This window comes from Streptomyces sp. NPDC049627 (assembly GCF_044465645.1).
Taxonomy (GTDB): Bacteria; Actinomycetota; Actinomycetes; order Streptomycetales; family Streptomycetaceae; genus Streptomyces.
The window spans coordinates 245,059-357,093 of the sequence record NZ_JBITLW010000011.1; the positions used below are offsets into that span (position 1 = coordinate 245,059).

The following is a 112,035-nucleotide window of genomic DNA, read 5'->3' on the forward strand; positions in this document are numbered from 1 at the left end:
CCGTCGGAGCGTGCCCATCACGTCCACTGACCGTCGGAGCGTGCCCATCACGTCCACTGACCGTCGGAGCGTGCCCATCACGTCCACTGACCGTCGGAGCGTGCCCATCACGTCCACTGACCGTCGACGCAAACCCACCACGCCGACCGACCATCGACGCAAACCCGCAGATTCAGTGCGGCAGCCGTCGCAGCTCGACCAGCGCCAGCCAGGTTTCCGGGCCGGGCTGCACATGGGCGGCGCGGACCGCGTACGGCCCCGGCTCCAGGGCGACCCTCAGATGCTCGGTCCGTTCCGTCTCCCGGCCCGGCCAGGCCGAGTCGAACAGGACCACCGTGCCGGGCACCTTCCAGCGCACCTCCTGTCCCCAGTCCGCCGTGGCGAGGGCCGCCGGAACCCGGGCCAGCAGTTCCTCCTCGGAGTCGGCCGCGCACCACCGTACGAAGACACCGTGGTCGGGCAGGTACGAGGTGGACGCGGGCTCGTCACCGAAGACCAGCGCCGCGCTGTCCCCCACGGGCAGGAGCCCGACGGACCCGTCGACCTCGCAGGCCCGGTCGTAGTCGGACGCCGTCTCGTCGCCGTCGGCGCCCGCCCAGAACGGCAGCACCGTCTCCGGTACCGCTATCAGCGGGCCGCCGCCCGACTCCACCCAGTCCACCGCGCCCGGTTCCGCGTATCGCACCATGGCAGCAGAACCTACACGCCCACAGGCCTCACCCAGTCACCGTGGCGGACTCCCACCTCAGCACCCGCAGTTCTCCGCGTCCACCGGCGCGGTCAGCGGGTCCGCGGGGCGGCTCTCGCGGCCCTGCCAGGTCTCGAACTCGAAGCCCTCGCGGGCCCAGTACTCGAAGCCACCGAGCATCTCCTTGACCTGGTAGCCGAGTTCGGCGAGGGCGAGTGCGGCACGGGTGGCCCCGTTGCAGCCCGGGCCCCAGCAGTACGTCACGACGGGCACGGACTTGTCGAGGAGCTGCTCGGCCTGCTCGGGGATGAGGGCGGTGGGGAGGTGGATCGCGCCCGGGATGTGGCCCTGGTCCCAGGACTCGGTGGACCGGGAGTCCACGACGACGAACCCGGGGTCGCCGCCTGATGCGAGGGCCGCGGCGACGTCGGAGACGTCCGCGTGGAAGGCGAGGCTCGCCCGGAAGTAGGCGGCGGCGTCGGCCGGGGCGGCGGGGGCGACACGGAGGACGGGGTTGGCGGTGGTGGCTGCGGTAGTCGTCATGACCAGAAATCTATGGTCGGTGATCCACTTCCTGAAGAGGCGATCCCCGGCGCTGCTCTTGATCCGCCGGGGAATCCCCTGCTATTCCTCGCTCATGACCGCGTTTTCCCCGGACGCCACCGACTGGCGCATCCTCGATGTCCTCCAGCGCGAGGGCCGCGCCAGCTTCGCCGAGCTGGCCCGTGCCGTGTCCATGTCCGCGAGCGCGGTCACGGAACGGGTGCGGCGACTGGAGGAGGCGGGCGTCATCCAGGGGTACGCGGCGGTCGTCGACCCCGAGCGGCTGGGGCTGCCGATCCTGGCCTTCGTGCGCCTTCGGTACCCCAACGGCAACTACAAGCCCTTCCATGACCTGGTCGCCGCCACGCCCGAGATCCTGGAGGCCCACCACGTCACCGGCGACGACTGCTTCGTCATCAAGGTCGCGGCCCGTTCGATGCGGCACCTGGAGGAGGTGTCCGGCAAGATCGGCGCACTGGGCTCGGTGACGACGAGTGTCGTCTACTCGTCGCCGCTGCCCCGCCGACCGCTGGGCCGGTGACGTCGCAATCGAGCCACGCGCGCCGACATCCCCTGCCCAGCCTCCCCCTCCGCATCACAGGCACCCCACAGGCAACTCCTGGGCCTGAAGGCCGATCCGGGCATTCCGGATCCGGCGATGCGGTAACTCGCTTTCAAGACATGGCCGATATGGCCGCCAAGTTTTCCCTTGACCCGCATGTTCACACTGTGACTAGAGTGACTGCGCGGTAGGCGAATGGGACTGACCAACCATCCGCCCTACCGCTTGTCTTACGCGTCAGGGGGCGCGTCTTTCTGCTGACCTCCTCCCGAACGCGTCGTTCGAGGGGGGAACCGCGTCGTGCGCGATCTGCTGCTGCCGGGCATTGCCGGCATAGTCCTCGCTGCCCTTTTCGCTGCCCCCATGTAATCGACGCGCGACGTTTTTCCACTTTCCTTCGAACACACAGGAGCCTTTGTGTCCAGACGTGTGTCCATTCCCCTGATGGCTGTTGGGGTCATCGCCGCATCCCTCGCCGTGACCTCCTCGGCCGATGCTGCTCCGACCAGGCGCTGCAACGACCGGCAGGCGTGCTTCTACTTCAGCTCCAACCAGCAGGGAGCCGTCGCCCCGATCTACAACGGCGGCCAGAACCTCGACGCGCAGGTCTTCAAGCCCGGCTCCGGCCCCGGCGCAGGGCAGAAAGTCGAGGACAACGCGGCGTCCTGGGACTCCCGCACCCGCAACACCGCGTTCTGCGTCCATCGCGACCGCTGGTGGAAGGGCCCCTTCAACTCGCTGAAGCCGCAGGGCCGCAAGAACCTCACCTCCGCGCTGAAGAACAAGAATTCCTCGACGAATTGGTACCCCCGCCACGAGGGCGGCGGCGGCCACTGAACCCGGGAAGGAACCCTCCGCCCATGCGTGTGACCAAGACAGTGCCGATAGTCGCCCTTGCCGTGGGAGCGCTGACGCTCTCCGCGTGTTCCGGCCAGGACACGAATTCCTCCCCGGCGAACAAGGCCGGCGAACGCGTTCAGGCAGCTCCCGCCCGGATGGTGGCCGAGATGACCCTGCCTCTGGAGGCCTATCAGCTCAGTCCCGCTGACTACGAAAGAAGCCAGCAGGCCCTGTGGAAGCTCACCACGTCCTGCATGAAGGACATCGGCTTCACCTCCTTCGATTTCCTGCCCTCCAGGGGAACTGCGGACCAGATCGAAGCCCATGAGGACGTCCGCTACGGCACCTACAACCAGCAGGAGGCCGAACGCAACGGCTACCGGCCCGACTTCGGGAAGGGCGCCCGTGGTGCCGTGATCGGCGGCGAAGAGCCGAAGTTCACCGCGGAGGAGGAAGCCGCGCTCGACGGCGTCTCTCCCCAGGGCACCGACGGCGGGCAGAAGAAGGTCCGCACCACCGAGACCGGTGAAGCGATTCCGGAGGACGGCTGCTACGGGCAGGCTCTCGACAAGCTCACCGGCGGGCAGAGCGACCTCTACCTCGACGACACGCTGGTCGAGGAACTGAACGGCCAGTCCTACGAGCAGTCCCTCAAGGACCAGAGGGTCACAGCTGTGTTCGCCCGCTGGTCGTCATGCATGGTCGCGAAGGGTCTCACGTACAAGTCCCCGATCGATGCGAACAACGACCCTTCCTTCACCGGAGACACCGCCGGCGCCGAGGAGAAGAAGGTCGCGGTCGCGGACACCGCCTGCAAGAACAGCACCGACCTCGTGTCCGTGTGGCACGACGCCGAGGCCGAGGTCCAGCGCACGCTGATCAGCGAGCACGGTCCGGAGCTCGCCAAGCGCAAGGCCCTCAACTCGGCGATCCGTGCGAAGACCAGCGCCCTTCTGACGTCCTGAGCACCGCCCCACGTCCGCTCCGGTCGGACCCTGCCCGGGCGTCGGCGGCACACACCCCGGGCAGGAACCGGCTGTTCACGGTGCCGGTGGCGGAAGTCACCACCGGCACCTTCCGCTACCGCCAGCCGTCGACGCCCCGTTGCCGCAGCACCGACCCCGACCTCCCCTTCACCACCTCCAGCTGCGCATGGATCCGCCGCCGCAGATCGGCGACATGGCTGACGATCCCGACGCTGCGGTCCCGCTCGCGCAGAGAGTCGAGGACGTCGAGGACCTCGTCGAGGGTCTGGTCGTCGAGGCTGCCGAAGCCCTCGTCGATGAAGAGGGTGTCGAGGCGGACGCCGCCGGCCTCGTCGGTGACGACGTCCGCGAGGCCGAGGGCGAGGGCGAGCGAGGCGAAGAACGTCTCGCCGCCGGACAGCGTCGCCGTGTCCCGTTCCCGCCCGGTCCAGGCGTCGACCACGTGCAGCCCGAGTCCGCTGCGGCCGCGCCCGGCCCGGTCGTCGGAGTGGACCAGGGTGTAGCGGCCGGACGACATGCGCTGCAGCCGTACCGTCGCGGCGGCGGCGACCTGTTCGAGGCGGGCCGCCAGGACGTAGGACTCCAGGCGCATCTTGCGTTCGTTGTCCGCCGAGGTGCCGGCGGCGAGTGCGGCCAAGCGGGCCACGCGGTCGTACTCCTCGCGCCGGGGGCCGAGTTGGCGTACGGCGGTGGCCGCTCGGGCGGACAGCCGGTCGAGTTCGGTGCAGCGGCGGGCGGCCGCGTCGCGCGCGGAAGCGGCATCGCGGGCCCGCTGGGCCGCCGTGGCCGCCGACCGCTCCGCGGACATCACATCGGCCGGCGCCTGCTGGGCTGCGGCCGCGGTGTCGGCCTCGGCGAGGACGGCGCGTACGGCTGCCTCCTCGGACTGCCAGGCGTCGAGCCGTCGTTGGAGCTCGCGGTGCGCGGCGTCGTCGAGGAGGGCGGCGGCAGCGGCCTGCGGGGTGTCGAAGCCCGCGCGGAAGGCGGCGTCGGCCAGGCGGGCGTCGGCGTCCTTGAGTCGCTGGGCGGTGTCCTCGGCGGTGCGCGCGGTGTCGGCGGCCTCGGTGAGCAGGGCGACCTGCCGCTCCAGCTGGGCGGCGCGCGCGGCCACGCTGTCGGCGGTTCCGCGGGCCTGCGCCAGCTCCGCTTCCAGGCTGCTCTTCTCGCGGTCCAGCCGCTCGCGGTGACCCACCCGGGAGGCGGATCTGACGGCCGCCTGCTGTCGGTCCGCGGACCGCCGCTCGTACTCCGCCTCGGCGCGGCGCAGCTCCTCCTGCGCCGCGTGCAGGAGGGACCCGTCCCGGCGGGCCTGCGTGTAGAGGCGCTCCAACTCGTCGCGCTGCGCGGCGAGTTGCCGGGTCGGGGAGTCTCCGGCCTCGGCGGTGGCCGCGGCCAGCGCTTCCCGGACGACCCCCAGACGCCCTTCGACCTCGGTGTGCCGTTCCTCCGCCTGCTGGTAGGCGGCCAGCGCGCGCTCCTCCGCCTCCCGGTCCACGTGCCCGGCGTACTTGCGGGCGGGGGCGGGATGGTCGGTGGCGCCGCAGACCGCGCAGGGCTCGCCGTCCTTCAGCTGGGCGGCCAGTTCGGCGGCGATGCCGTTCAGACGCTGTTCCCTGACGTCGAGCCAGTGCGCCTTGGCCCGCAGCACCTGCTCCTGTGCGAGGCGGGCCTGCTCGGCGGCCGCTTCGGTGTCGCCGGCCAGCTGGTCGCGCAGCCGCGCGGCATCGAGCCGCTGCCGGGCGGGCTCGCGCTGTACGGCGAGTTGCTCGGCACGCGTCGCGGCCTCCTGGGCGGTGTCGATACGGCTCTGGAGTGCGGAGCGGCTCTGCTCCCACCCGGCCAGCCAGTCCTCGGCCTCCTGCAGCAGGTCCTCGTCGGCGCGCTCCTGACGGTCAAGCTCGTCGCGCTCGTCCACGAGGGTGGCCAGGCGCAGCTCGGCGCGGCGGGCGGACTCCAGTCCGCCCAGTTCCTCGGCGGCCCGGCGCGCCGCGGCGGCGAGGCGCTCTGCGGGGAGCGCCGTGATATGCCGTCGGTCGTCTGCCGCGCCGTCGTGGCTGGTCGCGCAGTTCCCCGCGCCCCTTGGGGACGCCGAACCGCCGCCGATTTCGATCCCCGAGTCGGTGTCGGCGGAGGCTTCCCGCAGTTCGGCACGCGCGCGTGCCTCGGCGGCCGCCGCCCGCCGGTGTTCGGCGTCGGCGGCCTCTCGCAGTTCCAGGGCCGGTGCGACCGTCTCGGCCTTACGGGCCCGCTCCATGCGGGCCTGGGCCTCACGGTAGGCGTCCGCGCGTGACTCCAGCAGCGCGGCCCGCTCCCGCGCCTCGGCGAACCGCCGCTGCAGCCGGGCCACTTCGCGTACGTCGGCCAATGCGCGTTCGGCGGCGGCCTGGGCGGATTCGGCGGCCAGGAGGCGGCAGTGGGCGACGGTCAGCTGTTCGCGGGCGGCGCTGCGGGCGACGGCGGCGGCGCCGAGGACGGCCTCGGCCAGGCCGGGCTCGCCCGGTGCGAGGTCGGGCAGCTGCATGGCGTCGCCCGCCGCCTGCTGCATCCTGTGCGCGTCGGCCAGCAGCGCGGCGTCGCCGTCCCGGACCTGGGCCTCGGCCGCCCGTCGGCGCTCGGCCAGGCGCCTTTCGACCTCGGCGAAGCGCTGGGTGTCGAAGAGGCGGCCCAGCAGCTTGCCGCGGGCCTCGGCGTCGGCGCGCAGGAAGCGGGCGAAGTCGCCCTGGGGCAGCAGGACGACCTGACAGAACTGCTCGCGGCTCATGCCGAGCAGCTGGGTGATCTCCTCGCCGATCTCCTGGTGCGAGCGGCTGAGATCCTTCCATGCGGCGGCCTGCGGGTCGTACTCGCGCAGCCGGCTCTGTGCCTTGTCGAGGGTCGTACCGGAGCCGCGCTTCTTCGGGCGCTCCCACGGCGGTTGCCGGGTGACCTCCAAGCGGCGTCCGGCGACGGTGAGTTCGAGGCGGACCTCCGTGCGGGTGCCGGAGGCGGCGTGGTCGCTGCGCAGGTTCATGCCGCCCTGGCCGCTCTGCCGGGCGCCCGGCACGGAGCCGTACAGCGCGTAGCAGACGGCGTCCAGGACTGACGTCTTGCCGGCGCCGGTGGGTCCGTGCAGCAGGAAGAGCCCGGCCGCCGAGAGCGCGTCGAAGTCGACGGTCTGCGCGCCGCCGAAGGGCCCGAAGGCCGTCACGTCGAGGCGATGGAGCCTCACCGCGCCACCTCCCGTACGGCCTCGTCGGCCCGCACCGCGTCGAACGCGTCCCGCAGCACGCCCTGTTCGTGTTCGTCCGGCCCGGCGCCCCGCACATGGGCCACGAAGTCCTCCGCGATCTCCTGATCGCTTCTGCCCGCGAGCCGCTGCGCATAGGAGACGTCGGGATCGTCCGGAGCCCGCTCGGGATCGAAGACGAGGCTGAGCGTGTGCGGGAAGCGCTCGGCGAGGCGGGCCATGGGATCCGCGGGGCGTACCGCGTCCGTGAGCGTCGCCTCGACCCACGCCTCCTCGTGCCGCGCGAGAGCGGGATCGGCGAGCAGTTCCTCCAGCGTCCCCCGGATCCGGGCCAGCGCGCGGGGCACCGGGCAGTCGACGCGCTCGGCGGTGACCGTGCCGTCGGCGTCCAGGTCGACGAGCCACATGGTCTTGCGGTGGTGGGCCTCCGAGAAGGAGTACGGCAGGGGCGAGCCCGAGTAGCGGACGCGCTCGGTGATGGTCTGACAGCCGTGCAGGTGACCCAGTGCCGCGTAGTCCACGCCGTCGAAGACCCCGGCGGGCACGGACGCCACCCCTCCGACGGTGATGTCCCGCTCGCTGTCGCTGGCCTCACCGCCGGTGACGAAGGCGTGCGCGAGGACGACGGAGCGCGTGCCACGCGCGCGCGTGGCGAGGTCGGCGCGCACCCGGTCCATGGCGGCGGCCAGCACGGCCTCGTGGCCGGGCTTCTCGACGGCGAACTCGTCCCTCACCAGGGCCGGTTCGAGATACGGCAGGCCGTAGAAGGCGACCTCCCCGAAGGCGTCCTCCAGCACGACCGGTGTCCCGCAGGCCGAGGGCGCGGTCCGCAGATGGATGCCCGCACGGCCGATCAGCCCGGCGCCCACGCCCAGTCGCCGGGCCGAGTCGTGGTTCCCGGAGATCATCACCGTCGGCACACCGAGGTCGGCGAGCCGGTGCAACGCGTCGTCGAACAGCTCGACCGCGGCGAGCGGCGGCACCGCGCGGTCGTACACGTCTCCCGACACGACCACGGCGTCCACTCCGCGCTCGCGCACGGTCATGACGAGGTGGCCGATGAACTCGGCCTGGGCACCGAGCATGTTGGCCCGGTGGAACGCCCGGCCGAGATGCCAGTCGGAAGTGTGCAGCAGTCGCATGATCCCCGAGACTAACGGCCGGGTCCGACACCACGGGCGGTTACTCCCGTATCGCCCCGTCATGGCAGGCTCGCCAGACGTGCGTTACGGACATTTCACCCAGCCCGTCACGTCACCCCGCCCGTCACGCGTCCCCGTACGCCTCTCCCCCGAGCTCGAACCCGGCCGTCCCGGCCGTCACGTCCGCGAGCCATGCCCGGAACGCCTCCACGTCGGCGTCCGGGAGGCCGACCTCGATCGTGACCGCCTCGGCGTACCGCACGTCCCGCACCTCGCGCCCGGTCGACCTCAGGTCGTTCTGGACCTTGCCGGCGCGCTGGTGGTCGACGGTGACCGTGACCAGCCGGAAGCGGCGCCGCGTGAGTGTGCCGAGCGCGTCCAGTGCCTCGCCCACGGCGCCTCCGTAGGCGCGGATGAGGCCGCCCGCGCCGAGCTTGACGCCGCCGAAGTAACGGGTGACGACGGCGACGACGTAGCGCATGTCGCGGCGCAGCAGCATCTGGAGCATGGGGACGCCTGCCGTGCCGCCCGGCTCCCCGTCGTCGCTGGCCTTCTGGATCGCGGCGTCGGCGCCGATGACGTAGGCCCAGCAGTTGTGCGTGGCGTCCGCGTGCTGCTTGCGGACGGCGGCGATGAAGTCCTGCGCCTCCTGCTCGGTGGCGGCCGGGGCGAGCGCACAGATGAAGCGTGAGCGGTTGACCTCGGTCTCGTGGACGCCCGCGTGGGCGACTGTGCGGTACTCGTCCTGCATCGGGCCAGCCTATGCGCAGCGTCCGCGGCCGCCCGCGCGGGAGGCGCTCACTTCTTCTTGCCCCGCGCCACCATGACATCCGTCAGCAGGGCCGTGCCGGGCGCGAGGGCCCGCCAGGTGGTGCCGTGCCAGGCCAGTACGGCGATCGCGGAGGTGGGGAACTTCGTCCGGACCTCGTCCAGTGTGTCGTCGAGGCCTTCTCCGGCGAGTTCGAGGACGAGCTCCTCCAGGCCGGGGTTGTGCCCGACCAGGAGCAGTGTCCCGACCTCGGGGGAGACCTCGTGCGCGACCGCCAGCAGGTCCGGCACGTCCGCCGCGTACAGCCGCGGCTCGTGGCGCACCGGCGGCGGTGTGCCCCACTGGGCGGACGCCAGTTCCCAGGTCTCACGCGCGCGTGCCGCCGTCGAGCACAGCGCGAGGTCCGGCAGACAGTCGGCGTCGGCGAGCATCCGGCCCGCGACGGGGGCGTCCCGGCGGCCGCGCGGGGCGAGCGGGCGTTCGTGGTCGGCGACGCCGTCCGGCCAGGCGGACTTGGCGTGCCTGAGAACGACCAGCCGGCGCAGCGGGCCGGCCCCGAGGCGGGCGCTCATGCCGGGGTTCCCAGGTCGCGGGTGAGGTCGAGGCCGAGGAGGCGGTCGGCGTAGGCGTACGTCTCGAAGCGGGCGCCGTCCGGCAGGTCCGGCGCGCTCTCCACCGAGCGCAGCACCCTCAGGACGCCGGGCACGTCGAGGTCGTCCTCCCAGGCGGTGCGCAGCTCTGCCCGGACCTCGTCGGGGATGGGGCGCGACGGCCGCTGTGCCCACGAGGCGACGGCGCCGCGCCAGCGTACGAGGGTGTCGTGGGCGTCGGCGAGGGCGGCCGAGTCGAGTCGTACGGGCTCGCTTCTGCGGTGGGAGAGCAGCACTAGGCGCAGGGCGGCGGGGTCGGCCTCCTCGGGGGGCGCCTCCGCGTGCACGGGCGCGACGGCGACCCGCACCCCGTCGGGTTCCGCGCCGCGCTCGCGCACGACATGGAGGACCTGTGCCTCGCCCAGCCCCGACGCGGCGTCCTGCCCGTCCTCGAAGGGCCGGATGCCCAGCGCCGCGGCGCCCGCCCGGAGCTCCGCCTGCTGCCGCTCCTCGTCGAGCAGCGCCCAGACCGGCGTGCCCCCGAGTTCCAGGGCGCGGACGAGGAGATCGGCGACCAGCAGGATCCGCAGGGCGGTGACGTCGAAGCCCTCCGTATGCGCCTCGATCCGGGTCAGGCCGCGGCGGGCGGGGGCGGCGTCGACGGGTTCGCCGGTTCGGGCGTCGATGATGCGCAGCACGGAGCGAGCGTAGGCGGACGGGCCGCCCGGCGCAGCCATCCGACCCGCTTTCCGGTCACCGTGGCGGCCCTCGGGTCTGCCGGGAGTTCGCTGGTCATCCATGGTCGTACGGCCCACTCACGCGCGCGAGGCGTCTGTCGTACCCGGGCATCGCCACCCCCTGCCGTGCGGACTGCCCGAACGGTACAGCGCGGCGGCCCGGCCGGACAGGAGTTCGGGCCCGGACTACCGGAGCGGGGGCCGGCGGAGTTGCCCCTCACCCCCTGCGCACTGCGCGGAAACCGTCGCCTCGACGCAGCAGGGCCTCCGCGTACACGTCCGCCGTGGCCGCTGCCGCCCTGGCCCAGCCGAACGACCGGGCGTGTTGGACCGCGGCCTCGCCCATCCGGGCGGAGCGGGCCGGGTCGGCGGCGAAGCCGTCCAGCACGCGCGCGTAGTCCGCCGGATCGTGCCCGGGTACGAGGACGCCGCTCACTCCGTCCCGTACGGCCACCGGCAGGCCTCCGACCTCGGCGGCGATCACCGGCGTGCCGCAGGCCTGTGCCTCGACGGCCACCAGGCCGAAGGACTCGCTGTGGGACGGCATGACCAGGACGGACGCCGCCCGGTACCAGTCGGCGAGCCGGTCCTGGCCGACCGGCGGCCGGAACAGCACGACATCGGATATGCCGAGGCAGGCCGCCAGTTTCTGCAGCCCTTCGGGCTCGGCCAGGCCGGTGCCGCTGGGTCCGCCCACGACCGGCACCACGAGCCGTTCACGCAGCCGTGGCCGCTCCGCCAGCAGCCGGGCCACCGCGCGCAGCAGAACGTCCGGCGCCTTCAACGGCTGAATGCGGCCCACGAACAGCGGGATCAACGCGTCCTGCGGCAGGCCGAGGCGGGAGCGGGCCGCGGCCCGGACACCACGGGCGCCGGGGCGGAAGCGCTCCAGGTCGACTCCGGGGTGGACGACGGCGACCCGGCCAGCGTCGGCGTCGTAATGCCGCAGGAGTTCCTCCGCCTCCCTCTCCGTGTTGGCGATCAACCGGTCGGCGGCGCATACGACTTGGGTCTCGCCGGACACGCGAGCCGCGGGCTCGGGGGTGTCGCCCTCGGCGAGAGAGGCGTTCTTGACCTTGGCCATGGTGTGCATGGCGTGGACGAGCGGGACGCCCCAGCGCTCGGCGGCGAGGCGGCCGACGTGGCCGGAGAGCCAGTAGTGGGAGTGGACCAGGTCGTAGTGGCCGGGCTGCCGGCCGGCCCAGGCCTGCGTCACACCGTGCGCGAAGGCGCACAACTGGGCGGGCAGGTCCTCCTTGGCCAGGCCCTCGTAGGGGCCGGCGGCCACATGCCGTACCAGGACGCCGGGCGCGAGTTCGACGCTGGGCGGGAGCGCCGCGGAGGTGGCGCGGGTGAAGATCTCCACCTCGATGCCGAGGACGGGGAGGCGCTTGGCGAGCTCGACGACGTAGACGTTCATCCCCCCGGCGTCGCCGGTACCGGGCTGGTGCAGCGGTGAGGTGTGCACGCTGAGCATCGCGACGCGGCGGGGGCGGGGGTGGGCGTCGGGTGGCCGCAAGCAGGGTGGGCCGACAAGGGTGTTGCCGTGGGTGTGGCTGTGCCGGAGTCCGTCGGGCCGGGTCACGTGGTGGCTCCGGTCGTCGCCCCGGCTCGCAGGTCGAGGCGCCGCTCCCCCGCGTACACGTTCATGGAGCCGCCGCGCAGGAAGCCGACGAGGGTGAGCCCGGTCTCCGCCGCCAGGTCCACGGCGAGGGAGGACGGTGCCGAGACCGCGGCCAGCACCGGGATGCCGGCCATGACCGCCTTCTGTGCCAGCTCGAAGGACGCCCGCCCGGACACCAGCAGAATGCTCCGGGACAGCGGCAGCCGGCCGGAGCGCAGTGCCCGCCCGATGAGCTTGTCCACGGCGTTGTGCCGGCCGACGTCCTCCCGCAGGTCCAGCAGTTCACCCTCCGGCGAGAACAGTCCGGCGGCGTGCAGGCCACCGGTCCGGTCGAACACCCGCTGCGCGGCCCGCAGCCGGTCGGGCAGGACCGCCAGCAGGTCGGGGGCGACCCGGACCGGGGGCGTGTCGGCGATCGGCCAGCGTGCGGTGGTCCGTACGGCGTCCAGGCTTGCCTTGCCGCACAGACCGCACGACGACGTGGTGTACACGTTCCGCTCGAGCGTGATGTCGGGCAGCGGTACGCCGGGGGCGAGTCGCACGTCGACGACGTTGTACGTGTTGGAGCCGTCCTGGGTGGCTCCGGCGCAGTACACGATGTTGGCCACCTCCTCGGCCCGGCCCACGACGCCCTCGCTCACCAGGAACCCGGCGGCGAGCGCGAAGTCGTCCCCGGGCGTGCGCATGGTGATGGCCAGCGGCTTGCCGCCCAGCCGGATCTCCAGTGGCTCCTCCGCGACCAGCGTGTCCGGGCGCGCGTTCACCGCACCGTCCCGGATCCGCAGCACGCGCCGGCGCTCGGTGACTCGTCCCATGCCGTGTCGCTTTCCCCTGCTCAGCACTCGATGACGTTGACGGCGAGACCGCCGCGCGCGGTCTCCTTGTACTTGACCTTCATGTCGGCGCCGGTCTCCTTCATGGTCTTGATGACCTTGTCGAGGGAGACGTGGTGGCGGCCGTCGCCGCGCAGGGCCATGCGGGCGGCCGTGACGGCCTTCACCGCGGCCATGCCGTTGCGTTCGATGCACGGGATCTGGACCAGGCCGCCGACCGGGTCGCAGGTGAGGCCGAGGTTGTGTTCCATGCCGATCTCGGCGGCGTTCTCAACCTGTTCGGGGCTGCCGCCGAGGACCTCGGCGAGCCCTCCGGCGGCCATGGAGCAGGCGGAGCCGACCTCGCCCTGGCAGCCGACCTCGGCGCCGGAGATGGACGCGTTCTCCTTGAAGAGCATGCCGATCGCCCCGGCGGCGAGCAGGAAGCGGACGATTCCGTCCTCGTCGGCGCCGGGCACGAGGTCGAGGTAGTAGTGCAGAACTGCGGGGATGATGCCCGCCGCGCCGTTCGTCGGAGCGGTGACGACCCGGCCGCCCGCCGCGTTCTCCTCGTTCACCGCCATCGCGTAGAGGGTCACCCACTCCATCGCACGGCCCGCCCGGTCCCCCTCGCTGCGCAGGGCCCGGGCCGCCGCCGCGGCCCGACGGCGGACCTTCAGGCCACCGGGAAGGATGCCCTCGCGACCCAGGCCCCGGGAGACGCAGGCCTGCATGACCCGCCAGATCTCCAGCAGTCCCGCGCGGATCTCCTCCTCGGTGCGCCAGGCCTTCTCGTTCTCCAGCATCAGCGCGGAGATCGACAGGCCGGTCTCCCGGGAGAGCCGCAGCAACTCGTCGCCCGTGCGGAACGGATGGGTCAGCACCGTGTCGTCGGGCTTGATCCGGTCCGCGCCGACCGCGTCCTCGTCCACGACGAAGCCGCCGCCCACCGAGTAGTACGTCTTCTCCAGCAGCGGCACACCGTCGGCGTCGTAGGCGAAGAGGATCATGCCGTTGGCGTGGTACGGCAGCGAGCGTCGGCGGTGCAGGACCAGCTGCGTCGAGATGTCGAAGCCGATCTCGTGGGCCGGGCCGATCTCGGCACCGAGGAGGCGGATGCGTCCGGTGCCGAGGATCCGCTCGACGTCCAGGTCGGCCTGCGCGACGTCGACCGTGTGCGGCTCGTTGCCCTCCAGGCCGAGCAGCACCGCCTTGGGGGTGCCGTGGCCGTGGCCGGTGGCACCGAGGGAGCCGAAGAGCTCCGCCCGTACCGCGGCGGTCTGGGCGAGCACACCGTCCTGCTTCAGCCTGGCCACGAACATCCCGGCGGCGCGCATCGGGCCGACGGTGTGCGAGCTGGACGGGCCGATGCCGATGGAGAACAGGTCGAAGACGCTGATTGCCACGCCATACTCCGGGGGGATGGGCGGGGCGCGCCGAAGAGTCACGGCACGCCCCTGCGGGAGGTTGTCGGTTACAGGCCGGGGTACAGCGGGTGCTTGTCGGCCAGGGCCTTCACCCGGGCCTTGAGCGCCTCCGCGTCGTACGACGGCTTCAGCGCCTCGGCGATGACGTCGGCGACCTCGGCGAAGTCCTCGGCCCGGAAGCCGCGGGTGGCCAGGGCCGGGGTGCCGATGCGCAGACCGGACGTCACCATCGGCGGGCGCGGGTCGTTGGGGACGGCGTTGCGGTTGACCGTGATGCCGACCTCGTGGAGACGGTCCTCGGCCTGCTGCCCGTCCAGCTCGGAGTCGCGCAGGTCGACCAGGAGCAGGTGCACGTCGGTGCCGCCGGAGAGCACGTTCACCCCGGCCTCACGGGCGTCGGGCGCGGTGAGCCGCTCGGCGAGGAGCTTCGCGCCCTCGACCGTACGCCGCTGGCGCTCCCTGAACTCCTCCGACGCCGCCACCTTGAAGGACACCGCCTTGGCCGCGATCACGTGCTCCAGCGGCCCGCCCTGGAAGCCCGGGAAGACCGAGGAGTTCAGCTTCTTCGCGAAGTCCGTGCTGCGAGCGAGGATGATGCCGCCGCGCGGCCCGCCGAGGGTCTTGTGCGTCGTGGAGGTGACCACGTCCGCGTACTCGACCGGGTTCGGGTGCAGCCCCGCCGCGACCAGACCGGCGAAGTGCGCCATGTCCACCCACAGGTACGCCTCGACCTCGTCCGCGATCCGCCGGAACTCCGCGAAGTCCAGCTGCCGCGGGTACGCCGACCACCCCGCGATGATCACCTTCGGGCGGTGCTCCTTCGCCAGCCGCTCGACCTCGGCCATGTCGACCAGACCGGCGTCGTCCACGTGGTACGCGACCACGTTGAACTGCTTGCCGGAGAAGTTCAGCCGCATGCCGTGGGTGAGGTGGCCGCCGTGCGCCAGGTCCAGGCCCAGGATGGTGTCGCCGGGCTGGGCCAGCGCGAACAGGGCCGCCTGGTTGGCCGAGGCGCCGGAGTGGGGCTGCACATTGGCGTACTCGGCGCCGAACAGCTCCTTGATCCGGTCGATGGCGATCTGCTCGGCGACGTCGACGTGCTCACAGCCGCCGTAGTAGCGGCGGCCCGGGTAACCCTCGGCGTACTTGTTCGTCAGCACCGAACCCTGCGCCTCCATCACCGCGAGCGGCGCGAAGTTCTCGGAGGCGATCATCTCCAGGGTGGACTGCTGGCGCTCCAGCTCGGCGTCGACGGCGGCGGCCACCTCCGGGTCGAGTTCGCGCAGGGGCTGGGTGAACAAGGTCATCGGCGGTCTCCTTGGGTGTGGGCGCAGTGGGCGGCATAGGCATCGGGGGTCAGCGCGCCGGCGATGTTCTCGACCCGCAGCCGGAACAGCCAACCGCCGGTGTAGGGGGCGGCGTTGACGACGCCGGGGTCGTCGGCCAGGGCGGGGTTGACTTCCAGGACCCGGCCCGAGGCGGGGGCGTACAGGCCGCTGACGGCGGTCCGTGACGCGATCTGCCCGCAGCTCTCCCCTGCCTCGACCCAGGTCCCGACGTCGGGCAGCCGGAGGTGGACGACATCGCCGAGGGCCTTCGCCGCGAACGCGGTGATGCCGACGGTGGCGTTGCCCTCGTGCACGACCAGCCACTCGTGGTCCCAGGTGTAGCGCAGGTGCCGCGGAATGCCCGGGGCGGTCTCCGCTGCGGACTCCGGGGAGAGGTGGGGCGCGGAGCTCATGACACGACGGCCGTGACGGCGGGGACGAGGGTGCGGCGGAGCCGGTTGAAGAACTTGGGCTGGTTGAGGGAGAGCACGGCGACGGGGGCGCCCTCGCGCCGGTAGACGGCCGTGAAGGTGCGGCTGTCGATGTCGCCCTCGACGATCTCGGGCTCGGCGCCGGGAGCGACGTGTCCGGCGACTTGGATGCGTACCTGGTACTGGTCGGACCAGAAGTACGGCGGGGTGAGCGGGGCCTCCGCCGGGACACCGGTCAGCAGCGTGCGGGCGGCGGTCTTCGCCTGCTCGGTGGCGTTGCTCCAGTGTTCGATGCGGGCGTGCCGTCCGGTGAACGGGTGGGGGCAGCGGGCGACGTCACCGACGGCGACCACGCCCGGTACGCCGGTCGCGCAGCCGGAGTCGCACACCACGCCGTCGTCCAGCTGCACACCGGAGCCGGCGAGCCAGTCGGTGTTGGGCCGCACGCCCACGCCGGCCACGACGATGTCGGCGGGCAGCACCCGCCCGTCCGCCAGCCGTACGCCCGTGACCCGGCCCTCGCCGATCAGTTCCGCCACGCCGGTTCCGCACAGCAGCCGGACCCCGTGATCGGTGTGGAGCGAGGAGACCACCAGCCCCATCGCGCGCCCGAGTTGACGCTCCAGCGGCACAGGGAGCGCCTCGACGACGGTGACGTGGAGTCCGAGCCGGTGTGCGGTGGAGGCCACCTCGGCGCCGATGAACCCGGCGCCGATGACGACGACCCGCGGCAGGCCGTCGAGCAGTTCGGCGCGCAGGGCCTGGGCGTCCTCCAGGGTGCGCAGGGTGTGGACGCCCGCCAGCCCGTCGGCGCCCGGGAGGGTGCGCGGACTGGCGCCGGTCGCGATGACCATGCCGTCGGTGCGCACATGCCGCCCTCCGGCCAGGGTGACGGTGCGGGTGACGGGGTCGAGCCGCACGGCGCGCTCGCCGAGCAGCCACTGCGCGTCCAGGACCTCGTACTCGTCCGCGTCGCCGAGCGCGAGGGCGTCGGCGTCGACTGCGCCCTTGAGGAAGTCCTTGGACAGCGGCGGGCGGTCGTAGGGAGTGTGGCGCTCCTCCCCCACGACGACGATCTCGCCGTCGTAACCCTCTGCGCGCAGTGCGCGGACCGTGCTCAGGCCTGCCAGCGACGCTCCGACGACGGTGATGCTCCTCATGCCGGCTCCAGACGGGATGTCTCATATGGCACAACGACAATCGCTATGCGCAACATGGTTTCGATGGAATACAGGGGTGTCAAGGGAGGAGCCACATATCGGTTCCCGATCACGCACAGGGTTGCACTAAGCGCAACACAAACCCCGTGGCCCGCCCACCTGCCGGAGGGGCCGCAACAGCAGGTGGGCGGGCGGTACCGGGGGCTGGGTCAGTGCGGGGGCCGCACCTCGAGCTTGTTCTGCAGCCAGGTGTGGAACTCGCCGATGTGGTGCTCACTGGGCACCAGCACACCGCCCTGGGCGTACGCCCTCGAGCTCATCGCCGGCTGGGTGCGCTCGCAGGCGTCGAAGTCCTGCTGGTTGACCCGGTGGAACAGCTCCACCGAACGCTCCACGTCCTTGCCGCTCTCCACGACGTGCGGCAGATACAGCCAGTCGCACTCGACGACCGTGCGGTCGGGTGCCATCGGGTACATGCGGTGGAAGATCACGTGGTCGGGGACGAGGTTGATGAACACCTGCGGCCGGACGGTGATGGCGTAGTAGCGGCGGTCCTGGTCCTCCGCGACGCCCGGGATGCGGTCGAGGCCCTCGGAGCCGTCGACGGTGAAGCCCTGGACCTCCTCACCGAACTCGGCGCCGTGGCCGACGTAGTACTGGGCCGCGTAACCGTCCGCGAACTCCGGCAGCACCTCGGTGAGTTCGGGGTGGATGGTGGCGCAGTGGTAGCACTCCATGAAGTTCTCGATGATGAGCTTCCAGTTGGACTTCACGTCGTACGTGATACGGCGGCCCACCTTCAGATCCTCGATGCCGTAGCGCTCGATCGACTCGACGTCGCCGAGGCGTTCGACGACCGCGCCCTGCACGTCCGCCTCGAAGGACGGCGGGGTGTCGGCCAGGCACACCCACACATAGCCGAGCCACTCCCGCACATGGACGTTGATCAGGCCGTACTCCGTGCGGTCGATGTCCGGCATCGACGTCAGGTTGGGGGCCGCGACCAGCCTGCCGTCCAAGCCGTAGGTCCAGGCGTGGTACGGACATTGGAAGGCGCGCTTGACCTCGCCGGACTCCTCGGTGCAGAGCTTGGCGCCGCGGTGCCGGCAGATGTTGAGGAACCCCTTGACCGAGCCGTCCCGCGACCGGGAGATCAGCACGCTCTCGCGGCCCACCTGACAGGTGCGGAAGGCGCCGGGCTTGTCCAGTTCGGCGGCGCGGGTCACACAGAACCACATGGCCTCGAAGACCCGCTCCTGCTCCCGGGCGAAGACCTCGGGGGCGGTGTAGTACTCGCCGGACAGCGTGGGGATCAGACTGGGCGGCAGGTTCGTGAGGGTCATCGTGTCACCTTCGGAAAATGTCGGACGTGCGGAAAGGTCGGACGCGTACGTGGCGCGGGTCGAACAGGGCGATGGGGTGGTCGGTGGTGCCGGCGGGTGCCAGGTCGGTGAGGATCTCGCCGAGCAGGATCGGCGCGCCGTCGTCGTTGCCGTCCGGTTCGAAGGTGCCGGAGGTGACGAGGCGTTCGATGCGTGCGGTCACAGGATCACCACCGAGCGCAGGACGTCGCCGTGGTGCATCGTGGCGAACGCGGCCTCCACGTCGTCCAGGGTGATCGTCTCGGTGACGAACTCGCCGAGGTCGAAGCGGCCCTGGAGGTAGAGGCCGATCAGGGCGGGGAAGTCCCGGGAGGGCAGGCAGTCGCCGTACCAGGAGGACTTCAGCGCCCCGCCGCGGCCGAAGACGTCCAGCAGGGGCAGGTCGAGGGTCAGATCCGGGATGGGGACGCCGACCAGGACGGCGGTACCGGCCAGGTCGCGGGCGTAGAAGGCCTGTTGGAAGGTCTCGGGGCGGCCGACCGCGTCCACGACGACGTCGGCGCCGTGGCCGCCGGTCAGCTCACGGATCGCCGCGACGGCGTCGGTCCGGGAGGCGTCGACGGTGTCGGTGGCGCCGAACCGCTCGGCCCACTTCAGTTTCCGCTCGTCGACGTCCACGGCGATGATCCGGGAGGCGCCGGCCACCTGGGCGCCCGCGATCGCGGCCATGCCCACGCCCCCGCAGCCGATCACCGCGATCGAGTCACCGCGCCCCACGCCGCCCGTGTTGACCGCGGCACCGAACCCGGCCATCACCCCGCAGCCGAGCAGGCCGGCCGCGGCGGGCGAGGCCGTCGAGTCGACCTTGGTGCACTGGCCGGCGGCGACCAGGGTCTTCTCGGCGAAGGCGCCGATGCCGAGGGCCGGGGACAGCGGGGTGCCGTCGGCGAGGGTCATCGGCTGCGTGGCGTTGTGGGTGGCGAAGCAGTACCACGGCTTGCCCTTGCTGCAGGCCCGGCAAGTGCCGCAGACGGCACGCCGGTTGAGGATGACGAAGTCGCCGGGCGCGACATCGGTGACGCCCTCGCCGACCGCCTCGACGACACCGGCCGCCTCGTGGCCGAGCAGGAAGGGGAACTCGTCGTTGATCCCGCCCTCGCGGTAGTGCAGGTCGGTGTGGCAGACGCCGCAGGACTGCACCCGCACCAGCGCCTCACCGGGGCCGGGGTCCGGCACCAGGATGGTCTCCACCGAGACCGGTGCGCCCTTCTTCCGGGCGACGACGGCGCGTACCTCGTGTGTCACGGTCGATCTCCTCGTCGAGGGGACGGCCGAATGCGATCTTCGGGATCTTCGGCCTGATGTACTGGATGGCCGATCAACAGTGGTTGCGCATCAAGCAACTCTCTTCGCTATAAGCAACGACCGACCAAACTGTCTCCCCGCAGACACCCACTGTCAAGAGGCTGGCCCCACGCTGTCGCGCCGCTGCCCCACAGGAATTGCACGGCCGTCTTCCGCCGAGGAACGGGCAGCCCTAGAGTGCGCGAAGGCCGTCGGCGTCAAGTGCCCGATCGGCCTTCTGTCCGGTCGCCGCGGCCCCTCGTGATCCGTCGAGGAATGCGTATAGTTGCGCTATGAGCAACCACGTCGCAGATAGCGAAACAACAGGTGCCTCGGTGAACGGCGTGCAGTCCGTCGACCGCGCCGTCAGCGTCCTGGAGATCCTCGCCCGGCGCGGCGAGGCGGGCGTCAGCGAGGTGGCCGCCGAGATCGATGTGCACAAGTCGACCGCGTTCCGGCTGCTCGGGGCCCTGGAGGCGCGCGGCCTGGTCGAGCAGACGGCCGAGCGGGGCAAGTACCGGCTGGGCTTCGGGATCGTGCGCCTGGCCGGCGCGGTCACGGGGCGCCTGGACATCACCCAGCAGGGCCGTCCGGTGTGCGAGCGGCTCAGCGAGGAGATCGGCGAGACGGTCAACATCGCGGTCCTGCAGGAGCACTACGCCGTCAACCTGTACCAGGTACGCGGCCCGGGCGCGGTCGGCACGCACAACTGGGTCGGGCAGCTGACCCCGGTGCACGCCACGTCCAGCGGCAAGGTCCTCCTGGCCCATCTCTCGGAGAAGGAGCGGGCCGACGTGCTCGCGGCTTCCGGGACGCGGAAGCTGACACCGCACACTCTGACCTCCAGGGCAAGGCTGGAGAAGAATCTCGCCGAGGCGCGGGAGCGCGGCTACGCGGTGGCACTGGAGGAACTGGAGATCGGGTTGCACGCCATGGCCGCCCCGATCCGCTCCCGCGACGGCGAGGTGATCGCCGCCCTCAGCGCCTCGGGCCCCACGTACCGCTTCACCGAGGAACGCATGCGCGACCTCGCACCCGTGCTGATCAAGGGCGCGGAGGAGATCAGCCGCCGGATGGGCTATCTGGGCTGAGGCCCCAGCGCCCTGCCCACCGCCTCGCCGCCCCAGCGGGCCGTCACGCGTACCGCGTCGGCCGTGGAGGCGACATCGTGCACGCGCAGGCACCAGACGCCCTGCGCGGCGGCGAGCACGGACACGGCGCTGGTGGCGGCATCGCGCAGCCGCGCGGGGCGTGGCTGTCCCGTCGTCCGGTCCGCCAGCAGACTGCCCAGAAACGCCTTTCTCGACGCGCCCACCAGCACGGGGTGGCCCAGGGCCATGACGCCCCCGAGGCGCCCCAGGAGCTCCCAGTTGTGGTCGGACGTCTTGGCGAAGCCCAGCCCCGGGTCGACGACCAGACAGCCCGGCGGCATCCCGGCCTCCAGCGCGGCGTCGATCCTGAGGCGCAGTTCGTCGAGCACATCGGTGACGACGTCGTCGTAGACCGCGTTCGCCTGCATGCCGGCGGAGTGTCCACGCCAGTGCATGAGGACGTACGGCGTCCCCGCCCGGGCCATCAGCGGCAGCATCGCGGGATCCGCGAGGCCCCCGGAGACGTCGTTGACCAGCCGCGCACCCGCGTCCAGCGCGCGTGCGGCGACCTCGGCGCGCATGGTGTCGACGCTCACGATCGCGCCCGCCGCGGCGAGTTCCCGGACTACGGGCAGGACGCGTCGCAGTTCCTCCTCGACCGGCGGGCGCACGGCGCCGGGGCGGGTCGACTCGCCGCCGACGTCCACGATGTCCGCGCCCTGTCCGAGCAGTGCGAGCCCGTGTGCGACGGCCGCGTCCGCGGCGAACGACAGGCCGCCGTCGGAGAACGAGTCCGGGGTGACGTTCACGACGCCCATGACCAGCGTCCGGCCGGGTCGGGGCAGCCCGTGCGGGTGGAGAGCGGGCATCCCCGGGTGCGGTGGGGTGGTGGTGTCAGCCGTGACGGTCACAGGGTCCAGCCTTCGAAGCAGGTGAAGAGACTTGCTGCACAACGCCCTGTGGGAGCCCTCGGGGGAGCTCCCACAGGGGTGAGGGGACAACCCGCCCAGGACACTCAGACGTATTCCGTCGCCGCGTCGAGCAGCCAGTCCGCCAGATAGCCGGCGAACGTCGAGCGCACCAGGACCCAGAATCCGGCCCTCGGGTCGTCCCGGGCGACCAGGACGACCTGTGCGCGGCCCAGGGTCGTCTGGGCGCAGCGTCCGGCGCCGAAGACCCGCGGATGCAGATCCAGCGCACAGCCGTGGGCGAGCAGGTCGTGCGCGCGAGGACCCGAGACGAGGAGCGTCGTGCGCTGCGCGGAGACGTCGGTGACCGAGACGGGCTCGTCACCCGCGGCCTCCCGGATCCGGCTCTCCAGATCCCGCTCGCTGCCCGGCGGTGCCACCAGCAGCCACTCGTCCGGGCCGAGCCACAGCGCGGTCGACTCCCCCGCGCGGACGACGGTGTTCGGCTGGAGCGGCAGTTGCAGGTCCAGGGCGAGCGCGACGGCTTCCGCCGCCGCTCCCTTGGCGTCCAGGCGCACGTTGAGCTGGGCCAGGAAGGGAAGTTCGGCCAGCCGGATCGCGCCCCCGGACGCGTGGGTCGCGGCGGCCAGCCGGCCGGCGACGCGCGACAGCGGGCTGCGCAGCGGGGCGGTAAGGGCGGTCTCAGCCATCGCGGCGTGCTCCCTCGGGGTCGTAGAGGACGGGGCCGGCCACGGTCACCGGTACCAGTTGGTCACCGACGGGGGCGTACAGCCGCTCGCCGATACGGTCCCGGCCGCCCTTGATCAGGGCAAGCGCGAACGTCCGGCCCAGGGCGGCGCTGCGGTAACTGGACGTGACATGGCCGAGCATGGGGACGGGCGGGGTCGGCAGCACACCCTCGGCGATCAGGTGGGTGCCCTCCGGGAGGAAGGTCCCCGGATCCTCGGGGAGCAGGCCGACCAGGTGCTTGCGGTCGGGGCGGGAGGTGTCGGCGCGGGCGTGGGAACGCTTGCCGATGAAGTCCGGCTTCTTCTTCGACACCACCCAGCTCATGCCGAGGTCCTGGGGGGTGACGGTGCCGTCGGTGTCCTGGCCGATGATCGGGTAGCCCTTCTCGGCGCGCAGGACGTGCATGGTCTCCGTGCCGTACGGCGTGATGCCGTACGGGGCGCCGGCCTCGTACACCGCCTCCCACAGGGCAAGGGCCTGCCACGGTGACACGTTGATCTCGAAGGCGAGTTCACCGGAGAAGCTGATCCGGCAGACCCGGGCCTCGATGCCCGCGACGGTCGTCTCCCGCCAGGCCATGAACGGGAAGTCGTCGTTGGCGACGGCGAGTTGAGGCGCGAGCGAGGCGAGGACCTCGCGGGACTTCGGGCCGACCAGGGCGACCGTGGCCCACTGTTCGGTCACGGAGGTGCAGTGCACCTTCAGCTCGGGCCACTCGGTCTGGTGCCACTCCTCCATCCAGTCGAGTACGGCGGCGGCGTTGCCCGTCGTCGTGGTGACCAGGAAGCGGTCCGGGGCGACGCGGATGACCGTGCCGTCGTCGAAGACCATGCCGTCCGGGCGGCACATGACGCCGTAGCGGATCATGCCGACCTTCAGGGTGCTCATCATGTTGGTGTAGAGCCGGTCGAGGAAGACGCCCGCGTCCGGGCCCTGTACGTCGATCTTGCCGAGGGTGGAGGCGTCCATGAAGCCCACGCTCTCGCGGGTGGCGGCGCATTCACGCAGCACGGCCGCTTCCATGTCCTCGCCGTCCTGCGGGTAGTACCAGGGCCGCTTCCACTGGCCGACGTTCTCGAACAGGGCGCCGTGCGCGACATGCCACTCGTGGATGGCGGTCGTGCGGACCGGGTCGCTCAGCGTGCCCCGGTCGCGGCCCGCGAGGGCGGCGAAGGAGACCGGGACGTACGGCGGGCGGAACGTCGTGGTGCCGAGTGCCGAGATGTCCACGCCGAGCAGTTCGGCCACCACCCCGCTGGCCAGGACTCCGGAGGTCTTGCCCTGGTCGTTGGCCGTGCCGGCCGTGGTGTAGCGCTTGGTGTGCTCGACCGAGTGCAGGCCGGCGCCGGTCGCGCGGGCCAGGTCGTCGACGGTGACGTCACGCTGGAGGTCGACGAAACGAGGGCCTTCGGCGTCACCCGGGACGACGTACACATGCATCGGCGCCGTCGGCCGCGGCTGCGTGGGGACCTCCGGGAGGCGCGGTGCCCCGGGCGTGTAGCCCTCGGCCTCGACGGCGCGGGCACCGGCGGCCGCGCCCTGTGCCAGGACGGTGGCCGGGTCGAGGGCACCGCCGGCGCTGCCGACGACCTCGACCGCCTGGCGGGTGGTGTCGGGGACGAAGGAGCCCAGCGTGTCGTCGTAGCGCAGCTTGCCGCCCGACTGGCTGAACAGGTGCGCCACCGGGTTCCAGCCGCCGGAGACCAGCAGCAGGTCGGCGGCGAACTGCCGTCGGCCGGTGGACTCACCGTAGGGGGCGACGGTCACGGCGGTGACGCGGGCCTCGCCCTCCGTGCCGATGACGGCATGGCCGGCCAGTACCTCGATGCCGGCCGCCCTCGCGCGCTCGGCCCACTCGCCCGGCTCGGGGCGGGTGTCGACGATCGCCGTGATGGCCAGGCCCGCCGAGGCCAGGTCCAGGGCCGCCGCGTACGCGCTGTCGTTGGTCGTGAAGACGACCGCGTGCCGGCCGGGCAGGGCGCCGTGGCGGTTGACGTGGGTCCGGGCCGAGGAGGCCAGCATCACGCCGGGGCGGTCGTTGTCCGCGAAGGCCAGTGAGCGCTCGTGGGCGCCGGTGGCGAGGACGACCCGGCGGGCGCGGATGCGCCAGACGCGTTCGCGCGAGACGTTCTCCGGGGCGTCGGCGCCGAGGTGGTTGGTGCGGCGTTCGACGGCGAGGATGTGGTTGTCGTCGTAGTGGCCGAAGACGGTGGTGCGGGGCAGGACGCGGACCTCGGGGGCGGCGTCGAGCTGCTCGGTCACTTCCCGTACCCAGTCGAGGTGTTGGGCCGTGCCGAGGAGGCTGCCGCCGGGTTCCGGCTGGTCGTCGGCGAGGATGACACGGGCGCCGCTGTTCGCCGCCGCGGCCGCTGCCGCGAGGCCGGCCGGGCCGGCGCCCACGATCAGCAGGTCGCAGTGGGCGTGTACGGCGTCGTAGCGGGCGGGGTCCGGGTCGGTGGCGAGGCGGCCCTGGCCGGGGAGGCTGGTGGCGACCAGGCCGTCGTAGAGCTCTACGGTCGTGGCGGGGAGCATCGGCTCCGGGAAGGGCTCCTCGATCTGGATGACCGCGTTGGGTTCTTCGACGCCGGCGGAGAAGATGCCGCGGGGGCGGCCGAGCTTGATGCTGGTGCCGGCCTGGATGACGCCGTTGGCGAGGAGGGCGGAGGCGAGGGTGTCGCCCCGGAAGCCTTGGTATTCGGTGCCGTCGAAGGTGAAGGTGAGGGGGGTGGCGCGGTCGATGCGGCCGCGGGTCGCGTGGCGGAACGGCTGGGTTGTCTCGCCCCCGCCGCCCGTACCCGTCCCATCCTGAAGGGGCTCCGCCCCTTCGACCCCGCCAGGGTTGTCATTCGGCTGCGGGTGGGTGGGGGCTTGTCGCGCAGTTCCCCGCGCCCCTTCTGGGGCTGCCGCCCCAGACCCCGCTGAAAACACCGGCTTCGGCTCAAGCGTTGCCGGGCGTTCCTCTCCCGTCCTGTACGCCGTCAGGATCTCGTTCGTCGACGTGTCCCGTACCGCGTTGAACCAGCGGCGGCAGCCGGACGCGTGGCTCCAGCGCTCGGCGAAGGGGCCCTTCGGGTTGTCGCGGAAGAAGAGGTAGCGGGCCCACTCCTCGTCGGAGAGGGACGCCGGGTCCTCCGGGTACGGGACGTGCGCCTGGCCGCCGTAGTGGAACTCGGCCTCGTCGCGGGGCCCGCACCACGGGCAGGGGATGAGCAGCATGGATCGGCTCCCAGATTCCAGTGGTCCTAGTGGGCCACCGCGGCCGCGCCGTGCTCGTCGACGAGCGCGCCGGTGGTGAAACGGTCGAGCGAGAAGGGGGCGTTGAGGGCGTGCGGGGTGTCGTTGGCGATGGTGTGGGCGTAGACCCAGCCGACGCCGGGGGTGGCCTTGAAGCCGCCCGTTCCCCAGCCGCAGTTGAGGTAGAGGTTGTCGACGGGGCTGAGCCCGATGATCGGTGAGGCGTCGGGGCTGACGTCGACGATGCCGCCCCAGGTGCGCAGGACGTGGGCGCGGGCGAAGACCGGGAAGAGCTCCAGGGCCGCCGACATCTGCTCCTCGATGATGTGGAAGGCGCCGCGCTGGGTGTACGAGTTGTACGCGTCGATGCCCGCGCCCATGACCAGCTCGCCCTTGTGGGCCTGGCTGACGTACACGTGGACGGCGTTGGACATGACGACCGTGGGGTGGATCGGCTCCAGGAGTTCCGAGACCAGCGCCTGCAACGGGTGGCTCTGGACGGGCAGTTCGATGCCCGCCATGGCGGCGAGGACCGAGGTGTGGCCCGCCGAGCAGAGCGCCACCTTGCCGGCCGCGATGGGGCCGAGGTTGGTCCGGACGCCGACCACCCGGTTGCCGACCACGTCGAGGCCTGTGACCTCGCAGTTCTGGATGATGTCGATGCCTGCCGCGTCCGCCGAGCGGGCCAGGCCCCAGGCGACGTAGTCGTGTTTGGCGATGCCCGCGCGCGGCTGGTAGGTGGCGCCCAGGACCGGGTAGCGCACGTCCGGCGAGATGTTGACGATCGGGCAGACTTCCTTGACGCCGTCCGCGTCGAGCCACTCCGCGTCCACGCCGTTGAGGCGGTTCGCCTCGACGCGGCGGACGCTGTCGCGGACGTCCTGGAGGCTGTGGGCCAGGTTCAGTACGCCGCGCTGGGAGAAGAGGATCGGGTAGTCGAGCTCGTCCGCCAGGCCCTCCCAGAGCTTGAGGGCGTGCTCGTAGATGCCGGCGCTCTCGTCCCACAGGTAGTTGGAGCGGATGATCGTGGTGTTGCGGGCCATGTTGCCGCCCGCGAGCCAGCCCTTCTCCAGCACCGCGACATTGGTGATGCCGTGGTTCCGGGCGAGGTAGTGCGCGGTGGCGAGGCCGTGGCCGCCGCCGCCGACGATCACCACGTCGTACGACTTCCTGGGCTCGGGATTGCGCCACAGGAAGTCGGGGTGGTCGGGCAGGTCGGCGCCGGGGGTGCGGGGGCTCATCGGACGTCTCCGTCGTGGGGCAGGGACAGGTTCATACGGTGCTCGCGTTCCTCTCGGCGGCCTCGACGACGTTGGCGAGCAACATCGCCCGGGTCATGGGGCCCACGCCGCCGGGCATGGGGGCGATCCATCCGGCGACCTGGGCGGCGTCCGGGTGGATGTCGCCGACCAGGCCCTGGTCGGTGCGGGTGATGCCGACGTCCAGGACCGCGGCGCCGGGGCGCAGCATGTCCTTGGTGACCAGTCCGGGCGAGCCGGCGGCGGCGATGACGATGTCCGCCTCGCGGACGTGCCAGGCGAGTCCCTTGGTGCCGGTGTGGCACAAGGTCACGGTGGCGTTCTCGGAGCGGCGGGTGAGGAGGAGGCCGATCGGGCGGCCGACGGTGATGCCGCGGCCGATCACGCAGACGCGCGCTCCGGCGAGCGGTACGTCGTGGCGGCGGAGCAGTTCCACGATGCCGCGCGGGGTGCACGGCAGCGGTGCCTCGACGCCCAGGGTGAGCCGGCCGAGGTTGACGGGGTGCAGGCCGTCGGCGTCCTTGGCCGGGTCCATGCGTTCCAGTACGGCGTTGGCGTCCAGGTGGCGCGGGAGCGGGAGCTGGACGATGTAGCCGGTGCAGTCCGGGTCGGCGTTGAGCTCGTCGATCGTCTCCTCGACCTGCTCCTGGGAGGCGTCGGCGGGCAGGTCCCGGCGGATGGAGGCGATGCCGACCTGCGCGCAGTCGCGGTGCTTGCCGCCGACGTAGGCATGGCTGCCGGGGTCGTCGCCGACCAGGACGGTGCCCAGGCCGGGCGGGCGGCCGTTCGTGGCCGTCAACTTGGCCACGCGCTCCGCGAGTTCGCGGCGGATGTCGGCGGCGGTCGCCTTGCCGTCGAGCAGCTGTGCGTTCACCGGCGGTGTTCCTTCCCTCGAGTTCCCTCGGAGTCGACGCGGGGTGTCAGCCACGGAGGCGGGACATGGTGGGGTCGAACAGGGGCTCCTCGGCGACGACCGCTTCTACGCGCCGGTCGAAGTAGCCGATCTGCAGGGGCGTGCCGGGAACAGCCAGCTCGGCCGGGAGCCAGGCGTAGGCGATGCCCTTGTCGACGGTGTAGCCGTAGGCGGCGCTGGTGACGTAGCCGACGGCCCGGTCGCCGTCGTACACCGGCTCCTTGCCCAGGACGACCGACTGCGGGTCGTCGATGGTGAGGCAGGTCAGCCTGCGCCGTACGTTCTCCTTGCGGCGCTCCAGCGCGGCCTTGCCGATGAAGTCGTCCTTGTCGAGCTTGACGGCGAAGCCGACGCCGGCCTCGTAGGGGTCGTGCTCGTAGGTCATGTCGGTGCCGAAGGAGCGGTAGCCCTTCTCCAGGCGGAGGCTGTTGAAGGCGCCGCGGCCGGCGATGACGCCGCCGAGGGGCCCCGCGGCCTGCCACAGGGTGTCCCACAGCTTCTGGCCCTGGTCGGCGGTGGTGTACAGCTCCCAGCCGAGTTCACCGACGTAGGACAGGCGCATCGCCGTCACCGGGACGCTGCCGATGTAGGCGCGCTTGGCGCGGAAGTACTTGAGGCCGTCGTTGGTGAAGTCCTCGTCGGTCAGCGGCTGGAGGACCTTGCGGGCCAGCGGGCCCCACAGGCCGATGCAGCAGGTGCCGGGGGTGATGTCGCGGACCTGGACCGTGCCGTCGGCGGGGAGGTGGCGGCCGAACCAGTCGAGGTCGAGGTTGCCGTTGGCGCCGACCTGGAAGAGGTCGCGGGCGAGGCGGGCGACGGTGATGTCGCTGCGGATGCCGCCGTCGTGGTCCAGCAGGAGGGTGTACGTCACCGAGCCGACGGACTTGGCGACCTTGCCCGTGCACAGGCGCTCCAGGAACTCCGCGGAGCCGGGGCCGCTCACCTCCAGGCGCTTGAGGGCCGTCATGTCGTACATCGCGACGGTCTCGCGGGTGACCTGTGCCTCGGCGCCGACGACGGGCGACCAGAACTGCGCGGCCCAGTCGTTGGGGGTGGGGATGTTGCGGCCCTCGACGAGCTTCGCGTTGGCCTCGTACCACTGCGGGCGCTCCCAGCCGTTCGCCTCCAGGAAGAAGGCGCCGTGCTCCTGTTGGCGGGTGTGGAAGGGGCTGGTGCGGATCGGGCGCGGGTCGCCGGACGGCTGGAGGGGGTGGAGGATGTCGTAGACCTCGACGAAGTTCTGGCAGTCGCGGGCCAGGACGTACTCCGGGGACAGCTGGTGCGGCTCGAAGCGGTTGACGTCGCACTCGTGCAGGTCGAAGGACGAGCAGTGGCCGTCGACCAGCCACTCGGCCATGGCCCGGCCGACGCCCGCGGAGTGGGTGACCCAGACGGCCTCGGCGACCCAGAAGCCCTTGACGTCCGGGGACTCGCCGAGGAGCGGGAAGTTGTCGGTGGTGAAGGAGAACAGGCCGTTGATGCCCTCCTCGACCTTGGCCTCCTGCGTCGCGGGGAGCAGGGACTGGGTCTCGGCCCAGGCGGGCTCGAAGTCCTCCTCGGTGAACTTCAGGACCGACGGCATGTCGGCGGCCTCGTCGACGGAGAGGATCTCGTCCGCGGTGATCGGCATCGGACGGTGGCCGTAGTAGCCGATGCCGATGCCGTCGAAGCGGTCGCGGTAGTAGAGGTCGGCGTCCTGGTGGCGCAGGATCGGGCGGACCGCCTCCTGCGTCTGGCCGGCGAGGGCCGGGACGGGGCCAGTCCAGGCGAGCTGGTGGGCCAGCGGGGTCAGCGGCAGGTTCATGCCGGCCATGCGGGCGATCTTCGGGCCCCAGATGCCGGCGCAGCACACGACGATGTCGGCTTCCAGATCGCCCTGGTCGGTGCGGACGCCCGTCACCTCGCCGTCGGCCGTCAGGGTGTCGAGGACCTCGTGGCGGGCGAGGAAGCGGACGCCGCGCTCGGTGGCCCGGCGGATCTGGGCCTCGACGGCGAGGACGGCCTTGGCGAGGCCGTCGGTCGGGACGAGGAGGCCGCCGAGGACCTTGTCGCGGTTGACCAGCGGGTGCTGCTCGACGCACTCGTCGGCGGTCAGGATCCGCGACTCGATGCCCCAGGCGGTGATCCAGCCGTGCCGGCGGTGCAGTTCGGCGAGGCGCTCCGGCGTGGTCGCCACCTCCAGGCCGCCGACCTGGAGGAAGCAGGGCTTGCCGTCGACGTCGAGGGAGCAGAACTTCTCGACGGTGTAGCGGGCCAGTTCCGTCATGGTCTTCGAGGAGTTCGTCTGGAAGACCAGGCCGGGGGCGTGCGAGGTCGAGCCACCGGTGGCCGGGAGCGGCCCCTGGTCGACCACGGTCACCTCGGTCCAGCCACGCGCCGAGATCTCGTCCGCGAGCGCCGCGCCGACGACTCCCGCTCCGATGATGACCACACGCGGTCCCGCCATCGCCGCACCTCCGGTTGAGTTGCTTTCTGCGCAACGTGATTCAGGTTGCGCAACTCAATGTGCCTGCCGTGCAGGTGGGTGTCAAGAGGTCCGGAGACGCCGGAGAACGCACTGGAAGGCGGCCTTGAAAACGGCCTGGAAAACGGGAATGCCCGGCGGGCGGTGCGCGTCCGTGCGCACCGCCCGCCGGGCATCCGTGCCGGGGCTACTTGATCCAGGCGTCCACCTTGTCGCGGTTGGCCTCGACCCACTTCTCGGCCGCCGCCTCGGGCTTCATCTTGTCCACCGCGATGTACTTCGCCACGGTGTTCTGGTCGTCGTTCGTCCAGTTGAAGTTCTTCACCAGGTCATAGGCGGGGCTGCCCGACTTGGCGAACTTGGCGCTGACGATCTTGTCCAGGTCGTACACCGGGTAGTCGCACGCGACCTTCTCCGCGTTCGCGTCGCAGCCTTCCTTGTACTCGGGCAGCTTGACCTTCACCAGCGGCACCTCGGACAGGAACCACTGCGGCTCGTAGAAGTAGCCGATCACCCACTTCTTGTTCTTCTCGGCGTCCCGGTAGGCCTGGATGAGGGCGGTCTCGCTGCCCGCGTACACCACCTTGAAGTCCAGCTTCAGGTTCTTCACCAGCGCCTCGTCGTTGGTGACGTACGACGGGTCGCCGTCGAGGAGCTGGCCCTTGCCGCCCGACTCGGAGGTCTTGAACTTCGCGGCGTACTTGTTGAGGTTCTTGTAGTCGGTGATGTCGGGGTGCGCCTTCGCCAGCCACGGCGGCACGTACCAGCCGATGACGCCCTTGTTGCCGGTCGAGCCGGCCGAGACGGCGGTCTTCTGGTCGGTGATGTACTTCTTCTTCAGGTCGTCGTGACCCCAGTTCTCCAGGACGGCGTCCACCTCGCCCGTCCCGAAGCCCTGCCAGGCGATCTCCTCCTTCAGGTCCTTCTGGTTGACCTTGCACTTGAGGTCGTGTTCGGCGACGTAGGCGACGACCGCCGCGTCCGCCTCGTAGCCCACCCACGGGTTGACCGCGAGGTTGAAGGTGCCGCACTTGCCGTCGCTGCCGGCGCCCGCGGAGCTGTCACCGACCTTCGCACCGCCGCAGGCGGTGAGGGTGAGGCCGAGGGCCGCTATGCCGGCCGCGCCGACTCTCCACTGTGTTGCTTGCCTTGCCATGGTCAGTGAACTCCTTACGCGCTGGTACGCCGCGCCGCTGCCTGAGTGATCCGGTCGAACATGACTCCGAGAAGGACGATGGCGAGCCCTGCGGCCAGCCCCTTCCCGAACAGCTGTTGCTGCGAGAAGCCGGCCACGACGTCGTAGCCGAGGGCGCCCGCGCCTACCAGGCCGCCCACCACAACCATCGACAGCACGTAGATCAGGCCCTGGTTGGTCGCGAGGGTCAGGGCGCTGCGTGCCATCGGCAGCTGGACCTTGGTGATGATCTGCCAGGTGTTGCACCCGGCGGAGGTGGCCGCCTCCACGGTGGTCTCGGGCACGGCCCGGATCCCGTCCGCGATGATCTTCATCGCGACGGGCGCTCCATAGACGATCGCGGCCACGATGGCCGTGAAACGCGTGGGACCGAACAGCGCGAGGAACGGCACGAGATAGACGAACGGCGGCATGACCTGGGCCGCGTCCAGGCTGGGCCGGATCACCCGGTCCACGAGCGGACTGCGCCCCATCCACACGCCGAAGACGATGCCGAGCACCATCACGAGCACCGTCGCCACGAGCGTCGACGCGAGCGTGGTCATGGCGTCCGACCACACGCCGGTGCCGACCAGCAGGCCCACGCACACGGCCGTGGTGACCCCGGACTTCCAGCCGCCGAGCACCACGCCCAGCGCGATCAGCACCGCGCCGACGAGCCACCACGGGGAGTCGGTGACCAGCGTCTGGAACGGGTTGAGCAGGCCGTTGGTGATGGCGTCGCGGATCGCGTTGGTGAGGCCGGACAGGTTGTCCTGCGCCCAGGTGGTCGCGGAGTCCGCGGCGCTCGCTATGTGGCTGCCGATGGTGCCGTCGCCGGGGAACTCGGCCGCCCACAGATAGGTGTGCGACAGGTAGATCAGGACCGCGGTGACCGCCGCGCCGGCGCCCAGCAGCGGCCGCCGCCACTTGACGAAGGGGTTGTCGGCACGCCGAGTGTTCTCCTCGCGCGCGGCGGCCGCGGTCGTGACCCGGTCCAGGACGATCGCCATGACGACGATGGCGAGGCCCGCGTTGAAGGCCGTGCCGACGTCGAGCGACTGCAGGGCCTGGACGACGACCGCGCCGAGGCCGGGCGCGTTGATCAGGGCCGCGATGGTCACCATGGCCAGGGCGGCCATGATGGTCTGGTTGACGCCCATCACCACGGTCCGCTTGGACATCGGCAGCAGGACCTTCAGCAGCGACTGCCGGCGGGTGGCGCCCAGTGAGTCGGCCGCCTCGACGGTCGTGGCGGGCACGTTCCGGATGGCGTGCGCGGTGATCCGGATCGCCGGAGGGGCCGCGTAGATGACGGTGGCGATGGTGGCGGAGGCGCCGCCGATGAGGAAGAACAGGGTCAGCGGGGCCAGGTAGACGAAGGTCGGCATCGTCTGCATGAAGTCCAGGAACGGCGTCATGATCCGGTTGAACCGGTCCGACAGCCCCGCACACACACCCAGCGGGAGCGCGAACAGCAGCGCCACGAACACCGCGCACAGGATGAGCGCCAGGGTGTCCATGCTCTCCTGCCACAGGCCCTGCAGCCCCATGAAGGTGAACCCGGCCACGGCCAGCAGCGCGACCCGCCAGTTGCCCACGGCCCAGGAGAGGTAACCGGCGATGCCGACGACACCGAGCCAGCCGATCTGCGGGACCGGGCGGGCGCCCGACGGCTGGGAGATCAGCTCCTGGATGAAGATCACCAGGTTGTCGATGACCAGCCGGATCTCGTTGAAGAAGTACAGGAAGAGCGGGTTGGAGTTGCGGTTGGCCCCGATGGAGTCGTTGACGTCGTTGATCCACCGGTGCAGATCGGTGAGATCGGCCGCCGCCAGGGCGAGGGTCTGCCTGCCGCGCAGTACGGCGAACAGCACCAGCCACACGACCAGGACGGCGCCGACCACCAGGGACCGGCTGACCCTGCGTGCCTCTTTGACGGGAGCGGCCGGCTCGGGCGCCTGTGTCTTCTCGGGTTTCTCGACGGCGACGGTCATCACGCGCCGCCTTCCTGCCCGGCGACGACCGCGAGGATCTCCTCGTCGCCGACGATGCCGAGCAGCTTGCCGTTCTCGACGACCTTGACCGGCTTGTCGGCCGCGAGCACCGCCCGGGTGGCCTCCTTGACCACGACGTCCGGACCCATCTCGGGGCCGTCCAGTTCGTCGCCGTCCTCCAGGGGGCGCATGATCCAGCGCAGGGTGAGCACGTCGCCGCGGGGCACGTCCTTGACGAACTCGCGCACGTAGTCGTCCGCCGGGGCACCCACGAGTTCGTCACCGGTGCCGCACTGGACCATCTTGCCGTCGCGCATGATGAGGATGCGGTCGCCCAGCTTGAGGGCCTCGGAGAGGTCGTGGGTGATGAACACCATCGTCTTGCCGACCTCGTGGTGCAGGCGGATGACCTCGTTCTGCATGTCGCGGCGGATCAGCGGGTCGAGCGCGGAGAACGGCTCGTCGAAGAAGAGCACGTCCGGATCACCGGCCAGCGCGCGGGCGAGGCCGACGCGCTGCTGCATGCCGCCCGACAGCTGGTCGGGGTAGGAGTTCTCGTAGCCCGCGAGGCCGACCAGCTCGACGACCTCCTGGGCCCGCCTGGTGCGCTCGGCCTTTCCCATGCCGCGGATCTCCAGCCCGAACGCCACGTTGTCGACGACGCGACGGTGGGGCAGCAGACCGAAGTGCTGGAAGACCATGGAGAACTTGCGGCGCCGCAGATCGCGCAGGCGCCCCGCGTCCGCCTGCCGGATGTCCTCGCCCTCGAAGACGACCTCACCGGCGGTGGGTTCGATCAGCCGGGTCAGACATCGCACCAGCGTGGACTTGCCGGAGCCGGACAGGCCCATCACGACGAAGACTTCGCCGGGCGAGACGTCGAAGTGGACGTCGCGTACGGCGGCGGTGCATCCGGTGCGGTCCATGAGCTCGCGGCGGGTGAGCCCGCACAGCTCCTCGGAGTCCGGAACCTGGTCGGCCTTCGGCCCGAACACCTTCCACAGCCTGCGCACGGAGATGACCGGGGTGGAGCCCGAGTCCTGGGGCGTGCCGCGCCGCTGCGACACCTCGGTCTGTGTGGTCACGTTCGACCTTCTTTCGGCGTTCAGCCGCGGAACCAGTGCTGCGGCCGAGGTTGGATGTTCTGCCAGATGTGCTTGGGCTCTCGGTACTCGTTCAGGCCGGTCGGTCCCAGCTCCCGGCCCACGCCCGAGTGCCCGAAGCCACCCCATTCCGCTTGCGGCACATAGGGGTGGTAGTCGTTGATCCAGACCGTGCCGTGGCGCAGCCGCCGGGCGACCCGCTGGGCCTTGCCGGCGTCCTGCGTCCAGACGGCTCCGGCGAGTCCGTACTCGGTGTCGTTGGCGATGCGTACGGCGTCGTCCTCGTCGGTGAAGCGCTCCACCGTGAGGACGGGCCCGAACGACTCCTCGTGCACGACGCGCATGTCCTGCCGGCACTCGTCGAGCACGGTCGGCGGGTAGTAGTGGCCGTTCGCCAGCGTGGGGTCGTCGGGCCGTGCGCCGCCGCAGCGCAGTACGGCGCCTTCGGCGAGGCCGGCCGCGACGTACGCCTCCACCTTCGCCAGGTGCTGCGCGGAGATCAGCGCCCCGGTCTCGGCCTCGGGGTCGAAGGGGCCGCCGAGGCGGATCTGCCGGGCGCGGCGGACGACCTCGTCGACGAAGCGGTCGTGCAGGGAGTCCTGGACGATGAGGCGGGCCCCGGCCGAGCAGACCTGTCCCGAGTGCAGGAAGACGGCCGTGAGGGCGAAGTCCACGGCTGTCTCGAAGTCGGCGTCGGCGAAGACGACGTTGGGGTTCTTGCCGCCGAGCTCCAGCGCGACCTTCTTCACGGTCGCGGCGGCGGTGGCCATGATGCGCTTGCCGGTCTCCAGTCCTCCGGTGAAGGAGACCATGTCGACGGCGGGGTGTTCGGACAGCGGTGCGCCCACCTCGGGCCCGGTGCCCAGGACGAGATTGGCGGCGCCGGCCGGGAGCCCGGCCTCCTCCAGTGCCTTCATCAGCAGGATGGAGGTCGAGGGGGTGAGCTCGCTGGGCTTGAGGACGATCGTGTTGCCGGCGAGGAGTGCCGGGGCGACCTTCCAACTGGCCTGCAGCAGCGGGTAGTTCCAGGGGGTGATCAGCCCGCACACGCCGACCGGCTCGTATCCGACGCGGCTGACGGCGTCGTCGCGGCCGGTGTCGATCACCCGGCCGGCGTCGGTGCCGCCGAGCCCGCCGTAGTAGCGGAAGCAGGAGACGACATCGGCGATGTCGTACTCGCTCTCCACCAGCCGCTTGCCGGTGTCCAGGGACTCGGCGCGGGCGAATTCCTTGGCGTCGCGTTCGATCAGGTCGGCGGTGCGCAGCAGCAGTGCGCCGCGCTCCCGCTCGGAGGTGTGGGGCCAGGGGCCCTCGTCGAAGGCCCGGCGGGCCGCGGCGATCGCCGCCTCGGTGTCGGGGCGTGTCGCCTCCGAGACGGTCGCCGCGAGCGTGCCGTCAGCGGGACATCGGATCTCCCGGTGCCCGCCGGCCACCGGGTTCCGCCATTCGCCATCCACGTACAGGTCTGCCACGCGCCGAGCCTTTCAACCGAAATTCGTTGCGCATCGTGCACCCGATTGCTTGTGATGGAACACCCTGGCGAATGTCCAGACAGGCGTCAAGAGGTTGGCCGATGACGATTTGGCCATGCGATCACTTACCCACCGGCCCTTGACCGCAAGCGGCGCCGCGCCGACCATGTTGCGTATCGCTCACCATGTTGTGCAATACGCACCAACGGAGGCCGCTTATGTCCCCTCGACCGCAACCTGGCCGTGAGTACGTCCTCACCCTCTCCTGTCCCGACAGCGCCGGACTGGTCCACGCAGTGAGCGGCTTTCTCGTCAGGAACTCCGGCAACATCCTGGAAAGCCAGCAGTTCGACGACCGACTCCAGGGCCGCTTCTTCATGCGGGTCCATTTCGACGTTTCCGATCCGAACGCCGTTCTGGAACAACTGCGTTACCGGTTCGGCCCCGTCGCCCAGGCGTACGGCATCTCCTGGACCCTGCGGGAGGCCGCCACGCCGACCCGGACACTGATCATGGTCTCCAGGTTCGGCCACTGCCTGAACGACCTGCTCTTCCGCCGCCGCACCGGCGCCCTCAACATCGAGATCCCCGCGATCGTCTCCAACCACCGTGACTTCGAGGGGCTCGCGGAGACGTACGGCATCCCCTTCCACCACATCCCGGTGACCAGGGAGACCAAGCCCGAGGCCGAGGCCCGGCTGCTGGAGCTGGTGCGCGAGCTGGACATCGACCTGGTGGTGCTGGCCCGCTACATGCAGGTCCTCTCCGACGACCTGTGCAAGGAGCTGGAGGGCCGCGCCATCAACATCCACCACTCGTTCCTCCCCAGTTTCAAGGGCGCACGACCCTACGAGCAGGCCTACCGGCGTGGGGTGAAGCTCGTCGGCGCGACGGCGCACTATGTGACGCCGGACCTCGACGAGGGCCAGATCATCGAACAGGACGTGGTCCGGGTGGACCACTCCCTCGACCCCGGCGACCTCGTCACGGTCGGGCGGGACGTGGAGGCCCAGGTGCTCGCGCACGCGGTGAAGTGGCACAGCGAGAGCCGGGTGATGGTGGACGGCAACCGCACGGTGGTCTTCCGCTGAGGCGAGCCCGAACGGGGGCGGGACCGGATTCCGGTCCCGCCCCCTCGTTGTATACGCCGCCAGGGGCCGACTGCCGCCCCGCACACAGGACGCCGACGCTCAGTCCTCGAGCCGCTCCAGCAGCGCGCGGCGCCACCGTTCCGTCTCGGCGATCTGGTTGAACGTGAACAGGTGCAGGCCGGCCACCCTCGCCGAGGGGGCGGTGAGGGCCTGCTCCGTGCGGGTCAGCAGCCTCTCGGGGGCATATCCGCCGGGTGCCGCGAGACGCACGAACCAGGAGGCGTGCTTCGCCAGGAAGCGCGTCGACTCCCCGACCCCGATCTTCGTGGCCATGGCCAGCAGCTTCGCCCGCTGCACGGGCCCGGCGACCCCCACGTACAGGGGCAGGGTGACGTCCCGGCGCCGTATGCGCACGATCCACTCCCCCAGCACCCGCGGGTCGAAACAGAGGTTGCTCACGAGGTACGTGGCGTGCTCGCGCTTGTCCCACATCGCCTGGATGGTGACGTCGTCGTGGATGAGGGGATGGCTCTCGGGGTAGCCGGTGACGCCGACGTGCGCGAACGGACTGCCCAGCTCGCTCAGCCTGCGCAGCACCGGCAGCGCCCCGTCGTAGACCCCGGCGGGCGGGTCGGCGTCGCCCGCCGGGACGAAGACGTCGTCCACGCCCGCCTCGCGGAGCCGGTCCACGACCTCTTTCAGATGCGTGTCATCCCGCAGCAGCCGCGCCGGCACATGCGGGACGACCCGGTAGCCGTGGCCCGCGAGCCGGCCGGCCAGGTCGAGGGTCGGTTCCAGGCCCTTGACCGGCGACGCCGTCACGGTGACGACGACGTCGCGCGGGACATGGGCGAGGACCTTGTCCTCGGTCGCCTTCGCGGGCAGCACCTCGTAGCGGACGCCGTTCAGCAGCGCCCTGAGTCCTGCGGTGCCCAATGTCTACCCCGCCTGCTTCTGGGCGTCGCGGTGGCGGTAATACGCGGCCTTCGACGGTTCCAGCGGCTGCTTGCCGAGGATCAGGTCGGCGGCCTTCTCGGCGATCATCATCACCGGGGCGTAGATGTTGCCGTTGGTGACGTAGGGCATCACCGACGCGTCCACCACGCGCAGGCCCTCCACGCCGTGCACCCGCATGCTGGCCGGGTCCACGACGGACATCTCGTCGGTGCCCATCTTGCAGGTGCAGGACGGATGCAGGGCGGTCTCGCCCTCCTTCGCGACCCAGGCGAGGATCTCCTCGTCCGTGTCCACCGACGGTCCCGGTGAGACCTCCCCGCCGTTGTAGGGGGCGAGCGCGGGCTGGTTGAGGAGCCTGCGGGCCACGCGGATCGCCTCGACCCATTCGCGGCGGTCCTGCTCGGTGGAGAGGTAGTTGAAGCGCAGCGCCGGGTGCTCGCGCGGGTCCTTGCTCTTGATCTTCACCGAGCCGATGGCGTCGGAGTACATGGGCCCGACGTGCACCTGGTAGCCGTGGTCACCGGCGGGCGAGGAGCCGTCGTAGCGGACCGCGACGGGCAGGAAGTGGAACATCAGGTTGGGGTAGTCGACGTCGTCGTTGCTGCGGGCGAAGCCGCCTGCCTCGAAGTGGTTGGTCGCCGCCGGGCCCTTCCTGAACAGCCACTGCAGGCCGATGAAGGGGGCGCGCCACTTCGCCATGTACGGCTGCATGGAGACGGGCTGCTTGCAGGCGTACTGGACGTACACCTCCAGGTGGTCCTGCATGTTCTCGCCGACGCCCGGCAGGTCGTGGACGACCTCGATGCCGAGGGCGCGCAGTTCTTCTGCGTTGCCGACGCCGGAGAGCTGGAGCAGCTGCGGGGAGTTGATGGCGCCGCCGCAGAGGATGACTTCCCCGGCGCGGACCTGCTGGAGCGCGCCCCGGCCGCGCCGGAACTCGACGCCGACGGCACGCTTGCCGTCGAAGAGGACCCGGGTGACCAGGGCGCGGGTCTTGACGGTGAGGTTGGGCCGCTTCATCGCGGGCTTGAGGTACGCCTTCGAGGCGGAGAGCCGGCGGCCGCGATGGACATTCCGGTCGAACTTGGCGAAACCTTCCTGCCGATAGCCGTTGACGTCCTCGGTCGGCGCGTAGCCCGCCTCCTGAGTGGCCTTGAGGAAGGCGCCGAAGAGGGGATTGGTCGCCGGACCGCGTTCCAGCACGAGGGGGCCGTCGTGGCCGCGGAACTCGTCGTCGGGGTCGGCCGCCAGACAGTTCTCCATCCGCCGGAAGTACGGCAGGCAGTGGGCGTAGTCCCAGGTCTCCATGCCCGGGTCGGCCGCCCAGCGCTCGTAGTCCATGGGGTTGCCGCGCTGGAAGATCATGCCGTTGATGCTGCTGGAGCCGCCCAGGACCTTGCCGCGGGCGTGGTAGATACGCCGGCCGCCCATGTGGGGTTCGGGCTCGGACTCGTACTTCCAGTCGTAGAACCGGCTGCCGATCGGGTAGGTCAGCGCCGCGGGCATGTGGATGAAGACATCCCACGGGTAGTCCGACCGGCCGGCCTCCAGGACCAGCACCCGGTTGGCCGGGTCGGCGGAGAGTCTGTTCGCCAGCGCACTGCCGGCCGAACCGCCGCCGACGATGACGAAGTCGTACTGCACAGGAGCCATGGTGCCTCGTCTCGCTCGCGCCGTAGATATGCGAGGCATGCTAGACCCGGTCGCGCTATACGCACCAGGTTGCGAACCACGCAACTTCCAACATCTTGGTTTCGGTCCTGTTACTTGCAGGGGCGTTGTTTACTACGCGTATAGTTTTACTGTGAGCAACTACAGCCCTGATACAGAAACGTCGAATTCGCAGGCCGGCGGCGTGCAGTCGGTGGACCGCGCCATCAGCGTCCTGGAGATCCTCGCCCAGCGTGGCGAGGCGGGCGTCAGTGAGGTGGCGGGCGAGATCGAGGTCCACAAGTCCACCGCGTTCCGTCTGCTCGGCGCCCTGGAGGCGCGTGGCCTGGTGGAGCAGGCCGGCGAGCGCGGCAAGTACCGGCTCGGCTTCGGCATCGTCCGCCTGGCCGGCGCGGTCACCGGCCGGATCGACATCACCCAGCAGGGCCGCCCGGTCTGCGAGCGCCTCGCCGAGGAGATCGGCGAGACGGTCAACATCGCCGTGTTGCAGGAGCACTACGCGATCAACCTCTACCAGGTACGCGGCCCGGGAGCGGTCACCGCACACAACTGGGTCGGCCAGCTGACCCCGCTGCACGCGACGTCGAGCGGCAAGGTCCTGCTGGCGTACCTGCCCGCCAAGGAGCGCGCCGCGCTGCTGGCCCAGGCCGGCCTCAAGAAGGTCACACCGCGCACCATCACCTCGAAGGCGAAGCTCGAGAAGAACCTCGCCGAGGTGCGGGAGGCCGGCTACGCCTGGACCCAGGAGGAGCTGGAGATCGGCCTGCACGCCATGGCGGCGCCGGTCCTCGACCGGGACGGCGAGGTCATCGCCGCGGTCACCGCCTCCGGGCCCTCGTACCGGTTCACGGAAGAGCGGATGCGGGAACTCGCCCCGGTGCTGATCAAGGGCGCCGAGGAGATCAGCCACCGCATGGGTTACCTGGGCTGAGTCACCCCTGAGGGGTGCCCAGGCGCTCGTTCACCCAGTCGTGGAAGGCGCCGATGTGGTGCTCGCTGGGCACCAGCACGCCACCCTTGGCGTACATCCGGGAGCTCATTCCGGGCTGCGTGCGCTCGCAGGCGTCGAAGTCCTGCTGGTTGACGCGGTGGAAGAGTTCCACGGACCGGCTGACGTCCTTGCCGCTCTCGACGACATGCGGAAGGTACAGCCAGTCGCACTCGACGATCGTGCGGTCCACGGACACCGGGTACATCCGGTGGAAGATCACGTGGTCGGGCACGAGATTGATGAACACCTGGGGCTTGACGGTGATCGCGTAGTAACGGCGGTCCTGGTCCTCCGCGACGCCCGGGATGCGGTCGAGGCCCTCGGAACCGTCGACGGTGAAGCCCTGGACCTCCTCACCGAACTCGGCGCCGTGGCCGACGTAGTACTGGGCCGCGTAACCGTCCGCGAACTCCGGCAGCACCTCGGTGAGTTCGGGGTGGATGGTGGCGCAGTGGTAGCACTCCATGAAGTTCTCGATGATGAGCTTCCAGTTGGACTTCACGTCGTACGTGATGCGCTTGCCGACGGAGAGGTTCTCGATGCCGTAGCGCTCGATCGACTCGACGTCGCCGAGGCGGGCCACGACCTCACCGATGACGTCCTCCTCGAAGGAGGGCGGATTCTCGGCGAGGCAGACCCATATATAGCCGAGCCATTCGCGTACGGCCACGCTCACCAGGCCGTACTCGGTACGGCCCACGTCGGGCATCTTGGTGAGGTTGGGCGCGGCGACGAGCTTGCCGTTCAGGTCGTACGTCCAGGCGTGGTAGGGGCACTGGAAGGCCCGCTTGACCTCGCCGGACTCCTCGGTGCAGAGCTTGGCACCGCGGTGCCGGCACACATTGAAGTACGCACGGATGCCGTTGTCCCTGGCCCGGGTGACCAGGATGCTCTCGCGGCCCACGTCGACGGTGCGGAAGGCACCTGGCTTCGCCAGCTCGGAGGCGCGCGCCACGCAGAACCACATCGTCTCGAATATGCGCTCCTGCTCCTGGGCGAAGATCCCCGGGTCCGTGTAGGAGGAGCCGGGAAGAGTGGCGATCAGGCTGTCCGGCAGGCTGGTCGAGGTCACGGTGCACTCCTCGGGAGAACGTCGTGGAGGGGTCATTCACGCGCCGGGAAGAGCGACTCCGGACGGCGTTGTGTATGGAGCAACGCTGCGTGCTATGTGCAACCGCAGCATGGGATGCCGCTGGGGCGGTGTCAAGATGCGAGCAGAGTCGGGATACGGGCGTGTCAGGACGCGGACGGCGATGCGGTGGCGGCGAGTTGCTTGCGCCAGCGCATGAACAGCCGGGGCTGGTTCATCCCGAGCACGGCGACCGGGTCCCCGGCCCGCCGGTAGACGGCCAGGACGTCGCGGTCGTCCGCGGCGCCGGCCTCGACGGTGACGCTGTCCGCGCCGGCCGCGTGGCCGGCGAACTGGATCTTCACGCCGTACTGGTCGGACCAGAAATAGGGCGGCCGGGGCACACCTGGTTCCACCGCGCCGCCCGCCAACAATGTGGCGATCGCCGAGTCCGGGCGTTCGCGCGCGCCGGTCCAGTGCTCGATGCGGCGATGGAGACCCGCGCGCGGGTCGTACCAGTTGGCGCAGTCGCCGACCGCGACCACGCCGGCCAGGCTGGTGCGGCCGTCGGCGCCGCACTTGACGCCGTTGTCGAGCGCGATGCCGGAGCCTTCCAGCCACTCGACGTTCGGGCGTGCGCCCACCCCCACCACGACGATGTCGGCGGGGATGCCGCGGCCGTCCTCCAGCAGGACCGCGTCGACGCGGGTCTCCCCGCTCAGCCCTTTGACGCCGACGCCGCACTCCAGTCGTACGCCGTGGTCGGCGTGGAGGGCGGAGACGAGGGCGCCCATCGTCTCGCCGAGCGGTCCGGCGAGCGGTGTCGGGGCCGCCTCCACGACGGTCACGTCGAGTCCGAGGGCGTACGCGGTGGAGGCCACCTCGGCGCCGATGAAGCCGCCGCCGATCACCACCAGGCGTCCGCCGCGGGCCAGTTCGTCCCGCAGGGCGCGGGCGTCGTCCAGGGTGCGCAGCGTGTGCACTCCGGCCAGGCCCTCGGAGCCGGGCAGGGTGCGCGCCGCGGCGCCGGTCGCGATGACGACCCCGTCGGCCTGCACCTCCCGCCCGTCGCCGAGCAGGACGGCACGCCGCGCGTGGTCGAGTCCGGTGGCGCGGACGCCGAGCAGCCACTCCGCCCCGAGGTCCTCCTCGTCCGTCTCCAGGGCGAGTTCGGCCTCGCCGAGCGTGCCGGACAGGAACTCCTTGGACAGCGGGGGCCTGTCGTACGGGCGGTGGAGCTCGTCCCCGATGACGACGAGCCGCCCGTCGTAGCCCTGCTTGCGCAGTGAGCGCGCCGCCGACAGGCCGGCCAGTGAGGCGCCGACCACGGCGACGGTCCTCACGCGGGACCCCCGGCGAGCCGGGCCGAGATGCAGGGCGGCAGGTTGGGCGCATCGGTGGACAGCCGGACGTGGATCACGCCGTCCTCGACGACGACCTCGTGCGTCCGGACCGGGAGCTTGGCCGGCGGGGCGTCGACCGCGCCGGTCCTCAGGTCGAACTTGGAAGCATGCAGGGGGCATTCCACCTCGCAGCCCTCCAGCCAGCCGTCGGCGAGCGACGCGTCCTGGTGGGTGCAGGTGTCGTCGATGGCGAAGAGTTCGCCGTCGTCGGTGTGGAACACCGAAACCGGCGGATCGATGTCGAGCCGGTGGGCCTCGCCTCGGGGGAGGTCCTCGAGACGGCACGCGGGAATCATCATGACACCTCGGTGCGTATAACGAAACGGATTGCGGTAAGCGCAACATCAGTCTGGGGTCGCCCAGAACCCTTGTCAAGGCATTCAGAGGCCGCTTACGACCGTCGATTTCGTTGCGCCATAAAAAACTTTGCTCACATAGAACAACAGCAGCCCGCCGCATCGGCTCACGATGGCCGCGAGCCGGTGCGGCGGGCGTTCAAGGGGTTCCGGTGCGGCGTCAGAAACCGCGGTCGACCCACTCCTCGAGGTGCGGGGCCTCCGCGGCGACGGTGGTCGTATCGCCGTGGCCCGTGTGCACGACGGTGTCCGACGGCAGTGTCAGCAGCCGGTCCCGGATCGAGTCGATGATGGTCGGGAAGTGGCTGTACGACCGCCCTGTCGCGCCGGGTCCGCCGGAGAACAGGGTGTCACCGCTGAAGAGCGCCTTGAGGGCCGGTGCGTACAGGCAGACCGCGCCGGGGGCGTGGCCGGGCGTGTGCAGCACGGTCAGCTCGACGCCGGCCACCGTGAGGCCCTGGCCGTCGGTCAGTTCGGCGTCCGGTGCCCGGTCGGGGTGGGTCTGCTTCCACAGCGGCAGGTCGTCCGGATGGAGGAGGACCGGGGCGCCGGTGCGGTCGGCGAGTTCGGGTGCGGCGTCGATGTGGTCGTTGTGCGCGTGGGTGCACACGATCGCGGTCAGGCGCCGGTCGCCGACGGCCGCGGCGATGGCCTCGGCGTCATGGGCGGCGTCGATGACGATCGCCTCGGTGTCGTCGCCGACGATCCACACGTTGTTGTCGACGTCCCAGGTGCCGCCGTCCAGCGAGAACGTCCCCGAGGTGACGAGGCGTTCGATGCGGGCGGCCATCAGAGGACCACCACCGAGCGCAGGACGTCGCCGTGGTGCATCCGCTCGAAGGCCTTCTCGACCTCGTCCAGCGCGATGGTCTCCGTGACGAAGGCGTCCAGGTCGAGCCGGCCCTGGAGATAGAGGTCGATCAGCATCGGGAAGTCGCGGCTCGGCAGGCAGTCGCCGTACCAGGAGGACTTCAGGGCGCCGCCGCGGCCGAAGACGTCCAGCAGGGGCAGTTCCAGCTTCATCTCCGGCGTCGGTACGCCGACCAGGACGACCGTGCCGGCGAGGTCGCGGGCGTAGAACGCCTGCTTGTACGTCTCCGGGCGGCCGACCGCCTCGATGACCACGTCGGCGCCGAAGCCGCCGGTCAGCTCGCGGATCGCCTCGACCGCGTCGGCGTCCTTGGAGTTGACGGTGTGGGTCGCGCCCAGCTTCCTGGCGGTGTCCAGCTTGCGGTCGTCGATGTCGACGGCGATGACCTTCGCCGCGCCCGCAAGGTTCGCCCCGGCGATCGCCGCGGCCCCGACACCGCCGCAGCCGATGACGGCGACCGAGTCGCCCCGGCCCACGTTCCCGGTGTTGATGGCCGCGCCGATGCCCGCCATCACGCCGCACCCGAGCAGACCGGCGGCGGCCGCCGACGCGGTCGGGTCGACCTTGGTGCACTGCCCGGCCGCGACCAGCGTCTTCTCCGCGAACGCGCCGATCCCCAGGGCGGGAGACAGCTCGGTGCCGTCCAGCAAGGTCATCTTCTGCTTGGCGTTGTGGGTGTTGAAGCAATACCACGACTCTCCGCGCAGACAGGCCCGGCACTGGCCGCACACCGCACGCCAGTTGAGGATCACGAAGTCGCCGGGCGCGACGTCGGTGACGCCCTCCCCCACCGACTCCACGATCCCCGCTGCCTCATGCCCCAGCAGGAACGGGAAATCGTCGTTGATGCCGCCCTCGCGGTAGTGCAGATCGGTGTGGCAGACCCCGCAGGCCTCGATCTTCACCAGCGCCTCACCCGGACCCGGGTCGGGCACGATGATCGTCTCCAGGCTGACGGGGGCGCCCTTGCCCCGCGCGACGACAGCACGGACCTGGTGCGTCATGGCCACTCCTCGGCTGGTCGTGACTTGAATCGAAGGTGATTCGGATGTTGCTCATTACGGCACACATCTCATGTGTCGCAACACAGCATCGTGGAGCGCCGAGCGGGGGTCAAGCGGCTCGACGGGGTTGCCTCGGCCGGGTCGATCCAGGCGGAACAGCGCGAACGCCCGGCGGGGTCGTGACCGGACATGCCGGTTCACGACCCCGCCGGGCGTGGGTCCCGCCGGTCTCAGCGGGCAGAGGAGGATGTCGTGTCCGTGGCCTCGGCGGAGTGCGTGGACTGCTCGGACCGCTCTGCCTCCGGGTCCTCGTTCTCCGGGCCCTCGTTCTCCGAGCCCTCGTTGCACGCCACGGGGCCGATGCGCAGCTCGAAGTCGCCGTCGTACTTCTCGTGGCCGGTGATGACGGCCGTTTCGATGGCCTCCTCGCCGATGCGCCCGCGGATGATGAGCGGATCCTGGCGCAGGTCGCGGGTGAGCGCGATGCACAGGCCGACCATCACCAGGGTGAAGGGCGCCGCCGCGAGGATGGTCAGGTTCTGCAGTCCGGTGAGCGCATCGCCCTTGCCGCCGCCGATGAGAAGCATGATCGCGGCGACCCCTCCGGTCAGCACACCCCAGAAGACGACGACACCCCGGGTGGGTTCCAGGGATCCGCGCTGCGAGAGCGTACCCATCACGATCGAGGCGGCGTCGGCGCCGGAGACGAAGAAGATCCCGACGAGGATCATCACGACCACGCTGGTCACCGTGGCGACCGGGTACTGCTGGAGCACGTCGAAGAGCTGACCCTGGGCCGTCGAGGCGTCGCCGAGGCGCTTCTCGTCCTGGAGGCGCATCGCCGAGCCGCCGAAGACGGCGAACCACAGCAGACTGACGGTGCTCGGCACCAGGATGACCCCGCCCACGAACTGCCGGATGGTCCGGCCGCGGCTGATGCGCGCGATGAACATGCCGACGAACGGCGTCCAGGAGATCCACCAGGCCCAGTAGAAGACCGTCCAGCCGGCCAGCCAGTCGGCGACGCCCTCGCCGCTCGACGCCTGGGTACGCCCCGCCATCTGGGTCAGGTCGCCGAGGAAGGCGGCGATGGAGGTGGGCAGCAGGTCGAGGATGAAGATGGTCGGCCCGACGAGGAAGACGAAGGCCGCCAGGGCCACCGCCAGCACCATGTTGATGTTGGACAGCCACTGGATGCCCTTGGCGATGCCGGACACGGCCGAGGCGACGAAGGCGACGGTCAGCACCGCGATCACGGCGACCAGCAGGCCGGTGCCGACGGATCCCAGCCAGCCCAGGCCGGTGAAGCCACTGCCGATCTGGAGGGCGCCGAGCCCGAGGGAGGCCGCGGAGCCGAAGAGGGTGGCGAAGATGGCGAGGATGTCGATGACCCGGCCACCCCAGCCGTTCGCCCGCCGCTCACCGATCAGCGGGGTGAACACGGCGCTGATCAGCTGCCGGCGTCCGCGCCGGAAGGTGCTGTAGGCGATGCCCAGACCCACCACCGCGTACATCGCCCACGGGTGCAGCGTCCAGTGGAAGAGGGTGGTGGCCATGGCGGTCTCCATGGCCTCGTGGGCGTCGGCCGGGTCGGTGCCCGGCGGCGGCGTGACGAAGTGGGACAGCGGCTCGCTCACGCCGTAGAACATCAGGCCGATGCCCATGCCCGCGCTGAACATCATGGCGATCCACGACACGGTGCGGAACTCGGGCTCCTCGCCCTCGCGCCCCAGGGTGATCCGGCCGTAGCGGCTCATCGCCAGCCAGAGGGCGAAGACGACGAAGCCCGAGGCCGCGAGGACGAACGCCCAGCCGCCGTTGCGGATGGTCCCGTCCAGCAGCTTCCCGGACACGCTCTCCAGTGTGTCGGTCGCCGTGGCCCCCCACACGACGAAGGCGAGGGTGAGGACCGCGGTCACGCCGAAGACGACCAGGTCGGTCCGGGGGCCGGCGGATGCCGCCGGGCTTCCCGGCAGGTCCGCCTCGACGGGACGGCTGCGGCTCCCGTTCCTTTCGTGGGTTTCGTTCATCAGCCCCTCCTTTCCGCAGACGGCGGTGGACACACCGGATCGGGCAAAGGATCGGCGAGGTTCTCCAGCCGTACGACGATGGACTTCGACGTGGGGGTGTTGCTGACGGCCGCCGTGGAGTCCAGCGGTACGAGGACGTTGGTCTCGGGGAAATAGGCCGCGCAGCAGCCCCGCGGCGTCGGGTACGGCACCACCCGGAAGGCGTGGGCCCGGCGCTCCACGCCGTCCCCGTACTCACTGACGATGTCGACGAGGTCCCCGTCGGACAGGCCGCGCTCGGCGAGGTCGTCGGGGTGCAGGAAGAGGACCCGGCGGCCCTGGTGGATGCCGCGGTAGCGGTCGTCCAGGCCGTAGATGGTGGTGTTGTACTGGTCGTGCGAGCGCAGCGTCTGGAGCAGCAGCCGGCCCGGCGGGACCTCGGGGCTCTCCAGCGGGTTGACGGTGAAGTTGGCCAGCCCGGTGGCTGTCGTGAACCGGCGTTCGTCGCGGGGCGGGTGGGGCAGAGCGAAGCCGCCCGGCTGCCGCACCCGGGCGTTGAAGTCCTCGAAGCCCGGGATCACGCGTTCGATGCGGTCGCGGATGCGGTCGTAGTCGGCCTCGAAGTCCTCCCACGGCGCCTGCGGGCCGGTGTCCCCGAGGGCGGCGCGTGCCATCCGGCAGATGATCGCGACCTCGCTCAGCAGGTGCTCGGACGCGGGCGTGAGCCGCCCTCGCGAGAGGTGCACCATGCCCATGGAGTCCTCCACCGTGACCAACTGAGGGCCGCCGGGCCGCAGGTCGGCCTCGGTCCGGCCGAGGCACGGCAGGATGAGGGCCTGTTCCCCGGCGATGACGTGCGAGCGATTCAGCTTGGTGGAGATCTGCACGGTGAGCCGGCATCTGCGCAGCGCCTGCTCGGTCAGGTCGGTGTCGGGGGCCGCGGCGACGAAGTTGCCGCCCAGGGCGACGAAGACCTTTACGTCACCGTCGCGCATGGCGCGGATGCTGTCGACCGCGTCATGGCCGTGGCGCCGCGGGGGTGTGAAGGCGAACTCGGCGCCGAGCCGGTCCAGGAACGCGGCGTCCGGCTTCTCGTAGATGCCCATGGTGCGGTCGCCCTGCACGTTGGAGTGGCCGCGCACGGGGCAGAGTCCGGCGCCCGGGCGGCCGATGTTGCCGCGCAGCAGAAGGAAGTTGACGACGTCCCGGATGGTGGGCACGGAGTGCTTGTGCTGGGTGAGTCCCATCGCCCAGCAGACGACGATCCTTTCGGCGGCCAGCACCTGGCCGAACGCCTCCCGGATCTCCTCCTCGGGCAGGCCGGTGGCCCGGAGGATCTCGTCCCACGTCACCTTGCGGGCGTGCTCGGCGAACTCCTCGAAGCCGTGCGTGTACCGCTCGATGAAGGCGGTGTCCAGGCAGGTGCCGGGCGCCTCGTCCTCCGCCTCCAGCAGCATGCGGTTGAAGGCCTGGAAGAGCGCCTGGTCGCCGCCCAGCCTGATCTGCAGGAACTGGTCCGCCAGCTTCGTACCGCCGCCGATGACGCCGGAGGGCTTCTGGGGGTTCTTGAACCGGAGCAGGCCCGCCTCGGGCAGCGGGTTGACCGCGATGACGCGGGCGCCTCGCTCCTTGGCCTGCTCCAGCGCGGAGAGCATCCGGGGGTGGTTGGTGCCCGGGTTCTGGCCGACCACGAGAATGAGATCGGCCTCGTAGAGGTCCTCCAGGCTGACGCTGCCCTTGCCGATGCCGATGGTCTCCACCAGGGCGGAGCCGCTGGACTCGTGGCACATGTTGGAGCAGTCCGGCAGGTTGTTGGTGCCCAGGCCGCGGACGAAGAGCTGGTAGAGGAACGCGGCCTCGTTGCTCGCCCGTCCGGAGGTGTAGAAGGCGGCCTCGTCCGGGTGGTCGAGCGCGGCGAGTTCGCGGGCGATGACCGCGAACGCGTCGTCCCAGGAGATCGGCTCGTAGCGGTCGGCGCCGGCCGGGCGGTACATGGGGTGGGTGAGGCGTCCCTGCTGCCCGAGCCAGTAGTCGCTGCGCGGGAGCAGATCCTCCAGGCTGTGCTCGGCGAAGAACTCCGGGGTGACCCGCCGCACCGTGGCCTCCTCGGCCACGGCCTTGGCGCCGTTCTCGCAGAACTCCGCCTTGTGCCGGTGGCCGGGCTCGGGCCATGCGCAGCCGGGGCAGTCGAAGCCCTCCTTCTGATTGACCCGGAGCAGCGTGAGCAGGCTGCGGCGGACCCCCATCTGTTCACCGGCGTGCCGCAGCGAGGAGGTGACGGCGGGGATGCCGGCGGCGTACTCCTTCGGGGGGCCGACCCGCAGTCGGGCGTCGCCGGGGTCCTCAGCAGGTGGCTTGCGAGTCATCTGTAGCGCTACTCCGCGGTGTAGGGGAACCAGAGCCGTGCAATGGCACCGCCAGTTGCGCATTATTAAACGGTGCCGTGATACGCAACACACTCAGGGAAGCCCGACCGGCGACCCCCTGTCAAGGCTCGCGGCCGTCCAGGTGCAGGCACGGTCGCGCCAGGTCCCCGGGCGACGAACCGGTCAGAGCCGGTCAGGCATCGCCGCCTGGGTGATGTCGGCGGCCCGCGCCCGCCGACGGGCGTCGTCCGGCCGGTCCAACGGCACGGCAGGTTCGGCGAGTTCGCGAACTGGAGGGCAAGGAAGGCAGCCAAGTACGCGGCGGCGACGACGCGTTCGAAGTCGAACGAGGTGGCGTTGTGCATACGTCTCGGCCAGTTCCGCCCAGCCAGGCGACGGCACAGGTTGCCGAACGCCCAGCCGTGATGTGCGACTTGACGAAGTTGTGGAGTACGGCGAGGGCGCCGGACGGTGAGAGAAGGCACGCAGAGCAGTGCCGACGAGCGATCCGGCGATCAGCAAGTGAAGCAGGTGTGCGCGGGTTGCGCGTGAGGTCGGTCAGGACGCCGCACAGGGCCCGGTGCTGGCCCGCAAGGAGATCGGTGGGGCGAGGAGGTGGTGCCGGGGCGGTCCGTCGGGGTGGTCGAGCCGCTCGACCAGCAGGTCGACGGCCCGTCGGCCCATCTCCTCCGCGGGCACGTCCGCTGCGGTGAGCTGCGGGGTCACCGTCTCCGCCCAGCGGGCGGCCACCACCCCGGTGACGGAGAAGTCGCGCGGCACATGACGGCCCGCCCGGGCGAGCCCCCGGTAGACGCCGCCCAGAGCCGCCTCGTTCAGCGTGACCAGAGCGGTGGTGGCCGGATCGTCCTGCAGGATCCGCTCCACACAGGCCTGACCCGAGGCGGCGTCGTCCCCGCAGCAGTACGTCCGCACGGTCAGCCCGCGCTCGGCGGCGGCCTTGGTGAAGCCGTCCAGCCCCCGGTGCGCGGACTCGTACCCGGCCCGCAGCAGTTGCTCGGGCCGGTTGACCAGGGCGATCCGGCGGTGGCCGAGGTCGGCCAGGTGGTGGACGCACGCCGCCGCCAGCGCGGTGTGGTCCAGGCCGACCCACCAACCGCCCTCCGGACGGGCGGTGCGGCCGATGGCGACGGAGGGGAAGTCCAGGGCGGCCAGGTGGTCCACCCGGTCGTCCTGGAGCCTGATCTCCATCAGGATCGCGCCGTCGACCCGCCGCTCCCCCAGCAGCCGCTGGAAGGAACGGTCGCTGTCCACACCGCTCGGCGACAGCAGCACGTCGTAGTCGTAGGCCGCCGCGGCCTCCACCACACTGCCGATGAAGTCCAGCTGCATCCCGGTGTAGTGGTCCCCGGCCGGCGGGAAGACCAGACCGATCGTGCTCGTCCGGCCGTTGGCCAGGGCCCGCGCGCTGGCGTTCGGGCGGTAGCCCAGTTCGTCGATGACCTGCTGGATCTTCCGGCGGGTGTCGTCCGAGACCGGGCGCTTGCCGCTCAGGGCGTACGAGACGGTGGAGCGCGAGACACCGGCCCGCCGGGCGATCTCACCGATGTTCACTGCGACTCCTTGCTCAAATCTCGAACCGGTTCGACACCGCGGACCGACCGTCGCGCCGGTTCGCGAAGCGACGCTAGGAACTGACCGCACGCCTGTCAACACCCTTGACACCACTCACGCTTGACACCACCCACGGCTCACGTTCGCGCACTACGGACACGAACCGACAGAACCTCGCGCCGGAGGGATTGATGGTCCGGCTTCCCCGATGCTAGCTTCCGGAACCGGTTCGACGAAGTGATCCCGAGCGATCCTTCCGGCGAACCGGTCCGACAGCAGGCTCCCCCAGGGAACGCGGGAGGGGGCGCCATCCACCGTCATCTGAAGAGCGCATCGCCATCGCGGCGCAGGTCGAACCGGTTCGAGCTGCGTCGACGCCCAGCACCCGAGGATTGAGGACGCAATCCATGTCATCCCCCGACAGACCCGCCCGGCGCCGAGCGCCCGCCGCCGTGGCCGTCGCTCTCGGCGCGGGCCTGCTGACCGCACCCGCCGTCCCCGCGGCGGCGGCCGACGCGCCCCGGCCCGCCGCCCGCTATACCTTCGACCACGACGACCTCACCTCCGGCAGGATCACCGACAGCTCCGGCAACGGACTGACGGCGACCCTGGTGAACGCCTCCACCGCCCAGTCCGTGGCCGGCACCGACGGGGGCAAGGCCCTCGCCCTGCCCGGCGGGGCGCCCACCTCCGACGGCGCATACGTCCGTCTGCCCCGCGAAGTCATCGGCGACGCCACCGACCTGACGGTCTCCGCCCGCGTGAAGTGGAGCAGCGACGCGTCGCCCTGGCAGCGGCTCTTCGATCTGGGCACCGGCACCTCGAAGTACCTCTTCAGCACGCCGTGCAACGGCAGCTGCCTGTTCCAGACCTCCGTGACCACCGGCGGAGGCGGCGCCGAGACACAGGTCCACGGCTACGCGACGCTGCCCGCGAACGAGTGGCGGACCGTCACCGTCACCCTCGACACCACCGCCGGCCGGCTCACCACCTACCTCGACGGCGTCGCGGTCTCCTCCGCCGAGACCCGGATCAAGGCCAAGGAACTGCTGGACGGTTCCGCCACGGCCGCCGGCTACATCGGCAAGTCCTTCTCGCCGGACCCGCTGCTCAAGGGCGCGATCGACGACTTCACCGTGTGGCACGCGGCGCTGAGCGCCGAACAGGTGGCCGGCACGGTCGGGACCGTGCCGACCCTTCAGGAGCTCTCGAAGACGTCCTTCGACGTCCGTACGGCCACCGGGGCCGCTCCGTCCCTCCCGCACGTCGTCCGCTCCTCCTTCTCCGACGGCTACGACCGGGACACGCCGATCACCTGGGACGCCGTACCGTCCGAGAAGTACGCCCGGCCGGGAACCTTCACGGTGGCGGGCACGGCAGCCGGGCGCGCGGTGAAGGCGGACGTCACCGTCGTCCGCGAGGGACAGCTCACCGTCGACCTCGGCTCGGACACCGGCCCCTTCCACGGCGGCGCCTCCGGCACGCTCTACGGCGTGTACGGACCGGACGTCCCCACCAACAACCTCATGGAGGGCATGGGCCTGCGCACGGTCTCCACCAAGGCGCAGGACGGGCCTCAGCACCCCGGTGCCGACGCGCTGGAAGTGGTCGGGCCGCTGGCCGACTCCACCGACGGTGACGTGTACATCTACATGACCGACATCCACCGCGGCTTCCCCTACCAGTGGCCGGGCAGCACTCCCGAGGAGAAGCTGAAGCTCTACAAGGAGAAGATCGCGGCGCAGGTCGACCAGGTACTGCGCCTGCCGCGGGAGTACCAGGACAACATCGTCTTCGTGCCGTTCAACGAGCCCGAGGGCAACATGTTCGGTACCGGCGAGTGGAGCTACAACAGGGTCAGCTGGCTGAGCGACCCCGACGACTACTTCGCCGCCTGGGACGACGCCTTCCGGCTCATCAAGGGCAGGATGCCCGGCGCCCGCATCGCCGGGCCCAACACCAGCATCCTGTACGACCAGGTGAAGGGCTTCCTCACCCACGCCCTGGCCGCCGGCACCCTCCCGGACGTCATCACCTGGCACGAGCTCAGCCATCCCGAGGCGGTGCGCCAGAGCGTCGCCAAGTACCGGACGTGGGAGAAGGAGCTGTTCAAGGGCAGCGAGCGGGAGGGCACCCAACTGCCCGTCAACATCAACGAATACGCCTTCAACTACCACACCTCCGTCCCCGGCCAGATGATCCAGTGGGTGTCCGCGATCGAGGAGTCCAAGGTCGACGCGGACATCGCGTACTGGAACATCGACGGCAACCTGTCCGACTCCGCGGTGCAGTCGGGCCGCGGCAACGGCCAGTGGTGGCTGCTGAATGCGTACGCCTCGATGAGCGGGCACACGGTGCGGGTGACCCCGCCGTTCCCCGGCGAGAACTACACCATGCAGGGCGTGGCCACCCTCGACGAGAAGAAGAAGCAGTCCCGGCTGATCTTCGGCGGGTCCACCGGCAAGGGTCACATCACCTTCGCGCGCGTCCCGAAGAAGGTCTTCGGGGACCGGGTGCACGCCTGGGTACGGGAGATCGGGTGGAGCGGACAGGTCGGCGACTCCTCCGGCCCGAAGCTGCTCACGGAGACGAACCTGCCGGTCGGGGACGACGGTACGGTCGTCGTCGACTTCGGCGACGGGGCGCTGCCGAAGCTGAAGGAGTCCTCGGCGTACGAGATCGTCCTCAGCCCGGCCGGGAAGGCGAAGGGCACGCAGTCACCGCCCGTGCGCTGGCAGGGGTCGTACGAGGCGGAGGACGCCGCCCACAGCGGCTCCGGCTACTCCAAGAACGGTCCGGAGGGCTCGCCGCGTGACGTGTCGAAGTTCTACACCTCCGGCGGCTACGACGTGGGCGGCCTGCGCACCGGCTCGGACGTCACGCTCGACTTCACGGTGGACGTGCCCGAGGACGGCACGTACGACCTGAGCGTCTTCGCCAACTCCCTCAACACCTTCGACAAGGTGAAGGAGCAGGGCCCCACCAACGTCTTCCTGCGGGTGGACGGCAAGGCGGACAGCGAACAGGAGCTCCACCTGCCGCTCGGCTACAAGTGGGTGGTGTGGGACCACACCGACACCGAGGTCCGGCTCACCAAGGGCAGGCACACCCTGACGCTCGCCGCGAAGAGCCTCGACGGCGAGCGCGCCACCAAGGGTGACGCCATCGTCGACCGCCTCACCCTGTCCTTGCCGGAGGCTTCGGCGAACACCCGGGTGTACGAGGGTGAGTTGGCCTGGCTGAGCGGCGGGGCACGGCCCGCTTACGACCTCCCGCAGCAGCCGGCCACCGGCTCGGGCGCGGCCCGGCTGGCGAAGGGCCAGACCGCCACCTTCTGGGTCTACTCACCCGCCGACCGCGAGGCCACCCTCAAGGTCGACGCCCTCGGCGGTTCGGGCGCCCGGCTCTCGGTCAACGGCCACGACGTCCTGCGGCTGGGCGACGGCACGAGCAGCGTGGCCGTCTCCCTGTCGGGCGGCGTCAACAAGGTGACGGTGACCGGAGGTGCGGCCACGACGCTCGTCGACCGCCTCAGGGTCACGCCGACCGAGGGGGCGCTCCCGGCGCGGACGTACGAGGCGCGGGACGCCGAGCTCGCGGGCTCGGCCACGCTCACCCCGCTCTCCCTGGCCACCGACGGAACGGCGATCACCGGCATCGGCGGCGCGCCCGGCAACGGCAACACCGCGACGTTCACCGTCGACGCCGACCGGACCGGCCTGTACGCACTGCGCATCCGCTACTCGAACCCCGAGCAGTCCGAGGCCACCCACTACAACCCGGATCCGCTCGCCCGCCATGCCGACATCACCGTCAACGGCGGCGAGATGCGGCGCGTCGGCTTCCCGCACAGCTTCCACGCGAACAACTTCTGGGAGCTGACCGTCCCCGTCCGGCTCGAGAAGGGACAGAACACGATCACCTTCCGCTCCGAGGAGCTGCCGAACTTCGACGGCACCACCTACGCCTCGGACACCTTCCCCGGCGTGCTGCTCCGCTCCCGCTACGCGCCACTGATCGACAGGATCACCGTCGCGCCCTACGCGCGCGAGGTGCGCTGAGGTGATCGGCACCGGCGGCCGAGCGCCGCCGGTGCCGCCCACAGCTGACAGCGAACCGCCTCGTCCGGTCCGGAAACACGGCATGATCATGGGAGGAAGGCCGTGGAAGGACCGGACAGGCGGTGGGGACGTGAGTGAGCAGGCGGAGATCTCGTCGCCGAAAGAGGCGGCGGACAACGCGCTGGTGTTGGCGTTCGGACGGTTGCAGGGAGCCGCGAACCGGCTGGAGTACATCCTGGGGCGGGCCTTGGAGCGGGAGTGCGGCATCAGCCATCTGATGTTCGAGGTGCTGCTGATCCTCGGGCGGGCCGGTGAGCCGGGCCTGTCGATGCGGGCCATCGCCCAGGAGCAGGTGCTGACCACGGGCGGCGTGACCCGTCTCGTGGACCGCATGGAGGCGGCCGGACTGGTCGCGCGCACCGAGGATCCCGGCGACCGGCGCGGGCGGCTGGTGCGCCTGACCCCGTTGGGAGAGGAGACCACCGTGCGCGCGTCCCGGCTGCATGTGGAGAACATCCGCCGCTACTTCCTGGCGCCCCTGCCGCCCGAGGACCGCGAGCGGTTCGCCGAGAACCTGCGCGTCCTCAGCCATTCGGCCCGGGACGAACTGCCCCGCCTGCCCTGACCTCGCCGGCACCTACCGCACCCCGACGGCGTGACCCGGAACCTGATGGAGAAGCTCGGCCAGGACTGGGACGGCTGGACCGCTCACGACGACACCTATGTGGTCGACGGCGAGAACGTCGTCGTCCTGGCCCGCTACACGGCCGTCAACAAGGCCACCGGCAAACCCGTCGACGTCCGCGTGGCCCACCACTTCACCGTCCGCGGCGGGCTGATCGTCCGCTTCGAGCAGTTCGTCGACACCGCCCTCGTCCGCGACGCCATGACCGGCTGACCGGTCTGCGGCACGGCCGTCGCGTCTCCTGGAATCACCGCACCCCGGCTGCTGTTGTCCGCAACAGCAGCCCCAAGCGCACATACCAAGGAGACCGAGCGTGTACGGCGACCCGGCAACAGTCCGCAAGATCCTCACCGAGCTCGGCGACACCTGGGCCGTCGTGGGCCTGTCCACGAACCAGCGGCGCGCGGCATACGGCGTCGCCGACGTGCTCCAGCGCTTCGGCAAGCGCATCGTGCCCGTGCATCCGAAGGCGGAGACGGTCCACGGCGAGCAGGGATACCCGTCCCTGGAGGCGATCCCCTTCAAGATCGACGTGGTCGACGTGTTCGTCAACAGCGACCTCGCCGGGGCCGTCGCCGACGAGGCCGCCGCCATCGGCGCCAAGGCCGTCTGGTTCCAGCTCGGCGTCATCGACGAGGCCGCCTACGACCGCACGCTCGCCGCCGGCCTCGACATGGTCATGGACCGCTGCCCGGCGATCGAAATCCCTCGCCTGGGATAGCCGGTACCGGTCCGTCGCGCCGACGCGCTGAGCCGCCGCCGGAACGCTGCCCTCCCCGCGTTGGCCGCACCATAATGCTCGGGTGACTTCCACCTCCCCCCACACCAACTCCGGTGCCCCGCAGCGCTTTCCGGTCGTCGTCGTGGGCGCCGGACCGGCCGGCCTCACCGTCGGCAACATCCTGCGGGCGGCGTCCGTGGACTGTCTGGTCCTGGAGACCGAGACACGTGCGTTCATCGAGCAGCGGCCGCGGGCCGGGGTCATCGAGGAGTGGGCCGTACGCGGGCTCGAGCGGCGGGGGCTCGCGGACACTCTGCTGGAGCGGGCGCAGCGGCACACCGAGTGCGAGTTCCGGTTCGCCGGGGAGCGCCACCGGTTCGAGTACTTCGAACTGACAGGACGTCACCACTGGGTCTACCCGCAGCAGTTCCTGGTGACGGACCTGGTACGCGAGTACGCCGACGTACGCGGCGGGGCCATACGCTTCGGCGTGCGGGACGTGGAACTGCACGACCTCGACACCGACCACCCCTCGGTGTCGTACGTCTGCCCGGACACGGGTCGACGCGAGGTCGTGCGCTGCGACTTCGTCGCCGGCTGCGACGGGGCGCGCGGGGTGACGCGCGCCGCGGTGCCCGCCGGCCGGGCCCGCGTCTCCCGCGGCGACTACGGCGTGGGATGGCTGGCGCTGCTCGCCGAGGCGCCGCCGTCCGCGGACTGTGTCGTGTTCGGCGTGCATCCCAACGGGTTCGCCGGGCACATGCAGCGCAGTGCCGAAGTGACCCGCTACTACCTCGAGTGCCCGCCCGGCGACGACCCGGAGAACTGGTCGCACGACCGGGTCTGGACGGAGCTGCAGCTGCGGCTCGGCGCGCACGGCGCACCCCCGCTGACGGAGGGGCGGCTGATCGAGAAGCGCGTCCTCGACATGCACAACTACGTGGTCGAACCCATGGTGTACGGCCGCCTCTTCCTGGCCGGCGACGCCGCCCACCTGACCGCCCCGATCGCCGCCAAGGGCATGAACCTGGCCCTGCACGACGCGTTCCTGCTCGGCGACGCGATCGTCGCGTACGTCACGAAGGGCGACGGCTCCGGCCTGGACGGCTACTCGCCGGCCTGCCTCGACCGGGTGTGGGACTACCAGGAGTTCTCCCACTGGCTGTCCGAGGTCTATCACGGCGCGTCGTCGGGCGACCCGTACCGCGCGGGCACCACTCTCGCCCGCCTGCGGCGCATCTTCGGCTCCCCGAAGGCGGCGATGGCCTTCGCGGAGCAGTACCTGGGTCTGAACACCGACGGCTGAGGCCCCGGTCAGCGGGTGATTCGTCAGTCGTGCGGGGGCCGGTCGCTCAGCCGGTGGTCCGCCACGTTCAGCGCCTCGTCGACGAGGCGGCGCAGATGGCCGTCGCGCAGGGCGTAGACCACCCGGCGGCCCTCCTTGCGCGTGTTCACCAGCCCCGCGAGACGCAGCCGGGCCAGGTGCTGGCTGACGGCGGGCCGGGCGGCGCCGCAGGCCTCGGTCAGCGTCGTGACATCGGCCTCCCCCGCCGTCAGGGCGTGCAGCAGCGTGAGGCGGGTGCGGTCGCCGAGCAGGGCCAGGAGTTCCGCGGCGAGCGCGAACTGCTCCTCGCCCGGGGTGCGCGGATGCGCATCGTGCGCAGGTGATAGGTGCATGCGTGCGCTCATACGCACATAATGGCGTCGTGGGCGGGCACTCGTCCACTCCCGCGTACGGAAGGGGAGCGCTGTGAGCGACGGGCACGAGCAGGAGCACCACCGGCACGGACACCCGCACGAGCACCATGACCATCACGGCCACGCTCATGACCACACCCCGACCCCCCTCCGCCACCGCCTCGCCCACCTCCTCACACCCCACTCCCACGAGAGCGCCGACAAGCTCGACACCGCGCTGGAGTCCTCGGCCCGCGGCATGCGCGCCCTGTGGGTCTCGCTGGCCGTGCTCGGCGTGACGGCGTTCGCTCAGGCGGTCGTGGTGGTCGCCTCCGGGTCGGTGGCGCTGCTCGGGGACACGGTGCACAACACCGCGGACGCGCTCACGGCCGTACCGCTCGGGATCGCCTTCGTGCTGGGCCGCCGCGCGGCGACGCGCCGCTTCACCTATGGCTACGGGCGGGCCGAGGACCTCGCGGGCATCGTCATCGTGCTGACCATCGCCGCGTCCGCGGCCTTCGCGGCCTGGACGGCGGTCGACCGCCTCCTCGACCCACGGCCCGTGGAGCGGATACCCGCCGTCGCCGTGGCCGCGCTCGTCGGGTTCGCGGGCAACGAGTGGGTGGCCCGGTACCGGATCCGGGTCGGCCGTGCGATCGGCTCGGCCGCGCTGGTCGCCGACGGACTGCACGCCCGTACGGACGGATTCACCTCACTGGCCGTGCTGTTGAGCGCGGGCGGTGCGGCGCTGGGCTGGCAACTCGCGGATCCGGTCGTCGGGTTGGCCATCACTGCCGCGATCGTGCTCGTGCTGCGGGACGCGGCCCGGGAGGTGTTCCGGCGGGTGCTGGACGCCGTGGACCCGGCGCTGGTCGACCGGGCCGAGCGGGCGCTGGTGGAGGTCGCGGGGGTGCGCGAGGTGGGCGAACTGCGGCTGCGCTGGATCGGGCACCGGCTGCGCGCCGAGGTGGCGGTCGTCGTGGACGGCGAGGCGACGGTACGTCAGGCGCACGCCATCGCCGTCGACGCCGAACACGCCCTGCTGCACGCCGTGCCCCGGCTCACGGCGGCCCTGGTCCACGCCGACCCGGCACCGGCTCCGGGCGAGGCGGATCCGCACCTGGCCCTCGCGCACCACACCACGGCGTGAGGCGTCAGGCCGAGACACCGAGCCCCTCCAGCACGACCGCTCCGGGCAGCTCCGCGAACGCCTTGCCCGGCACCAGCAGCTTGCCGCGCCGACGTCCGCTGCCGACCAGGACGTACGGCAGGTCGACGACGGCCGGGTCCACCAGCACCGGCCAGCCCTCGGGCAGTCCGATCGGGGTGATGCCGCCGTACTCCATGCCGGTCTCACCGGTCGCCGTGTCCATCGAGGCGAACGACACCTTGCGGGCGCCGAGGTGCCGGCGTACGACGCCGTTGACGTCGACCCGGGCCGCGGAGAGGACGACGCACGCGGCCAGCGTGGTCTCGCCGCCGCGCTTGCCCGCCACGACCACGCAGTTCGCGGACTGTTCGAGCAGTTCCGGACCGTAGTGCTGCACGAAGACGGCGGTGTCGGCCCACTGCGGGTCGGTGTCGACGTAGACCATCTGGTCGGCGGGGACGCTGCCGTGCCAGTGGCGTACGGCGTCGGCGACCGGGCGGGTGAGTTCGTCGAGGCAGTCGGGGGCCGGGGTGGCGTTGTCGAAGTGTCCGATGGGTGCGTCCATGAGCGCACGCTAACAGGACCGGATCGGCCGTCGGCCGGCCGTCTCAGCGGACGGGCGGCACCGACACCGCGAGCATCCACTCCGTCGGGACATCCCCCTGATTGCCGTATGTGTGCGGGGCGTTGGCCTCGAAGGTGGCACTGGCGCCGACCGGGACGCGGTACTCCGCGTCCTCGACGGTGAGGGTCAGCTCGCCCGCGATGACGTGGACGATCTCGAAGGTGCCGGCGGGGTGCGGGTCGGAGCTGCTGCTCTCGCCCGGCATCAGCCGCCACTCCCACATCTCCAGCGGCCCCGGCGCCTCGGTGCCCGCGAGGAGCCTGCTGTAGCTGCCGGCGTCGGTGTGCCACAGCCGTACCACCTGGTCGGCCGGCACGACCCGGACCTTCGGACCCTGCCCGTAGTCCAGCAGGGTGGTGATGCTGACCCCGAGCGCGTCCCCGATCTTGATCACCGTGCCGAGGCTCGGGTTGGTCCGCGCCTGCTCGATCTGGATGAGCATGCCGCGGCTGACACCGGCACGGGCGGCGAGCACGTCGAGGGTGAAGCCGCGCACGGCGCGCCAGTGTTTGACGTTGCGCCCCAGGGACTGGGTCAGCAGGTCGAGGTCCGCCACATTCCGTCCATTGCTCCGGAGTCCAATATTCTGGATGACAGGGTCTATCTCACTGCACTACGGTGAGGTGCACCTGATCGTGCACCGAACTGTACTGCGAGGCGACCGTGACAGCACTCTTCGCCCTGGCCACCAGCCTGCTCTGGGGGCTGGCCGACTTCGGCGGCGGACTGCTGACGCGGCGCACCCCGGCGCTCACGGTGGTCGTTGTCTCGCAGGCGATCGCGGCCGCCGTGCTCGGCGTGATCGTGGTGGCCACCGGCGGCTGGAGCGAGGCCGGCTCCCAGCTGTGGTTCGCGGTCGCGGCCGGTGTGGTGGGCCCGGTCGCCCTGCTCTGCTTCTACAAGGCGCTCGCGCTGGGCCCGATGGGCGTGGTCTCCCCGCTCGGCACCGTCGGAGTCGTGGTCCCGGTCGGCGTGGGCCTCGTCCTCGGCGAGCGGCCCGGACTGATGCAGGCCGCGGGCATCGCGGTCGCCGTGCTCGGGGTCGTCCTCGCGGGCGGACCGCAGCTGCGGGGCGCTCCCGTCCAGCGGCAGGCCATCCTGCTCACGCTGGTCGCCGCCTTCGGCTTCGGCACGGTGTTCGCGCTGATCGCGGAGGCGTCGTCCACCGTCACGGGCCTGTTCCTCGCGCTGTTCGTCCAGCGCGTGGTCAACGTCGCGGCGGGCGGCCTCGCGTGGTACGCCTCCGTGCGGCGGGGCGCGGCCGGCCTCCCCGACGGCGGCCTTCCGTGGCGCTCGTTGCCCGCGTTCGCGTTCGTGGGTCTCGCCGATGTCGCGGCGAACGGCACCTATGTGATCGCCGCCCACCACGGCCCGGTCACCGTGGCCGCCGTCCTGGCCTCGCTCTACCCCGTGGTGACCGCTCTGGCCGCGCGGGGCTTCCTCAGGGAGCGGCTGCGGGCGGTGCAGGCGGCGGGTGCGGGGCTCGCGCTGGTGGGCACGGTGCTGCTGGCGGCCGGCTGACTCAGGACTCCGCGGCCGGCTCGGCGAGTTCGACGGCCGCCTTCTCGTCCAGCTCCGCCAGCTTCGCCACCGTCTCCTCGTCCAGCTCGGCCAGGGCCTGGAGCTGCTCGGGCGTGATCCCGTCGGGGATCGGCACCGGCGCCGGCGTCCGCAGCGGCGGCTGCCAGCCGTCATCGGGCGTCCAGCGCCGTACGACCCGGGCGGGCGCCCCCGCCACCACCGCATGGTCGGGCACCGTGCCCCGCACCACCGCACCGGCCGCCACGACCACGTTCCGCCCGATCCGCGCGCCCGGCAGGATCACGGCCCCGGTGCCGATCCAGCACCCCGGGCCGATCTCGACGGGCTCCATGCGCGGCCACTGCTTGCCGATGGGCTCGTGCGGATCGTCGTACGAGTGGTTCGTGGACGTCACGTAGACGTACGGCCCGAAATAGCAGTCGCTGCCGATGGTGACCGTCGTGTCCGCGATGACATGGCTGCCGCGGCCCAGGACCACGCCGTTCCCTATCCGCAGGATCGGCTCCGGGCCGAGGTCGAGGTCGGGCATCAGACCCGCGGTCAGCGTCACCTGCTCGCCGACGATGCAGTGGGAGCCGAGGTGGATCCAGGGTTCGCCGAAGACCGTGCCGAGCGGGAAGGCGAGGCGGGTGGCTTCGCCGATCGAGCCGAAGTGGAAACGGCCGGGGCTCTCGGCCGTCACCGAACCCGTGCGCTGCACCCAGGCCCAGCCCGCGTGGACGGCGCGTTGCGCCAGTCGGCGTCGCCAGGATGAGAACGTGTTCTTGCGCTTGGGCACGCGCTCACCGTACTTACCGCACGGCGCCCGTATGAGGTGCGGGGCCTGTGATCTTCGCCCTACCGGGTGGCGTACCGTGCGTCTACGACGTTGTGGCGAGGAGTGGGCGATGAGGGACAGGGCGCTGGTCATGGGCATCGGGGGCAAGGACCCGAAGATCGACGGGGAGGCGTTCGTGGCGCCGACGTCCTCGGTGATCGGGGACGTGACGCTGGAGGCGGGCGCGAGTGTCTGGTACGGGGCGGTGGTGCGGGGTGACGTGGAGCGGATCTCCGTCGGGGCCCAGTCGAACATCCAGGACAACTGCACGCTGCATGCCGATCCCGGATTCCCCGTGAGCATCGGGGAGCGGGTGTCGGTCGGCCATAACGCCGTGGTGCACGGGGCGACCGTCGAGGACGACTGCCTGATCGGGATGGGGGCGACCGTGCTGAACGGGGCGGTGATCGGGGCCGGGTCGCTGGTCGCCGCTCAGGCTCTGGTGCCGCAGGGGATGCGGGTGCCGCCGGGGTCGCTGGTGGCGGGGGTGCCGGCGAAGGTGAGGCGGGAGCTGACTGAGGAAGAGCGGCAGGGCGTGACGCTCAACGGCACCATGTACGCCGCGCTGGCTCAGGCGCACCGGGAAGAGCACGGGGCGTAGAGGTCGTACGCGGTCTGCGGGCCGTCTGTGGCTGGTCGCGCAGTTCCCCGCGCCCCTTAGGGGGCGCTTCAGTCCCCGGCGCCTACGGGTTCCGGCGCCGGGTGTGCTGTCTGGGCCTTCTTGGCCTTGCGCTTGATGATCAGCATCGACGTGAGGCCGATCAGGACCGCTGCCACCAGGCCCAGCCACGAGAAGCGCTTCAGCCAGGACTCGGCGACCACGCCCACGTAGTAGATGACCGCGGTCGTGCCGCCCGCCCAGACGATGCCGCCGAGGACGTTGGCGATCAGGAACTTCCAGTACGGCATCCGCAGGACGCCCGCCAGCGGGCCGGCGAAGATGCGCAGGAGGGCGACGAAGCGGCCGAAGAACACGGCCCACATGCCCCACTTCTGGAAGGACCGCTCGGCCGTGGCGATGTGGCCTTCGCTGAAGTGTTTCGGGAACTTGTTGCCGAGCCAGGCCAGCAGGGGGCGGCCGCCCTTGCGGCCGATGGCGTAGCCGATGGAGTCGCCGATGATCGCGCCCGCGCTCGCGCAGGCGCCGAGGACGAACGGATTGATCTCACCGTGCTGCGAGGCGAGCAGCGCCGAGGACACCAGGATGATCTCGCCGGGCAGTGGGATGCCCAGGCTCTCCAGGCCGATGACCACGCCGACCAGCAGATAGATGGCGAGCGGGGGCACCGTTTCGAGCCATTCCTGGACGTGCAACGCCGCTTCCTCCCGTGTCCTGACGCCGTGCTTTCCCGGCGCATGCTCGGCTGTGAGCGTGCGCCGGGGAAGCCTACCCGTTCTGTGTGACGGTCTCCGAGCCCCCGGGGTTGCCCTGGTCTCAGCCGAACCGCAGGACGCGCGGTGCGAAGGTGCCCTCGGGACCGTCGGCGCGGCCGACCGACCACACCGAGGAGACCGTTCACGGGACCCCCCAGTACGCGAAGGCCGCACACCGTATGGGCGCTCACCCACCCCTGAACAGACGGCATCCGGCCATCACGGTTCCGCCCGACTTCAGCTGTCCGGCGTAGTGACCCGTGTCCCAACGGTCCGTACGCTCCCCAGTGTCACTGATCCGTCGCCGATCGGTTCGCTCGGAGTGGAGGCTCACCGTGCGCCCTGGCCATGCCCGTCTGTCGATCTGGACCGCCCTCGTCGCCCTGGTCATGGCGGTCCTGCCGGGGACCGCGACCGCGGCCGTCGGCAGTGGGGGCGGGGCCGGCGGTGCCCGGGTCGTGGCAGAGGAGAAGGTGGGACCTCGCCTGCTCGACCTGACCGTTGCGTCGCCCGCTCTGGGGCGTACCGCCAAGGTGCGGCTGCTGACCCCGGACGGCTGGGACGAGCGGAGCAAGAGCCGGCGGTGGCCGGTGCTGTTCCTGCTGCACGGCTGCTGCGACACGTACGACAGCTGGACCCGCGAAACCGATGTGGCGACGCTGCGGCAGCTGCGTGACACGCTGGTCGTCATGCCCGAGGGCGGGCAGGCCGGGTGGTACAGCGACTGGTGGAACCACGGCAACGGCGGCCCGCCGGCGTGGGAGACCTTCCACCTTCGCGAGCTGCGCCCGCTGCTGGAGCACGGCTACGGCGCCGGCCACCGCCGGGTGATCGCCGGGCTGTCCATGGGCGGCCTCGGTACCTTGCTCTACGCCGCGCACCACCCCGGCATGTTCCGGGCGGCGGCGAGCTACAGCGGCGTGGTGCATCCCCTGTACGGCGACTTCCCGTACGGCCTGATGGACGGATTGAAGGGGTTCGGCGAGGACCCGCTCGCCCTGTGGGGCGACCCGGTGGCCCAGCGTGCCATCTGGGAGGCACACGACCCGTACTACCTCGCGCACCGGCTGCGCTCGCTCCCCGTGTTCCTGTCGAGCGGCGACGGCACCGCCGGCCCCTTCGACCCGCCCGGCGCCCAGGACGACCTCGAGGCGCTGCTCAACGACATGAACCACGCTGTCGCCGACCGGATGAAGGCCGCCGGAGTGCGGCTCATCACCGACTTCTACGGGCCCGGCACTCACGACTGGCCGTACTGGGAGCGCGAACTGCACCGCTCCCTGCCGCTGCTGCTGCACGCCTTGCAGCCGGGCCGCTGACTGAGCCGGCTCGTCAGCCGTAGCCGGGGCCACCCGCGGGTGGCCCTGTCTGGCGGAGGACGGAGTCGAGGGCCGTCGTGGCGGCGCCGATGACCGTGGAGGCGGTGGCCGGCACCCCGGCCGGGAGGGCGACGGCGGGATCGGCAGGGGTGGTGGATCCGGCTTCGCCGCCGGAGTCGTCCTGGACGTAGCGCGTCTCGTACCGCGGCTGCGCGGGGTCCGGCGGCAGGTCCGGTTCGTCCGCTGGGGCGTCCGCCTCGGGCGGCTCGGGGACTGCGGCGTCCGGTGCCTCGTGCTCCGGTGCGGCGTCGGGATCCGCGGTGGTGCCGCCGTCCCCCTTGTCGTCCCGTCGCTCCCCTTCTTTTTCCTTCCGGCCGGGCTTCGTCCCGCCCTCGTCCGTGAGCCCGCCGTCGAGCAGCCAGCGCTGTGCCTCGGACCCGTCCCGTTCGGCGAGCACCACGCTCTCGCCCGCACCGGACGCGATCGCCAGCCCGTCGGACCGGCGCGGCAGAAGCTCCCCGTGGACGGTGAGGTCGTAGCGCACCTCGCCGGCGTGCGCGAGGCAGTTCGCGAGGACGACCGTGCCCTTGCCGGGGTCGGAGTCGGAGTCGGAGTCGAGGCAGAGGGTGGGGGCGGCGGCGCTGCGCAGCAGTCCGCTGTCCTGGTACGACCACTGCTGGGACGCGGCGGACGAGCACTCCGCCAGCTCGGCCCGGGCACCGCCTCGGAGCTCCCCGTCGCGGATGTCCAGGCACAGGCCGCGGTCGAGGTTGCGGAGCCTGCCCTGGGCGATCTCGACGGGGTCCTCGGCCGAGGCGGCCGACGGTGTTCCGCGGGACGAGGGCCGGGTCACGGCGCCCGGACCGACGGACTGGCCGCTGGGCGCACCCCAGGTGGCCTGCGCGTCGGGAACGCCCTTCTCCTCGGACCAGCCCTTGGCGGTGAGCAGGGTGACGAGCAGGACGAGGGAGGTCACGCCGACGCCCACGGCGAGGGCCTTCGCGCGTCCGTGCGGCGCGGTGGGGCGCGCCGGGCGGTGCCGGCCGCCGCGGGCCGGGCGGGTACCCGTCGCCGCCCCCGAACCGCCTCGCCCCGGCCGGGAGTCGAGATAGCGCCGGGCGCCCCAGCCGAGCACGGTTTCGGCGAGCAGCACTTCGAGGCCGCCCTCGAAATGGCTCAGCTGCTCGGCGGCGTGACGGCAGTAGCGGCACTCCGCCAGATGCTGCTGGACATCGGGCAGCAAGGCGCCGCCCCGGCGAATGGGAACGTCGAGGAGACGGTTGTAGAAGCGGCATTCCCGGGTGGGCGCGAGTTCGCGGTGGGCACGTACACAACCCGCCCGGAATTGCTCACGCACTCCCTCCATCGCCGCCGCTGCGGTGCCCGCGTCCACGCCCAGCAGACCAGCGGGTATGGTTATCGGTTCCGCTTCGACCTCGGTGTGCCAGAGGAGACATTGCGAGGCCCCCGGCAGCGCCCGGAATGCGCGCTCGGCGATGTGGCGTCTTTCGGGTGTCACGGACCGCGCGGCACGCAGGCCGCGTCCTCCGGTCGGTTTGGCGAGTTCCGGCAGCAGAGCGGAAATACGGCCGTCGGCCGCCCACTCCTTCACCAGGTCCCGTACGGCGGTGAGGAGTTGGGGACGCAGTGCGCCGCCGGCCGGGTGGCCGAGCACGCGATGGAACGCCGCGGCGGCCACCATGGAGGCCGAACTCGCCGTGGAGACCAGGCAGATGGCGGCGTAGTCGTAGGTGGCACGCCAGTGGCGCGCCATCAGCAGGGCGACGGCACGGCCGTCCGCTTCGGCCTTGCCCAGGCCTGCGAGGAGATCGCGGTCGGAACGGCCGGGGTTCACTCCGGGTCGTGGGGGGTAGGGCGGGCGTGGGGGGTAAGGGGATTGCACTGAACCATTTCCTTCCCGTCCGCCGGGCGCTTTGGGGAATGCGCGTCCGTCGGAAAGCAGGTGCGTGATTGGTGCATACCTAGGCCGTGTCACCTGTGGACCGGCTATCGGGCCGCTCACTTTTGCACAAGCGACGCGCAGTTAACAAGAAGTCCGGGTGACCGAAGTTCAAAAACCAGCGAATTCAGACCAGTTACCGCCAGTAACAACACCCGTATTCGACATGGCCGTCGCATTGACGGCGAGTTGTGTGCAGTCAAAGACCGACGGTCCACGGAATCTTCAATTCCGCATGCCGCACAGCGGCACGTCGGGGACGGCCGCCGGGCCGGGGAAAAGAAACAGGGGCCCCTCGCGAGGCCCCTGCTTGCGTACGGTCGGCTCAGCCGTTCGGCCGCAGCGTCCAGACGACGGTCATCTCCCCGGTGACGGCCCCGTCCCCGCGGCGGATCTCGATGGCCACCGGGAACTCGGGCCGCTCACCCGCGTCCAGCTCGGCCACGACCTCGGCGGCCGGGCGGCCCAGGGTCGCGGTGGCGGTGACCGGGCCCATGGCGAGCTTCTTGTAGGCGATGTCGGCGCGCACGGCGAGCGGCACGGCACGCGAGAGCTGCTCGCCGAACGCGGCGAGCACGATCGCCCCGCTGGCGGACTCCCCGAGCGTGAACATCGCACCGGCGTGCGGTCCGCCCACGTGGTTGTGGTACTCGCTCTGGTCCGGCAGGGCCACCACGGCCTTCTCCGGCGTGGTCTCCACGAACTCGAGGTTCAGGGTCCGGGCCATGGGCACGGTGGCGGCGAGCATCTCGCCGATGGACATCTGGTCTGCGCTCATGGCGGTCATGTTACCCATGAGTAGGGTCCGTGGACAGGTCCATGTGACGAGCGTCGTACCCCTGCCGGGGAAAGTGGTGCACCCGGCCCGTGACCTGCAAATCGTTTGGCAAAACCTGGTCCGGACGGGGATAGTCGGCCGGTGACCTCCGCCGCCGATCTCCGCCGTCGTTCCCGCCCCGCCTGGGCCGGCCGCAATTACAGCCTGCTGACCGCCGCGGCGTTCGTCACCAACCTCGGCAGTCACGGCGCACTGATCGCGGCGGCGTTCGCCGTGCTGGAGGAGGGTGGCGACGGTGGTGACGTGGGCCTGGTGGCCGCGTCCCGCACGCTGCCGCTGGTGCTCTTCCTGCTGATCGGCGGCGCCCTCGCGGACCGGCTCCCCCGGCACCGGGTGATGGTCGCGGCCAACGCCCTGAACTGCCTCTCCCAGGCGGCCTTCGCCGTACTGGTCCTCGCCGGGGAGGCGCAGCTGTGGCAGATGATGCTGCTGACGGCGCTCGGCGGCACCGGCCAGGCGTTCTTCAGCCCGGCGGCCGAGGGCATGCTGCTGTCGTCGGTCCAGGGGGAGCAGGCGAGCCGGGCGTTCGCCGTGTTCCGGATGGCGATGCAGGGCGCGGCGGTGGGCGGTGCCGCGCTCGGCGGCGCCCTGGTGGCCGCGATCGGGCCGGGCTGGGTACTGGCCGCGGATGCGGCGGCCTTCGCGGTCGCCGGGGCCATGCGGGCGTTTTTGGATGTGCGGCACGTACCGCAGCGCACACCGGGCGGCGGCATGCTCGCCGATCTGCGCGACGGCTGGCGGGAGTTCGCCGGACGGCCGTGGCTGTGGGGCATCGTCGTGCAGTTCTCCATCGCGAACGCGGTGGTCGGTGCCGCCGACGCGGTCTACGGCCCGCTCGTCGCCCGGGACCACCTGGGCGGGGCGGGCCCATGGGGCCTGGCGCTGGGCTTCTTCGGCGCCGGCACGGTCGCCGGCGCCCTCCTCATGACCCGCTGGAAACCGCGCCGCCTCCTCCTCGCCGGCACCCTGTGCGTCTTCCCGCTCGCCCTGCCCTCGGCCGCGCTCGCCGTACCCGTGCCGGTCAGCGTGCTCTGTGTGGTGATGTTCCTGACGGGCGTGACGGTGGAGGTGTTCGGCGTCTCCTGGATGACCGCACTCCATCAGGAGATACCGGAGGACAAGCTCTCCCGGGTCGCCGCGTACGACTGGTTCGGCTCGGTGGCCCTGGTCCCGCTGGCGACCGCCCTGGCCGGTCCGGCGGAGACGGCGTTCGGGCGCACCTCGGCGCTGTGGGGCTGTGCCACGCTGGTCGTGGTCGTCACGGCGGCGGTCCTGTGCGTACCCGACGTACGCAACCTCCGCCGCCGTACCAAGCAGGTGACCGCCGGAAGCCGGGCCGACTCAGCCGATGCCGAAAGCCCCGTCGGGGGGCTCGGGTGACGGCACGGCGTCCTCGTCCAGCACCGGCCGCGCGCCGCCGATGAACTCCCGCAGGGCGGGCCCGTGTTCGACGCGGGCAGGAAAGGCGTCGGAGGCGGTGAGCCGCGCCAGGGCGGCCGTGTCGACGGGGTGATGCGCGGCGACGAGCACCGCGTTGCCGAAGCGCCGCCCCCGCAGGACGCCCGGCTCGGCGATCAGCACGAGCTCCTCGAACAGCGTGGCACAACAGGCGAGTTGGGAGCGCAGGAAGGCGAACGGCGCGGCATCGGCCAGGTTGGCCAGATAGACGCCGCCGTGCCGCAGCACCCGCTCGGCCTCACGCACGTACGCGACCGACGTCAGATGCGCCGGCACCCGTGACCCGCCGAAGACATCGGCGACCAGCACGTCGGCCGAGTCGTCCGGGGCCTCCTCCAGCCAGGTCCGGGCATCCCCGGCGTGCAGCCGGATGCCGTCCCCGTCCTCGATCGGCAGATGCTCGACGACGAGCTCGATCAGCCCCCGGTCGGCCTCGATCACGTCCTGCCGTGAACCGGGCCGGGTCGCCGCCAGATACCGCGGCAGCGTGAGCGCCCCGCCGCCGAGATGCAGCACGTCCAACGGCCGCCCCGCCTCGGCGACGGTGTCCAGCACATGCCCGAGCCGCCGTGCGTACTCGAACTCAAGGTGCGTGGGCTCGTCGAGATCGACGTACGACTGCGGGGCCCCGTCGACCGTGAGCAGCCAGGCCCGCTTCCGATCGACGTCGGGCATCAGCTTGGCGGTGCCGTGGTCGACGGACCGGGTGACGGGTATGGGGTCATTCACCTTCCCATTGTGCCGGGAACTGTTGGCGAGAGGGGCGGGGAGCGCCCCTTCAGGGGCGTGGGGAACTGCGCGACCAGCCACGACGAACCCGCAGTCCCCCACGAACCGCACCCCCTCACACGACGGCAGTCACGGTCCCCGCCCCCACGGTCCTGCCACCCTCGCGGATGGCGAATCCGAGCCCAGGCTCCAAAGGCACCTCACGCCCCAGCTCGACGGTCATCGTGACCGTCTCCCCGGGCCGCGCGACCCCCACCTCACCGAGGTCGATGTCCCCGACCACATCCGCCGTACGGATATAGAACTGCGGCCGATACCCCGTGGCCACAGCCGTCGTACGACCGCCCTCGCGCGCCGACAGCACGTACACCTGCGCCGAGAACCGCCGCCGCGGCACCACACTCCCCGGCGCCGCGACCACGTGCCCCCGCCGGACGGCGTCCCGCGGAACCCCACGCAGCAGCAACGCCACGTTGTCCCCGGCCTGCGCCTCGTCCATCGGCTTGCCGAAGGTCTCCAGACCGGTGACCACGGTCTCCAGCCCGGCACCGAGCACTTCGACCCGGTCACCCACCCGTACGGTGCCCCGCTCGACCGCACCGGTCACCACGGTCCCCCGCCCGGTGATGGTGAGCACGTTCTCGACCGGCAACAGGAACGGCGCGTCCACATACCGCTCCGGCATCGGAACGTACGTGTCCACGGCGTCGAGCAGCGCCTCGATCGACGCCGTCCACTTCGGGTCCCCTTCCAGGGCCTTCAGCCCCGAGACCCGTACGACGGGCGCGGCGTCTCCCCCGTAGCCGTGCTCGCTGAGCAGGTCGCGGACCTCCAGCTCGACGAGGTCGGTGAGCGCAGCATCCTCGCCGTCGTCGACGGCGTCGGCCTTGTTGAGGGCGACGACGATGTGGTCGACGCCCACCTGCCGGGCGAGCAGGACGTGTTCGGCGGTCTGCGGCATGATCCCGTCGAGCGCGGAGACCACGAGGATCGCCCCGTCGAGCTGCGCGGCGCCGGTGACCATGTTCTTGACGTAGTCGGCGTGGCCCGGCATGTCGACGTGCGCGTAGTGGCGGGTGTCGGTCTCGTACTCGACGTGGGCGATGTTGATGGTGATGCCGCGCGCGGCCTCCTCCGGCGCCCGGTCGATGCGGTCGAAGGGGACGAAGGTGCCCGATCCGCGCTCGGCGAGAACCTTGGTGATGGCGGCGGTCAGGGTGGTCTTGCCGTGGTCGACATGGCCCATCGTGCCGATGTTGAGATGCGGTTTGGTGCGGACGTAAGCCGTCTTGGACATGGCTGTACCTCGAAGCCTCTTGATGGAGAGCGGGACCCCAAGGACTTGCCGACCCTCCCCCTGCGGGGTCCGCCGGACGATACGGAGAGGGTCAGCTTCGGGCGCCGTCGACTGCGGCCAGGAAGATCGCGACGGCAGCCTTCGGAGCATCCGCGACGGCGGATGCTGCAGCGACGAAGGCGTACCGGAACATGGCGTCGATCATTGCCGACGCCATGTCCGACGTCGAATGGTTTTTCGTGGTACGGGACTTCAGTCCCCGATGTTCTTCAGTGCCTCCCGCACCGACAGCGGCGCGAACCGCCCTCGTTCCCGCGCCAGGAAGTCCCGTACGGCGTCCGGGTCGGTCTTGGCGTACTCGCGCAGGCACCAGCCGATCGCCTTGCGGATGAAGAAGTCGGTGTGCCCGGACTGGCGCAGGCAGTAGGCGAAGAGGCGTGCGGTGTCGGTGCGTTCCTTGTAGCGCAGCTGGTGGAGCAGGGCGGTGCGGGCGACCCACAGGTCGTCGTCCACGATCCAGGTGTCCATGTCCGCCTTGAGCTTCGGGCCGGCCGCGACGAGCCCGCCGACCACGTGTGCGGCGAGCGCGTCGACGGTGTCCCACCAGGACACGGTGGTCACGAGGTGCCGGGCCACCGGGAGGAAGCCCGAGGAGAGGCGCCCGACGTGCCGGCGCAGGTAGTCGACGGCGAAGTAGTGGTACTCGCGCTCGGCCAGCTGCCAGCAGCGCAGGGCGACGGCGGTGCAGTCGGCCTCGTCGGGGCGGGGTGTGCCCTGGACGACGGTGCGGGACAGGGTGCGGCGCGCGGGTGTGGGGATGCCGAGGAAGGGGGCCACGTCCTTCATGTACGCCCGGGCGGTGGCGGCCCGCTCGGGGTCCGCCGCGGCGGCGTACGCGGTGGTGAGCCGCTCCATGACCGTGTCGGCCAGCGCACTGGCCGGAACGTCCGGTGTTCCCTCACCTGTGACGCGCATGAGACGAACCATACGGCGATCACACATCTTCGTCGGTTACTGTCGCCGAATGCTCGATGCCACCACCCGCTCTGGGGGCACCGAGGCGGCCTGTCCCCCGGCCGCCGCCACGGAACCCGCCGTCCCCGCTCCCGCCCCGGCGGGCTTCGCCACGCGCTGCACGAGAGCGCTCCTGTCGCCGTGGTCGCGGTTGTCCCTGCTCGTGGTCCTGCTCGCGGCGGCCGCGTCCTCCGTCCTGCTCTTCGAGCCGCACAAGCTCCTGGCGCACGGCTGGCCGCCGCAGGTCGCGGGCCCGGCCGCGGTGGTGCTGTTCGCGGTGGCGTACGGACTGGTCACGGTGGCGTTCGTGCCGCGGCCGCTGCTGAACCTCGCGGCGGGCGCGCTCTTCGGCTCCGAGTGGGGCATCGGCGCGGCGCTCGCGGGCACCGTACTGGGGGCCGGGATCGCCTTCGGGCTGGGGCGGTTGCTCGGCCAGGACGCGTTGCGCCCGCTGCTGCGCGGCCGGTGGCTGAAGGCGGCGGACGGCCAGTTCAGCCGGCACGGATTCCGCTCGATGCTGGCGGTGCGGCTGTTCCCCGGGGTGCCGTTCTGGGCGGCGAACTACTGCGCCGCCGTCTCCCGCATGGGCTATGTCCCGTTCCTGCTCGCGACGGCGCTCGGGTCGGTCCCGAACACCGCCGCGTACGTCGTCGCCGGCGCCCGTGCGTCCGCGCCGACGTCGCCCGCCTTTCTGATCGCGCTGGCCTGCATCGCCGTACCGGCGCTCGCGGGCGTGGTGGTGGCCTGGCGCAAGCGCCACCACCTCAGGCTCAAGTGATCCCTCAGACCGCTTCCAACACCATCGCGTTGGCCAGGCCGCCCGCCTCGCACATCGTCTGCAGGGCGTGGCGGGCGCCGCGCTCGCGCATCGCGTGGACCAGGGTCGTCGTCAGACGGGTTCCGCTGGCCCCGAGCGGGTGGCCGATCGCGATCGCACCGCCGTGCACGTTGACCTTGGCGAGGTCGGCGCCGGTCTCCTGCTGCCAGGCCAGCACGACGCTGGAAAAGGCCTCGTTGACCTCGAAGAGGTCGATGTCGTCGAGGGTCAGCCGCGCCCTGCGCAGCACCTTCTCGGTCGCCGGGATGACTCCCGTGAGCATCAGCAGCGGGTCGGAGCCGGTGACGGCGAAGCTGTGCAGCCTCGCGAGGGGGCGCAGGCCCAGGCGGGCCGCGGTCTCGCTGGAGGTGATGAGCACGGCGGAGGCGCCGTCGTTGATGGGGCTTGCGTTGCCCGCGGTGACGTTCCACTCGATCTGCGGGAAGCGCTCGGCGAACGCCGGGTCGTAGTAGGCGGGCTTGAGGCCGGCGAGGATCTCGGGGGTGCTGCCCGGTCGTACGCACTCGTCGCGCGAGACGCCGTCCAGGGGCGCGACCTCGGCGTCGAAGAGGCCCTTGTCCCAGGCCTCGGCCGCCTTGTGGTGCGAGGAGACGGCGAATGTGTCCATCTGCTCACGCGTGATCGACCACTTGGCGGCGATCAGCTCGGCGCTGATGCCCTGCGGCACGAGGCCCTCGGGGTAGCGCTCGGCGATGCCGGGGCCGAAGGGGTCCTTGCCGGGCGGCACGTTCGACCACATCGGCACCCGGCTCATCGACTCGACACCGCAGGCGACGACCAGGTCGTAGGCGCCGGAGATGACGCCCTGGGCGGCGAAGTGCACGGCCTGCTGGGAGGAGCCGCACTGACGGTCGACGGTGGTCGCCGGGACCGTCTCCGGGAAGCCCGCCGACAGGGCGGCGTAGCGGGTGGTGTTCATGGCCTGCTCGCCGACCTGGTCGACGGTGCCGCCGATGACGTCGTCGATCAGCGCCGGGTCGACGCCGGAGCGCTCGACGAGGGTGCGCAGGGTGTGGGCGAGGAGTTCGACGGGGTGGACGTGCGCGAGGGAGCCGTTCGGCTTGCCCTTGCCCATCGGGGTGCGTACGGCTTCGACGATGACTGCGTCTCGCATGGTGCGGGCCTCCTTGGACGCCGGGCGATGACCGGCGCGCAGGCCGGTGGGGCGACCGGCGCGATTACCGGTGAGTAGGAAATCCAAACTCACCATAGCCCCATGGGTTGGAAAATCAAACCCGTTAAGTTGGAAAGTCGAACCCTCCCCTAAACTGAGCGCCATGGCCGCCACCAAAGACCCGCGCCCCTGTTCCATCGCCGATGCCCTGGCGCTCGTCGGCGAGAAGTACTCCCTGCTCGTCCTGCGCGAGGTGTGCCTGGGCAACGGCCGCTTCGACCAGCTCGTGCGCAATATCGGCGCCCCGCGCGACATCCTGGCCACGCGGCTGCGCCGCCTCGTCGACGCCGGCATCCTGACCAAGCGCGCCTACAGCGAGCGCCCGCAGCGCTTCGAGTACCGGCCCACACAGGCGGGGCTGGAGCTGGAGCCGGTCCTGATGACGCTCATGGCGTGGGGCGACCGCCACCTCCGCACGGACGACGACCGCCCCATGGTGATCGAGCACATCTGCGGAAACGAACTGGTCCCGGTCGTCACCTGCCAGGCCTGCGGCGGCGCGGTGCACCACGAGGACCTGACGGCCCATCCCCAGGCGCCGGGCTGGACGGTGGCGGGGCCGTCGGCCGCGTGAGTCAGGCCCTGGAGCCCCTCACCAGGGGTGCGTCTCCAGGTACTTGGCGATCTCCTCCCGCTCCCACGCCCCGTCGGCCACGACGACCCGGTAGCGGCGGGTGAGGGTGGCGCCGGGCGCCAGCTCCAGTTCGTCATGGAACGCCCAGGACGGGGCCACGCCCGCGAAGGGCTCGTTGCGTACGAACCAGTGGGCGGGGTGGGTGCCCAGGTCGCCGGCGTGGTCGTTCTCCGGGGCGTGGGCGAAGACGAGGGTGGCGTGGCCGTCGGTGCCGTCGTGCTCACCGGAGCAGGCCAGCCAGGGCGCCTGCTCGCCCATCAGGGCGGGGCCATCGGCGCCGGGGGCGATGATCCGGCCGCCCCGGAAGGCGCGCGGGCCGCGCCAGAACAGGCCCGTGTAGCCGGCCATGTCGCGCCCGGCGGTGGTGGGGCTGCCGAACCTCAGCGGCTCCTCGCGCCGGTTCGTCACGGCGCTCGTCCACGTCAGGGCCCAGGAGCCGGACTCCGGCTCGATGTCGTGCACCTCGATCCGGCGGCGCTCGTCGGCCCACAGCTCACCGCTGTGGGGGTGCCACGTCAGCCGCTCGGCGATGACGACACGGTCACCGTGCGAGGAGACCTCGTCGAACGCGACGTGGGCCATCGACCCGACGCGCTCGGGGAGTTCGAGATACCCCTGTCCATGGACGTAGGAATTGCCGCCCCAGAGGTTGGCCCCCGACAGATGTGAGGCCGTCAGCGACAGGCCCTTGTGCCAGCGGTGGTCGTTGGGACGGTAGTCGGTGACGACGTCACCGGCGAGGGTCCGCAGCGGGTGGACGTACGGCTTCGGGGCCTCCCATGCGGCCTCCGCGCGGTAGACGTAGGCGAGCAGTTCGACGCCGCCGGCCGACTCGGTCACCGTGATGCGCTCGCCGTGCTCGTGCACGACCCGCAGCCCGGTCACGCGGCGGCCTCCTCGCCCGCGACAACCCGCTCGCCGCCGCCGACCTGCTCACCCACGACGGGCGCCCAGCCGGGCGCACCCCCGTGCATCGCCGCGTGGAACGGATCCCCGGGGCCGATCTCCCCCGCCTTGACGGTCGCGTCCGTGAACGCCGACTTGTACAGCGCGGCGATCAGCTCCAGACTCGTCCGCCCGTCCGCGCCGCTGCTGCGCGGCCGCTCCCCCGCGCGCATGCTCGCGACCAGGTCCCGCAGCTGCTCCAGGTGCGAACTGGGTACGTCCGCGCCGAAGTCCTGCCAGGCCGCGGCCTCGACGGCCGGCACGTCGCGGGCCGGGGTGATGCGCCAGTTGTCGTTGCCGTGGCCGTAGAGGTGGGTGAGTTCGACGGTGGCGCGCTCGCAGTCGATGCGGATGCGGCTGACCTCGTCGGGGCTCAGCACGCTGTTCACGACGGTCGCCATCGCGCCGTTCGCAAAGCGCACCAGCGCGGTGGAGACGTCCTCGGTCTCCACGTCGTGCACCAGGCGGCCGGCCATGGCGCGCACCTCGCTCCACGGTCCGAGCAGGTCGAGCAGCAGATCCATCTGATGGATGCCGTGCCCCATCGCCGGACCGCCGCCCTCGGTCCGCCAGCGACCGCGCCAGGGCACGGCGTAGTAGGCGGTGTCGCGATACCAGGTCGTCTGGGAGTGGGCGACGAGCGGACGGCCCATGGCCTGCTCGGCGAGCAGGCGACGTACATGCCGGGTGCCCGAACCGAAGCGGTGCTGGAAGACGATCGAGGCGTAGGGCCCGCCGTCCTTGCCCTCCTCCGCCTCGACGGCGTCGAAGTCCGCGAGGCTCGGCACCGGCGGCTTCTCGCACCACACCCAGGCACCGGCGCGCAGCGCGGTGACGGTCTGGTCGCGGTGCAGGGTGGGCGGGGTGCAGATGGTGACCAGGTCGGGGCGCTGCTCCTGGAACATCCGGTCCAGGTCGGTGTAGGGGCGGGGCGCACCGGCCGCGGTCGCCGCCGCTGCCGTGCGGAAGCCCTCGGCGGACTCCGCGTCGATGTCGACGGCGGCGACGAGCTCCGTCTCGCCCTCATCGGCGAGCCGGGCGAGCGCGGGCAGGTGGGAGTCGCGTGCGATGGCGCCGGTGCCGATCACGGCGACCCTGATCCGGCGGCCGGCGAGCGGGGCGGGCCGGGAGTGGCGTATCTCGGCAGCCGTCTCGGGACTGGCCTCGTGACTGGTCTCGGGAGTGGTCTCGGATGCAGTCATGGATGTGATCGGACTCCTCCGGGACACGGGCACGAGACAGACGCGGGTGCGAGCGCGAGCGGAACGACGACAGCAAGCGCTTTCAGCTCGCAGCAACGTAAGCGGCGGCCCCTGTGCAGGTCAACACCGGTATGCCCGGGACCGGGGAGCTCCCCACCGAACCCCTGTGCCGGAGCTGTCATCGCGGGACGCTACGCTGCCCCTCGACACTCGCGATCACTGCGCCGCCGACGCGGTTGTCCCCCTCATCCCTTGCCACGATCAGCACTTGGACTCCGTACCTTCATGTCTTGGTTTGAATCGCTCATCCTCGGACTCGTCCAGGGGCTGACCGAGTTCCTCCCCGTGTCCTCCAGCGCGCATCTGCGGCTGACCGCGGCGTTCTCGGGCTGGGAGGACCCGGGTGCGGCCTTCACGGCGATCACCCAGATCGGCACGGAGGCCGCGGTACTGATCTACTTCCGCAAGGACATCGGGCGGATCATCTTGGCGTGGCTGCGGTCGCTGACCAGCAAGGAGATGCGGCGCAACCACGATGCGCAGATGGGCTGGCTGGTGATCGTCGGCTCGATCCCGATCGGTGTGCTGGGCCTGACGCTCAAGGACCAGATCGAGGGCCCCTTCCGCGACCTGCGCATCACGGCGACGATGCTGATCGTCGTGGGCATCGTCATCGGCGTCGCGGACCGGTTGGCGGCGCGCGACGAGACGGGCGGGCGACACCGCGCCGCCAAGCAGCGCAAGTCGCTCGAGAGCCTGACCGTGAAGGACGGCCTGATCTTCGGCCTGTGCCAGTCCGCGGCGCTCATCCCCGGCGTCTCCCGCTCCGGCGCCACCATCAGCGGCGGCCTCTTCATGGGCTACAAGCGCGAGGCCGCGGCCCGCTACTCCTTCCTGCTCGCGATCCCGGCCGTCCTCGCCTCCGGCCTCTTCGAGCTCAAGGACGCGATGGAGAGCGACCACGTCTCCTGGGGCCCGACGATCTTCGCCACGGTGATCGCCTTCGCCTCCGGGTACGCGGTCATCGCATGGTTCATGAAGTTCATCTCGACCAAGAGCTTCATGCCGTTCGTCTGGTACCGCATCGCCCTCGGCATCGTCATCATCGTCCTGGTGGCGACCGGCGCCCTCAGCCCGCATGCGGCGGAGTCGGCGGGCTGACCCGCGCCGAGCTCCGCATGGCCCTCACCCAGCAGTTCGCCCGTGTGACCCGGGAGTACCTGGAGCACTGCCGCTCCTCGGCCTTCGACTCACCGGAGGCGTCTCCGGGTTGGGATCCGTCACCCGGCGATCTCCTCGACACGGATTGGGCGGTGTGGGGTCTCATCTGGTACTGCCGCTCCACGGGTGCGGACGTGGACCTGATCGCGCTGCTCGACCGGGCGGTCTCCGGAGACCCCGGCGGGGACATCGGTTTCCTGGACCACGACGAGGTGTACGACGGCATCGACGGCCCGCCGCGACTCCTCGCCCCCGCTGCCGTGGTCGAGATCGCCCGTGGCCTTGAAGCCGTCGACCTCGACATCGTCCTGGCGGACTTGCCGTCCGCGGCCGCGGACGCTGCCGCCGCCTGTGGGTTCGGCGATGGGTTCAGCGGTGATGTACGGGAGTATGTCGCGGAGCACTTCACCGCCATGGTGGAGTTCTACAGCGCGGCAGCCCGGCGGGGGCAATGCGTCGTCGTCTGGGTCGACTGAGCGTCCCGGCTGCTGACCGGCTGGTCAGTACGAGTGCCCCGACAAGCCCTCGCAACGAAACCCGTGACCAATCACATACGTTGTGCGTAGCCGTCCGGTAGCGCACTGTCAGTCCTTGCCCCTAGGCTTGTCCGCATGTCCCCCCATTCCTTAGGCCCTGGTTCCGTGCGGTCTGCTGCCGAGGTGAACGAGGAGATACGCGCCCTGTGGCTGCGCGCAGGCGGCTCGCTGTCGGCTCAGGAGCGCGCGGAGTACGAGCTGTTGGTGGTCGAGTGGGCGGCCGCCATCCGCGGTGAGGTCATCGAGGCGGCGTGAAGCCGCGACGCCGATGCCGTCCCCGTTCGATGCTGCGCCGTCGCTAGGCCCGTAGGTGCGCGAGGGCCTCTTCCTCCAGCGGATACGGCCGCTCCTGAGGCAACAGCCGGGCAGCACGCTCCAGTTGACCCGCCCGCACGCACGCGTGGATCTCCGTGGCGAGCGACGTCACGTCCTCGATGCCGACGATCCACTCGTCCGCGTACCGCGCGGCCGCCTCGCCGGCGAGCCCCAACTGCAGGGACCGGTACGGCAGGGGGTTGAGCCGCAGATCGCGCTCCGGATCCCACTGCACACGCGCGGGTGCCGCCTTCAACTGCCGCTTCCAGGCCCCCCGGTCGCCGTGCAGGCCGGGGACGTAGTGCGAGAGGCACGCGTTGCGCAGCGCCCACAGGAAGCCATCGCGGCTGATCTCGACCGCCAGGACGGTCTCCTGGCCCTCCTTCGTCGCCCAACCGCAGCGGTACATCATCCAGAGGAACGACGGCTTGATCCACGTCATGCGGTCGCGGCTCCAGGATGCCGGGAAGCCGCCGTCGCGGGCCGCGGCAAGGCCGATCCCGGGCCGGTAGGCCTGGTAGACGGTGACCGTGGACGCGGTGTGGTGGGCTCGTACCCGGAATCTGGGTTCCGGCTGGTCGGATTGGTTGTTCTGCTCGTTCACCGGAACAGCCTCGCCGCCGGCTCCGCCGACATCCACCGAATATCGCCGCACGCCCTCTTGGCTCTGCTCACCTCATGCTCAACACTGAGCCGATGACGCAGCGTGTGGAACTCGCCACCCTGAGGGACCGCCTCGCGGTCGACGAGCTCGTCACCGACTACGCGGTGGCCGTCGACGACGGCGACTGGGCGGCGTACCGGAGCCTGTTCACCCCCGACGGTCGTGCGGACTACCGCTCGGCCGGCGGTATCGAGGGGGACGCCGGAAGCGTCGCCGCGTGGCTCGCGGAGAGCATGCGCCTGTTCTCCATGCGGCAGCACCTCATCGTCAACCGGCGGGTGCGCTTCGGGGTCCTGGAGCAGGACACCGGCGACACGGCCAGGGTCCAGGCCGACTACGTCAATCCGATGCGGTTCGCCGGGAACGGCGAAGACTCCTCCGCGCCCGACTTCGTGTGCGGCGGCCGGTACTCCTTCGGGCTGCTGCGGACCTACGACGGCTGGCGGCTGCGCGAGGTGATCGTCGCGGAGAAGTGGCGCCGCCTTCCCGAACCGACCGCCCCGGCCATGATCGACTGAACCGCCCCGGCGCTGACCGACTGAGCGGACGCCCACTGTCCCCCTGTCAGTGCCGGCGAGCACACTGGAAGGACCACGGGGTAGGGAGACGCCGCATGAAGACGATCAGCCACTGGCTCGCCCCGCCGTGGCGTCGCTCCACCGCCGCCGCGCTGGCCGGTGCGCTGCCCGTGCTCGCCTTCCCCGAGCCGTCGTTGTGGTGGTTCGCGTACGTCGCGCTGGTGCCGTGGCTCGCGCTGCTCCGGACCGCGCCGACCGGGAAACGGGCGCTGTACGACGGCTGGTGGGGCGGCTTCGGCTTCATGCTGGCGATGCACCACTGGCTGCTGCCGAACCTGCATGTGTTCACCGTCGTCATCGCCGCCCTGCTCGGCGCACTGTGGGCCCCGTGGGGCTGGCTGGTGCGCCGCTTCCTGGCCGGGACACCGTCCCCGGGCCGGATCGCGGGAGCCCTTGCCGTGCTGCCGTCGGGCTGGCTGCTGGTCGAGCTCGTCCGCTCCTGGCAGGGGCTCGGCGGGCCGTGGGGCGTGCTGGGCTCCAGTCAGTGGGAGGTGGAGCCCGCGCTGCGGCTCGCGTCGGTGGGCGGCGTGTGGCTGATCAGCTTCCTGGTGGTGGCCGTCAATGTCGCGGTCGCCGTGCTGGTGGCGGTGCGAAGGTCCCGCGCACCCGCCGTGGCCGGACTGCTCGCCACGGCCCTCGCCACCTCCGCCGCATGGATGTGGTCCCCGCGTCCCGATGTCGACGACCGGGCCCGGATCGCCGTCGTGCAGCCGGGTGTCGTCCCGGGCCCCGACCGGCGTTTCGACCGGGAGGAGCAGCTCACCCGCGAGCTGGCCGGCCAGGACGTCGATCTGATCGTCTGGGGCGAGAGCAGTGTCGGCTTCGACCTGCGCGACCGACCCGACTTCGCCCGGCGGCTCGCCGCGCTGTCACGCGAGACGGGGACGAACATCCTGGTCAACGTGGACGCGCGGCGCTCCGACAAGCCCGGCATCTACAAGAGCTCGATCCTGGTCGGCCCGGACGGCCCGACCGGCGCCCGCTACGACAAGATGCGGCTGGTGCCCTTCGGGGAGTACATACCGGCCCGCTCCCTGCTCGGCTGGGCGACCTCGGTGGGCAAGGCGGCGGCCGAGGACCGCAGGCAGGGCACGGCGCAGGTCGTGATGGACGCCGGGCACGGGCTGCGCATCGGCCCGATGGTCTGCTTCGAGTCCGCGTTCTCCGACATGAGCCGCAACCTCGTCGACGACGGTGCCGAGGTGCTGATCGCCCAGTCGGCGACCTCGACGTTCCAGCAGAGCTGGGCGCCCGAGCAGCACGCCTCGCTGGCCGCGCTGCGCGCCGCCGAGACCGGCCGGCCGATGGTGCACGCGACGCTGACCGGCGTCTCGGCCGTGTACGGCCCGAGCGGGGAACGCATCGGTTCCTGGCTGGGCACGAGCGTGAGCGCCGGCGCGGTCTACGAGGTGCCGCTGGCCGACGGCACCACGCCGTACGTCCGCTTCGGCGAGTGGCCGGTGTACACGGCTCTGCTGATCATGGCCGTCTGGTGCGCGAGCGAGGGCATCCGGACCCTGCGGCCGAGGCTCAGGCGGCCCGATCCTGAACCGCGCGCACGACCCGCTCGCACAGCTCATGGGTCGCCAGCGCGTCCCGGGCGCTGAGCACCTTGCCCGCGCGCACGGCGTCGAGGAAGGCCAGCACCGCCTGCTCGATCCCGCGCTGCCGGGCCACCGGCACCCAGTCCCCGCGCCGCCGGACCGTCGGCTGCCCCTTGTGGTCGACGACCTCGGCGAGATTGAGCACCTGACGCTTGGTGTCCTGCCCGGACACCTCCAGGATTTCCTCGGCCGAGCCGCTGAGCCGGTTCATCACGCCGAGCGCGGTGAAACCGTCCCCGGCGAGCTGCAGCACGACGTGGTGCAGCAGACCGCCCTCGACGCGGGCGCGCACGGTCACGTCGTCGACCGGGCCCGGCGCCAGGAAGCGCAGGGTGTCCACGACGTGGATGAAGTCGTCGAGGATCATCGAGCGCGGCTCCTCCGGCAGCCCGATCCGGTTCTTCTGCATCAGGATCAGCTCGCGCGGATGGTCGGCGCACTGCGCATAGCCGGGGGCGTAACGCCGGTTGAAGCCGACGGCGAGGCTCACGTTCCGCCGCTCGGCGAGGGCCACCAGCCGCTCGGACTCGGCGAGGCGATAGGCGAGCGGCTTGTCGACATAGGTCGGCACGCCCGCCTCCAGCAGCCGGGTCACGATCTCCGGGTGCGCCACGGTGGGCGCGTGCACGAAGGCGGCGTCGAGGCCCTGGGCGAGGAGCGAGTCGAGGTCCTCGTGCCGCTGCCGCGGCGGAAGGTGGAGGCTGTCGGCGACCCGGGCGAGCGTCGCGGGCGTACGCGTCTGCAGATGTAGTTCGACCCCGGGCTGGACACCGAGCACCGGCAGGTAGGCCTTCTGCGCGATGTCACCGAGTCCGATGCAGCCGACCTTCACTGGGTGTTCTCCTCTAGGGGTTGCCTGCCGGGGTCTTCCCGGCAGCATACGGCGCCTGTGGCGGCCGCCAGTCGGCGATGCCCTCGAAGCTGCGCAGGAACAACAGGGGCGCCGCCTTGGACAGCGCGGCGAGCGCCGTGTTCCGTACGGCGATGCCGGCGCGGCTGGTCATCATGTTGAGGCGGCCGATCCTGACGGCCTGGCGGGCGATGGCGGTGGTGCGCGGAAGACGGGCTGCCGTGTAGGCGGCGAGGCCGTCGCAGAGGGCGTTCCCGTCCACGGGCACAGAGCCGGGAGCTTGGGTGAGGGCCAGGACGATCGCGTCCTCGATGGCCTGGTTGCCGCCCTGCCCCAAGGTCGGCGGCATGGCGTGCGCGGCGTCTCCGACCAGGGCCACCCGGCCGCGATGGTAGGCAGGCAGTGGCTGGGCGATGTGGTGGACGTCGTGGCGCAGGACGTCCTCGGGGCGGGCGGCGGCGAGGACCGCGGGGATCGGGTCGTGCCAGTCACCGTAGCGGCGCAGCAGTTCGGCCTTCTCGTCGTCGGGCGCTCGCTCTCCGGCGGGCGTGAGCGCCGCGGCGTACGCGTAGACCCGGCCGTCCTTCAGCGGATGCGAGCCCCAGATGCGGCCCCGCCCCCAGCTCTCGTGCGAGGCGAACTCGACACCGGGCACCGGGATGACGACCCGCCAGGTGGTGAAGCCGGAGTAGACGGCCCCGGGATGCTCCGGGAACAGGGCTCGGCGTACGGCGGAGCGGACGCCGTCGGCGGCCACCACGAGGTCGGCCTCCAGGTCGCCGTCCGCGGTGCTCACGCGTGCCGGCCGGTCGGTGCCGCCCGGGTCGGCGACGGTCGCGGCGATGCCCGTGCGGACGGCATGGGGCGGGAGCAGTGCGGCCAGGCTGGTGATGAGGGTGGCCCGGTGCAGCAGGACGAGGGGCCCGCCGAAGCGTGCGGCCACGGCGTCGGCGTCCGCGCGGGAGAGCCAGCGCCCGGACGCGGTGCGCAGTCCCCCGTCGCCCTGCCAGGCCGCGAGGTCGCGGATCTCGTCGCCGAGCCCGATGACGTCCAGTGCGCGCAGGGCGTTGGGCGCGAGGGAGATGGCCGCGCCGACCGGCTCCAGGGACGGGGCCCGCTCCAGCACGGTGACCTCCCAGCCACCGCGGTGCAGTGCGGCCGCCGCGGTCAGGCCGCCTATGCCGCCGCCGATCACGACGGCCCGCCTCGACTCCGCCATGGCTCCTCCTCGCATCGGTTCCCACTCAAGGTGCGTGACCCAGAGGGAGTGCGACTACAGGTGTAGTGAAGCAGTGCCTCGACTGTACTACAGGCGTAGTGCCGCGGGTAGGTTGATCTCCATGTCCGAACGCACCGTCGGCGGCTCCCGCGCCGATCTCGTCGCCGACACCGCCCTCGCCCTGCTCGCGGAGCGCGGCATGCGCGGGCTCACGCACCGGGCGGTCGACGAGACGGCCGGGCTCCCCCAGGGCTCCACGTCGAACCTCGCCCGCACCCGGCAGGCGCTGCTGGAGCTGGCGGTGCGGCGGCTCGCCGACCGCGAGGCGCGCGTCCTGGCGCTGGAGGAGATGCCGGACCCGCGCGGCGGCATCGACTCCCTCGCGGACGGCCTGGCCCTGGCGACGCACCGCGCTCTGACCCGCGGCCGCGAACTGACCCTCGCCCGCTACGAACTGGCCCTGGAGGCGACGCGCCGCCCCGAGTTGCGCGCCTATTTCGACGCCACCGGTGCCCGCTTCCGCGACCAGCTCACCGCCCTCGTCACGGCGATGGGCTCGACCGACCCGGCCCGGCACGTGCTGTCCCTGGTCGCCTGGGCGGACGGGCTGATGTTCAGCTGTGTGGCGGGGTCCTACAGCGCGGAGGCGCCGAACCTGGAGGAGGTCCGGGCCGGACTGCGCGAACTGCTCGACGGAATGTTCGGCCGATGAGCCCGGCGGCCGTGAAAACTCCTCGTGATCCGGCCCGAGTTGAGCAAGGATGCGGCCATGACGACCGAGACCGAACGCCATGAGCCCGCCACCACCGCCGACGAGCGCACGATGCTGGAGGGCTGGCTGGACTACCACCGGCAGACCCTCGCCTGGAAGTGCGAAGGCCTCACCGACGCTCAGCTCAGGACCGCCTCCGTGGAACCGTCCGAACTTTCTCTGATGGGGTTGGTGCGGCACATGGCGGAGGTGGAGCGCGGCTGGTTCCGCAAGGTGCTCGTGAACGAGGACGCGGGGCCGATCTACTACTCCGAGGAGGACCCCGACGGCGAGTTCCACCTCACCGAGGCGGACACCTGGCAGGAGGCGTACACGACCTGGCAGGCCGAGATCGACATCGCCCGGCGCAACGCGGCCGGCTTCGGCCTGGACGACCTCTCCAAGGGCAGGCACCGGCGCAGCGGCGAGCAGTTCAACCTGCGTTGGATCTACACCCACATGATCGAGGAGTACGCCCGTCACAACGGCCACGCCGACCTGGTCCGCGAGCGGCTCGACGGCGCCACCGGCGACTGACGTCAGCCGCGGCGGGCCGCGCCGCCCGTACGGGGACAGAGATCACTCATGTGGATCAACCTCTGTCGGTCCGCTGTCCCAACGACCGCCGGAACCAGCAGAGTTGCGCGCGTGCATCGAACGACGACCACCGCAACGCTCCTGGTCACCGTGGCCGTCTCGGCCCTTTCCGGCTGTGTGACGATCCAGCAGACACCGCCGCCCGGCCCGCCGGCCCCGTCCCAGCCGCCGGCACCCCCACCGAGCGAGCCGGCGGAACGGCCGGTAGTGCAGGCCCCGGCCCAGGAGGCCCTGACCCTCATCACCCCGTCCCGTCGCCCGACCCCCACGCCCCCCACCACCCGGCCTCCGGCGCCCGAACCCCCGGCGCGTCACGCGCACCCGCACGCCCGCCCCGAGCACCACGAACCCCGCCGCCCCGCCGTCGCCCCTCCGAAGAGACCACAGGTGAAGGTGCCCGACGCGCCGCGGCCGATCCGCCCGGAGACCCCGACGAACGGCGACGTCTGCGCGCTGGGCAGACAGTACGGCGGCTGGAAGGCGGACAGCCCGGAGTCGAAGATCTGCGACCAGACGTACGGGCGCTGAGGGGGAGGGCAGGGGGTGGGCCGGGGCGCTGGGTGCCGCCGCAGCTGCCTCACCATGCCCGCATGCTTGTCACGCGGCGCCCGGGACATCACGAGGTTCCTCCCGCGATCTGCACGCGCAGACCTGTCAGTTCCGCAATCTTCTCGGCGGCCTCGCGCAGATTCCCGGGCGGGGTCGCAGAGGGGGCCAGGTGCCCGGTGACACGGACATGGCTCGCCGTCTCCGTCTCTCCGCCTCGTCGTCTTCGGCTGGGCGAGTACGGCCGCATCGCTGCAGAGCCGGCAGGCGAATGTGCGACCGCCGGAGGCGTGGACTGGTTCCGGACTCGGCCCCGCGCATCCCTGCGTGGGGCCACGAGAGGACACGCGGTCGCTGACGCACGGACCAGGCTCAAGGCCCCAACCCGCGCCCCTGCACAGCCCGCCCTTGCGCAACCCGCGCAGCCTGCGGGCAGTCGAGCCGCTGAGGCAGCGCTCGTCCCGAAGGAGGCGGCATCCCGCCGACGCCGGGCTGTGCGACCCACCCCCGGCCGGCCCCGACGCCGAGCCCCCAAGCACTCAGCCCCCCCCGACGGGCCCCGAGGCCACCCAGCCCTCACGCCGGGAACCCCGCCGCTCAGTCCCCGTACCGGGCACCCGTACCCGACAGCCAACCCGCTGCCCCTACACCCCCTCCCCCAACCGCACCTCCAGCCGCCGAATCTCCGCCCGCACACCGTCCCCGTACCGGTCGTCCCCCAGCACCCCGGCCGCCCCCCGCGCCCGACGCAGATGCACCAGCGCGGCCTCCGTGCGGTCGAGCTTCACATAGTCGGCGGCCAGATTCAGATGAAGCGAGGGGTACAGCGCCCGCACGGCAACCGCCCCACTGGCACTCTCCGCCTCGGTCAACGCCCGAAGATCCCACGCCAGCTCGTCCGAGGGGTCGTCCTGGGTGTCGGCGAGGTAGTGCGCCAGGGTGCACCGGTGCAGTGGGTCGCCGTCCTCGCCGAGCTCCGTCCACAGGTCCAGCAACCGGCGCCGGGCCTCCTCCCGGTCACCCGCGTGATGGAGGATCACGACCTGTCCGATCCGCGTCAGCACCGCATCGGGCGCCGCCTGCTCCTGTTGCTCCGCCACCGCGTCCTCCGGACCCTCGTCGGATGATCTCTTCGACGCTAACGGCCACCACCGGCAATCCGGGGCAGGCGGCTCCGTACGGCACCGGACCGGTCCGGCGAGGGACCGGCCCGGCACCGGCTCAGCCGAGGTCCGGGATCCGCCAGTCGATCGGCTCGTGGCCCTGCCGGGCCACCGCCTCGTTGATCTGCGTGAACGGGCGGGAACCGAAGAACTTCTTCGCCGACAGCGGCGAGGGGTGCGCGCCCTTGACCACCACGTGCCGCGTCTCGTCGATGAGCGGGAGCTTCTTCTGGGCGTAGTTGCCCCACAGCACGAACACCGCGGGGTCGGGCCGGCCGGCCACGGCCCGGATCACCGCGTCGGTGAACTTCTCCCAGCCCTTGCCCTTGTGCGAGTTCGCCTCGCCGCCGCGGACCGTCAGCACCGCGTTGAGCAGCAGGACGCCCTGCTGGGCCCAGGGCATGAGATAGCCGTTGTCGGGGACGGGGAGGCCGAGCTCCTCCTTCATCTCCTTGTAGATGTTGCGCAGCGAGGGTGGCGTCTTCACGCCGGGGCGGACCGAGAAGCACAGGCCGTGGCCCTGGCCCTCGCCGTGGTACGGGTCCTGGCCGAGGATCAGGACCTTCACCTTGTCGTACGGCGTCGCGTCGAGCGCCGCGAAGACCTCCTCGCGCGGCGGGTGGACGGGACCCTTCGCCCGCTCCTCCTCGACGAACTCCGTCAGCTCCTTGAAGTAGGGCTGCTGCAGTTCGTCACCCAGAACCCCGCGCCAGGACTCGGGCAGCATGGCGATGTCGGTCACGTCAACTTCCTTACGATGTGCGGCAGACGATGTGCGGTCCACGACCAGGGGTCGCTTCCAGGTCTCCGAAACTACAGGCGACCACTGACAATCGCCCCGCGGACCGCACATCCCGACAGGCACCGCACATACCGGCCGTCAGCCCACAGCCACAGCCACAGCCGGCGGGACCGCTACCAGCTGGTCTTGCGGTACAGCTCGCCCACCATCATGATCGTCGACGGGTCCAGTGCCCGCTCCGCACCCGAGATCTCCGAGCTCGCGGCCACGTACTGCCGGCCCTGCCACAGCGGCAGCAGCCGCGCGTCGTCGACGAGGATGCGCTGGGCGTCCTCGAAGTCCTTGACCACGTTGGCACGGTCGCTCTGGGCGCGGGAGTTGGGCAGCAGGGTCTCGGTGATCCTGGGTACCACGTAGGGCGTACCGAGCGCGTTCTGCTTGCCGACGAACGGCGCGATGAAGTTGTCCGCGTCGGGGAAGTCGGGGAACCAGCCACGCCCGAACACCGGGTACTCGCCGTTCTGGTAGCCGGTGACGTAGGTCTTCCAGGGGCGGCTCTTGAGGGTGATCTTGAAGAGGCCGGACCCTTCGAGCTGGCTCTTCAGCTCCTCGAACTCTCCCTTGGTCGCCGAGCCGTAGCGGTCGCTGGTGTACCAGAGGTTGAGCGGGACGGGCGTCGTGATGCCGGCGTCGCTGAGGATCCTGGCGGCCTTGGCCTTGCTGGGGTCGCCGTAGTCGTCGAAGAAGCCCGTGGTGTGTCCGGTCAGGCCCTTGGGGACCATGGAGTACAGCGGCTCGACGGTGTCCTTGTAGACCTTGTGGGCGATCGCCGGACGGTCGACGACCTGGGCGATGGCCTTGCGGACGGCGGACTTGCCGGCCATGGGGTCCTTGGGGTTGAAGACCAGGTAGTTGATCTCCGTGCCGGAGCCCTCGATCAGCTGGAGCTCGTCATCGTCGTCGGCCTGGAGGTCGACGATGTCCTCGGCGGCGAGGCCGCGGAAGGCGACGTCGAGCTCCTTGTCGCGCAGGGCGCCGACCATGGTCGGCGAGTCCTGGAAGTAGCGGATGGTGACCGCGTCGTTCTTGCGCTCCGCGTAGCCCTCATAGGTGTCGTTCTTGACGAGCTCGGCCTTCTGGCCCTCGTCGTAGGACGCGAGGGTGTACGGCCCGGACCCGACGACACTGTCGTCCTCGCGCAGCTTGTCGGCCGGGTACTCCTGGGGGTCGACGATCGACATCGCGGGCGTGGCGAGCACGAACGGGAAGGTCGCGTCGGCCTTGTTGAGGTGGAAGACGAGCTCGCGCTCGTTCAGCACCTGGACGCGGTCGAGGCTGCCCAGCAGACCGGCGGGGCCCGTTTTGATGTTGATCGTCCGGATGCGGTCGATCGAGTACTTGACCGCCTGCGCGTCGAGCGTGTGCCCGTCGGAGAACTTCAGGCCCTCGCGCAGCTCGCACTTGTACTTCATGTTCGAGCTGTCGGTGAACTGGCAGTTCTCGGCGGCGTCCGGCTCGGGCGTGGTCGCGCCGGAGGGGTAGCTGAGAAGCGTCTGGTAAATGTTGCGGAACAGTTCCCAGGAGCTGTCCCAGGAGGCGGCGGGATCAAGGGTGCTGGGGGCGGCGGTCGTCCCCACCACGATCGGGCCTTCCTCCTCCGTCGCATCGGACGAGAGGACGCCGCACCCTGCCACCAGCGCCGATATGGACGCGATGGCCGCCACCTGCCGCAGGCGTCGGATCCGGTTGAACACGCGCACGCTCCTCGATCTGCCATACCAAGGGTCGGCAGACCATACCGCAGTGTTCCGGCCGGTGGACCTCCCGTCTCAGGTAGCGCTTGTCCGACCCCCCGATGACTACGTTGTCAACGGCAGGTGATCTCCCGAAACGTCGACACGGGCGCCGCTCGTGTCCAGCGGCGCCCGTCTCCTGAATCGTCGTCCCGCGTCCCGTGCGTCAGCCGACGCCGGCGTTGAGGAAGATGCCGCCGTCGACGACGAGCGTCTGCCCGGTGACCCAGTCGGACTGGTCCGAGGTGAGGAACGCGGCGGCGCCGCCGATGTCGGAGGGCACGCCGAGCCGGCCCAGCGGGTAGGCCGCGGCGGCCTCCGCCTCACGGCCCTCGTACAGCGCCTGCGCGAACTTGGTCTTCACCACGGCCGGGGCGATCGCGTTGACCCGCACCTTGGGCGCGAACTCGTGCGCCATCTGCTGGGTGAGGTTGATCATCGCGGCCTTGCTGACGCCGTAGGCGGCGATGAACGGCGAGGGTGCGATGCCCGCGACGGAGGCGATGTTGACGATGGCGCCGCCGTTGTCCTTCTGCCAGGCGTGCCAGGTCTTCTGCGCGAAGCCCAGCGCCGAGATCACGTTGGTCTCGAAGACCTTGCGGGCCACGTTCAGGTCGAGGTCGGCGAGCGGGCCGAACACCGGGTTGGTGCCGGCGTTGTTGATCAGGTAGTCGACCCGGCCGAAGGCCTCCATGGCGCGCTCGACGGCGAGGGCCTGGTGGGCCTCGTCGTGCGCCTTGCCGGCCACGTGGATCGCGCGCTCGGCGCCGAGCCGCTCGACGGCCTCCTTGAGGGCGTCCTCGCCGCGGCCGGTGATGACGACGCGGTCACCGCGCGCGACGAGCGCCTCGGCGACGCCGTAGCCGATGCCGCGGCTGGCGCCCGTGACGAGGGCGACCTTGCCGGAGAGTTCAGGCAGTGCAGTCATGTCCGTGTCCCCCGGGCCCTAGTCGAGCGGTCCACCGGCGACGTACAGCACCTGGCCGGAGACGAAGCCGGCCGCCTCGCCCGTGAAGAAGGCGATCGCGTTGGCGATGTCCTCCGGCTCGCCGACCCGGGCCACCGGGATCTGGGTGGCGGCCGCGGCCTTGAAGTCCTCGAAGCCCATGCCGACGCGGTCGGCGGTGGCCTTGGTCATCTCGGTGGCGATGAAGCCGGGGGCGACGGCGTTGGCGGTGACGCCGAACTTGCCGAGCTCCTTGGCGAGGGTCTTGGTGAAGCCCTGGAGACCGGCCTTGGCGGCGGAGTAGTTGACCTGGCCGCGGTTGCCGAGCGCGGAGGACGAGGAGAGGTTGACGATACGGCCGAAGCCCGCGTCGACCATGTGCTTCTGACACGCCTTGGACATCAGGAAGGCGCCGCGCAGGTGCACGTTCATGACGGTGTCCCAGTCGGCGACGCTCATCTTGAACAGCAGGTTGTCGCGCAGCACGCCCGCGTTGTTGACCAGGATCGTCGGGGCGCCGAGCTCCTCGGCGATCCGCGCGACAGCCGCCTCGACCTGGGCCTCGTCGGAGACGTCGCAGCCGACCGCGATCGCCTTGCCGCCGGCCGCGGTGATCTTCTCCACGGTGTCCTTGCAGGCGCCCTCGTCGAGGTCGATGACGGCGACCGCGCGCCCTTCGGCGGCCAGGCGTACGGCGGTGGCGGCGCCGATGCCGCGCGCTCCGCCGGTGACCACGGCGACCCGCTGCTCAGTGGTGGACATCAGTGACTCTCCTCAGGTGAGCGACCGCTTAGTACCTTCGATGGACGTGACGCTAGAAGTCCTGGCACGCGGTGTCAACGGCCACCGCGCGCATGTGATCCATTACCTGATCCGTCACTTCACCAACCGGTCGAGCAGCCGCTCCGTCTCGGCCGCCGGATCGGAGGTGAACCCGGTGTGCACGGGCCCCGGCTGGACGACCGTCGAGCGGGGCGCGATCAGCCAGCGGAAGCGCCGCCCCGCGTCGTCGCCGGAGGCCTGCCCCGCCGCCTCGCTGCCGCCGCAGACGCTCTCGACGGCCCCGAGGGCGGCCCGGACGCCGGCCACGTCCGCATCCGGGTCGAGCGCGAGCAGCCGCGCCTCGTCCAGGTGGGTGCGCGCCCCGACGTAGCCCCGCGCCCGGCAGTACACCAGCACGCCCGCGTTGATGCACTCGCCGCGTTCGACGCGGGGTACGACGCGCAGGACGGCGTACTCGAAGACGTCCCGGTCGCTCGCCTCGCCGCCCCGGATGATGTGGCGTTCGACCACATGGCCGGCCATGTGAATGTGGCGCTCGCTCACTTGCCCTCCTCGATGCCGGTGACGCGCTCGTGGACGGTGGCCGCCCGGGCCAGCAGCGGCCCCGCGTAGGCCCGCCGGAGGTCGTCCGCGGTGTCGAAGCCGGGCTCGCCGACGAGCCACGCGTCCGGGATCTCGGCGGTCACCTCGGCGAGCAGTTCCTCGGTGACCAGCGGCGCCAACTCGGCCGCGGCGGCCCGCACATCCGGTGCGAAGGAGGCGAGGGCGTGGTCGGAGGCGTCGTAGGGGCGGGCCGCCGATCCTTGCGCGCCGGGCCAGTTGTGGTGCCAGATCATCGTCGCGCCGTGGTCGATGAGCCACAGCTCGCCCTGCCACATCAGCAGGTTGGGGTTGCGCCAGGACCGGTCGACGTTGTTCACCAGGGCGTCGAACCAGACGATCCGGCCGGCCTCTTCGGCGCTCACCCGGAAGGCGAGCGGGTCGAATCCGAGGGCGCCGGAGAGGAAGTCCATGCCGAGGTTGGTGCCGCCGCTGGACCTGAGCAGTTCCTGTACCTGCTGGTCGGGTTCGCCGAGCCCCAGCACCGGGTCGAGCTCCACCGTCACCAGCCGGGGCACCCTGAGTCCCAGCCTGCGGGCGAGTTCACCGCAGACGACCTCGGCGACCAGCGTCTTGCGGCCCTGTCCGGCGCCGGTGAACTTCATGACGTACGTCCCGAAGTCGTCGGCCTCGACGAGCCCCGGCAGCGAGCCGCCCTCACGCAGGGGCGTGATGTAGCGGGTCGCGATGACTTCCTTGAGCATCGCCCCAGGTTACTGGCGCAGGGGCGGGGGCCCGGGACCATCCGGGCGGCGGGCGGTGCGTTTGCGCCGACAGCAGACCGACAGCTCCGGACAGGGGACCGACAGCTCCGCTTTACCCACCTCTTCGCCGGACCGGGTCAGGATTTCGACATCGTCTGAACAGCCGGTCCTCATGGACCGTACCTCTCGACAGATCACGAATGACGGGAAGGAACGTCAGCATGACCAGCGAATCAGTTCAGCCGGGGTCGAAACCCAGCCGCCGTACCGTCGTGGCGGCGGTCGGCGCGGCGGGGCTCGCCGTTGCGCTGACCGCGTGCGGGTCGGAGGACGACGCGTCCGGCTCGTCCACCCAGCAGGGCGCCGACGCGGGGGCGACCACCGAGGCGGGCGGCTCGTCCGGCGGGGCCGGTGCCGGCGGGGCGGCGCTCGCGAAGACCAGCGACATTCCGGAGGGCGGCGGCAAGGTCTTCGGCGACGAGAAGGTGGTGGTGTCGCAGCCGGCGGCGGGCGAGTACAAGGCCTTCTCGACGATCTGCACCCATCGGCAGTGCCCGATGACGGACCTGGCGGGTGACACCCTCACCTGTGCCTGCCACAAGAGCCAGTTCTCCGTCCTGGACGGCAGCGTGAAGAAGGGGCCCGCCACCGAGCCGCTGGAGGCCAAACAGATCAGCGTGTCGGGCGACTCGATCACGCTCGCCTGACGCGCCGCGGACGCCTGAAGCCGTCCAGCACCTCGTCCGTGGTCGCGACCGTGGCGACCAGTGCGAGCGTGTTGCGGATCATCGCGGGGGTGTAGTCGGACGGCACCCCCGCGATGGCGTCCGAGGGCACGACGGCCGTGTAGCCGCGGTTGACGGCGTCGAACACCGCGTTGGGTACGGCCACGTTGGCCGAGACACCGGTGATCACGAGCGTGCGGCAGCCCAGGTTGCGCAGCAGCGGGTCGACATCGGTGCCCTGGATGGGCGACAGGCCGTGCAGTCGTCGTACGACCAGGTCCTCCTCGGCGACGTCGATCGGCGCCGCCACGCAGACCGCCTCGGTACCGGACAGCTGCTGGACGGGGAGTCGTGCGGCGGCCCGGAAAAGGCGGGCGTTGCGATTGGCGCCGCGGCCGTCGGGGCGGCGTTCGGCGATCGCGTGGATCACCTGGACCCCGCTGTCGTGGGCCGCGGTCACCAGCCGTGCCACGTTGGCGAGGGCGCCCGAGTCCCGTGCCTCCTCGGCGAGTTCGGGCAACGCGCTGTCCGCTCCGACGACGCCCTGCTGGCACTCGACGGTGAGCAGGACGGTGGTCGCCGGGTCGAGGAGTTCGCTGAGCTCTGCGTACGACGGCATGGTTCCCCCTGTGACCGACGGCGGCATGGGCGGGCGAGCGTAGCCACCTTCACGTGAGGACGGAACCATCAGTACGCGAGGACGGAGCCACCATTGCGTGGTGACGGAAGACGACCCATCCTTTTCTGACGTGATGTCAGAGGATCTCTCCTCTGACACGACGTGAGAGAAGAGGGGGCCGCATGACCGTCACTCAGCAGCGCCGGGGCCGGAAGATCATGATGACGCCCGGTGAGCTGGACGAGTTCCTCACCACACAGCGCACCTGCCGGGTCGCCACGGTGTCCGCCGACGGGTTCCCGCATGTCAGCGCCCTGTGGTTCGCCTGGGACGGCACCTCGCTGTGGCTGTACTCGGTCGTCCGCAGCAAGCGGTGGACCGATCTGCTCCGCGATCCGCGGGTCGCGATCGTGATCGACACGGGTGAGGACTACGAGCAGCTGCGCGGTGTCGAGCTGTCCGGCACCGTCGAGTTCGTGGGCGAGATACCGCGGGTCGGCGAGCTGCGGGCCGAACTCGACGTACCCGAGACGCTGTTCGCCCGCAAGAACTTCGGCATCGACGAGATGCCGCACGACGGCCGGCACGCATGGGTGCGGCTGACGCCCGACAAGATCGTGTCGTGGGACTTCAGGAAGCTCGGGGCCCTGTGAGGCGCACGGCCGTCCTTCAGCCGATCTTCTCGGCCGCCGCCTGCAGGGCCTCCACCGCCGCCCGGATCGACGGTCGGCGGTCGGCGTCCGCGCGCCAGACCGCGTAGACGTACCGGTGGACCCGGTGCCGCACGGGCACGGCCCGCACCCCGTGCGGCATCGGGTCGCGGCCCAGCCGGGGCGCGACACAGACGCCCAACCCGGCGGCGACGAGCGCGAGTTGGGTGTGGTGCTCCTCGGCGCAATGGGCGATACGGGGCTCGATGCCCTTGGTACGCAGCGTGTAGAGCAACCACTCGTGGCAGAACGCGCCCTCGGGCCAGGCCACCCATTCGTCGTCCGCGAAGTCCTCCAGGTCGACCTCGCGCCGGTCGGCGAGCGGGTGATCCTCGGGCATGGCGATCTCCACGCGATCGTCGAGGATCGGCGCCTTGGCGAGCCCTTCCGGCATGGGCAGGGGCTTGTTGTACCAGTCCAGGACGACGGCCAGGTCGGCGTCGCCGCGGATCACGGCGTTCACTCCGAGCTCCGGCTCCAGTTCTCTCGACCGCAGGCGCAGCCCCGGATGTCCGGCTCGAAGCGCGGCGAGCGCGGTGGGGAACAGGCCGCGCAGGGCCGTCGGGAACGCGGCGAGCCGTAGCTCACCGACCACTTGCCCCCGCTGCGCCTCCAGATCGGACTGGGCCAGCTCGACCTGCGACAGGATGCGCGCGGCATGGTCGGCGAGCAGCCGGCCGGCGTCGGTGAGCCGCACACCCCGGCCGTTCTTGGCGAGGAGCTGCTGGCCGACCTCGCGCTCCAGCTTGGACATCTGCTGCGACACGGCGGAGGTCGTGATGTGCAGCCCCTCGGCGGCACCGCTGACCGAGCCGTGGCGGGCGAGGGCGTCGAGGGTGCGCAGGCGCTCCAGGTTCAACATGTAAGCGATACTACGAGATATCGCGTGGGAAATCTCGATTGTGCTACGAGGTTGTCTGGGTCATCGTTGCTGCCATGACCACCGTCACCACCTCTCGCACCCCGGCCGAAGCCGCGCCCCGTCCACGTCCCCGAGCCCGTCTCGACTGGCGTCTGCGCTTCGCCGCCCTCTCCCTGATCTGGGGCTTCAGCTTCCTGCTCATCAAGGTGGGCACCGATGGGTTCGCCCCGTTCCAGGTCACGCTCGGGCGGCTGGTGTTCGGTACGGCGGTCCTGGCGGCGGCGATGGCGGCGAAGCGGGAGCGGCTTCCCCGTGGGGCTCGGACGTGGGGGCATCTGGCTGTCGCCGCGTTCCTGCTGAACGCGCTGCCGTTCTCCTTGTTCGCGTACTCCGAGTTGACGATCCCGTCCACGCTCGCCGGGATCTGCAACGCGACCTCGCCGCTGTGGGGGATGGCCCTGTCCCTTGTCGCCCTGTCGGAGGACCGGCCTACCCGGGTCAGGGTCGCGGGGCTCGGGATCGGGTTCCTCGGGGTACTGACGGTGCTGGGGGCTTGGCAGGGATTTCACGGGCTCGACACGACGGGGACGGTGATGGCACTACTGGCCTCGCTGAGCTATCCCATCGGGTGGATATACGTCCGCCGGACACTGGCCGGGTCGAGCGAGTCGCATCTGTCGCTGACCGGGGCGCAGTTGCTGTTGGCCACGGGGCAACTGGCCGTTGTGACACCGCTGTTCACCTCGGTTCCGGTGCGCTTGCCGGTGCTGCCGTTGCTGGCGGTCGTGGCGTTGGGTGCGCTCGGTACGGGGCTTGCGGTCCTGATTCAGTACGGCCTCGTCGCCGAGGTCGGGCCGACCACGGCTCAGATGGTCACGTACTTCATTCCGGTCATCGCGACGGCTGCGGGGGTCGCGCTGCTGGGTGAGTCGCTGGCCTGGTCGACGCCGGTGGGGGCGGTGATCGTTCTTGCGGGGGCTGCGCTTACCCAAGTGAAGAAGGGCGCCTAATGGGGTGGGTTCGACGATCGTTCGCGACTGCGGGTGGACTGTGGTTGCTCACGCGGTTCCCCGCGCCCCTTTGGGCCGGCTGCAGCACCCGTGCCTAGACGTAACTCCTCGCCGGTGGCGGGCCGACGGCGGCGGCAACCGCATTCGCCAGGGGTTCGACCTCCTCCGCACCGAGGCTCGAGACGGTGATCCGGATCCCGGGCCGCGCGCTCGACCGGAACCGCGCCCCCGGAGCCACCGCCCACCCGGCGTGCAGCAGCCGGGCCACGGCTCCCGTCTCGTCGGGGACCGGGATCCAGACGTTCAGGCCGCTGCGGCCGTGCGCCTCGATCCCCCGCTCGGCCAGCGCACCGATCAGCAGGTCACGGCGGCTGCCGTACGTCGCCGCCACTGCCCTCGGGTCAAGGGCGCCGTCGCTCCACAACCGCACCACGGCCCGCTGCACCAACCGGCTGACCCAGCCGGCCCCGAGCCGCTGGCGGCCGCGTACCCGGTCCAGGGTCACCTCGTCCCCGGTGAGCACGGCGAGCCGTAGGTCCGGGCCGTAGGCCTTGGCGACGGAGCGCACGAAGGCCCAGGTGCGGGTGGTGCCGGACAGGGGGTGCAGGGGCAGGTCGACGATGCGGTGGCCGTGGTCGTCCTCGATCAGGAGGAGGTCGGGGTGCTCCCGGAGCACGGCACGCAGGGCACGCGCGCGCGTGGCGGTCACCGCGGCGCCGGTGGGGTTCTGGGCACGGTCGGTGACGATCAGGGCGCGGGCCCCGGCGTCCAGGGCCCGGCGTACGTCGTCCGGCAGCGGCCCCTCGTCGTCGACGGCGACCGGAGCCGTACGCAGCCCGAGCGCCGGGATCAGGTCGAGGAGGCTGCCCCAGCCGGGGTCCTCGACAGCGACCGTGTCGCCCGGCTTGAGGTGGGCCGTGAGGACGCGCTCGATGGCGTCGAGGGAGCCCGAGGCGACGGCCAGGGGGCCCTGCGGCACCCCGTCCGCGTCCAGTTCGGCGCGCGCGATCCGCGCGAGCTCCGGCTCCACGGCGTCCTCTCCGTACAGCACCGGCTCCCGGTCGGCCTGCTCGGCCGCGGCCGCGAAGGCCTTCGTCAGGGAAGGCAGCAGCGCCGGATCGGAGTTGCCGCTCGCCACGTCCTTCACGCCCTCGGGTACGTCCACCCGGACGTACTCGCGCCCGGTCGTGGCCGGCCTGGGCCGCACCCGGCTGCCCCGGCGGCCCGCGGTCTCGATCACCCCGCGCTCACGCAGGGTGCGGTACGCGGCGGCGACCGTATTGGGGTTCACGCCCAGCTCGACCGCCAACTCCCGCATGGGCGGGAGCAGTTGCCCCGGCGCCAGCTCCCCGGCACCCACCGCGCGCTCGACGCTCGCCGCAATCTCGGCTGCGCGTCGCCCTTCGATCCGATATCCTCCTAGCACAAACAATATTATGCACTAGTGCAATACATCTCGCAAGGAGAGGGCCATGCAGGGGACCCAGCAGCCGACGTCGCCGCCCGCCGCCTACACGCCGACCGACCGCACCGTCCCCACACGCTCCGCGGAACGGGCGTCGTACGACAAGGAACTGGTGCACGCGATACTCGACGAGGCCTACGTCTGCCATCTCGGCTTCGTGCGCGACGGCGCGCCGGTCGTACTGCCCACCCTGTTCGGCCGGGTCGGCGAGACGCTCTACGTCCACGGCTCGACGGGTTCGCGCCCCCTGCGGATGACCGGCCAGGCCGGCCCCGGACTGCCGGTGTGCCTGACGGTCACGCATGTCGACGCGCTGATCCTTGCCCGCTCGGCGTTCCACCACTCGATCAACTACCGCTCGGTGGTCGTGCACGGCCTCGCCTACGACGTGACGGACCCCGAGGAGAAGCGGGTCGCCCTCGACGCCCTGGTCGACCATGTGGTGCCGGGCCGGTCGGCCGACTCCCGCCCCGCCAACAAGAAGGAACTGGCGGCCACCGCCGTGATCCGCCTCGACCTGAACGAGGTCTCCGCCAAGCTGCGCACCGGCGGCGTGAACGACGAGCCCGAGGACCTCGCCCTCCCCCACTGGGCCGGCGTGGTCCCGCTGCGCAAGGGCTACGACGCACCGGTCGGCGACCCGGACCTCGCCCCCGGCACCGAGCTCCCCGGCTACCTCGGAGCCCTGTGATGCTGATCCACCCCTGGGACGCACCGCACGCGGACGCGGAGTGGCAGCAGTGGCTGGCCGCCCACGACTTCGGGCAGCTCGTCGTCAACGGCCTGGACGGCGAGCCGCCGTACGCCCAGCCGCTGCACTTCGTGTACGACGCCGAGCGCGGCGAGGTCCTGACGCACCTGGCCCGCCCCAACCCGATGTGGCCCGCGCTGCTGGCGAACCCCGAGGTCGTCCTGAGCGTGGTCGACGACTACGTGTACGTGCCCGGCCCCTGGCAGGCGGCACCGGAGGACCCGCCCGAGCACGGCGCACCGACCAGCTTCTACGCCGCGGTCCAACTCCGCTGCCGGGCCCATGTCGTGGACGACCCGGCCGAGAAGGCCGCGCTGCTCAACCGCCAGGTCGGCCACTTCCAGCCGGAGGGCGGCTCGGCACGGGTCGCGGTGGGCGAGGTGCCGTACGGCCGCATGCTGTCCGGGCTGCGCGGCGTACGGCTCGAAGTGACCGGCGTACGGGCCAAGTTCAAGTACGCGAATCACCGGACCCAGGAAGTCAAGGACAGAATCGCCGCCAACCTGGTGGAGCGGGGCGGTCCGCGCGACGCGGCGGCACGGGAGCACCTGCTGCGGCGGCGCCGAGCCTGAGCGAGGGGCCCTCCACCCGTGCGGTGCAGGGCCCCCCGCGTCACGCCGGAAGCGGCTCCCGCTCTCGCTCCTGCCTCGCCCCGCGGGTCTCCGCCACCGCGAGGCCCGCGACCGACCCGAGCATGAGCAGGGTGCCGGCGAGGGTCGGTGCGGTCAGGTGTTCGCCGAGCAGAGCGACGGCGAGCACCGCCGCGCCGACCGGCTCCAGCAGCATGATCACGGACACGGTGGCCGACCGTACGGCGGCCGCGCCCGCGAAGTAGAGGGCGTACGCGAGGGCCGTGGGCACGGCCCCGATGTACGTCAGCAGCCAGCCGAGTCGGACGGGGTCGGCGGTGTGCGGCACGAGTCCCTCGGCGAGGGCGAACGGCAGCAGACACAGGCTGGTGACGGCGAAGGCCCACAGGGACGTTCCGGCGGCGTCGGCCCCGCCGTCGCGGCCCCACTTGCGGGTCAGCAACGTCATGACGGAGTACGCGGCGGCGGAGATCAGGGCGAGCAGCACGCCCCACGGTCGTACGGTCGCGTCGCCACCGCCGAGCGTGAGCACGGCGAGGCCGGCGAGCGAACCGGTCACGGCAGCGACGCCCCCGCGGCCGAGCCGCTCCCCCAGCGTGAGGCGGGCGCCGAGCGCGATGAACACGGGACCGGCGCCGAGGGTGACGACGGTGCCCACGGCGAGTCCGGTGGCGTCCACGGCCGCGAAGTAGGCCGTCTGGAACACCGCGAGCCCGACACCGGTGGCGACGGCCCGCAGCGCCTTGCGGCCGGGGGACTCGGACCCGGCGGTCCGCGCACGTGGCCGCAGGAAGTGGACGGTGAGGAGCAGCACGAAGCCGGCGGCACAGCGCCAGAAGGAGAGGGCGATCGGCCCCATGTCACTGGCCCGGTAGACCAGTGAGGCGGCCGCGCCCGCGGTGCCCCAGGCGGCACCGGCGACGATCAGATACATGAGGCCTCGCCCGATGGGCAGGCCGGAGACAGTGTTCGACACGAGTTGTTCTCCGCAGATGCGCGAGTGCGCGGAAGTTCGGAAGGAGCCCCGCGTCGGCGGGGTCCGTGGACTTCTTCTGCGGGCAGCACCGTTGCACCCGGCGGTGCGCGGGGTTCAGTTCCCGTCAGGCACCGGGGCTTGGCTTCCGGAGGGCCCGCCTCAGGCGGCCGGAGGCGGAAGAACGAGTGTCGAAGGCATGATGGCGCAGCCTAGGCGACGTTTCCGCGGGCGGACAACTCGCGTTCCGGCCCGCCGCTCGCCACCGGCTCGGCCGAGTTCTTGGCGGGCGCGGACGACTGCGCGATGAACGCGCCGACCAGGACGACCGCACCGCCGATGATCTGCGGCGCCGAGAGGTGCTCGCCGAGCAGGAACCAGGCGAGGACGGTGGCGATGACCGCTTCGAGACAGGCCACGACTCCGGCGACCTGCGGCGAGAGCCGGCGCACCGAGATCACGCCGGTGACGTAGGCGACGACCGTCGCGACGAACACGATCCAGGCCAGCAGCCCGACGGCCGCGACCGGGGTGCCGTTCATGTCGGCGGTGTCCGCGAGGACCGACCAGTCCGTGTTCCAGGGGCGGGCCACGACGGTCAGGACGGCGGCGCCGACGAGCAGTCCGTACGCGATGACGCCGATCGGGTCGGGTGCGGCGTCGCCGGAGTCGCTGCCCTGGTCGGACAGGACGAAGTAGCCGACCTGGCAGCAGGCGGCGCCGAGCGCGAGCAGCAGTCCGAGGGCGTCGAAGCTCAGGCCCGACCAGACCTCGACGACGCAGGCGAGCCCGCCGACCGCGAGGACCACGCCGAGCGCGGCCGCGCGGGTCACCGGCCGCCGTTGCACGAACCGGACCCAGCCGAGGACGAGAGCGGGCGCCAAGTACTCGACGAGCAGCGCCACCCCGACCGGGATCCGGGATATCGCGGCGAAGTAGCAGGCCTGTACGCCGGCCACACCGAGCAGGCCGAAACCGGCGAGCAGCGCGGGCCGGCTGCGCAGCAGGGCACGGTGGCGCACGGCGAGCGGCAGCATCACGAGGGCGGCGCCGGCCACGCGCAGCCACACCACGTGGAGCGGGTCGAGCCCCGCCTCGATCAGCGGCTTGGCCGCGACACCGGACCCTCCGAAGGCGACCGCGGACCCGATCGCCAGACCGAGCCCGACGCCCTTGCCACGGCCGGCCTGACTGCTCTCAGAGATACGCACCCACACATGATGACAGGCACTGACAGGAGCGTCATCCCCGATGACACCTGTCTCAGCGAGTGGACGACGGTCGGGGGCTCGCGGGTGGACGGGGAGCGGCTCGGGTGGGGGGCGGGGATGGCGTGGGGCAGGCTCGCGTGCGGGATCGGGGATGGCGTGGGGCAGGCTCGCGTGCGGGATCGGGGATGGCGTGGGGCAGGCTCGCGTGCCGGCTCGGCAATGGCGTGGGGCAGGCTCGCGTGCCGGCTCGGCAATGGCGTGGGGCAGGCTCGCGTGCCGGCTCGGCAATGGCGCAGGACAGACTCCCGCGCCGGATCGGCAATGGCGCAGGACAGACTCCCGCGCCGGATCAGCAATGGCGCAGGACAGACTCCCGCGCCGGATCAGCAATGGCGCAGGACAGACTCCCGCGCCGGATCAGCAATGGCGCGGAGCGGCTGACACGCCGGTTCGGCCATGACGTGGAACGCGGCTCGCACGCGGATGCGGCCGTGGTGCGGGGAACGACTGTCGCACCGATCCGGCCAAGCGCCGGGCACGAGTCACACGAGGATTCGGCGATGGCGCGGGAAAGGCCGGACACACCGATTCAGCCACAGCGCCAGGAACCCCTCGCGCACCGACTCAGCCGCAGCTCCGGGGACCGTCTCGCACGCCGATTCGGCCACGACGTGGAACACATCCCGCACACCACTCCGGCCACGACGTCGAACACATCCCACACACCACTCCGGCCACGACGTGGAGCACGGCCCGCGCACCGGTTCGACGGCTAACGGGCGGCGTCACCGCTGATGTACTCGTCGCGCCGGTCGTCGATCCGAGCGCGCAGCGCGTTCGCGTCGATGCCGGCGCGGGTCAGCACCTCGACGGCGCGCGCCTGCGGGTCCGTCACGATCGCCGCGAGGAGATCGAGGCCACGGGCCTGTGCCTCGCCTCGCCGGGCCGCGCGTCGGCGGGCGTGCTCCATCGCGCTCGCGGCCAGCGGGGAGAAGCCCTCGCCGCCCATCACCACGGGTACGGCTCCGGAGTCCTCGACGGTGCCCTGCCAGCGCAGGCCGTAGCCGATGGTGCGTTGCACGAGGTAGCCGAGCAGGCGGGCGATCCCCGGACCCTCGCCGAAGACGGCGTACACGTCCGGGTCATGCTCCAGGAGCGAGTGCAGCAGATGAGCCGTGTCGATCTGCCGGTCCCCGTCCCTGACCGCCCGGCGGCGGGCACCCGCGATCACCGCTGCCAGCTCGTCACTGAGCCTGGCATCGTCCACCGCGACGTCCGGGCGCCGGCAGTCCTGTTCCTGGGCGGACTGCCGGGGAATACGGGGTTGCACATCCCCACCCCATCAGCCACGTCGCGCCAGGTCATCCCCGGGAGGAAGCATTTTGGCGTCCCACACAGAGTGGACTCGGGCGGCCGGAATCTCCTCCTTACGGATGAGATCACGCCGAAAGCCCCGGAGGGGCGCGCGCCGCCTTGCCCTGCGCCTCGTACGCAACCACGGCGCCCCGTCGCACGTCCCACAGGAACATGGAGAGCAGGTGCTGGCTGGTGGCGCTGCCGGCCGTCGACGGCAGACAGTACGTCTACCGGGTCTACGCCCCGGAGGACGCCCTGCTCGCCGACCTGTTCTGGGAGGCGTGGCACTGCCACGAGGAGAGCGCGCTCCCGCGCGCGTGGGATCTGTTCGACGCGGCGGTGATACGACTGGTGGGCTGAGCGGGAGGGAGAGGCCGGTGGCACGAGCGGGCCGACCGACCCGGCACCTCCACACTTTCTGACGGCTCATCAGTATTGAATGTTCCAGGCCACCCGGCTACGTTCCGCGACACCGTAGCCCGAGTCGAAGGGGTGGTCGCATGGCCGAAGTCAGCGCGGAGGCACGCATCGAGGCACCGGCCGAGAAGGTCTGGGCGCAGCTGACGGACTGGTCGGCGTACGGCCAGTGGAACGCCACCCACACCAGCTTCCCGAACGGCGGCCCCGCAGCCCTCGAAGTGGGCGGGACCTTCCAGGAGAACATGAAGCTCATGGGGTTTCCGGCCGAGGTCGAGTGGACCATCGAGGAACTGGAGCCGGCGCGGGTGCTGGCCATTCGCGGCAAGGGTCCGATGGCGGTGAGCGTGGCCACGCGCTACAGCCTCACGCCGGACGGCAACGACGCGACGGGCGTGCGCATCGACGGGGAGTTCACGGGCGCGGCGGTGTCGTTGATGGCCGGCAGGCTCAAGGACTCGGCGACGGCGGCCCTCGACGAGTCGCTGCGCAAGCTGGCCGGGCTGGTGACCTGAGCGCCCTCGGCGGACACCGGCACCTCATCACCGCACACCGGCACCTCATCACCGCACACCGCACGTCATCACCGCACCCCGGCACCCTCACCGCGCACCGACATCCTCATCGCGCACACGAAGGTGCCCCGCGGAACACTCCGCGGGGCACCTTCCTTCACGGCAGGGAGGCCGCCGACGCCGCTCAGTCCTCGTCGGCGAGGATCAGATACAGCTTCTTGCGGGCGTCGTTGATGACGGCGAGCGCCTTCTCGCGCTGCTCCTTGCTGCCCGTCTTCCAGACCTGCCCGAAGGCCTCCATCAGACCGAAGCCGGCCTGGCGGATCTCACCCAGGGCCTCCCAGTCGACACCCCGGGATGCTTCCTCCCAGGGCGCCTCGGGCCCGGCGTCGGCCGCCTCGCGGCCCGACTCGGTGAGCGAGAACAGCTTCTTGCCGCCCTCGGTCTCGCTGGCGATCAGGCCCTCGTCCTCCAGCAGCTGGAGGGTCGGGTACACCGAGCCGGGGCTGGGCTTCCACGCCCCGCCGCTGCGCTCGGCGATCTCCTGGATCATCTCGTAGCCGTGCATGGGCCGGTCCTTCAGCAGGGCGAGGATCGACGCGCGTACGTCACCGCGCCGCGCCCTCCCCCTCGGCCCGCCCCGCCCCCTGGGCCCCCAGGGCCCGGGTCCGAAGCCGGGCCCGCCGAAGCCGGGGCCGCCCGGACCGAAGGGCCCGAAAGCGCCCCGAAGTCCCTCGAAGCCGCCTCGGCCGTGGTGACCGTGCCCACCGTGTCCACGCTCGAATCCATGGGAACGCATCGCAATCACTCCATTCCATCGTTGATCTGTCGCGATGCCTCAACGATATATCGGAATAGTTCGCGTGACAAGGGCCTGGTTCCGGGCGGCGGGGTGTGCGACACGGCGTTCCGTGGCGCCGTCGCCGCCTTCCTCCCCGCACACACGCCTCGCGCCGGGCGCTGGGCCGGGCGCGAGCCGCCGGCTGGACCTGCGTGATCGTCACCACGGCCGCACCTCCCGGCAGGAGGCGAAGGTCCGCCGCACCGGTCTCGACCGGCTCGTCCAGGGCTGGGTCGTCCCCGAGGCCGTCGGCCCCAAGCTCCGGAGTGGCGGACGGGCGGCCGGGACGCAGGACTCGTACCGCCCCACCCACCCAGCCGACGACGACGTCGCCGCCGCCGCTGCTGCTGCCGCCGCCGCCGCGATCAACCACGCCGTCGGCGCAGGGTGACGAGGGATCGCCCTCGCCGTACCCGCCGCCCTCGCCGTACCCGCCGCTCCCGCCCGCCGAATTCGGTCCAGCAGCGCCGAATTGGCCTTGGCCGGAGCCCCGGCGGAACCTCTAGCGTCGGGCCATGCGTATCCGAATCGTCGACGCCTTCACCGACCGCCCCTTCGCCGGGAACCCGGCCGGGGTCGTGCTCCTGGACGCCTTCCCCGACGACAACTGGCTGCAGAACGTGGCCCTGGAGGTCAACCACGCCGAGACGGCCTTCGCCCACCGCCTGCCCGAGGGCGGCGAGGCCGACTGGGCGCTGCGCTGGTTCACCCCGGCCACCGAGGTCGCGATGTGCGGCCACGCCACGCTCGCCACCGCCCACGTCCTGCACTCCACGGGCGCGCACGAGGGCCCGGTGCGGTTCGCGACCCGCAGCGGCGTCCTCATCGCCACGCCCCACGAGGACGGCTCGGTCACCCTGGACTTCCCGACGGCTCCGCTCAGCCCGGTCGACATCCCGGACGGGGTCGCGGAGGCCCTCGGCGCCGAGCCGCGCGCGGCCTTCGACACCGGCCCGAAGGTCGGCGACCTGATCCTCGAACTCGCCGACGAGAAGACGGTCCATGCCCTCAGGCCCGACCACAAGGCACTCGCCGCCTACTCCGCGCGCGGCATCATCGCCACCGCCCGCGCCGAGAACCCGGCACTGGGCTACGACTTCGTCTCCCGGTGCTTCTTCCCGAACGTCGGCATCGACGAGGACCCGGTCACCGGCAGTGCCCACACCGCCCTCGCCCCGTTCTGGTCCGAGCGCCTCGGCAGGACCGACCTCACCGGCCTGCAGGCCTCCCCCCGCTCCGGCCGCGTCCGTACGGAACTCCGCGGCGACCGCACCCTGCTGAGCGGCCGCGCGGTGACCGTGATCGACGGCGAGTTGATCGCCTAGGCCCGGTCCGGCCGCCTGCCGAGGAGATGCCGAAGGGGGCGTACGAGACCGTCGTACGCCCCCTCGATCAGGCTCACGCGCTCGGCCCGCTCACGCCGTCGGCAGCCAGCCCACCTTCCCGGCCAGCAGCGCGTACCCCACGAACGCCCCTATGTCGAGCAGCGAATGCGCGACGACCAGCGGGCCCACGCGGCCCCAGCGCCGGTAGAGGTACACGAACACCACGCCCATCGCCATGTTGCCGATGAACCCGCCGATGCCCTGGTAGAGGTGGTACGAACCGCGCAGTACGGAGCTGGCCACCAGCGCGGTGCCGGGCGTCCAGCCCAACTGGCCCAGGCGGCGCAGCAGATAGCCGACGACGATGACCTCTTCGAGGATCGCGTTCTGCAGGGCCGACAGGATCAGCACCGGGTACTTCCACCACACCTCGGGCAGCGCCTCCGGCACGACGGTGAGGTTGAAGCCGAGCCCGCGGGCGGCGAGGTAGAAGGCGATTCCGGTGCTGCCGATCACGGCCGCGATCGCCGCGCCACGGCCGAGGTCGGGCCAGGGCCGGGTGCGGTCGAAACCGAGCGTGCGCAGACTCGCGCCCTCCCGCAGCAGGAAGTGCGCGACGAGCGCGACGGGCACCAGTGCGGTGGCGATCCCGAAGAGCTGCCAGGCGAGGTCCAGCCAGGGGCGTCCCGGCGCGGCCGAGGCGTTGAGGGTCGCGGCCTGGTCCTTGAGACCGCCCGGCTTGGTGACGGAACCGACAAAACTGATCAGGGCGGACACGCCGCTCGCACCGAGCGAGAGCCCCAGAACGAGCAGCGTCTCATCACGGAAGATCCGTCGCGAGGGCCGCTCGTGCGGAAATGAATCGGCCACGGGGCCTGCCTCGCCCTGCACACCTGCCTCCAGTTGAGTGATCCCGCCTCACAGCTTGCCCGATCAGTATGGGCCGGGCGGCAGCGCCCCCCGTCGATGCGCCCACAGAGGCGGGGTCACCAGCAGAGCAGGAATGCCGGGAACCCCTGTCCGAGGTTCCCGGCGTCACCCTCCCGCCGTCATCCCAGCAGCGCCGGCTCCAATAACCCCACCGGCCACGTATGCACCGGTTCCCCGCGATGCATCAGCTCGCGGTACCGCCGGGTCGTGGCCGCCAGCGCCGCCTCCCGGGTCATGCCCGCCTCCAGTGCCCGGTGGAAGGTGGCCGCCTGCCAGGACGCCCCGTTCGTGCGCCGTCGGCACCGCTCCTCGATGACGCCCAGGTACAGGTCCCGGTCGGCCGGCTCGACCCCCCACGCCTCCAGGCCCGCCTCGGCGAGCGGCAGCAGTTCGTCGCGTACGAGGCTGACCGCGTCGACCTCGGTCGTGCCGCCGTACCGCCCCCGCCGGGGCCAGCGCAGCCGTGCGTCGATGCCGTGCTTGCACGCCGCGTCGAAGTTGGCGGCCGCCACGTCGAAGGGCATCCGCGTCCACACGGGCCGCGACTCCTCGGCGAGGGCGCGGACGACGCCGTAGTAGAAGGCCGCGTTGGCGATCACGTCCGTGATGGTGGGCCCGGCGGGCAGCACGCGGTTCTCCACCCGCAGGTGCGGGACGCCGTCGGCGATGCCGTAGACCGGGCGGTTCCAGCGGTACACGGTGCCGTTGTGCAGGACGAGCTCGGCGAGCTTCGGTGTGCCGCCGGCGTCGATGACCTCGAGCGGTTCCTCGTCGTCGCAGATCGGCAGCAGGGCCGGGAAATAGCGCAGGTTCTCCTCGAAGAGGTCGTACGCCGAGGAGACCCAGCGCTCCCCGAACCAGGTGCGCGGCCGTACGCCCTGGGCCTGGAGTTCGGGCGGGCGGGTGTCGGTGGACTGCTGGAACAGGGGCGGGCGGGACTCGCGCCACAGTTCCCGCCCGAAGAGAAACGGCGAGTTGGCCCCCACGGCGACCTGGGCGGCGGCGACGGCCTGCGCCGCGTTCCACACATCGGCGAAGCGGGCCGGAGTCACCTGGAGGTGCAACTGCACGGAGGTGCAGGCGGCCTCGGGGACGATGGACTTCGACGTGCACGTCAGGTGTTCGACGCCGTCGATGTCGAGCGTGAAGTCCTCGCCGCGGGCGGCCACGATCTGATCGTTGAGCAGGGCGTAGCGGTCGACGTCGGAGAGGTTCGACGAGACCAGGTCGTCCCGGTCGAGGGTCGGCAGAATGCCGATCATCACGATTCCCGCGTCGAGCTCACCCGCTTTTCGGTCGGCATATGCCAGGGAGGTGCGGAGTTCCTCGGCGAGCCGGTCGAATACCCGCCCCTGCAATCGATGTGGGGCTATGTTCACTTCCAGATTGAACATGGCGAGTTCTGTTTGGAAATCCCGACTCGCGATGCGCTCCAGCACCTGGGCATTCAGCATTCTCGGCAAGCCGTCGGCGCCGGCGATGTTCAATTCGATCTCCAGACCCATGAGGTTCTTGGGGCGATCGAACCGCTTCTCCGCCAGCAGCCGCTCCAGGCCCGTCAGACACTGCCGCAGCTTCTCGCGGTAGCGCTGGCGATCGGACAGATCGAACCGACCTGCCACGACCTTCTCCCCCATCGAAGCGTCCCTCCTCGGATGGGCGGGCCCCAGGGCCCGCCCGGCGGGTCAGGCCCTGGACCGGGCCGCCGGTCTCCCCGGTCGGTTGGGATGATGCCCAGCCGAAGCGATCGATAACGTCCCGCGCCGCTCCGGCGCCCGCTAGGCTGTCGGACGTGACCGGCGGCACATTCACCGGGCATGCAGCACGGTGCAGTTTCGCGCGGCTCACGAACTCGTGAAAAACGCCGATGAGAATTGGCCGACCGCAAGCGGGGCATTTATCGAGGTCACCGCCGCATGAGCGGCCGGGAATCGGGAGGATTCCCGCATATCAGCGGCCGAATCCGTCCTTGCCGAGTGCACCGGAAACGGTTAGACGAAACATCGTCTGAACACTCGTCGTATAAACTCCGCAATCAAGGCAGAGAGTTGGCGCCCGCGGTCCCGGGACCTGCCGTCCAGGTGACGTACGGCAGGCCTCACCCACCCCCTCGCGCTCCCTGACCCCGGCCCTCGCCTCTCTGACCTTCGTGAGCAGACAGCGCCGTCCGCCCCCGCCCCGCCCTCGCGCCACCGTGCCTGTCGAATGAGAGGCGACCCACCATGCCGCTGCATGTTCCCCCGGCTCCCGCGCCCGCCCTTCGCTCCGTCCTCACCGCGCTCGGCTCGCCCACCGCGGTCCGCGAGGCCCGAACTCCCTCCCTGCGTGCCGCCCAGGGCCCCGCCACCCCCGAACTCCCGCTGCCCGTCCATGTGGTGGACGAGATCACCCCGGCCGGCGTGGCCGCGACCCGGCTGGCCGGCTGGCGCTTCCTGATCCGCTGCGCCGACCGCGCGGTGGCGGCCGCCGAGACCCGGCTGACCCCCGACGGCTGGGCCTTCTCGCACTTCTTCGAGGGCCCCTACATCGCCTCCACGGAACGCGCACTGCGCCAGGCGGAGCTGCTCCAGCAGCCCTACCAGCCGCGGCTGCTGTCGTTCCCCGGCCTCTACATGCTCACGCTCTGGCTGCACGGCGACTGCACCGCGGACGGCGCCACCGGCCACCCCGACACCGCCGACCTCCTCGTCCCCCTGGCCCCGGCTCCGCCCGGCATCGCGTCCCATCTGCCGCACCGGGTCGCCGAGCTCCTCCCGGTCCTCACCCATCGGGCGACCCCGGCTCCGCTGCCCCCGCTGCCGCCCCTGCCTCCGCTGCTCGGCTCACCCGCCTGACAGCGCCCGGCGCGAGCACCCGCGTACCCCGCCGCCCTTTTCCGGGCCGTGGGGTACGCGTGTGTTCGGCGGCGGGATTAGGCTCGTATCGGACAACAGGAAACACACCCGTACGAGCCGTAAAGCACGCGGCACGCATTACTCGTACGAGCAGGAAAGCACTCGCCTGAGCGCGAAAAGGCGCGACCGCGAGGAATATCGCTCGCGCGAGCGACAATGCGCTCGAACGAGCCTTCCAGGGCCCCCGGGTCCGCCCGGACTAGCCCCATCCGACCACGGCGAACCACCCGAAGTGACCGTGCGGTTGGGATGAACCGTCCGCGTGCGGGATGCGTCATCAACCTGTGAGAAAGCGGTGCTGCGAAATCCCTGCGGATTGACGCCCGTGGGGCAACACTGGGTTCCGACCGACTATCAACGGGGGGCGGCCATGAACGACGTTTCACGCCGCGAAACAGACACGACAGCCATCTCACACATCACGACAGAGCGAAAGATCCCATCCATGTGCCAGCACCAGCCACCGTGCCCCTCAGCCGACTCCGCCGACCGGGAATCCGCCCGTCTCGTGGCGCACCACCCGGAGCAGGGATGGAGCCTGCTGTGCAACGGTGTTCTGCTCTTCGAGGACACCGGTGAGCTCCTGCCGGACGGCCAGATCATCGCCCCGCACCGCCCGCTGGGCACCGGCAAAGTGGTGACCGCCGCATAACGCCTGCCGGCGGATCACGCCGGAGAGGCACCACCGGGCGGGACGACGCCACGCCCGGAGTTCTTCCAGGGGCCGGTCGCAGACCCTGACTGCGAGCCGGCCCCGACGTGCGTCCGGAGACGATCACTCAGCGTAGCAGCGCCTCCCGTATCGCGTAGTACGCCGGCTTCGGCCGCAGTTCCTCGTCCCACGGCAGCGCGGCGCCCTCGCCCGGGAAGAACGCCGGGATCCACGAGTACTTGTCCGTGTAGTCCCAGATGGTGATGCCCACACAGCGGCGCACCGCCAGGCACGCCTCGGTCATGTCCCGGTACCAGTCGGCCTGCTGGGCGAGCTTCTCCTCGGTCGCGGGCAGCAGCATGCGTACGTCGACCTCGGTGAGGGCCGTGTCGAGGCCGAGCCGGGCGAAGCGGCGGAGGTTGTCCTCCAGCGTGGCCGGATAGCCGTACTGGAGCGCCAGGTGGGCCTGGAGGCCGAAGCCGTGCAGCGGCACGCCCTGGGCCTTCAGCTCCTTGGCCAGCTTGTAGTAGGCGTCGCTCTTCGGGCCGATCGCCTCGACGTTGTAGTCGTTGAGGTAGAGCCGGGCCTTGGGGTCGGCCTGGTGGGCCCAACGCAGGGCGTCGGCGATGTATCCCGGGCCGAGCGTCTTGTAGAAGATCGTCTCGCGGTAGGTGCCGTCCTCGTTGAACGCCTCGTTGACGACGTCCCAGGCGTAGATCTTGCCGCGGTAGTGCCGTACCTCGGTCTGGATGTGCTTCTTCAGTACGGCCCTCAGCTCGGCCGCCGTCCACTCGCGGGCGGTGAGCCAGTCGGGCAGCTGGCTGTGCCAGACCAGGGTGTGGCCGCGGACGCGCTGGTGGTGGGCGCGGGCGAGGTTCACGATCTCGTCGCCCTGGGTGAAGTCGAAGACGCCCTGCTCGGGTTCGGTGGCGTACCACTTCATGCCGTTGCCGGGGGTGATCATGTCGAACTCGCTGCCGAGGACCGCCTTGTAGGGCTCGTCGGTGAGTTCGGGGTTGTCGGTGGCGCTGCCGTAGTAGCGGCCGTGACGCTGGGCGAGGTCGGCGAGGGTGGGCTCCTTGCCGTGCCGCTCGTCCGCCTGTGCCGCCGGGCCGGTGGCGACGCCGGCCGCGACCAGCACGGCGGCGAGGGCACCGGCGAGTCTGAGGCGGGTGCGGGAACGGATGGCCGTAGTGAGCATGGTGCGACTCCTCACGATTCGGTGGTGTGTCGAGCCGTACGTCCGCCTGTGCGCGTCAGC

The 112,035-nt window shown here is 71.2% G+C and carries 106 protein-coding genes and 1 pseudogene (1 of these 107 only partly in view); 37 read left to right on the forward strand and 70 right to left on the reverse strand.

Features of this window, described 5'->3' with window-relative positions; translation table 11 throughout:
* Nucleotides 1–172: 172 nt before the first annotated feature.
* Together ACIBU0_RS29360 and ACIBU0_RS29365 are read right to left on the reverse strand one after the other, a co-directional pair.
* The gene (locus ACIBU0_RS29360) at nt 173–688 is read right to left on the reverse strand and encodes an immunity 21 family protein (protein ID WP_398824369.1); all 516 of its coding nucleotides are present in this window, start codon (nt 686–688) and stop codon (nt 173–175) included.
* A gap of 57 nt (nt 689–745) precedes the next feature.
* A complete protein-coding gene (locus tag ACIBU0_RS29365; RefSeq protein ID WP_398824371.1) occupies nt 746–1,231 on the reverse strand; it encodes a rhodanese-like domain-containing protein in 486 nt (161 codons plus the stop codon).
* Nucleotides 1,232–1,325: 94 nt separating this feature from the next.
* Between ACIBU0_RS29365 and ACIBU0_RS29370 the strand changes: the two genes are divergently transcribed.
* The 3 genes from ACIBU0_RS29370 (at nt 1,326) to ACIBU0_RS29380 (ending at nt 3,598) form a co-directional block, all read left to right on the forward strand.
* A complete protein-coding gene (locus tag ACIBU0_RS29370; RefSeq protein WP_398824373.1) occupies nt 1,326–1,772 on the forward strand; it encodes an Lrp/AsnC family transcriptional regulator in 447 nt (148 codons plus the stop codon).
* A 465-nt stretch (nt 1,773–2,237) separates the two neighbouring features.
* Nucleotides 2,238–2,630 carry a hypothetical protein gene (locus tag ACIBU0_RS29375; protein ID WP_398824375.1) on the forward strand — a complete coding sequence of 131 codons (393 nt, stop codon included), beginning with the start codon at nt 2,238–2,240 and terminating at the stop codon, nt 2,628–2,630.
* Nucleotides 2,631–2,653: 23 nt separating this feature from the next.
* Entirely contained in the window at nt 2,654–3,598 is a 945-nt protein-coding gene (locus tag ACIBU0_RS29380; RefSeq protein WP_398824377.1) for a hypothetical protein, read from the forward strand.
* Nucleotides 3,599–3,713: 115 nt separating this feature from the next.
* Here ACIBU0_RS29380 and ACIBU0_RS29385 read toward each other — a convergent pair whose 3' ends face one another.
* The 14 genes from ACIBU0_RS29385 to ACIBU0_RS29450 all read right to left on the reverse strand — a co-directional run bounded on the left by ACIBU0_RS29385 (nt 3,714) and on the right by ACIBU0_RS29450 (nt 19,492).
* Nucleotides 3,714–6,827 carry an AAA family ATPase gene (locus ACIBU0_RS29385; protein WP_398824379.1) on the reverse strand — a complete coding sequence of 1,038 codons (3,114 nt, stop codon included), beginning with the start codon at nt 6,825–6,827 and terminating at the stop codon, nt 3,714–3,716.
* A complete protein-coding gene (locus tag ACIBU0_RS29390) occupies nt 6,824–7,987 on the reverse strand; it encodes an exonuclease SbcCD subunit D (RefSeq protein WP_398824381.1) in 1,164 nt (387 codons plus the stop codon). The genes ACIBU0_RS29385 and ACIBU0_RS29390 overlap by 4 nt, the downstream gene beginning before the upstream one ends.
* Before the next feature lie 124 nt (nt 7,988–8,111).
* Complete coding sequence (locus tag ACIBU0_RS29395) at nt 8,112–8,738, reverse strand: YigZ family protein (protein ID WP_398824383.1); 627 nt, start codon at nt 8,736–8,738, stop codon at nt 8,112–8,114.
* A gap of 47 nt (nt 8,739–8,785) precedes the next feature.
* Complete coding sequence (locus ACIBU0_RS29400; protein WP_398824385.1) at nt 8,786–9,328, reverse strand: SixA phosphatase family protein; 543 nt, start codon at nt 9,326–9,328, stop codon at nt 8,786–8,788.
* Nucleotides 9,325–10,083 carry a hypothetical protein gene (locus tag ACIBU0_RS29405; RefSeq protein WP_398824387.1) on the reverse strand — a complete coding sequence of 253 codons (759 nt, stop codon included), beginning with the start codon at nt 10,081–10,083 and terminating at the stop codon, nt 9,325–9,327. Before ACIBU0_RS29405 ends, ACIBU0_RS29400 begins: the two co-directional genes overlap by 4 nt.
* A gap of 217 nt (nt 10,084–10,300) precedes the next feature.
* Nucleotides 10,301–11,668, reverse strand: a complete 1,368-nt coding sequence (mshA, locus tag ACIBU0_RS29410; protein ID WP_398824389.1) for a D-inositol-3-phosphate glycosyltransferase — start codon at nt 11,666–11,668, stop codon at nt 10,301–10,303.
* Nucleotides 11,665–12,522, reverse strand: coding sequence for a formate dehydrogenase accessory sulfurtransferase FdhD (gene fdhD / locus ACIBU0_RS29415; RefSeq protein WP_398824391.1), 858 nt, complete (start codon nt 12,520–12,522; stop codon nt 11,665–11,667). Before fdhD ends, mshA begins: the two co-directional genes overlap by 4 nt.
* Before the next feature lie 20 nt (nt 12,523–12,542).
* Complete coding sequence (locus ACIBU0_RS29420; RefSeq protein ID WP_398824393.1) at nt 12,543–13,925, reverse strand: L-serine ammonia-lyase; 1,383 nt, start codon at nt 13,923–13,925, stop codon at nt 12,543–12,545.
* A gap of 68 nt (nt 13,926–13,993) precedes the next feature.
* On the reverse strand, nt 13,994–15,253 hold the full coding sequence (glyA, locus tag ACIBU0_RS29425) for a serine hydroxymethyltransferase (RefSeq protein ID WP_398824396.1): 1,260 nt from the start codon (nt 15,251–15,253) through the stop codon (nt 13,994–13,996).
* Entirely contained in the window at nt 15,250–15,687 is a 438-nt protein-coding gene (gene gcvH, locus ACIBU0_RS29430) for a glycine cleavage system protein GcvH (RefSeq protein ID WP_398824398.1), read from the reverse strand. Before gcvH ends, glyA begins: the two co-directional genes overlap by 4 nt.
* Nucleotides 15,684–16,865, reverse strand: a complete 1,182-nt coding sequence (locus ACIBU0_RS29435) for an NAD(P)/FAD-dependent oxidoreductase (protein WP_398824400.1) — start codon at nt 16,863–16,865, stop codon at nt 15,684–15,686. The genes gcvH and ACIBU0_RS29435 overlap by 4 nt, the downstream gene beginning before the upstream one ends.
* A gap of 209 nt (nt 16,866–17,074) precedes the next feature.
* Nucleotides 17,075–18,208, reverse strand: a complete 1,134-nt coding sequence (locus ACIBU0_RS29440) for an aromatic ring-hydroxylating dioxygenase subunit alpha (protein WP_398824402.1) — start codon at nt 18,206–18,208, stop codon at nt 17,075–17,077.
* A 4-nt stretch (nt 18,209–18,212) separates the two neighbouring features.
* Nucleotides 18,213–18,410 (reverse strand): hypothetical protein, encoded by a 198-nt coding sequence (locus ACIBU0_RS29445; RefSeq protein WP_398824404.1) that lies wholly within the window; start codon nt 18,408–18,410, stop codon nt 18,213–18,215.
* Nucleotides 18,407–19,492 (reverse strand): S-(hydroxymethyl)mycothiol dehydrogenase, encoded by a 1,086-nt coding sequence (locus ACIBU0_RS29450; RefSeq protein ID WP_398824406.1) that lies wholly within the window; start codon nt 19,490–19,492, stop codon nt 18,407–18,409. Before ACIBU0_RS29450 ends, ACIBU0_RS29445 begins: the two co-directional genes overlap by 4 nt.
* A gap of 332 nt (nt 19,493–19,824) precedes the next feature.
* On the opposite strand from ACIBU0_RS29450, the gene ACIBU0_RS29455 reads away from it, so the two are divergent.
* A complete protein-coding gene (locus ACIBU0_RS29455) occupies nt 19,825–20,622 on the forward strand; it encodes an IclR family transcriptional regulator (protein ID WP_398824408.1) in 798 nt (265 codons plus the stop codon).
* On the opposite strand, the gene folP is transcribed toward ACIBU0_RS29455, so the two are convergent.
* The 10 genes from folP to ACIBU0_RS29505 all read right to left on the reverse strand — a co-directional run bounded on the left by folP (nt 20,610) and on the right by ACIBU0_RS29505 (nt 35,896).
* A complete protein-coding gene (gene folP, locus ACIBU0_RS29460) occupies nt 20,610–21,491 on the reverse strand; it encodes a dihydropteroate synthase (RefSeq protein WP_398824612.1) in 882 nt (293 codons plus the stop codon). The genes ACIBU0_RS29455 and folP overlap by 13 nt on opposite strands.
* A gap of 146 nt (nt 21,492–21,637) precedes the next feature.
* The gene (locus tag ACIBU0_RS29465) at nt 21,638–22,240 is read right to left on the reverse strand and encodes a sarcosine oxidase subunit gamma (protein ID WP_398824410.1); all 603 of its coding nucleotides are present in this window, start codon (nt 22,238–22,240) and stop codon (nt 21,638–21,640) included.
* Nucleotides 22,233–25,496 (reverse strand): sarcosine oxidase subunit alpha family protein, encoded by a 3,264-nt coding sequence (locus tag ACIBU0_RS29470; protein ID WP_398824412.1) that lies wholly within the window; start codon nt 25,494–25,496, stop codon nt 22,233–22,235. Before ACIBU0_RS29470 ends, ACIBU0_RS29465 begins: the two co-directional genes overlap by 8 nt.
* 26 nt (nt 25,497–25,522) lie before the next feature.
* On the reverse strand, nt 25,523–26,755 hold the full coding sequence (locus ACIBU0_RS29475) for a sarcosine oxidase subunit beta family protein (protein ID WP_398824414.1): 1,233 nt from the start codon (nt 26,753–26,755) through the stop codon (nt 25,523–25,525).
* A 31-nt stretch (nt 26,756–26,786) separates the two neighbouring features.
* The gene (locus ACIBU0_RS29480; protein ID WP_398824416.1) at nt 26,787–27,647 is read right to left on the reverse strand and encodes a bifunctional methylenetetrahydrofolate dehydrogenase/methenyltetrahydrofolate cyclohydrolase; all 861 of its coding nucleotides are present in this window, start codon (nt 27,645–27,647) and stop codon (nt 26,787–26,789) included.
* Nucleotides 27,648–27,693: 46 nt separating this feature from the next.
* A complete protein-coding gene (locus ACIBU0_RS29485) occupies nt 27,694–30,132 on the reverse strand; it encodes an FAD-dependent oxidoreductase (RefSeq protein ID WP_398824418.1) in 2,439 nt (812 codons plus the stop codon).
* 205 nt (nt 30,133–30,337) lie between these two features.
* The gene (locus ACIBU0_RS29490) at nt 30,338–31,306 is read right to left on the reverse strand and encodes an ABC transporter substrate-binding protein (RefSeq protein WP_398824420.1); all 969 of its coding nucleotides are present in this window, start codon (nt 31,304–31,306) and stop codon (nt 30,338–30,340) included.
* Nucleotides 31,307–31,320: 14 nt separating this feature from the next.
* The gene (locus ACIBU0_RS29495; protein ID WP_398824422.1) at nt 31,321–33,321 is read right to left on the reverse strand and encodes an ABC transporter permease; all 2,001 of its coding nucleotides are present in this window, start codon (nt 33,319–33,321) and stop codon (nt 31,321–31,323) included.
* Nucleotides 33,321–34,406: a glycine betaine/L-proline ABC transporter ATP-binding protein gene (locus ACIBU0_RS29500; RefSeq protein WP_398824424.1), complete on the reverse strand. Its 1,086-nt coding sequence runs from the start codon at nt 34,404–34,406 to the stop codon at nt 33,321–33,323. The genes ACIBU0_RS29495 and ACIBU0_RS29500 overlap by 1 nt, the downstream gene beginning before the upstream one ends.
* A 20-nt stretch (nt 34,407–34,426) precedes the next feature.
* Nucleotides 34,427–35,896 (reverse strand): aldehyde dehydrogenase family protein, encoded by a 1,470-nt coding sequence (locus tag ACIBU0_RS29505; RefSeq protein ID WP_398824426.1) that lies wholly within the window; start codon nt 35,894–35,896, stop codon nt 34,427–34,429.
* 218 nt (nt 35,897–36,114) lie between these two features.
* Between ACIBU0_RS29505 and purU the strand changes: the two genes are divergently transcribed.
* Nucleotides 36,115–36,987 (forward strand): formyltetrahydrofolate deformylase, encoded by an 873-nt coding sequence (gene purU, locus ACIBU0_RS29510; protein WP_398824428.1) that lies wholly within the window; start codon nt 36,115–36,117, stop codon nt 36,985–36,987.
* Nucleotides 36,988–37,086: 99 nt separating this feature from the next.
* Here the strand turns inward: purU and ACIBU0_RS29515 are convergent, their stop codons facing one another.
* Together ACIBU0_RS29515 and betA are read right to left on the reverse strand one after the other, a co-directional pair.
* The gene (locus tag ACIBU0_RS29515) at nt 37,087–37,923 is read right to left on the reverse strand and encodes a 5,10-methylenetetrahydrofolate reductase (protein ID WP_398824430.1); all 837 of its coding nucleotides are present in this window, start codon (nt 37,921–37,923) and stop codon (nt 37,087–37,089) included.
* A gap of 3 nt (nt 37,924–37,926) precedes the next feature.
* A complete protein-coding gene (gene betA, locus ACIBU0_RS29520) occupies nt 37,927–39,597 on the reverse strand; it encodes a choline dehydrogenase (protein ID WP_398824432.1) in 1,671 nt (556 codons plus the stop codon).
* A gap of 202 nt (nt 39,598–39,799) precedes the next feature.
* Here betA and ACIBU0_RS29525 point away from each other — a divergent pair, with 202 nt between their 5' ends.
* Nucleotides 39,800–40,546 carry an IclR family transcriptional regulator gene (locus tag ACIBU0_RS29525; protein WP_398824614.1) on the forward strand — a complete coding sequence of 249 codons (747 nt, stop codon included), beginning with the start codon at nt 39,800–39,802 and terminating at the stop codon, nt 40,544–40,546.
* Nucleotide 40,547: 1 nt separating this feature from the next.
* Here the strand turns inward: ACIBU0_RS29525 and ACIBU0_RS29530 are convergent, their stop codons facing one another.
* From ACIBU0_RS29530 to ACIBU0_RS29565, 8 genes are all read right to left on the reverse strand, one after another.
* Nucleotides 40,548–41,678, reverse strand: a complete 1,131-nt coding sequence (locus ACIBU0_RS29530) for an aromatic ring-hydroxylating dioxygenase subunit alpha (RefSeq protein ID WP_398824434.1) — start codon at nt 41,676–41,678, stop codon at nt 40,548–40,550.
* 164 nt (nt 41,679–41,842) lie between these two features.
* Nucleotides 41,843–43,018 (reverse strand): NAD(P)/FAD-dependent oxidoreductase, encoded by a 1,176-nt coding sequence (locus tag ACIBU0_RS29535; protein ID WP_398824436.1) that lies wholly within the window; start codon nt 43,016–43,018, stop codon nt 41,843–41,845.
* On the reverse strand, nt 43,015–43,377 hold the full coding sequence (locus ACIBU0_RS29540; protein ID WP_398824438.1) for a bifunctional 3-phenylpropionate/cinnamic acid dioxygenase ferredoxin subunit: 363 nt from the start codon (nt 43,375–43,377) through the stop codon (nt 43,015–43,017). Before ACIBU0_RS29540 ends, ACIBU0_RS29535 begins: the two co-directional genes overlap by 4 nt.
* Before the next feature lie 217 nt (nt 43,378–43,594).
* Nucleotides 43,595–44,224: an MBL fold metallo-hydrolase gene (locus tag ACIBU0_RS29545; protein WP_398824439.1), complete on the reverse strand. Its 630-nt coding sequence runs from the start codon at nt 44,222–44,224 to the stop codon at nt 43,595–43,597.
* Nucleotides 44,224–45,309 carry an S-(hydroxymethyl)mycothiol dehydrogenase gene (locus ACIBU0_RS29550; protein ID WP_398824441.1) on the reverse strand — a complete coding sequence of 362 codons (1,086 nt, stop codon included), beginning with the start codon at nt 45,307–45,309 and terminating at the stop codon, nt 44,224–44,226. The genes ACIBU0_RS29545 and ACIBU0_RS29550 overlap by 1 nt, the downstream gene beginning before the upstream one ends.
* A 230-nt stretch (nt 45,310–45,539) precedes the next feature.
* Nucleotides 45,540–47,339 (reverse strand): BCCT family transporter, encoded by a 1,800-nt coding sequence (locus tag ACIBU0_RS29555; RefSeq protein WP_398824443.1) that lies wholly within the window; start codon nt 47,337–47,339, stop codon nt 45,540–45,542.
* Complete coding sequence (locus ACIBU0_RS29560) at nt 47,339–49,684, reverse strand: FdhF/YdeP family oxidoreductase (protein WP_398824445.1); 2,346 nt, start codon at nt 49,682–49,684, stop codon at nt 47,339–47,341. Before ACIBU0_RS29560 ends, ACIBU0_RS29555 begins: the two co-directional genes overlap by 1 nt.
* Before the next feature lie 558 nt (nt 49,685–50,242).
* The gene (locus ACIBU0_RS29565) at nt 50,243–51,256 is read right to left on the reverse strand and encodes a LacI family DNA-binding transcriptional regulator (RefSeq protein ID WP_398824447.1); all 1,014 of its coding nucleotides are present in this window, start codon (nt 51,254–51,256) and stop codon (nt 50,243–50,245) included.
* A gap of 407 nt (nt 51,257–51,663) precedes the next feature.
* Here ACIBU0_RS29565 and ACIBU0_RS29570 point away from each other — a divergent pair, with 407 nt between their 5' ends.
* The 5 genes and pseudogenes from ACIBU0_RS29570 to ACIBU0_RS29590 all read left to right on the forward strand — a co-directional run bounded on the left by ACIBU0_RS29570 (nt 51,664) and on the right by ACIBU0_RS29590 (nt 58,029).
* Entirely contained in the window at nt 51,664–55,317 is a 3,654-nt protein-coding gene (locus ACIBU0_RS29570) for a LamG-like jellyroll fold domain-containing protein (RefSeq protein ID WP_398824449.1), read from the forward strand.
* Nucleotides 55,318–55,447: 130 nt separating this feature from the next.
* Nucleotides 55,448–55,942 (forward strand): MarR family winged helix-turn-helix transcriptional regulator, encoded by a 495-nt coding sequence (locus ACIBU0_RS29575; RefSeq protein WP_398824451.1) that lies wholly within the window; start codon nt 55,448–55,450, stop codon nt 55,940–55,942.
* Between the two features lies 1 nt (nt 55,943).
* Nucleotides 55,944–56,215 (forward strand): annotated as a pseudogene (locus tag ACIBU0_RS29580) (nuclear transport factor 2 family protein); the annotation flags it as partial.
* Between the two features lie 100 nt (nt 56,216–56,315).
* On the forward strand, nt 56,316–56,723 hold the full coding sequence (locus ACIBU0_RS29585) for a CoA-binding protein (RefSeq protein ID WP_398824453.1): 408 nt from the start codon (nt 56,316–56,318) through the stop codon (nt 56,721–56,723).
* Nucleotides 56,724–56,805: 82 nt separating this feature from the next.
* The gene (locus ACIBU0_RS29590) at nt 56,806–58,029 is read left to right on the forward strand and encodes a 4-hydroxybenzoate 3-monooxygenase (RefSeq protein WP_398824455.1); all 1,224 of its coding nucleotides are present in this window, start codon (nt 56,806–56,808) and stop codon (nt 58,027–58,029) included.
* Nucleotides 58,030–58,052: 23 nt separating this feature from the next.
* Here ACIBU0_RS29590 and ACIBU0_RS29595 read toward each other — a convergent pair whose 3' ends face one another.
* A complete protein-coding gene (locus ACIBU0_RS29595; protein ID WP_398824457.1) occupies nt 58,053–58,412 on the reverse strand; it encodes an ArsR/SmtB family transcription factor in 360 nt (119 codons plus the stop codon).
* A gap of 61 nt (nt 58,413–58,473) precedes the next feature.
* On the opposite strand from ACIBU0_RS29595, the gene ACIBU0_RS29600 reads away from it, so the two are divergent.
* A complete protein-coding gene (locus tag ACIBU0_RS29600; protein WP_398824459.1) occupies nt 58,474–59,550 on the forward strand; it encodes a cation diffusion facilitator family transporter in 1,077 nt (358 codons plus the stop codon).
* A 4-nt stretch (nt 59,551–59,554) separates the two neighbouring features.
* On the opposite strand, the gene ACIBU0_RS29605 is transcribed toward ACIBU0_RS29600, so the two are convergent.
* Together ACIBU0_RS29605 and ACIBU0_RS29610 are read right to left on the reverse strand one after the other, a co-directional pair.
* Nucleotides 59,555–60,115, reverse strand: coding sequence for a YbaK/EbsC family protein (locus ACIBU0_RS29605; RefSeq protein WP_398824461.1), 561 nt, complete (start codon nt 60,113–60,115; stop codon nt 59,555–59,557).
* A 43-nt stretch (nt 60,116–60,158) separates the two neighbouring features.
* Nucleotides 60,159–60,731: a helix-turn-helix domain-containing protein gene (locus tag ACIBU0_RS29610; protein ID WP_398824463.1), complete on the reverse strand. Its 573-nt coding sequence runs from the start codon at nt 60,729–60,731 to the stop codon at nt 60,159–60,161.
* A gap of 107 nt (nt 60,732–60,838) precedes the next feature.
* On the opposite strand from ACIBU0_RS29610, the gene ACIBU0_RS29615 reads away from it, so the two are divergent.
* Nucleotides 60,839–61,696, forward strand: a complete 858-nt coding sequence (locus ACIBU0_RS29615; RefSeq protein WP_398824465.1) for an EamA family transporter — start codon at nt 60,839–60,841, stop codon at nt 61,694–61,696.
* 1 nt (nt 61,697) lies between these two features.
* Here ACIBU0_RS29615 and ACIBU0_RS29620 read toward each other — a convergent pair whose 3' ends face one another.
* Nucleotides 61,698–62,495, reverse strand: coding sequence for an acyltransferase (locus ACIBU0_RS29620; RefSeq protein WP_398824467.1), 798 nt, complete (start codon nt 62,493–62,495; stop codon nt 61,698–61,700).
* 109 nt (nt 62,496–62,604) lie between these two features.
* On the opposite strand from ACIBU0_RS29620, the gene ACIBU0_RS29625 reads away from it, so the two are divergent.
* Entirely contained in the window at nt 62,605–63,135 is a 531-nt protein-coding gene (locus ACIBU0_RS29625; RefSeq protein WP_398824469.1) for a gamma carbonic anhydrase family protein, read from the forward strand.
* A gap of 68 nt (nt 63,136–63,203) precedes the next feature.
* Here the strand turns inward: ACIBU0_RS29625 and ACIBU0_RS29630 are convergent, their stop codons facing one another.
* The gene (locus ACIBU0_RS29630; RefSeq protein WP_398824471.1) at nt 63,204–63,848 is read right to left on the reverse strand and encodes a DedA family protein; all 645 of its coding nucleotides are present in this window, start codon (nt 63,846–63,848) and stop codon (nt 63,204–63,206) included.
* Between the two features lie 449 nt (nt 63,849–64,297).
* Here ACIBU0_RS29630 and ACIBU0_RS29635 point away from each other — a divergent pair, with 449 nt between their 5' ends.
* Nucleotides 64,298–65,227, forward strand: a complete 930-nt coding sequence (locus ACIBU0_RS29635; RefSeq protein ID WP_398824616.1) for an alpha/beta hydrolase — start codon at nt 64,298–64,300, stop codon at nt 65,225–65,227.
* A gap of 13 nt (nt 65,228–65,240) precedes the next feature.
* On the opposite strand, the gene ACIBU0_RS29640 is transcribed toward ACIBU0_RS29635, so the two are convergent.
* Together ACIBU0_RS29640 and ACIBU0_RS29645 are read right to left on the reverse strand one after the other, a co-directional pair.
* A complete protein-coding gene (locus ACIBU0_RS29640) occupies nt 65,241–66,929 on the reverse strand; it encodes an RICIN domain-containing protein (protein WP_398824618.1) in 1,689 nt (562 codons plus the stop codon).
* A gap of 583 nt (nt 66,930–67,512) precedes the next feature.
* Nucleotides 67,513–67,950 carry a DUF4442 domain-containing protein gene (locus ACIBU0_RS29645; protein WP_398824620.1) on the reverse strand — a complete coding sequence of 146 codons (438 nt, stop codon included), beginning with the start codon at nt 67,948–67,950 and terminating at the stop codon, nt 67,513–67,515.
* A gap of 156 nt (nt 67,951–68,106) precedes the next feature.
* On the opposite strand from ACIBU0_RS29645, the gene ACIBU0_RS29650 reads away from it, so the two are divergent.
* The gene (locus ACIBU0_RS29650; RefSeq protein WP_398824473.1) at nt 68,107–69,405 is read left to right on the forward strand and encodes an MFS transporter; all 1,299 of its coding nucleotides are present in this window, start codon (nt 68,107–68,109) and stop codon (nt 69,403–69,405) included.
* Here ACIBU0_RS29650 and ACIBU0_RS29655 read toward each other — a convergent pair.
* The 3 genes from ACIBU0_RS29655 to ACIBU0_RS29665 all read right to left on the reverse strand — a co-directional run bounded on the left by ACIBU0_RS29655 (nt 69,367) and on the right by ACIBU0_RS29665 (nt 72,484).
* Nucleotides 69,367–70,212: a spermidine synthase gene (locus tag ACIBU0_RS29655; protein ID WP_398824475.1), complete on the reverse strand. Its 846-nt coding sequence runs from the start codon at nt 70,210–70,212 to the stop codon at nt 69,367–69,369. The two genes, ACIBU0_RS29650 and ACIBU0_RS29655, sit on opposite strands and share 39 nt — an antisense overlap.
* A 115-nt stretch (nt 70,213–70,327) precedes the next feature.
* Nucleotides 70,328–71,509 carry an elongation factor Tu gene (tuf, locus tag ACIBU0_RS29660; protein WP_398824477.1) on the reverse strand — a complete coding sequence of 394 codons (1,182 nt, stop codon included), beginning with the start codon at nt 71,507–71,509 and terminating at the stop codon, nt 70,328–70,330.
* A 252-nt stretch (nt 71,510–71,761) separates the two neighbouring features.
* Nucleotides 71,762–72,484, reverse strand: coding sequence for a DNA alkylation repair protein (locus ACIBU0_RS29665; RefSeq protein ID WP_398824479.1), 723 nt, complete (start codon nt 72,482–72,484; stop codon nt 71,762–71,764).
* Nucleotides 72,485–72,533: 49 nt separating this feature from the next.
* On the opposite strand from ACIBU0_RS29665, the gene ACIBU0_RS29670 reads away from it, so the two are divergent.
* Entirely contained in the window at nt 72,534–73,301 is a 768-nt protein-coding gene (locus ACIBU0_RS29670; protein WP_398824481.1) for a TVP38/TMEM64 family protein, read from the forward strand.
* A gap of 4 nt (nt 73,302–73,305) precedes the next feature.
* Here the strand turns inward: ACIBU0_RS29670 and ACIBU0_RS29675 are convergent, their stop codons facing one another.
* Nucleotides 73,306–74,475, reverse strand: a complete 1,170-nt coding sequence (locus ACIBU0_RS29675) for a thiolase family protein (RefSeq protein ID WP_398824483.1) — start codon at nt 74,473–74,475, stop codon at nt 73,306–73,308.
* Between the two features lie 163 nt (nt 74,476–74,638).
* On the opposite strand from ACIBU0_RS29675, the gene ACIBU0_RS29680 reads away from it, so the two are divergent.
* On the forward strand, nt 74,639–75,109 hold the full coding sequence (locus tag ACIBU0_RS29680) for a winged helix-turn-helix transcriptional regulator (protein ID WP_398824485.1): 471 nt from the start codon (nt 74,639–74,641) through the stop codon (nt 75,107–75,109).
* An 18-nt stretch (nt 75,110–75,127) separates the two neighbouring features.
* On the opposite strand, the gene ACIBU0_RS29685 is transcribed toward ACIBU0_RS29680, so the two are convergent.
* Nucleotides 75,128–76,054: a PmoA family protein gene (locus ACIBU0_RS29685; protein ID WP_398824487.1), complete on the reverse strand. Its 927-nt coding sequence runs from the start codon at nt 76,052–76,054 to the stop codon at nt 75,128–75,130.
* Nucleotides 76,051–77,316, reverse strand: coding sequence for a Gfo/Idh/MocA family protein (locus ACIBU0_RS29690; RefSeq protein WP_398824489.1), 1,266 nt, complete (start codon nt 77,314–77,316; stop codon nt 76,051–76,053). Before ACIBU0_RS29690 ends, ACIBU0_RS29685 begins: the two co-directional genes overlap by 4 nt.
* Nucleotides 77,317–77,601: 285 nt before the next feature.
* Between ACIBU0_RS29690 and ACIBU0_RS29695 the strand changes: the two genes are divergently transcribed.
* The 3 genes from ACIBU0_RS29695 to ACIBU0_RS29705 all read left to right on the forward strand — a co-directional run bounded on the left by ACIBU0_RS29695 (nt 77,602) and on the right by ACIBU0_RS29705 (nt 79,328).
* A complete protein-coding gene (locus ACIBU0_RS29695) occupies nt 77,602–78,477 on the forward strand; it encodes an undecaprenyl-diphosphate phosphatase (protein WP_398824491.1) in 876 nt (291 codons plus the stop codon).
* A 17-nt stretch (nt 78,478–78,494) separates the two neighbouring features.
* Nucleotides 78,495–79,013 carry a DUF1877 family protein gene (locus ACIBU0_RS29700; RefSeq protein ID WP_398824493.1) on the forward strand — a complete coding sequence of 173 codons (519 nt, stop codon included), beginning with the start codon at nt 78,495–78,497 and terminating at the stop codon, nt 79,011–79,013.
* 135 nt (nt 79,014–79,148) lie between these two features.
* Complete coding sequence (locus tag ACIBU0_RS29705; RefSeq protein ID WP_078504336.1) at nt 79,149–79,328, forward strand: hypothetical protein; 180 nt, start codon at nt 79,149–79,151, stop codon at nt 79,326–79,328.
* Nucleotides 79,329–79,371: 43 nt separating this feature from the next.
* Here ACIBU0_RS29705 and ACIBU0_RS29710 read toward each other — a convergent pair whose 3' ends face one another.
* Nucleotides 79,372–79,992: a DUF4291 domain-containing protein gene (locus ACIBU0_RS29710; protein ID WP_398824496.1), complete on the reverse strand. Its 621-nt coding sequence runs from the start codon at nt 79,990–79,992 to the stop codon at nt 79,372–79,374.
* 92 nt (nt 79,993–80,084) lie between these two features.
* Between ACIBU0_RS29710 and ACIBU0_RS29715 the strand changes: the two genes are divergently transcribed.
* Both ACIBU0_RS29715 and lnt read left to right on the forward strand, forming a co-directional pair.
* Entirely contained in the window at nt 80,085–80,570 is a 486-nt protein-coding gene (locus ACIBU0_RS29715; RefSeq protein ID WP_398824498.1) for a nuclear transport factor 2 family protein, read from the forward strand.
* Nucleotides 80,571–80,665: 95 nt separating this feature from the next.
* Entirely contained in the window at nt 80,666–82,237 is a 1,572-nt protein-coding gene (gene lnt / locus ACIBU0_RS29720; protein WP_398824500.1) for an apolipoprotein N-acyltransferase, read from the forward strand.
* Here lnt and ACIBU0_RS29725 read toward each other — a convergent pair.
* A complete protein-coding gene (locus tag ACIBU0_RS29725; RefSeq protein ID WP_398824502.1) occupies nt 82,161–83,066 on the reverse strand; it encodes a Gfo/Idh/MocA family protein in 906 nt (301 codons plus the stop codon). The two genes, lnt and ACIBU0_RS29725, sit on opposite strands and share 77 nt — an antisense overlap.
* A 13-nt stretch (nt 83,067–83,079) precedes the next feature.
* Complete coding sequence (locus tag ACIBU0_RS29730; protein WP_398824504.1) at nt 83,080–84,303, reverse strand: FAD-dependent monooxygenase; 1,224 nt, start codon at nt 84,301–84,303, stop codon at nt 83,080–83,082.
* Nucleotides 84,304–84,424: 121 nt separating this feature from the next.
* Between ACIBU0_RS29730 and ACIBU0_RS29735 the strand changes: the two genes are divergently transcribed.
* From ACIBU0_RS29735 to ACIBU0_RS29745, 3 genes are all read left to right on the forward strand, one after another.
* Nucleotides 84,425–85,015 (forward strand): TetR/AcrR family transcriptional regulator, encoded by a 591-nt coding sequence (locus ACIBU0_RS29735; protein WP_398824506.1) that lies wholly within the window; start codon nt 84,425–84,427, stop codon nt 85,013–85,015.
* Between the two features lie 57 nt (nt 85,016–85,072).
* Complete coding sequence (locus ACIBU0_RS29740; RefSeq protein WP_398824508.1) at nt 85,073–85,591, forward strand: DinB family protein; 519 nt, start codon at nt 85,073–85,075, stop codon at nt 85,589–85,591.
* Between the two features lie 111 nt (nt 85,592–85,702).
* Nucleotides 85,703–86,179, forward strand: coding sequence for a hypothetical protein (locus ACIBU0_RS29745; RefSeq protein WP_398824510.1), 477 nt, complete (start codon nt 85,703–85,705; stop codon nt 86,177–86,179).
* A gap of 662 nt (nt 86,180–86,841) precedes the next feature.
* Here the strand turns inward: ACIBU0_RS29745 and ACIBU0_RS29750 are convergent.
* The 7 genes from ACIBU0_RS29750 to ACIBU0_RS29780 all read right to left on the reverse strand — a co-directional run bounded on the left by ACIBU0_RS29750 (nt 86,842) and on the right by ACIBU0_RS29780 (nt 92,928).
* Entirely contained in the window at nt 86,842–87,297 is a 456-nt protein-coding gene (locus tag ACIBU0_RS29750; RefSeq protein WP_398824512.1) for a hypothetical protein, read from the reverse strand.
* 121 nt (nt 87,298–87,418) lie between these two features.
* Nucleotides 87,419–88,102 (reverse strand): uracil-DNA glycosylase, encoded by a 684-nt coding sequence (locus ACIBU0_RS29755; RefSeq protein WP_398824514.1) that lies wholly within the window; start codon nt 88,100–88,102, stop codon nt 87,419–87,421.
* 173 nt (nt 88,103–88,275) lie between these two features.
* Nucleotides 88,276–89,856: an ABC transporter substrate-binding protein gene (locus tag ACIBU0_RS29760; protein WP_398824516.1), complete on the reverse strand. Its 1,581-nt coding sequence runs from the start codon at nt 89,854–89,856 to the stop codon at nt 88,276–88,278.
* Nucleotides 89,857–90,061: 205 nt separating this feature from the next.
* Nucleotides 90,062–90,823 carry an SDR family oxidoreductase gene (locus tag ACIBU0_RS29765; protein ID WP_398824518.1) on the reverse strand — a complete coding sequence of 254 codons (762 nt, stop codon included), beginning with the start codon at nt 90,821–90,823 and terminating at the stop codon, nt 90,062–90,064.
* Nucleotides 90,824–90,841: 18 nt separating this feature from the next.
* Nucleotides 90,842–91,603, reverse strand: coding sequence for a 3-oxoacyl-ACP reductase FabG (fabG, locus tag ACIBU0_RS29770; protein WP_398824520.1), 762 nt, complete (start codon nt 91,601–91,603; stop codon nt 90,842–90,844).
* A 114-nt stretch (nt 91,604–91,717) separates the two neighbouring features.
* On the reverse strand, nt 91,718–92,167 hold the full coding sequence (locus ACIBU0_RS29775; RefSeq protein ID WP_398824522.1) for a DUF3037 domain-containing protein: 450 nt from the start codon (nt 92,165–92,167) through the stop codon (nt 91,718–91,720).
* Nucleotides 92,164–92,928, reverse strand: coding sequence for a HipA family kinase (locus ACIBU0_RS29780; protein WP_398824524.1), 765 nt, complete (start codon nt 92,926–92,928; stop codon nt 92,164–92,166). The genes ACIBU0_RS29775 and ACIBU0_RS29780 overlap by 4 nt, the downstream gene beginning before the upstream one ends.
* Nucleotides 92,929–93,149: 221 nt before the next feature.
* Here ACIBU0_RS29780 and ACIBU0_RS29785 point away from each other — a divergent pair, with 221 nt between their 5' ends.
* Entirely contained in the window at nt 93,150–93,635 is a 486-nt protein-coding gene (locus ACIBU0_RS29785) for a Rieske (2Fe-2S) protein (RefSeq protein ID WP_398824526.1), read from the forward strand.
* Here ACIBU0_RS29785 and ACIBU0_RS29790 read toward each other — a convergent pair.
* Nucleotides 93,622–94,272, reverse strand: coding sequence for an isochorismatase family protein (locus ACIBU0_RS29790; RefSeq protein ID WP_398824528.1), 651 nt, complete (start codon nt 94,270–94,272; stop codon nt 93,622–93,624). The genes ACIBU0_RS29785 and ACIBU0_RS29790 overlap by 14 nt on opposite strands.
* Nucleotides 94,273–94,454: 182 nt before the next feature.
* Between ACIBU0_RS29790 and ACIBU0_RS29795 the strand changes: the two genes are divergently transcribed.
* Nucleotides 94,455–94,925 (forward strand): pyridoxamine 5'-phosphate oxidase family protein, encoded by a 471-nt coding sequence (locus tag ACIBU0_RS29795; protein WP_398824530.1) that lies wholly within the window; start codon nt 94,455–94,457, stop codon nt 94,923–94,925.
* Nucleotides 94,926–94,941: 16 nt separating this feature from the next.
* Here the strand turns inward: ACIBU0_RS29795 and ACIBU0_RS29800 are convergent, their stop codons facing one another.
* Complete coding sequence (locus ACIBU0_RS29800) at nt 94,942–95,844, reverse strand: LysR family transcriptional regulator (protein WP_398824532.1); 903 nt, start codon at nt 95,842–95,844, stop codon at nt 94,942–94,944.
* Nucleotides 95,845–95,882: 38 nt separating this feature from the next.
* Between ACIBU0_RS29800 and ACIBU0_RS29805 the strand changes: the two genes are divergently transcribed.
* On the forward strand, nt 95,883–96,854 hold the full coding sequence (locus tag ACIBU0_RS29805; RefSeq protein ID WP_398824534.1) for a DMT family transporter: 972 nt from the start codon (nt 95,883–95,885) through the stop codon (nt 96,852–96,854).
* A 94-nt stretch (nt 96,855–96,948) separates the two neighbouring features.
* On the opposite strand, the gene ACIBU0_RS29810 is transcribed toward ACIBU0_RS29805, so the two are convergent.
* Nucleotides 96,949–98,280 carry an aminotransferase class I/II-fold pyridoxal phosphate-dependent enzyme gene (locus ACIBU0_RS29810; protein ID WP_398824536.1) on the reverse strand — a complete coding sequence of 444 codons (1,332 nt, stop codon included), beginning with the start codon at nt 98,278–98,280 and terminating at the stop codon, nt 96,949–96,951.
* 46 nt (nt 98,281–98,326) lie between these two features.
* Here ACIBU0_RS29810 and ACIBU0_RS29815 point away from each other — a divergent pair, with 46 nt between their 5' ends.
* Nucleotides 98,327–99,010, forward strand: a complete 684-nt coding sequence (locus tag ACIBU0_RS29815; protein WP_398824538.1) for a pyridoxamine 5'-phosphate oxidase family protein — start codon at nt 98,327–98,329, stop codon at nt 99,008–99,010.
* Nucleotides 99,010–99,642, forward strand: a complete 633-nt coding sequence (locus ACIBU0_RS29820; protein WP_398824540.1) for an FMN-binding negative transcriptional regulator — start codon at nt 99,010–99,012, stop codon at nt 99,640–99,642. Before ACIBU0_RS29815 ends, ACIBU0_RS29820 begins: the two co-directional genes overlap by 1 nt.
* Nucleotides 99,643–99,682: 40 nt before the next feature.
* On the opposite strand, the gene ACIBU0_RS29825 is transcribed toward ACIBU0_RS29820, so the two are convergent.
* The 3 genes from ACIBU0_RS29825 to ACIBU0_RS29835 form a co-directional block, all read right to left on the reverse strand.
* Entirely contained in the window at nt 99,683–100,636 is a 954-nt protein-coding gene (locus ACIBU0_RS29825; protein ID WP_398824543.1) for a DMT family transporter, read from the reverse strand.
* 209 nt (nt 100,637–100,845) lie between these two features.
* Entirely contained in the window at nt 100,846–101,850 is a 1,005-nt protein-coding gene (locus tag ACIBU0_RS29830; protein WP_398824545.1) for an EamA family transporter, read from the reverse strand.
* A 766-nt stretch (nt 101,851–102,616) separates the two neighbouring features.
* Nucleotides 102,617–103,174, reverse strand: coding sequence for a Clp protease N-terminal domain-containing protein (locus tag ACIBU0_RS29835; RefSeq protein WP_398824547.1), 558 nt, complete (start codon nt 103,172–103,174; stop codon nt 102,617–102,619).
* A gap of 197 nt (nt 103,175–103,371) precedes the next feature.
* On the opposite strand from ACIBU0_RS29835, the gene ACIBU0_RS29840 reads away from it, so the two are divergent.
* Nucleotides 103,372–103,560 carry a hypothetical protein gene (locus tag ACIBU0_RS29840; protein WP_398824626.1) on the forward strand — a complete coding sequence of 63 codons (189 nt, stop codon included), beginning with the start codon at nt 103,372–103,374 and terminating at the stop codon, nt 103,558–103,560.
* Between the two features lie 140 nt (nt 103,561–103,700).
* A complete protein-coding gene (locus ACIBU0_RS29845; protein WP_398824549.1) occupies nt 103,701–104,132 on the forward strand; it encodes an SRPBCC family protein in 432 nt (143 codons plus the stop codon).
* 184 nt (nt 104,133–104,316) lie between these two features.
* On the opposite strand, the gene ACIBU0_RS29850 is transcribed toward ACIBU0_RS29845, so the two are convergent.
* Nucleotides 104,317–104,931: a PadR family transcriptional regulator gene (locus ACIBU0_RS29850; protein ID WP_398824552.1), complete on the reverse strand. Its 615-nt coding sequence runs from the start codon at nt 104,929–104,931 to the stop codon at nt 104,317–104,319.
* Between the two features lie 112 nt (nt 104,932–105,043).
* Between ACIBU0_RS29850 and ACIBU0_RS29855 the strand changes: the two genes are divergently transcribed.
* Together ACIBU0_RS29855 and ACIBU0_RS29860 are read left to right on the forward strand one after the other, a co-directional pair.
* A complete protein-coding gene (locus ACIBU0_RS29855; protein ID WP_398824554.1) occupies nt 105,044–105,364 on the forward strand; it encodes a hypothetical protein in 321 nt (106 codons plus the stop codon).
* A 124-nt stretch (nt 105,365–105,488) separates the two neighbouring features.
* Nucleotides 105,489–106,298 (forward strand): PhzF family phenazine biosynthesis protein, encoded by an 810-nt coding sequence (locus ACIBU0_RS29860; protein ID WP_398824556.1) that lies wholly within the window; start codon nt 105,489–105,491, stop codon nt 106,296–106,298.
* 90 nt (nt 106,299–106,388) lie between these two features.
* On the opposite strand, the gene ACIBU0_RS29865 is transcribed toward ACIBU0_RS29860, so the two are convergent.
* Together ACIBU0_RS29865 and ACIBU0_RS29870 are read right to left on the reverse strand one after the other, a co-directional pair.
* Entirely contained in the window at nt 106,389–107,189 is an 801-nt protein-coding gene (locus tag ACIBU0_RS29865; RefSeq protein ID WP_398824558.1) for a CPBP family intramembrane glutamic endopeptidase, read from the reverse strand.
* Nucleotides 107,190–107,347: 158 nt separating this feature from the next.
* Nucleotides 107,348–108,865 carry a glutamate--cysteine ligase gene (locus tag ACIBU0_RS29870; protein WP_398824560.1) on the reverse strand — a complete coding sequence of 506 codons (1,518 nt, stop codon included), beginning with the start codon at nt 108,863–108,865 and terminating at the stop codon, nt 107,348–107,350.
* Nucleotides 108,866–109,450: 585 nt separating this feature from the next.
* Between ACIBU0_RS29870 and ACIBU0_RS29875 the strand changes: the two genes are divergently transcribed.
* Both ACIBU0_RS29875 and ACIBU0_RS29880 read left to right on the forward strand, forming a co-directional pair.
* Nucleotides 109,451–110,062, forward strand: coding sequence for a hypothetical protein (locus tag ACIBU0_RS29875; RefSeq protein WP_398824562.1), 612 nt, complete (start codon nt 109,451–109,453; stop codon nt 110,060–110,062).
* A gap of 505 nt (nt 110,063–110,567) precedes the next feature.
* Entirely contained in the window at nt 110,568–110,774 is a 207-nt protein-coding gene (locus ACIBU0_RS29880; RefSeq protein ID WP_398824564.1) for a DUF5999 family protein, read from the forward strand.
* A gap of 127 nt (nt 110,775–110,901) precedes the next feature.
* On the opposite strand, the gene ACIBU0_RS29885 is transcribed toward ACIBU0_RS29880, so the two are convergent.
* Both ACIBU0_RS29885 and ACIBU0_RS29890 read right to left on the reverse strand, forming a co-directional pair.
* Nucleotides 110,902–111,975, reverse strand: a complete 1,074-nt coding sequence (locus tag ACIBU0_RS29885; RefSeq protein ID WP_398824566.1) for an endo-1,4-beta-xylanase — start codon at nt 111,973–111,975, stop codon at nt 110,902–110,904.
* A 55-nt stretch (nt 111,976–112,030) separates the two neighbouring features.
* On the reverse strand, nt 112,031–112,035 hold the end of the coding sequence (locus ACIBU0_RS29890) for a carbohydrate ABC transporter permease (RefSeq protein ID WP_398824622.1). Its footprint extends 760 nt past the window's final position; 5 of the gene's 765 nt are visible here — the last part of the coding sequence; its start codon lies off the right edge, out of view; its stop codon occupies nt 112,031–112,033.

Excerpts from the sequence above, each read along its gene's own strand:
- ACIBU0_RS29360 (WP_398824369.1), bottom strand. The coding sequence starts at position 688 with ATGGTGCGATACGCGGAACCGGGCGCGGTGGACTGGGTGGAGTCGGGC.
- ACIBU0_RS29365 (WP_398824371.1), bottom strand. The coding sequence starts at position 1,231 with ATGACGACTACCGCAGCCACCACCGCCAACCCCGTCCTCCGTGTCGCC.
- ACIBU0_RS29370 (WP_398824373.1), top strand. The coding sequence starts at position 1,326 with ATGACCGCGTTTTCCCCGGACGCCACCGACTGGCGCATCCTCGATGTC.
- ACIBU0_RS29375 (WP_398824375.1), top strand. The coding sequence starts at position 2,238 with ATGGCTGTTGGGGTCATCGCCGCATCCCTCGCCGTGACCTCCTCGGCC.
- ACIBU0_RS29380 (WP_398824377.1), top strand. The coding sequence starts at position 2,654 with ATGCGTGTGACCAAGACAGTGCCGATAGTCGCCCTTGCCGTGGGAGCG.
- ACIBU0_RS29390 (WP_398824381.1), bottom strand. The coding sequence starts at position 7,987 with ATGCGACTGCTGCACACTTCCGACTGGCATCTCGGCCGGGCGTTCCAC.
- ACIBU0_RS29395 (WP_398824383.1), bottom strand. The coding sequence starts at position 8,738 with ATGCAGGACGAGTACCGCACAGTCGCCCACGCGGGCGTCCACGAGACC.
- ACIBU0_RS29400 (WP_398824385.1), bottom strand. The coding sequence starts at position 9,328 with ATGAGCGCCCGCCTCGGGGCCGGCCCGCTGCGCCGGCTGGTCGTTCTC.
- ACIBU0_RS29405 (WP_398824387.1), bottom strand. The coding sequence starts at position 10,083 with ATGGCTGCGCCGGGCGGCCCGTCCGCCTACGCTCGCTCCGTGCTGCGC.
- fdhD (WP_398824391.1), bottom strand. The coding sequence starts at position 12,522 with ATGGGACGAGTCACCGAGCGCCGGCGCGTGCTGCGGATCCGGGACGGT.
- glyA (WP_398824396.1), bottom strand. The coding sequence starts at position 15,253 with ATGACCTTGTTCACCCAGCCCCTGCGCGAACTCGACCCGGAGGTGGCC.
- gcvH (WP_398824398.1), bottom strand. The coding sequence starts at position 15,687 with ATGAGCTCCGCGCCCCACCTCTCCCCGGAGTCCGCAGCGGAGACCGCC.
- ACIBU0_RS29435 (WP_398824400.1), bottom strand. The coding sequence starts at position 16,865 with ATGAGGAGCATCACCGTCGTCGGAGCGTCGCTGGCAGGCCTGAGCACG.
- ACIBU0_RS29440 (WP_398824402.1), bottom strand. The coding sequence starts at position 18,208 with ATGACCCTCACGAACCTGCCGCCCAGTCTGATCCCCACGCTGTCCGGC.
- ACIBU0_RS29455 (WP_398824408.1), top strand. The coding sequence starts at position 19,825 with ATGAGCAACCACGTCGCAGATAGCGAAACAACAGGTGCCTCGGTGAAC.
- folP (WP_398824612.1), bottom strand. The coding sequence starts at position 21,491 with ATGCCCGCTCTCCACCCGCACGGGCTGCCCCGACCCGGCCGGACGCTG.
- ACIBU0_RS29465 (WP_398824410.1), bottom strand. The coding sequence starts at position 22,240 with ATGGCTGAGACCGCCCTTACCGCCCCGCTGCGCAGCCCGCTGTCGCGC.
- ACIBU0_RS29470 (WP_398824412.1), bottom strand. The coding sequence starts at position 25,496 with ATGCTGCTCATCCCCTGCCCGTGGTGCGGGCCCCGCGACGAGGCCGAG.
- ACIBU0_RS29475 (WP_398824414.1), bottom strand. The coding sequence starts at position 26,755 with ATGAGCCCCCGCACCCCCGGCGCCGACCTGCCCGACCACCCCGACTTC.
- ACIBU0_RS29485 (WP_398824418.1), bottom strand. The coding sequence starts at position 30,132 with ATGGCGGGACCGCGTGTGGTCATCATCGGAGCGGGAGTCGTCGGCGCG.
- ACIBU0_RS29490 (WP_398824420.1), bottom strand. The coding sequence starts at position 31,306 with ATGGCAAGGCAAGCAACACAGTGGAGAGTCGGCGCGGCCGGCATAGCG.
- ACIBU0_RS29495 (WP_398824422.1), bottom strand. The coding sequence starts at position 33,321 with ATGACCGTCGCCGTCGAGAAACCCGAGAAGACACAGGCGCCCGAGCCG.
- purU (WP_398824428.1), top strand. The coding sequence starts at position 36,115 with ATGTCCCCTCGACCGCAACCTGGCCGTGAGTACGTCCTCACCCTCTCC.
- betA (WP_398824432.1), bottom strand. The coding sequence starts at position 39,597 with ATGGCTCCTGTGCAGTACGACTTCGTCATCGTCGGCGGCGGTTCGGCC.
- ACIBU0_RS29540 (WP_398824438.1), bottom strand. The coding sequence starts at position 43,377 with ATGATGATTCCCGCGTGCCGTCTCGAGGACCTCCCCCGAGGCGAGGCC.
- ACIBU0_RS29545 (WP_398824439.1), bottom strand. The coding sequence starts at position 44,224 with ATGGCCGCCCGCATCGAACGCCTCGTCACCTCGGGGACGTTCTCGCTG.
- ACIBU0_RS29550 (WP_398824441.1), bottom strand. The coding sequence starts at position 45,309 with ATGACGCACCAGGTCCGTGCTGTCGTCGCGCGGGGCAAGGGCGCCCCC.
- ACIBU0_RS29555 (WP_398824443.1), bottom strand. The coding sequence starts at position 47,339 with ATGAACGAAACCCACGAAAGGAACGGGAGCCGCAGCCGTCCCGTCGAG.
- ACIBU0_RS29560 (WP_398824445.1), bottom strand. The coding sequence starts at position 49,684 with ATGACTCGCAAGCCACCTGCTGAGGACCCCGGCGACGCCCGACTGCGG.
- ACIBU0_RS29570 (WP_398824449.1), top strand. The coding sequence starts at position 51,664 with ATGTCATCCCCCGACAGACCCGCCCGGCGCCGAGCGCCCGCCGCCGTG.
- ACIBU0_RS29595 (WP_398824457.1), bottom strand. The coding sequence starts at position 58,412 with ATGAGCGCACGCATGCACCTATCACCTGCGCACGATGCGCATCCGCGC.
- ACIBU0_RS29605 (WP_398824461.1), bottom strand. The coding sequence starts at position 60,115 with ATGGACGCACCCATCGGACACTTCGACAACGCCACCCCGGCCCCCGAC.
- ACIBU0_RS29625 (WP_398824469.1), top strand. The coding sequence starts at position 62,605 with ATGAGGGACAGGGCGCTGGTCATGGGCATCGGGGGCAAGGACCCGAAG.
- ACIBU0_RS29635 (WP_398824616.1), top strand. The coding sequence starts at position 64,298 with ATGGCGGTCCTGCCGGGGACCGCGACCGCGGCCGTCGGCAGTGGGGGC.
- ACIBU0_RS29640 (WP_398824618.1), bottom strand. The coding sequence starts at position 66,929 with ATGGTGGCCGCCGCGGCGTTCCATCGCGTGCTCGGCCACCCGGCCGGC.
- ACIBU0_RS29645 (WP_398824620.1), bottom strand. The coding sequence starts at position 67,950 with ATGTCCATCGGCGAGATGCTCGCCGCCACCGTGCCCATGGCCCGGACC.
- tuf (WP_398824477.1), bottom strand. The coding sequence starts at position 71,509 with ATGTCCAAGACGGCTTACGTCCGCACCAAACCGCATCTCAACATCGGC.
- ACIBU0_RS29665 (WP_398824479.1), bottom strand. The coding sequence starts at position 72,484 with ATGCGCGTCACAGGTGAGGGAACACCGGACGTTCCGGCCAGTGCGCTG.
- ACIBU0_RS29670 (WP_398824481.1), top strand. The coding sequence starts at position 72,534 with ATGCTCGATGCCACCACCCGCTCTGGGGGCACCGAGGCGGCCTGTCCC.
- ACIBU0_RS29675 (WP_398824483.1), bottom strand. The coding sequence starts at position 74,475 with ATGCGAGACGCAGTCATCGTCGAAGCCGTACGCACCCCGATGGGCAAG.
- ACIBU0_RS29680 (WP_398824485.1), top strand. The coding sequence starts at position 74,639 with ATGGCCGCCACCAAAGACCCGCGCCCCTGTTCCATCGCCGATGCCCTG.
- ACIBU0_RS29690 (WP_398824489.1), bottom strand. The coding sequence starts at position 77,316 with ATGACTGCATCCGAGACCACTCCCGAGACCAGTCACGAGGCCAGTCCC.
- ACIBU0_RS29695 (WP_398824491.1), top strand. The coding sequence starts at position 77,602 with ATGTCTTGGTTTGAATCGCTCATCCTCGGACTCGTCCAGGGGCTGACC.
- ACIBU0_RS29700 (WP_398824493.1), top strand. The coding sequence starts at position 78,495 with ATGGCCCTCACCCAGCAGTTCGCCCGTGTGACCCGGGAGTACCTGGAG.
- ACIBU0_RS29705 (WP_078504336.1), top strand. The coding sequence starts at position 79,149 with ATGTCCCCCCATTCCTTAGGCCCTGGTTCCGTGCGGTCTGCTGCCGAG.
- ACIBU0_RS29715 (WP_398824498.1), top strand. The coding sequence starts at position 80,085 with ATGACGCAGCGTGTGGAACTCGCCACCCTGAGGGACCGCCTCGCGGTC.
- lnt (WP_398824500.1), top strand. The coding sequence starts at position 80,666 with ATGAAGACGATCAGCCACTGGCTCGCCCCGCCGTGGCGTCGCTCCACC.
- ACIBU0_RS29730 (WP_398824504.1), bottom strand. The coding sequence starts at position 84,303 with ATGGCGGAGTCGAGGCGGGCCGTCGTGATCGGCGGCGGCATAGGCGGC.
- ACIBU0_RS29735 (WP_398824506.1), top strand. The coding sequence starts at position 84,425 with ATGTCCGAACGCACCGTCGGCGGCTCCCGCGCCGATCTCGTCGCCGAC.
- ACIBU0_RS29740 (WP_398824508.1), top strand. The coding sequence starts at position 85,073 with ATGACGACCGAGACCGAACGCCATGAGCCCGCCACCACCGCCGACGAG.
- ACIBU0_RS29765 (WP_398824518.1), bottom strand. The coding sequence starts at position 90,823 with ATGACTGCACTGCCTGAACTCTCCGGCAAGGTCGCCCTCGTCACGGGC.
- fabG (WP_398824520.1), bottom strand. The coding sequence starts at position 91,603 with ATGTCCACCACTGAGCAGCGGGTCGCCGTGGTCACCGGCGGAGCGCGC.
- ACIBU0_RS29780 (WP_398824524.1), bottom strand. The coding sequence starts at position 92,928 with ATGCTCAAGGAAGTCATCGCGACCCGCTACATCACGCCCCTGCGTGAG.
- ACIBU0_RS29785 (WP_398824526.1), top strand. The coding sequence starts at position 93,150 with ATGACCAGCGAATCAGTTCAGCCGGGGTCGAAACCCAGCCGCCGTACC.
- ACIBU0_RS29790 (WP_398824528.1), bottom strand. The coding sequence starts at position 94,272 with ATGCCGTCGTACGCAGAGCTCAGCGAACTCCTCGACCCGGCGACCACC.
- ACIBU0_RS29795 (WP_398824530.1), top strand. The coding sequence starts at position 94,455 with ATGACCGTCACTCAGCAGCGCCGGGGCCGGAAGATCATGATGACGCCC.
- ACIBU0_RS29800 (WP_398824532.1), bottom strand. The coding sequence starts at position 95,844 with ATGTTGAACCTGGAGCGCCTGCGCACCCTCGACGCCCTCGCCCGCCAC.
- ACIBU0_RS29815 (WP_398824538.1), top strand. The coding sequence starts at position 98,327 with ATGCAGGGGACCCAGCAGCCGACGTCGCCGCCCGCCGCCTACACGCCG.
- ACIBU0_RS29820 (WP_398824540.1), top strand. The coding sequence starts at position 99,010 with ATGCTGATCCACCCCTGGGACGCACCGCACGCGGACGCGGAGTGGCAG.
- ACIBU0_RS29840 (WP_398824626.1), top strand. The coding sequence starts at position 103,372 with ATGGAGAGCAGGTGCTGGCTGGTGGCGCTGCCGGCCGTCGACGGCAGA.
- ACIBU0_RS29845 (WP_398824549.1), top strand. The coding sequence starts at position 103,701 with ATGGCCGAAGTCAGCGCGGAGGCACGCATCGAGGCACCGGCCGAGAAG.
- ACIBU0_RS29850 (WP_398824552.1), bottom strand. The coding sequence starts at position 104,931 with ATGCGTTCCCATGGATTCGAGCGTGGACACGGTGGGCACGGTCACCAC.
- ACIBU0_RS29860 (WP_398824556.1), top strand. The coding sequence starts at position 105,489 with ATGCGTATCCGAATCGTCGACGCCTTCACCGACCGCCCCTTCGCCGGG.
- ACIBU0_RS29870 (WP_398824560.1), bottom strand. The coding sequence starts at position 108,865 with ATGGGGGAGAAGGTCGTGGCAGGTCGGTTCGATCTGTCCGATCGCCAG.
- ACIBU0_RS29875 (WP_398824562.1), top strand. The coding sequence starts at position 109,451 with ATGCCGCTGCATGTTCCCCCGGCTCCCGCGCCCGCCCTTCGCTCCGTC.
- ACIBU0_RS29880 (WP_398824564.1), top strand. The coding sequence starts at position 110,568 with ATGTGCCAGCACCAGCCACCGTGCCCCTCAGCCGACTCCGCCGACCGG.
- ACIBU0_RS29885 (WP_398824566.1), bottom strand. The coding sequence starts at position 111,975 with ATGCTCACTACGGCCATCCGTTCCCGCACCCGCCTCAGACTCGCCGGT.